Source organism: Aequorivita sp. 609, from assembly GCF_014212065.1.
GTDB lineage: Bacteria > Bacteroidota > Bacteroidia > Flavobacteriales > Flavobacteriaceae > Aequorivita > Aequorivita sinensis.
This window is the reverse complement of record NZ_JACJVM010000005.1, coordinates 1-115,343: the sequence shown is the minus strand read 5'-3', so window position 1 is coordinate 115,343 and position 115,343 is coordinate 1. Positions and strand designations below refer to the sequence as shown.

The following is a 115,343-nucleotide window of genomic DNA, read 5'->3' as shown; positions in this document are numbered from 1 at the left end:
AATAGTATCACCATCAGTATAATAGGCGTCTGTTAAGCATCCAGAAAAGCAAGTTGTAAAATGCCATTCATTAATATTATCTAACAAAGGCTTATAACTCTGGGCAAATACAGAAGTATTTAAAATTAAAAAAACAAGAATTGATAATTTACTTTTCATAATTCAGTATTTGGTTATATGCTTGCGTTATATTAATCAAATATTATTTCAGAATCAACATCTAAGGATTGGATGAATGCAATCGTTGCATGAATATCGTCTGCCATAATTCTATCGTTCTCAATAAAAGGTACAATAGAACGATATGGCTTTAAGAATGATTCAATAAATGGAGATGAAGATTTTGGTTCTCTAAACTTTAAAGCTTGAGAAGCGTTCATCAATTCAATGGCTAAAATGGTTTCTAAGTTTTCAATTACACGTAAACATTTAGTTGCTCCATTAGCCCCCATACTTACGTGATCTTCTTGACCATTAGATGAAACAATAGAATCTACTGAAGCTGGAGCTGCCAATTGTTTATTTTGGCTTACTATACTTGCAGCAGTATATTGAGGAATCATAAAACCACTGTTTAATCCTGGGTTATTAACTAAGAAAGCTGGTAAATCTCTTAGTCCCGAAACCAATTGATAAGTTCTTCTTTCAGAAATATTCCCTAGTTCAGACATTGCAATTGCTAAATAATCTAGTGCTAATGCTAATGGTTGACCGTGAAAGTTACCGCCAGATATAATTAAATCGTCTTTTACAAAAATGTTTGGATTGTCGGTAACTGAGTTTATTTCAGTTTTAAAAGTTTTGTTTACGAAATGAATTGTGTCTTTTGTGGCTCCGTGTACTTGAGGGATACAACGGAAAGAATATGGGTCTTGAACGTTTTTCTTTTCAGATACTCCTATTTCACTACCTTCTAAAAAGTCTAAAATTTGCTCCGCAGTTTTTACTTGTCCTCTATGCGGTCTTACCAAATGCACAAGAGCGTTATATGGACTCATATTACAATCAAACGCATCTATAGAAATAGCACTAATTAAATCGGCTAAATAGGATAATTTGTAACTTTTAAGTAAACAGTACACCCCATAAGCACTCATAAATTGAGTTCCATTTAACAATGCTAAACCTTCCTTAGCTTGTAACTTTATAGGTTCCCAATTAAATTTTTTCAAAATCTTTTCAGAAGCTAAACGCTCTCCACCATAATAAACTTCTCCTTTCCCTAATAAAGGTAGAGATAGATGTGCTAATGGCGCTAAGTCTCCTGAAGCTCCTAAACTTCCTTGATTATAAATAACAGGTAAAATATCGTTATTATAAAAGTCGATTAATCTCTTAACGGTTTCTAACTGAACGCCACTATAACCATAACTTAAGGATTGTATTTTCAACAAAAGCATAAGTTTAATTATAGGTTTTGGAACAAATTCCCCTGTACCACAAGCGTGACTCATTACGAGGTTTTCTTGTAGTTTTGAAAGGTTATCAGAGGTAATTTTCACATTACACAATGAACCAAAACCAGTATTTATACCGTAAACAGGAGTCTCGTTATCCTTTATTTTGTTTACTAAATATTCACGGGATTTATTAATATTAAGTTGGGCTTCTTCAGAAAGATCAAGCTTTTTATGATTATCTAATATATCCTTAATTAACTCTAAGTCAAGAATTTCAGAGCTGATGTAATGTGTGTCTTGCATTATAATTGTTTTGTTTTCACAAAAATACTGATTTTTGCCCGCCTTACCACCTTTTCTATCTTTCAAAAGCCCTAATTTTGTAAGTCATAATTTTAAAATATTAAAAATGAAAAAATTAAGTTGGATTATTATAGCGCTTTTCATCGTTTCTTGTAATACTGAAGAAAAACCTACTTATACCGTTATTAATGGTAGCGTTACAAATAACACTGGTGAAACAGCATTTGTTCGTGGCAATGGTTTTGAATCAAGAGTGCCAATCTCTGAAACGGGGAGTTTTGTAGATACTTTAAATATAAAAAAAGATGGGTTTTATGAACTCTATGTTGGTCGCGAACGCACTGAAATATATTTAGAAAAAGGTAAAAACCTATCGGTAACTTTAAATGCAGCAGAATTTGATGAAAGCTTAAAATACACTGGAGATTTAGCGGATATTAATAATTTCTTGGCTGCAAAATATCTTTGGAATGAGCAAAATGTAGATTTAAAAGAGTTATTCTCTAAGGATGAAAATGCATTTTTAAAACAAATAGATGAAAACCAGAAAAGTTTAGATTCTCTTTTTAAGGAGAGTAAAATCGCTAATGATAACTTTAAGAAAAGCTTAGCTGAAGAAGACAAATATGCGCGAGCCATTATGATAGAAAATTATAAGAGTGGGCATCGTCATTTCTCTGGGAATAAAGAATTTGAAGTTTCAAAAGAATTTTACAATGAACTTAAAGACATAAACTTTAAAGACACTTTAGCTTTTAGAAATTCTGCAGCGTATCAAAACTTACTTCAAGTACATTACAACAGATTAGTTTCAGAAGAAGCTTCACAAAATACAGATGCGAACGAAACTATTCTTTTCTTAAATAAAATAAACGAAGCTCTTCCAAACGGATATGCTAAGGACAGAATGATGAGTTCTTATTTACAGTTTGGCCTTAAAGCTGATGATAACCTAGAAGAAGCTTATAATATTTATAAGAACAGTAATCCGAATCCTGAAAATTTAGCTAAGCTTACTGAGCAATACAACAAATTAAAAGTAATTACTAAGGGTAACCCCTCTCCTACTTTCAACTATGAAAACCATAAGGGAGGCACTACATCTTTAGAAGATTTAAGAGGTAAATATGTTTATGTGGATGTTTGGGCAACATGGTGCGGACCTTGTTTACGTGAAATTCCTTTCCTAAAAGAAGTTGAGAATGACTATGAGGATAAAAACATCCAATTTGTAAGCATTTCTATTGATGAACCAAAAGACTACGACAAGTGGAAAAGTATGGTTACTGAGAAAGAATTAGTAGGTATTCAACTGATGGCAGATAACAATTGGAAATCGAAATTTGTTGTGGATTACGCTATTCTTGGAATCCCTAGATTTATTTTGATTGATACCGAAGGAAATATTGTTTCAGCTGATGCGCCTAGACCTTCAGACCCTGAATTAAGAAAAATATTTGATGAGTTAATTTAAAAAGAATTTACCTAATTATATTAGACCACGAATAGAAGATTCTAATTATATCTGAATCTAATATTCGTGGTTTTTTATTAGTTGTTTTCCCCTTCAGATTGGTCTTTTGCAAATAGCATCATATATGCTTCACCTATATTATTAATAATATCATTTGCCATAACAGCTTCATATCCCATTTGATTTACAGCTAGATCTCCTGCAAATCCATGCATATATACCCCAAACACACATGATGTTAATGGATCATAGCCCTGAGATAATAATCCTGTAATAACACCGCTAAGCGCATCTCCACTACCTGCCGTAGCCATACCCGGATTCCCTGAGCTATTTAAATAAAGAGTATCACCAAAAATTGTAATTGAATGAGCTCCTTTTATTACAACTAAAACCTCGTGTTTAATTGAGAACTTCTTTACTTTCTCTATTTTATCGTAATCATCTTCCCACTTACCAACAAGCCTTTGTAATTCACCAGGGTGTGGCGTTAAAATTGAATTTTTAGGAAGAAGTTTTAGCAATTCTTTATTTTCGGCAATTAAATTTATAGCATCAGCATCTATTACCATTGGTGAATTAAAGTTCCTAAATAGGTTTTTTAATGCTTCAACTGTGTGTTCTCTTTTCCCGATACCCATTCCAACTCCAATCGCAGAGGGTTCAAAGTCAACATTAATTTTACTTATAAATTCTTCTTCTATATCTGTAGCAACCATTGCTTCAGGCACTGTAGTTTGTAGAATAGAATATCCACATTTAGGAATAAAAGTAGTAATCATACCGGCTCCAATTCTAAAAGTTGCAGCTGTTGAAATAGCAGCAGCTCCAATTTTGCCGTAACTTCCAGCAACAATCAACGCGTGACCATAATTTCCTTTATGTGCAAATCGTTCACGATGTTTGTATAAGTTTTGTGCTTCAGGCTTAGAAATTATTTGGGCTAATGGCTTCGTATTTACAAGAAACTCTCTATCTAATCCAATATCTAATAAGTCAAAACTAGGAGCAAATTGAGCTGTTTCAGGTAAAAAGAAAGCAAGCTTTGGAGTTTGAAACGTTAGCGTATGGTTTGCTCTTAAAACAGCAGCTTCATCCTTTAAAGCTGTATTAGGAAACAGACCACTTGGTATATCAACAGCTAATTTAAAAGCAGGAATAGCATTTAAATGTTGAATTAATTTCTTTACCCATCCGTCTGGACAACGGTTTAGACCAATTCCGAAAATAGCATCTACTATTATATCCTCAGGATCAATTTCTGGGAAATCATTTTCACCCTTCATTAAAATTGGCCAATCCTTGGTTACATTTTTAATTAAATCATAATTGTAAAGAAAGCTTTTAGAACGTTTATCGCTACAATTAACCACATACACTATAACATTATAGCCGGATTCAATCAATAATCTACCTAAAACCAAGCCATCCCCACCATTGTTACCAATTCCGCAAAAAATATGAATTGGTACAGAAGCACCATTTAAACGTTCGTGAAACCAATTAAAAATTTGAGCGCCTGCTCGCTCCATTAACTCTTCGGTGGTAATTTGTTGTTGCTCTAAAGTAATTTTATCTGCTTCGTATAATTGTTCTGCTGAGAATATTTTCATATAATATTATAGTTTCATCTTTAGGTTATAGGTATTTCTAAGCCATAAATATAATACCCAAAACCAGAGGAGGTCAAGTTTTCTTCAAATATAATAACATTATTTCCTATTGTTGAAAATACGTTTATAACTAATTGAGAAATGCATCAGTATAGGCTTGTTATTTTATAACTTTAAGAAAAACACATTATGGAAACTCGTGATAGTTTACTGCTTTTAATGCGTCCAGAAATTTCTTCAGCTAAAGTCAATCCTCAAATGTCTGATGATGAATGTTTTCAAAACAAAACAATTAGACCAATTATCAAACTACAAGGCGATTTGCTACTAGCTGTATTTCGCAATTATATTGCCAAGCATAAAAATGTATTTTATGATCTCAACGTCGAAAAAAAACTTGAATACATTGATAACTCTATCAATAAGGATATTAAGTTTCGAAACTCTCTAAAAGGAATTATTATCGGACAATTTACCTTAGATGAATATCAAAAATATATTCAAAATTCATCCGCATTGAATAAGCGAATGATGGATATTGTGAAGGAAAGGATAAAAAGTAATATTCAATTATTAGAATTTGAATATGCTTAAATAATTAATCTGGTATAATAAAAAAGCGCTTCATTTAAATTTGAAGCGCTTTCAATAATGTTTTACACAACTTTGTGCTGCCTAATAATTAAGCATGCTCCATCATTCGTTTCGATTTTCTATATAAATAATTTGGATAAATTGTTCGTTTAGCAAAACGGTTTAATTTGTCGCTATTTACCATTTTTATAAAGATCGATCTAGCTACTCCAAAGAATTCATAAGTACTACCATCTAAGTAAGTAATTTCTAAAAGCATTCCTTTGTGTTGAAAATCAGCGATTCCAGCGTTTGTAACAGTATCGGTAAATTCTTCTAGGTTTGCAGCTTTAGTTTCTGGTGCTATACTTACTAAAAAATGATACCCGTCGATAATTTTACGGGAATTTAACTCTGCTTCTTCACGTAGTGGATCACCTTCTTGAAATTTATCGGGGTGCCACTCTTTTACTAGATTGCGGTAACTAGTTTTTAAAGCCTTTAATTCTATCTCTTTTTCAACTCCAAAGAGTTTTTTATATTCGTTTATGCGTTTCATATGCTCGCTATTTTTGCGGCCGCGAAAGTACGTCTTAATATCTTATAATTAGCATTTTATAAAACTTCATTTTATAAAATTACAAGTGAGATGAAAAGTCTAAGGTTAAAACCTATAAATTAAAGGATATAAATTCTTACTTTTTTCTTTTTAAGTCGGCTGTTGTTTAATTTATTAACTAAATCATCCGCTAGCTCTAAAGGAACAGCTACAAAGGCACAGTCTTGTTTTAATTCAATATTCCCCAACTGTTCTTGACTTATATTTCCTTGCTTTATAAATAGGCCAGCAATATCGCCTTTAGATATTTTGTCTTTTCTTCCTCCTGAAATAAAAAGCGTTTCTAGTTGCTGTTGAACTTGTGAGGTAACTCTAGGGATTTCTATTGGATCTGTTTTTTCAATAAAATCAGGTAAAAGCTGATTTTTCCATTTTAGCACATAAGCTGTACCCTTCTCATTTACTCTAGCTGTTCTACCGTTTCTGTGTGTAAACTCAACAGCCGAAAGCGGAAGCTCATAATGTATAATGTATTTTAACTCTGGAATGTCAATTCCTCTTGCAGCAAGATCGGTAGATACCAGTATCTGACTAGTTCCATTTCTAAATTTTATAAGAGCTCTTTCTCTATCCTTTTGTTCCATTCCACCTGAAAAACAAGTATGGCTTACCCTATTATCATTAAGAAAATCACTAACCATATCGATACTTTCGCGAAAGTTGCAAAAGATAATTCCTGGTTGATACCCCAAATACTTTACAAGATTCAATAAGGCTTGAAGCTTATTTTTTTCTTCAGAAACCACAGTTTTAATTGAAAGTTTTGGATCTGAAGTTTCAGTTAAAAAATCTAAAACAATTGGATTGATTAAATTCACAAACTTTGGAACTCCAACTCCTTGTGTTGCAGATGTTAGAATACGTTTACTTACACTGTTTAATTCACTTAAGATTTCACTCATTTCACTTTCAAATCCTATCTCAAGAGATTTGTCGTACTCATCTAAAACTAAAGTGTTTATACTTGCTTTAGAAAAGCGGGCATCGTCAAAATGATCTAAAATTCTACCAGGTGTACCAATTAATATTGCCGGGGTATGTTTGAGTTCTATTTTATCTTTACTCTTCGACCTGCCTCCGTAAACTGCATTTACTTTAAAGCCTGAACCCATATTTCTGACTACCTGCTCAATTTGAATAGCCAATTCTCGTGTAGGAACCACAATTAATGCTTGAACTTCTGGATTATCTACATTTAAACCATCTAAAATAGGCAATAAGAAAGCCAAGGTTTTACCTGTACCCGTTGGGGATAAGAGGATTGTATTTGAATTGGTATTTATTGTTTCAATAGCTTTCTCCTGCATAGGATTTAAAGCTGAAATGTTCAGCTTTGCCAGAATATCCTGTTGGTCTTTTATCTCGTTTGCCATTATTTCTTTTTCTTCTTTTTCTTTGTTGGTGCTTCTTCCTTTGGCGCTGCAATAGTAGTTTGAGCGAGTTGATGAGCAAGAACTTTATCAATTAATTCCTCTTTGGTCAAATGATGAAATACAGTGCCTATTTTCTCTCTAAACTCAGGTGATATTGTTCGGTTTGGTTTTGTTTTAAAAATTTTCTTAGCCCATAGTAAAGTGTTGTTTTCTTCAGTGCTTTGGGCGTCAGGCTTATTCATTTCGTTAAAAACAATCCCTAATTCTTCTTCGAACTCAGGAATTTCAAACACTTCTTCTTGTTGTAAAATAGTAACCGAAAGCCCCTTTGCTCCCGCTCTAGCTGTTCTACCACTTCTGTGAACGTAAGTTTCATAAGTATCGGGTAAGTGATAATTTACAACGTAACTAATTTCTTTTACATCAAGTCCTCTTGCCGCAAGATCTGTTGCAACAAGTATATCGATATGACCTTCTCTAAACTGTCCCATTACTCGATCGCGAATAGGTTGTGAAAGACTTCCGTGTATAGCTCCTGACGAAAATTTATTTATAGCTAAATTCTTTGCTAGTTTATTTACAGCAGCTTTAGTTTTACAAAATATAATTCCTCGTTCTCCTTCTTTCGAACTTAAAAGGTGAAGCAGAATATCAAGCTTTTCTATAGGTTCTACTACTAAAAACTGATGCTCTATGCCTTGATGTCCCACGGTTTCCATATCCGCCTCAATATGAACTACGTTTTTGTTCATATAATTTTGGACTAACTGTTTTATAGTTCCAGGCATGGTAGCAGTAAACAATAACGTTCTTCTATTCTTTGGAGTTTCCTGAATGATTAAATCCAAATCGGTTTTAAGTGCACTTACCATCTCATCCGCTTCATCTAAAACTAAATACGAAGTATTTTTTAGATCAATGGCTTTTCTGTTTATTAAGTCTACCAAACGTCCTGGAGTGGCAACTACAATATGAGTTGGGATTTTCAAACGCTCTATCTGAGGTTTTATAGGAATACCACCACATACTGAGGCAATACTAATTTCAGGGCTATGTGAGCTAAAAGAAACTAAATTAGTGTGTATTTGTTGACCTAGTTCTCGTGTAGGTGCAAGAATGACTACTTGTATATTAGTTTTTTTGGAATCTATAACTTGCAAAAGAGGTAATCCAAATGCAGCAGTTTTTCCAGTCCCCGTTTTTGCTAGTGCAACAACGTCTTTATCTTGACTCAAGATTAATGGGATTGTTTTTTGTTGAATATCTGTTGGTACAGTAATATTTAATTCGGCTAGACTTTGTTGTAGTTTAGAATTTATTCCTAAATTGGAAAATGTATTGGGCATATAATTATTTTCGGCAAAGATACTTAGGGTTTTCTTGGTAAGCGGTAATTCTTGCAGTAAGTTAACAGTTTAATAGTGAATTACTCTATTTTATAGAGAACCTTTCAAACGCAACTTTCTTTATTCCACAATCAGTCTCGAAATACTTAATTGCTTTAAACTCGAATTTATAATAGAGTTCTACTGCAGGAATGTTTTTAGCCGCTGTTTCTACTTTAAAAGAATAGAATTTATAATTGTCAAGTACAAAATCCAATAACGCTCCAGCAATCCCTAGTCTAAAAAAATTTGGATGAACCACTAAGCTATTGATGTCAATAAAGTTTTCTAAAAGTTCTAATTCAATAACGCCAGCTAACTTTTCATTTTTAAAGTACCCGAAAAATAAATTCTCACTATTTTGATAACTTCCTAAAGTTCTTTTTAAAGGAGGAAAATCATCTACTTTTAAAAGTTCAGCCTCAACGACATAAGAGTGGTGAAGAATATTTTGAATTAGACCAGCTACCTCTAAATTATTGTTATTTAATCTCTTTATCATTTATAAAGTTAGTTAAATTCAAACACCTAAATGATTCTATTTTTTGAAATATACTGTAAAAGAGACTTCAGAATCTACTCTCAATCCTTCTTAAAATACTTATCGCGTAACCAGAATGAAACACGAACTAATAATATTAATACAGGAACTTCCACTAAGGGCCCAATAACCCCTGCAAAGGCTTGTCCTGAATTCAAACCGAAAACCGCTATGGCAACTGCAATAGCCAATTCAAAATTATTTCCAGCTGCAGTAAAAGCTACTGAAGCAGTCTTGTCATAACTTGCTCCTAATGCTCGTGTAAAGAAGAAAGAAATAATAAACATCAAGGAAAAATACAATAATAAGGGAACAGCTATTATAAGTACATCCATCGGTATTTCTACAATTAATTCACCTTTCAATGAGAACATCACTACAATTGTAAATAATAAAGCAATTAGTGTTATTGGTGAAATTGCGGGTATATATTTCTTTGAATACCATTCTTCACTTTTTGCTTTTACCAAGATAAGTCGGCTTAAAATCCCTAAAACAAATGGAATCCCGAGATAAATTGCTACACTTTCAGCTATTGTAGCTATTGATATATCTACTATTGCGCCCTCAAATCCAAAATAAGGTGGTAGAATGGTTATAAATATCCAGGCGTAAAAACTATAAGCAAACACTTGAAAAATACTGTTTAAAGCGACTAATCCTGCTCCATATTCACTACTACCTTCTGCAAGATTATTCCAAACTAAAACCATTGCAATACAGCGAGCCAAACCAATCAAAATGACTCCTACCATATATTCGGGATAATCTCTTAAAAAAGTAATGGCAAGAATGAACATCAGAACGGGAGCGATAATCCAATTCAGAAATAAAGATATAGACAGAATTTTAGTGTCCTTAAATACCTTTGGAAGCAATGCGTAGTTCACTTTTGCTAAAGGTGGATACATCATTAATATTAAACCTATGGCAATAGGAATGTTTGTAGTTCCGCTACTCAATGAATTAATAATATCTGGAAATGATGGGAAGAAGTAACCCAATCCAACACCAAATGCCATAGCTACGAATATCCACAAAGTTAGGTTTCTGTCTAAAAAACTCATTTTTTTTGATGCCATTCCTTTATAATTTTATTTGAGTGAAAATGTAGAATAATTCAGTTGCAATTTGCAAACTCCTTTCTCTGTATTTCTCAGTTGCTAGTGGGGTGTTATCATACGCTTTAGGGTCCTCAAAAGTAATTGGGATTCGAATTTCTGCACCTGAAACAAATGGACAAGCTTCGTTAGCTGAGTCGCAAGTCATAATTGCTGCAAATTTAGATTTCGGATTGAAATCATCTTCCAATGTTTTCGAAAAACCAATAATTGGATGAGGATTCTCTCCGTATTTAATACTATAAATAGGATTCTCCCCTTCTGATATTACACGAATTTGAAAACCTGAAATTTTTAATGTTTCTACTACCTTAGGAAAAAGTGCTGTGGCTTCTGTTCCCGCTGAGTAACTGAAGAATTTATTTATGTTAAAATAACAAGCAATTGCTTGCGCCCAAATTTGAGCAAAATGACTTCTGCGTGAGTTATGGGTGCAGATAAAATTAAGACGGATACTTTCATTATTTAAAACTTTTAATTGAATATAATCAACTAAAGGTTGTAAACTTGTTTGTCGCTCTTTACTGATACTAGCTGTATTTAAAGAACTAATTGTTTTTTCAATTTCTGAAAACAACACTATTTTATTATTCATTTTCTAAGGTTAGCTTATAGGTAAAAAAACTCGAAATAAAATACTTAAAAAATATTTCGTTTTCTTTTTTATTTATATATCGCAATATTACGATTAATAAATAAGTGAGAAAAGAAATTTTTAAAATTTAATAAATTTTATTTGAATGTAATGTGGCCTGAATGAGGTTGAAGAAAGATTCCTTCTTAAGTTTTAGCGCTATATATTTTTGGCTTTAAGATTTCTTATGCCCTCATAAACGACTATTCCCACTGCATTAGCAAGATTTAAACTTCGAATATGTGGGCTGTAAATTGGTATATTATAAAGTAAATCCTGATTTTCTGAAATAACTCTTTCAGGTAAACCTGTTGATTCTTTTCCAAAAATCAAGAACATATCATCTTTAAAATCTATCTCGCAGTAGTCTTTTGTACCGTGACTTGAAAAATAAACAAAGTTTTTACCCTTATTTTTCGAATAAAATTCATCGATACTTTCATAAATATGAACGGTGATATTCTTCCAATAATCAAGTCCAGCTCTTTTTAAACGCTTATCATCTATTTCAAATCCAAATGGTTTTACTAAATGTAAATTCGACCCAGAACCCAAGCTCAATCGTCCAATATTACCAGTATTTGTAGGTATTTCAGGTTCAAATAAAACAATGTTAAATCCCATTCTTAAAATTACTTTAGATAATTAAAGTGTAAAAATAGGTTTACTAGATGATTTATAATTATTTGAAGAAACTATTTTTACTAGCCTTGACAAAACTGCATGGGAAGAAGTTTATTTTGTGAATTCAAATTGAATATTTTTAGGCATAATATGAAGTGCTTGAAAGTCGTGAATAACTTTAATTTGATGCAATACGTTTTGCGGTATGATTAAACAATCACCTTGTTTTAAATAATATTCCTTTTCTGAAAAATTTATGATGCACTCCCCTTTTCTTACCACCACAACCGATTCGTCTGTTGCTTGATGTTTAGGTAATAGTTGCCCACCCTTTGCAGACATCTGCTTTATTATAAATTTTTCACCTTCTTCAATTAACTTTACTAATGGATTACTTACATTGGACATAACCTATTGATTTTTATATAAATAATATTCCATAAAGATAAATAATTGAAACTGCTTCACTCAAAATTTATATCTGAAAAGTACTCTGTAACAACTAAATAAAATGGTAAACGCAAGTATCAATTGTTACAACCTAAAAAAAATAATTTATAAAGTGTTGTAACTATAACCCCTGGACGGTCTTTTAATTGAATAGCTAACAATTGTTTTTCATCAATTACTTTCATGTTAAATGGAGGCAGCAACAAATTAATTCCACTCTGTTTTTTCAGCCTAATTCCTTGTCCTGATATTATATCTTTATTAGGAATGAATTCTCCCTCGGGTAGATGTTCTGTTAAAACAACATATTTATAAACGCCTAGCTTACTTACTATTTGTTGTACTTCGGAATTCGATAAATGCTGAAGTACTTGCCTAAGCAACACACAATCAGCTAAGGGTAAGTTATCAACAGCAACATCTAAGCAATAAAATTCTAAGTTTTCTGCTTTAAAAAGTGATTTGTTACGTTGAATTAACGCTTCAACAATATCTACTCCTATATATTTTTCAGTTTTTTTAAATAATTCTTTTCCTATATTAAAATCACCGCAACCTAAATCACAAACTGTGATAGGTTCTTCAAAAGAATTTAGAAAAGAAGTTACCACATCAATATATGGATTTACTAAATCTGGGTGATGTGAACCTTCTCCTGAATAAAAATCAGTGTTATTATTTCCCCAAAGCTTCTTTTCATATACCTGAGTCATCGCTGCTTTGGTGGGCCATGGCTTTTTTATTTTCTTATTTTCCTTCTTCAAAATAGATAAGTTAATTCAGCATATTACTTTTTAAAACTCCAATTTAATCTATAAAAATTGATTTATAAACAGGTTATAGTTTCTATATAAAAACTTAAAAGAATTTAGCCTACACGATAAAAAGAAACGCCATCAACAAAATTATCAATGTTAACTTACATTGCATTTAATTTTATTGATGGCGCTTATAGCGGTCCTAATTCTGAAATTAAAGTCGATACTTATAAAGTCTCACTATTTAAAATTTAATCAGAGTAATTATTTTTTAATAAACTTTTTTGTTACAGGACCATTCTGAGTGTCTAACTGCAATAAATAAATTCCATTTTGTAAATGACTTAAATCAATTTGGTTTGTGAATTCATTGAATTGCTCTAGTTTTTTTCCTGAAATATCAAAAATTGTAAGGCTATTTGCTTCCTCTAATCCACTCAAGTTTAAAACACTTTCTACTGGATTAGGATAAATGTTCCATGAAGTAGCACTCACATCTTGTACGCCAAGAGGAGCATAATTTATTGAAATATCGTCGAAAAATGCACTACCCGAAAAATTGTCGTGTGCAAATCTTAAATCATCAATGTTGTACAATAATGCACCTTCGTGTTTAAGCTCTCCATTCAAGTAGTAAGATACTACTTCCCCCTCTCCAGAAATTGCAATATCATACCAAGTATCCTCCTGCCAGTTTCCAATTTCTGTAACGATGAATTCATCTCCTGCATTCTCTAGTATTAGGATTCTTCCGTCGTAAGAGAAATAAATTTCTAAAACTAATTTTTCGTCCACAATGCTACCACATTCTAATGCAAAAATAGACGAGTTAGCTCCTGGTGGATTCGCAACATTTATGCTATAACTCATAGAAAAATTTGTTCTGTCTAAAGGTGTATCTAAAGAGTGAAAAGCTCCCATAATGGGTAATGGTTGCGAAGATGCTTGTGGATCGTGATTAATCTTTAAAGATCTTTCTCCAATTTTGGCCAATTCATCTGTAATTATCTGTAGTTCGGTTCTTTCACCATTTCCAAGTCCTGTTGTTGTCCATCCTTGCTGTCCGTCAATATTACCTAAAGTATACCCCTCTTCAGCCTCGAAGGAAAAGTATTCTTGAGCATTAACTAGAGAGACGTTGAGAATAGATACTAATACTAATAAAGTGTAAAATTTTTTCATGATATTTTTTTTGATTTGGCTAACAAACTTAATATTTTTCAATTTGCTCTTATAATTGTTATAAGGGTTATTTCAACTTTTAACAGTATTCAAATAAGTTTGTATTATTAAAGTTTTAGAATTCTAAATTAAGGGTATGATTTAGATGATAAGATGTGTAAATAAGTCTTTATTTCCATTTAAATATTGATAGGTATATTTTTTGGAATTTAGTTTTTCTTCAATGTGTAATAAGTCTTTCTTATTTTGCAATTCAATTCCTACTACCACTGGTCCAATTTCCTTGTTGTTTTTTTTGGAATATTGAAAATAGGCTATATCATCATTAGGGCCTAAAATTTGATTCATAAATTCTCTTAAAGCTCCTGGACGTTGTGGAAACTGTAATAAAAAGTAATGCTTTAAGCCTTCATATAGAAGTGAACGTTCCTTTATTTCTTCGGTTCTTGTAATGTCGTTATTGCTACCGCTTATCACACAAACCACATTTTTCCCTTTAATTTTATCTTTATAAAAATCAAGAGCAGAAATAGTTAATGCACCAGCAGGTTCTACGATTATTGCCTCTTCATTGTACAGCCGTAGTATAGTTGTGCAAATTTTCCCTTCAGGAACAAGAATAATATCGTCTAATCTGTTCTTACAAACTTTAAAAGTTTTATCGCCTACCCGTTTAACCGAAGCCCCATCAACAAATTTATCTATTTCCTCTAGGGTTGTATTCGTGTTTTTTTCAATAGAATTTTTCATAGAAGGAGCACCGGCAGGTTCTACTCCAATAATTTTTGTTTGCGGACTCAACTTTTTAAAAACTGTGCTTACACCAGCAGCTAGTCCTCCTCCACCAATTGGTAGAAATAAATAATCTATAGCATTTTCTGAATCATCCAATAATTCTAAACCAATAGTCCCCTGCCCTGCCATTACTTTTTCATCATCGAATGGATGAATAAAAATCGCATCATTTTTATCACAAAAACGACTAGCTTCCTCAAATGATTCATCAAAAGTGTCACCCTTTAATACTATGGTAACTTTATCTTTTCCAAAGAGTTTTACTTGTTTAGTTTTTTGAAGTGGTGTTGTTACGGGCATAAAAATCGTCGCGCTTATATTTAGTTTATTACAAGCATAAGCAACTCCCTGTGCGTGGTTTCCAGCACTTGCACAAACTACTCCTTTTGGTTTTTCATTTTTGGTTAACGAAACTATTTTGTTGTATGCTCCTCTTAATTTATACGAGCGTATAGGTTGCAAATCTTCTCGTTTTAAGAAAACCTGAGCGGAAAATTCCTCGCTCAAGTTTTCATTTTTCATTAATGGGGTGTGAACCGCAATGTTTTTTATACGTTCTCTAGCTTCGTATATTTTTTCTAATAGCTCCATTATTGTTTTGGTCTTAATTTTCTTACTTCTAATCCGGTTTGCCACAATTCGCTGTTTTTCATCACGTTTAATTCTTCTTCCAATTTTGTGCGATAATCAGGTTTGCTATTGGCTTCAATAACTATCTCAGCTTCTTTTCCTGAAACAACACTGTCATACAATTCATTTAAAACTGGTTCAGTGGCTTTGCGAAACTTTCCTTTCCAATCCAACGCACCACGTTGTGCCGTGGTTGAACAATTTGCGAACATCCAATCCATTCCGTTATCAGCTATTAGGGGCATTAAACTTTGAGTGAATTCTTCTACTGTTTCATTAAATGCTTCACTAGGGGAATGTCCGCGCTGGCGAAGAACAGTATATTGTGCCTCAAAAATTCCAGCAACAGCTCCCATTAGAACTCCGCGCTCTCCAGTTAGGTCGCTATAAACTTCTTTCTGAAAAGTTGTTTCAAATAAATACCCAGAACCAATTGCAATTCCTAAAGCTAAAACTCGCTCTTTCGCGTTTCCTGTTGCATCTTGAAATACCGCATAACTAGAGTTTAAGCCCTGCCCGTTTAAAAACAAACTTCTAAGTGAGGTTCCAGAACCTTTTGGTGCGACTAAAACTACATCCACATCTTTCGGTGGTACTATGCCTGTTTTCTCGTGAAATGTTACACCAAATCCGTGAGAAAAATATAACGCTTTTCCTTTAGTTAAGTGTTTTTTTATCCCATCCCAGGCCTGGATTTGTCCAGCATCGGAAAGTAAATTCATTACTATTGTAGCTTTCTCACAAGCTTCTTCTACTTCAAATAATGTTTTTCCTTCTTCCCAGCCATCTGCTAATGCTTTTTTCCAACTTCCAGTACCTTTACGTTGTCCTACAATTACATTTACGCCATTGTCTTTTAAATTTAGGGCTTGTCCTGGACCTTGTACTCCATAACCAATTACCGCTACCGTTTCATTTTTTAATACTTCTTGTGCTTTATTAAGTGGAAACTCATCCCTTTTTACTACGTTTTCTAGTACTCCTCCAAAATTTATTATTGCCATTTTTTCTGTATTTGTTATTCGTTATTTATGTCTCCTCGAGCCAAGTTTAAAGGCTCGACCAGACATCTATTAATCTGTTTATAATTTGTGATTTGATTCTTCTAGTTCTTTTAGATATGTACTAAACTCTTTCATCGGTTTAGTAACCGCCACTCTTCCAGAGCGTGCAAACTCAAGTACTCCATAAGGTTTCAAGTTTTCGAATAACAATTGAGTTTCTGCTACGTGCCCAGTTTTTTCAATAACCATAAATTGTGGATCAACGGTTAGTATTCTAGCATGATGTTCTCGGATTACTTTTTCAACATCACCATTGGTTAAGCTTGCTGTTTTAATTTTGTACAAGGCAATTTCTTGATGTACTACTTCCGAATCTTCGTGTACAAAGGCTTTAAACACATCGATTAATTTTTCCAGCTGCCCGACAACTTTATCGACCTGCTCTCTAGTTGTTCTTAAAACTATGGTATATCTAAACACTCCTTTCACTTCCGATTCTGAAGCTGTAATACTATCGATGTTTAAATGTCTACGCGTAAAGATTATCGTGACGCGATTCATCATCCCGATACTATTCTCTGTAAATACTGATACTGTATATGTTTTTTTCATTTCTTTTTAGTTTAATCGCACTTCTGAAACTGAGGCACCAGTGGTCATCATTGGGAAGACATTTTCTTCCTTTGCCACCATTACTTCCAATAGGTAAGATCCGTTGTGATTCAGCATTTTTAATAATCCATTTTTTAAATCCTCTCGGGCTTCAACTTTACTCGCTTCAATACTATAAGCCTGAGAAAGTGCTACAAAGTCCGGACTTACCATATTTGTGAATGAATAGCGTTTTTCAAAAAACATCTGTTGCCATTGACGCACCATTCCTAAGAAACGATTGTTTAAAATGATGACTTTTAGATTGACATCACTTTGCATAATGGTACCTAATTCTTGCAACGTCATTTGAAAGCCACCATCCCCGATTATCGCTACCACAGGTTTATCCGGTGCCCCGAATTTTGCTCCTATAGCCGCAGGAAGTGCAAAGCCCATAGTCCCTAATCCACCAGATGTTACGTTGCTTTTAGTTTTGTTGTATTGATAATACCTAGCGGTCATCATTTGATGTTGCCCGACATCGGTAACTACTACTGCTTCTCCGTTGGTAAGTTGAGAAAGCATTTTAACTACTTCATCCATTTTCAATTCTTCTGAATAATCTTCTTTTGCACTTTCCTGAAGAGTTTCAACTTCTATTTTTTTAGCATCTCTAAACTCTTGTAACCAAGAGGTATGTTGCTTTGCGTCAACTAAATCAATTAAAATTCTTAAGGCTTCTTTTGCATCGGAATGTACAGCCACATCCGCTTTAATTATTTTATTCAATTCGGCAGCATCGATGTCTACATGAACCACTTTTGCTTGATTGGCATACCTTGAAACATCACCAGTAACTCTGTCGTCGAAACGCATTCCGATAGCAACTAGCACATCGCATTCATTTGTTTTAATATTAGGAGCGTAATCTCCGTGCATTCCTAAAAATCCGACGTATTGCGGGTGGTTATTAGGAAATGCTCCTAGCCCCAAAAGTGTTGATGCCACTGGAATTCCAGACTTTTCAGCAAACTCCAGCAACTCTTCTTCTGCATTAGAAAGCATTATACCTTGACCAATAAGTAAATAAGGTTTTTTGGCTTCATTTATTAATTTCGCGGCTTCTTCAACAACGGACTTATTTAACTTAGGTCTTGGATAATAACTACGGATGTTTGTGCATTTTTTATAATCGAAGTCTGTTTCGCTAAACTGTGCATCCTTGGTTATATCTATTAATACAGGACCAGGACGGCCAGATTGAGCGATATAAAATGCTTTGGCAATTGCCTCAGGAATGTCTTCGGCTTTAGTTACTTGGCAATTCCATTTGGTTATTGGCATAGAAATACCCACTACATCAGTTTCTTGAAAAGCATCCGTTCCCAAAAGATGTGAAGCCACTTGTCCTGTAATACAAACCAAAGGAGTTGAGTCTATCATTGCATCGGCTAAACCTGTGATTAAATTGGTAGCTCCAGGTCCAGAAGTTGCGAAAACCACACCTGTTTTCCCTGAAGTTCTCGCGTATCCTTGTGCTGCGTGAATCGCGCCTTGTTCGTGACGCACTAAAATATGATTCACTGTACTTTCATAATCATACAAAGCATCATATATCGGCATTATGGCTCCTCCTGGATAACCGAAAATTGTATCAACTTGCTCGACTAATAACGATTCTACTACAGCCTGCGCACCTGTTAATTTTGTTAAGTTCATTTTCCTTTTTTAAGTAATTATTAATCCGTTACACATCCTGTTGAAGCACATGAAACACATTTGGCATATTTGTATAAAACTCCTTTAGTTGCTTTGAGGTTTGGACGTTTCCATTCTTCCTTTCGTTTGGATAACTCCTCTTCACTTACTTTTAAATGAAGTGTATTATTTTTTGTATCAATAGTGATAGAGTCTCCATCCTTTACCAAAGCAATAGTTCCTCCGTCATAGGCTTCAGGGGTTATATGGCCAACTACAAATCCATGTGTGCCCCCTGAAAATCTTCCATCGGTAATTAATGCCACATCTTTTCCTAATCCTGCACCCATAATAGCGGAAGTTGGTTTTAACATCTCTGGCATACCAGGACCACCTTTTGGTCCGCAAAAACGGATTACTACTACATTGCCAGTTTTTACTTCTCGCGTTTTTATACCTGTAATAGCTGCATATTCATCGTCATAAACTTTGGCTGTACCTTCAAAATAACTCCCTTCATTCCCGCTGATTTTTGCCACTGATCCTTTTGAAGCGAGATTTCCGAAAAGAATTTGTAAGTGCCCCGTAGGTTTTAATGGATTATTTAAGGAATGAAAAACATCCTGACCTACAGTTAAATTTGAGACATCTGCTAAGTTTTCAGCAACTGTTTTTCCTGTAACCGTCAAGCAATCGCCGTGTAGTAAATTATTGCTAAGTAAGTACTTCATTACTGCTGGTACACCACCTACAGCGTGTAAATCCTCCATTAAATATTTCCCACTTGGTTTTAAATCGGCTAAAACTGGAACTTTATCACTTATTCTCTGAAAATCAGTTAAGGTTAGTTCGATATCTACTGAATGTGCCATAGCTACCAAATGAAGAACTGCATTGGTAGATCCGCCGAGCACAGTAACCATTGTTATTGCATTTTCGAATGCATTTTTGGTCATTATGTCCTTTGGTTTGATGTCCTTTTCTAGTAAAATTCTAATTGCTTTTCCCGCGTCTAAGCACTCTTGGTTTTTTTCTACACTTAAAGCAGGGTTTGATGAACTATAGGGCAAACTCATTCCCAAAGCTTCGATAGCCGAAGCCATAGTATTGGCAGTGTACATCCCGCCACATGCACCAGCTCCTGGACAAGCATTTTGTATTACACCTTTAAAATCTTCTGGCGTTATGGTGTTATTGAATTTCTTTCCTAATGCTTCAAATGCTGAAACTATATTTAAAGATTCGCCCTTCCATTTCCCTGAATGAATACTTCCGCCATAAATCATTATAGATGGACGATTCAACCTTCCCATTGCCATAACAGAACCTGGCATATTTTTATCACAACCTACAACAGCTAAGACTGCGTCGTACCATTGTGCACTCACCACAGTTTCTATTGAATCTGCTATAACATCTCGTGAAACCAAAGAGAATCGCATTCCGTCTGTCCCGTTTGAAATTCCATCACTTACGCCAATAGTATTGAAAATCAAACCGACTAAATTCTCTGCTTTAACTCCAAATTTCACGGCTTTTGCAAGATCGTTTAGATGCATATTGCAAGTATTACCCTCATAACCAGTACTTACAATCCCTACTTGAGCTTTTTGCATATCTTCCTCAGTAAGTCCGATACCGTAGAGCATCGCTTGTGCAGCAGGTTGCGACTCGTCTTGCGTTATGGTTTTGCTGTATTTGTTAAGTGTTTTCATTAGTAAACTAAACTTAAAGTTTTATGAGATTTCCTTACCAATTTTGAATAGGCTTCTTGTATTTTTTTGCCTAGTGAATCATTCCAATTCAGTGGAAATTCTCTCTCATCAACCGAAGCAATTCCAATTACTTCAGCTGCTGTTCCACAATAAAAAGCACTATCTGCTTCAGCTAATACTTCAGGAGTATAGAGGCCTAATTTTACTTCCATTCCTAGTTTTTCTGCTAATTCCAATACGGTTGCACGTGTAATTCCTGGAAGAATATTTCCTAATTGAGGGGTGTATAACACACCATCTTTTTCGAAGAATAAATTTGCTCCTGGTCCTTCAGCTAAGTAACCATCGCTATCTAATAATAATGCCTCATCAAAACCTTTGTCTTTTGCTTCGTTGGTTGCAAGAATTGAGTTTACGTAATGTCCGCAAACTTTAGCATCAATTTTTATAGATCGTGGATGCGGACGACAGTAAGAAGATACTGTTAAACGCAATTGTTTATCTCCTAAATAAGCTCCCCACTCCCAAGCGCAGATCACAACTGAAACTTTATTAGGTCTAGAGAGTGACATATTTGGATCACAAAAAACTAATGGTCGAACATAAGCATCAGTTAAATTATTTTTTTCTAATAATTCATAAGTGGCATCTATTAAATCTTGAACTTCATAATTAAAAGGAATATTGATTAGTTCTGCTGAATTTTTTAATCGGTCATAATGCTCTTTTGCTTTGAAAATACTTGTGCCATCTGTTGTGGCATATGCACGAATACCTTCAAAAACACCATAACCATAGTGCATTGTTTGACTGTATAAGTCGGTTGAAGCTTCATTGGCTCTTGCGAATTGTCCATCGAGATAAATAACTGTGTTTTCGTTGTAATACATTTTATATGATTTATGTTTTTAATTTTTGGAGAAAAAAAAAGCCTTTCTCAAAGTGAATGAGAAAGGCTTAAAATTGGATATACCAGCCAGACTCACTCAAGGGAGCGAATAATAATGCTGATAATAATAATGTTAGTGTATTTTTTCATGATTCGAATTTGTGTTAAATTAAAAAAGCCTTTCTCAACCGAATGAGAAAGGCTTAAAATTGGATATACCAGCCTGACTCACTCGAAGGAGCGAATAATAATGCTGATAATAATAATGTTTGTATTTGTTGTCATTTAGTAATCTTAGTAATAAAAAAAGCCTCCTGATTTCTCGGGAGGCTTTTTAAATATATTGAGTATATACTATAACCTTCCCATTGCAGATGTGATAATCACATTTACAATAATAATAGAAGAAATAATATTTAGATTGTTCATAGTTTCTTTTAATTGCGTGACAAATGTAGATAAATATTTTAGTTCTCAAAATTTATTTTTTTAAAAAACATTTTTTGAACCTTAAAAGACAAGTATTTAAAAATGTTTCAAACAAAAAAAGGAGACCATATAAATGATCTCCTTTTGTACTTTTACTATTCTATCTGTTAAGACAGTATATAAAATTTAGTCTAAAACTTCTACGTTAATAGCGTTTAAACCTTTTCTTCCTTCTTGTGTATCAAAAGAAACTTTATCGTTTTCTCTAATTTCGTGAGTTAAACCTGAATTGTGAACGAAAATTTCTTCACCTGATTCTAATGTAATAAATCCGAATCCTTTAATCTCGTCGAAAAATTTTACTGTACCTTCTTGCATTTTAATTTAATTTTAAATTGTTATTAATTTTTACAATAAACATCCTGTATAAAACTTGCGTTAACTAAAATGCACTCTGCACTTTGGATAAGTAAACACTATTAAAAAGTAATTGTAAAAATTTAATTGGAAAGAAGAGTAAAAACTCGAAATATACTAATTGCACTAAATACTAAAACTATGTAGGTGTTTTATTGAGCTGCAAATATACATCCCTTTTCCACACTCACCTAATTATTTATCAATTATATTTATTTATTTTGATTTAGTTAAATTATATTTCTCTTTATAATATGCTAAAATTGGAGGAAAAGGTCCAAATTTATGTTGCTCTGGAGAAAAATCATCGGCCCATGGTCCATAAGGTGTAGATACTGGTTTTAGCTTTACATCAGGGAAATCATTTTCTTTATTACTCTTAGCTGGTCGGGGCTTACTATTTATGTACCCAGCAACATGATAAGCTTCTTTATCACTTAGTTTTGGATTATCTCTTGAAGCTTCTTCAAAAGGCATATTGGCCTTTATAAAACCTGCCGCGGTTAATACACGATGCATTCCTGCTCCATCGTTATAACTATCATCACCCCACAATGGAGGGAATTCATAACCCAAACTAAAATCAGCTTTTTTCACTCCTTGCCCATCCTCTTGATGACAAACCATGCATTGCTTATTGTAAATTTCCTTTCCGTATTCTAAGTCAACGGCTTCATTTGGAATTTCAATTGTAGTATAACCTTTGTAATCATCCATTATATCTTTAGGCATTCCCTCTCCAAGCCAATCCATATAGGCAACCATTGCTTTCATTTCTCGTGTTTCTTTATCTAACTTTTTACCATTCATACTACGCTCGAAGCATCCATTAATTCTATCTTCAATAGTTCCAACCGCGTTAGACCGACCACGAAAAGTGGGGTAACGACTAGTAACTCCAGCCCATGATGCAGATCCAGCTTGGTTCCCCGATTGTAAGTGACAACTTGTACAAGAAAGATTATTACCTGAAATTCTCATCGCAATATCTTCAGCTTGCGGTCCTAAATACTTTTGAGTTTCTGATAAGAGTTGATATCCATATTGTATTTCTTTAGAAATAAATCCAAGTGCCATCTCCTTTTCTACATCCTTAGGTTGCCATTTTGATTCTTCATCAGTTAAAATTGAGAAAACCTCTGGTTTATTAACGTATACTAATATTCCTGTAAATACTAATAAAATAGATACGATAAAGAATAAAAGAGATTTAGAGAGCTTGCCTATCTGTCGCTTAATTTCTTTCCTTTTTAATTTATGTTTAATATAATTAGTCGTTTTTTTCAAAAGGTTAGATTTAGAGTTTAGTGATAATCTGCTATGGTAATGTTTTACTTAATTTTAAAATGAATTGAGATTAATTCTCGCTTAGAGCTATTATCTTAAAGTTTAATTTATCATCTTCTAACAAGGTGTATTCAAAAATAGCCTTTCCGTACACGTGACCATCTTCAAAATCTGCAATTATCCATTTGTCCCCTAAGAGTTGGATGTTATTATAGTGCATAGTCCCTCCTAATACTGCATCCATTGGAATTAGATCTTTATTTTCTCTAAGCGCCTGTTTAATATGTTTTCCAGGATCCTCTACCCCTAGTTCTAAAAGTTTTCTCGAATCCGTTTCTGGATAATACCACTGTGGAGAATCAGTATTTTCAGTAACAGCTATTTTTGCTGTAAGAACTTCTGTTAATGAGTCATTTTGAATCTGTAAACTGTCAATTCGATTTTGTAAAATCGAATCAGAGCTTCTATAATTATTACAAGCTATTAGAGTTAGTAGCAGAAATGATAAAACTATTATTTTCGCCTTCATTACTTCATATATGATTGATTTGTCAAAAAAGATTAAACCTTATATCAAAAGAAACCTTTATTGATTTCGAACTAATTTACAAGGAATTAAACTATCAAAGTGATTCTTTTAAAAAGTTTTAACAAAAGAATTAACTAACTCACTATTCCAAAAAATATGCAATCTTGATGACAGTTTTTACAGTTAAGTTGAATAAAACTTTTAAATAAATTGTGGATTAGTAATGTGACAAATAATTAAGATTGGGGTTTATACTTGCAATGAATGGTTGGATAACCTTACCGATAATCCTATTAAACTAACGATTCATTTAAGTATTTATTCACCTAAAGAAGGATGTATAAATATAAAATTCTAAAAGCTATTAATTAATATCAAAATAGTTATAACTACATAAAAATCAATAGGGTTATTCCTAGTATTAAAATAATATTTGTTATCAAAAATGAAATCAAATAAAGTTCCAATTTATCATCCTTAATCCATTTTAAAACAAGTAAAATTACACTTGTAATTCCCGTCATAAATGAGATGGTTATAAATGTTGTTAGTAAGTTGATTTCTCTATAAGTATCAGTTAAAAAATGATTACCACGAAGTCTAAAATCTAAAAGTAAATTCAAAGTGATTATTAATACAAATAATGTAAGTAGGTGAAAGAGGGTTTTAAGGATTTTTACTGGCAATATGTGTGAATTTATTTAATATTACTTTCTAAATATAGCATTTTAATTTTTTAGATTTCTAATTTATTTTTTAAGAAAATCCTGAGGTTTTCATTGTTATAAAAAGAATTCAATAAACACTTAATTTACCTTATATTGAATTAATAGATTAAGAAACACCCTCACTTCGCACTCATTATCAACAAGTAGAGATTATAATGAACAATGATGTACTCTGTTCTATTTATATCGGTTCTAAATTATTATATTTGCACTTCGAAAAAAAATTCTATGAAAAAATTACTTTTAGCAGTAGCAACTATTTCTTTGCTAGTTGCCTGTGGAAACGACAACAAAAAGAATGAAAATTCTGCAACAAAAGAATCATCAAAAGATCAAGTTGTAAATATTTACACTCACCGTCATTATGAGCCGGACCAAGATATCTTCAAAATGTTTGAAGAAAAAACGGGCATTAAGGTAAAGGTGATTAATGCAAGTGCAGATGAGTTAATTCAGAAAATGAAGATGGAAGGAAAACAATCTCCTGCTGATGTATTAATAACTGTGGATGCAGGGAGATTAAGTCGTGCTAAAGGGGAAGGTTTGCTTCAGAGTATTAATTCTGATATACTAGAAAATACAATACCAGCGCATTTACAAGATGTCGATAATCAATGGTTCGGGTTAACGAAAAGAGCTAGAATTATTGCTTACGCCAAAGATAGAGTGAAACCAGAAGATCTTTCTACTTACGAAGATTTAGTAAATGAAAAATGGAAAGGAAAAATATTGGTTAGATCTTCATCTAACATTTACAACCAGTCTTTATTGGCATCTATAATTGCTAATAACGGTGAAGAAGCTGCACAAACTTGGGCAGAAGGAATTGTTGCAAATATGGCGCGTTCTCCAAAAGGATCAGATAGAGATCAAGTAAAAGCTGTGGTGGCTGGTGAAGGTGATTTAGCTATAGTAAACTCATATTATATTGGTAAAATGCTAAACTCTCCTGATGCAGAAGAAGTAAAAACAGCTCAACAAATTGGTTTGTTTTTTCCAAATCAAGGTGATAGAGGAACTCATGTAAACGTAAGCGGAGCTGGAGTTGCTAAATATGCCCCAAATAAAGAAAATGCAATTAAGTTTATCGAGTTTTTAATTAGCCAGGAAGCACAAAAAGTGTTTACTGAGGCAAATTATGAATATCCAGTGTTAGAAAGCGTAGAGCCAGTTAATGATATTAAGGCTTGGGGAGATTTTAAAGAAGATAGTTTAAGTCTAAACAAACTAGGTGAAAACAACAAAAAAGCAGTATTGATTTTTGATGCAGCAGGGTGGAAATAATAACGAAGCTTTCTCTTTAAAAACGAGAATTAAAAGGCTAAAGAGAGATGTAAACAAATGGTCAGTATTTACACTGGCCATTGTTTTTTTCTTAGCCTTACCCATTATATTCATTGGTGTAGAGCTATTTTCTGGTCCTGGAGAAACTTGGGGACATATAGTAGAATACCTTTTACCCGACTATATATGGAACTCTTTGTATCTCGTTTTTATATGTAGTATTCTCGTTTTGATTTTTGGAGTGTCGTCTGCGTGGTTTGTATCGCGTTACGATTTTCTTTTCCGAAAGCAAATGGAATGGCTACTTATACTACCGTTGGCTATTCCTTCCTACATTGTGGGTTATGCTTACGCTGGAATTTTCGACTATGGTGGAAGTTTGGACTTATTATTACGCCAACTTGGCTTGGAGTTTATTCGTATCGATATTATGAATAGAGCTGGGCTTGCATTTGTATTAAGTATTTCATTGTTTCCGTATGTTTACGTAAGCGCAAGAGCTTTTTTCTTAAATCAAGCTAACAACCTGCTAGAAGCTTCTAAAATGTTAGGGGTTGGAGAGCGTAAAACATTTTTCAAATTAATGCTTCCCCTCGCCCGCCCTGCTATAGTTGCTGGTTTGGTTTTGGTATTAATGGAAGTGCTCAATGATTATGGGGCAGCCAAATACTATGGTGTAAATACTTTTACTACTGGTATATTTAGATCTTGGTTTTCGTTGGAAGAACCACAGACAGCAGTGTATTTATCGGCTTTATTAATCTGTTTTATTTTCGCATTAATCCTTTTTGAAAAATGGCAGGTAAGAAAGATAAAATTTACCTCTTCAAAAACTAATAGCACTCAAATTCAGCGAAACGAAGCTAAAGGTGCAGTACAGTGGATGATTTTTTTAGTTGTATTTCTTCCTATCCTTTTAGGTTTTATATTACCTGTAGCACAATTGATATATTGGGCGGTTATTACAGCGTCTACAGTATTTGACATGGAATTCGTTATGATTTCACTTCAAAGCTTTGCTATTGCTATCGCCTCGGCTATAATAACTGTTTTATTTGCTCTAATTCTTATTTATTTTTCAAAATGGAGTACGCTTAGTACAATTAAAAATATTTCTAGAATTGGAGTTTTAGGATACGCTATTCCAGGTGCGGTAATTGCTATAGGAATAATGATTCCTACTTTAGCTTTAGACAAATGGTTAATTAATATGTTGGGTAAATTCGGAATAGATACTGGATTAATCATCAACGGGACATTGCTTGCATTACTATACGCTTATGCAGTTCGTTTTTTAGCCGTTGCCTATAATCCTATAGATTCAACAGCGTTAAAGGTTGATAATTCTATTCCAGATTCATCAAAAGTTTTAGGAGTTGGAAACATAAGAACCTTTTTTAAGATTGATTTTCCTTTGATAAAGACGGGAGTGTTTAGCGCTGTAATATTGGTTTTTATAGATGTAATGAAAGAGTTACCTTTAACATTAATACTAAAACCTTATCATATAGACACTTTAGCCGTAAAAGCTTTTGAATATGCTAGTGATGAGATGGTGATGGAGGCCTCTATCCCTTCTCTTTTCATTATCTTTACAGCTATGATTCCTGTGATATTTTTAAATAAATTATTGATTAAAAAATAAACATGCTAACAATAAACTCTCTTTCCAAAAGCTTTGACAAGGGTAAAACTTACGCCCTTGAGAATGTGTCTTTCAATTTGAAAGCTGGACAAGTATGTGCCATAGTTGGAGAGAGCGGTAGTGGAAAAACTACCTTAGTGCGTTTAATTGCAGGTCTTGAAAGACCAGATCACGGGAGTATTGCGATGAATGATAAAATTATTGCTTCTCTAGATAAATTTATACAGCCGGAAAAAAGAAAAATTGGATTGGTTTTCCAAGAATACGCGCTTTTTCCACACCTAACAATTTTGGAAAATGTTTTATATGGAATTTCCAAAGTTAGAAACAAAAAGAAGAAAGCACAAGAGATGCTCGATTTGGTCGGTTTAAGTGATATGGGGAAACGTTACCCGCATCAATTATCTGGCGGACAACAGCAGCGTGTAGCTTTAGCAAGAGCACTAGCGCCAGAGCCTTCGTTATTAATATTAGACGAGCCTTTTAGTAATCTTGATACCATGTTGCGTACTCAACTGAGAAACGAGGTTTTCGAAATTATTAAAAAAACAGAAGTTACTGTGTTATTCGTTACCCACGATACCCAAGATGCCCTTTCAGTTGCAGATGAAATTTTAATTCTTCAGAAAGGAAAAGTAATTCAAAAGGATGTAGCGGCAAATCTATATGTCAAGCCAAATACTTTATACGTAGCTTCATTATTTGGAAGTACTGTACATATCAATAAAAATTTACAGAATGCTTTCCGCTGTCCTTTAAAACAAGATTGCTGTCACGCTATTCGCAACGAGAAAATTATAGTAAGCCCCTCCTCTGCTGAAGCCGATTGTGAATACATTACAGCTGCCCAAGTGATTAAACAAATTCAATTAGGTGATTCTACACAATTAGTTTTAAAACTTGAATCTGGGGAGCAATTAACTGTAATGACACAAGATAAAAATATTGCAGATACTATTTATGTAGGATTTAATTCTAAAGATATTTTAGAATTTGAGCAGGAGTAATTATTTTGCTCTACAAGTTTAAGTCTATTACTTTTAAATTCCGATTTCGGGTTTTCTCATAGAATCTCTTAATCGAATTTGTAAAACACAAAAACGGTCTGAGAAAAACTCAAACCGTTTTTTATTTATACTCTAAAAGAGAATTTTATTTAATTCTTAAAAACCGTTTCACCGTCTTTAGTTAATTCCAATTTTTCACCTTTTCCTCTTAATTCGTAAGTATCGTTTTTATACCAAATTCCAGATGCTGCTTTCTCAGCAACTAGGTCGATTTGTTCTCCACCATTAAGGTATGCTTTAACCGTTCCTTCGGTATTGTTGAAGGTTAGATCTAGTGTTTGGCCTTTGTCATCCTTTAATGAAGATTGTACAATATCATCTTGGTGTTCGAAAACAATCTCATCCCCTTTTTTTAATTGGATATCATTGCCCTTTCCTCTTAACTCATAATTTTCATTTTTGTACCAAAATCCAGATGCTGATTTCTCCTGTTGCAAATCGATCGTCTCTCCATCAAAAACAAGAGTTGCCGTTCCTTTTGTATTATTAAATACAATTTCTAATTCTTCACCATCTTTGTTTACAGTAGTCGTTGTAACAAAATCATCCGAAACTTGCTCAACGGTTTCTTTTACTTCAACGTTTTCCTGTTGAGGCGCGTCTTTACAAGAGATTAAAGCTAATGCTGAAAACATGGTGATTGTTAAAATATTCTTTGTCATTTTTTAATTTAGTTTTTAAAATTAAGTTTTATTTCTGCCCATATAGTTTGCAAATACTCTGCCAAAACCATACAATTCCATAATGTATTTTTATAAAATAAAAAACGGTCAGAGTTTGATACCTGACCGTTTAAATTAACTTAATTAGAGTGTAATCTATTTATAACTTAAGCTTGTTTTGTAAATTGTACATCTACAACCATTTTTACTTTGTCAGAAACAACGATGCTTCCTGCTTCAGTAACAGCGCTCCAAGTTAAATTGAAGTCTTTTCTGTTAATAGTACCTGTCATTTCAAATCCAGCTTTTGTTTGTCCGTAAGGATCTACAGCCACACCGTTTAATTCTGCATCCAAAACAACTTCTTTTGTGATGTCTCTAATCGTTAAATCCCCTACTAATTTATCACCATCGAATGATTTTGAAACAAATTTCAATTCTGGAAATTCCTCTGAATTGAAGAAATCGTCAGATCTTAAATGTGCATCTCTATCCTTGTTTTTTGTGTTGATAGATGCTGTTTTTGCGGTAAATGTAAATTCTGCATTTTTAAAGTCGTCTCCATCCGTTTTTGCAGTTGCTTCAAAATCTTCGAAGTGTCCTGTAACGGTTGAAATCATCATGTGCTTTACTTTGAATGCTATTTCTGAATGTGCGCTGTCTAATGACCAATTTGTGTTCTTACTCATTTTGTTATGTTTTAAAATTATTAATTCGTTTTGTTCAATCTGTTTACTTTTTTGATATCCAGTTATCTAAAGAATACTTCCCTGCGCCAATTAATGCTATGGAAATATATATTGCTGCATAAAGAAGAGGTAGTTCTTGTCTACCAAAGCCATCATTAGCATGTACTATAAATGCTGCAACGAGCATTGTAATAGCTAATGGGATAGCTGCAAGTCTAGTACTTAAGCCTATGATTAATAGAATAGCACATAATACCTCTGCAAAAACGGCTAGTGCTAGGGAGGCCGATGCTCCTACACCTATAGGATCTCTGAATTGAATTGGTTCTCCACTAAAAAAAGCTTCAAACTTACCTAAACCATGTGTTAACATAAAAGCACCACCTACTACTCTTAGTACTAATAATGCTATACTAATATTTGTATTAGTAACTCCTGAATTTAAAGATTTTATTAGAATTGCTCGCATCTTAAATGGTTATTTTAATACGTCTTGAATATCCTCTAACTTCTTGAACATTGCAGCAGCAAATGGACATAAAGGAGTAATTTTTATATCTTTCTCTCTAGCCATTTCTACAATTTTATAAAGCAATTGCTTACCTATGTTTTTTCCTTTAAACTTTGGATCTACTTCGGTATGGTCGATGATAATGTGATTATCTCCTGCTACTGAATACGTCATCAACCCAGCTCTTTCATCGCCTTCTCGGGCCATAGCATAACCCTTATTGTCTAATTCTTTAATTGTAATTTCCATGTTTTTAATATCTAAAAAGTTAGTTATTACATTGTCATTGGTACGTCCATAAGCAATACACGGGCATCGTCTGTTGCTTTTACATTAATGCTTTCTGTATCCCAAATTCCCATACCATCTCTTTTAGAAAGTTTTTCACCATTAATTTCTACTTCACCTTCTAAAATGAATGCATAAACACCATTTCCTTCTCTTTTAATCTTGTACTCGTCAGATTTTCCTTTTTCAAACTTTCCAATATGGAACCAAGCATCTTGATTGATCCAAACTCCTTGATCGTCTTCATTAGGTGAAAGCACTTGATAAAATTCATTCTTCTTTGCAATATCTCTAATTGAGATTTGATCATACCTAGGCTTTACTTCTCTTTCTTTTGGAAAAACCCATATCTGAAGAAACTTTACTTCCTTATCTTTATTCTTATTATATTCAGAGTGTGTGATTCCTGTTCCAGCACTTAAAACTTGAACATCTCCTTCTTTAATTACTGCCACGTTACCCTTACTGTCTTTATGCTCTAAATCACCTTCTAATGGTATAGATATAATTTCCATATTGTCGTGTGGGTGAGTTCCAAATCCCATTCCAGCTGCTACGGTATCATCGTTTAATACACGTAACACACCAAAGTGCATTCTTTCTGGATTGTGATAGTTTGCGAAGCTAAATGTATGGTGTGAGTTTAACCAACCGTGATTAGCGTGTCCTCTTGTTTCTGCTTTGTGAATTACTGTATTCATAGTATATATATTTTTATTTGGTAAATGATTAAATCCTACTTGTTGCATCAATTTATCGTAAGTCGATTTTATATTATTGTTTTTACCTGCTTTAAGTGCTTGGGGAGCAATCGCGCCAACAGCACCAGTTAACAAAACATTTTTTATAAACTTTTTACGATTCATAGTATTTGCTTTAAGTATGGTACAAAGATATAACCCTTTATAAGTGTGGGGAATATGAAAAAAAGGGATAGCCTTATGAAAATCCGATGTTTACCTTAAAAAGACAAAAACAATGTAGTGATTACACTATTTGACATAAAAATACTATGTGCTTTCTGCTACAAATTACAACTTTCAGTTAGGATAGGAAAGTGCTATAAGAATCTCTTAACAAACTAATATTTAATTCTGATTAAGCTTAAAGTCTGAAGGAGATACTTTGGTGTTCTTTTTAAAGAATGCACTGAAGTTTGCAGGAGCATTAAACCCTAACTCGTATGCAATTTCTTTAGTTGTTAAATCGGTAAAACAAAGTAATCTCTTTGCTTCTGTAATTATTCTAGCTTGAATATATTCTTTAGCTGTTTTGCCTATTCTAGATTTAATGGTACGATTTAAATGATCTGGAGTTATATGTAGTTCATTAGCATAAAATGTAGTAGAGTGTTCTTTTTTATAACTTTTCTCCACCCCTTTTTTAAATGCTCTTATTAAATTATCTCCTGTGCTATCAACATCAGATTCTATTGGATTAATAGAACATATATTGTTACACTCTATAAGTAACAACTTCAAAAACGCACCAATAGACAATAATTTCATGTTTTTCTCACTGTTGAATAATTTGAAAATTTGATTGGTATAGTTGGTTATTGTTTCAAATTGTTCTTCAGTTGGAATTAATGGTGGACTTTGACCGTAATTATTAAAGAGATTTAAACTATCAATAAAAGAAAGTCGAATTAAATTTTCAACTAAAAATTGATTCGAAAATGTCATCGCATAACCATACGATTTTTCAGTTTCAACAACTTGATGTACTTGCCCTGGAGCAACAAAGAATAATTGTTTATCACCTAAGTCGTAAGTATTAAAATCGATTATATGTCTTCCTCTAGCTTTCTTAACAATTAATACAGTATAGTAATCATGTCTATGAGGCACGTCCACTTCCCCATTTCTTCTTGTGTAAATATCTTCCATTCTTGATATTCCAAAACTCACGCTGTGCTGATTGATATTTACATTCTGATATGTTTTTACGCTATCCATTGGAGTATTTTCTACACAAGTTAAATTTTAAGAGACTTCTTCAAAAGTACAATTTTGTATTAAGTCTATAATATTGATTTATGTTTTTGGAGATTTTTTTATGCTTCTTTTTACTAACAAGATTCCCCAAGTAGTTAAAACAAATGGTGCGGTAAGCGTTATTATTCCTGTTGCTCCTAAACCAATATTCACTAATGAAGAGAAAATAATAGCTATTGAAATCCAAATAAAATCACTCCATTTTTTACCAAAAAGCGCAATTGCACAAAGTATGGCATTATATCCCATAAGTCCGGCGTTAATGCTGATTGCAGGTTCTGATAATATCAATGCTGTTAAGGAACCTAAAACAGCGGCATACACTGCATAAGCAGCCATCAATTTGTTGTTTACCAAAATTGCTAGTAGAAAAAAGAGTCCTGTTATTGTGTTTTCTTGAAACATCACTTGCCCAAAACTATTACTTACTGCCGTAACAAAGTTAAATGTGGTTTCACTTACTGCTGAAGATGAAATCAACGGATATTGAAAAACTAATTTAAGAAAATAAATAAGAAACCAAGTTACAATTACAAAGGGTGATGTAAACGGAGGAATGTGCTTTTTTAAGAAATTCATAAATAGAGTTGACAAAACTGAACCCAACACAAGTGCAATAGCAGTAATTAAATTAAACTCAAAAAAGCATAGTACTGCAATTCCAGTAAGCGTTCCATTAAATCCGTAAAGTCCATTTTTAATATCATCTTCGGAGTATTTTAAAGATTGCGCTGTAATAGTACTGATAATAGTTCCGATAAGGGCTGCTAATCCCATTATCCAGGAATTGTAAAAGATTCCAATAATAAATAAGATTCCAGAGTAAATATTATTTTGAAATATTACCTGACCTATACCCCGTAGAATTGAATCTATAAACTTCATTTACAATTGCCGTATTTACTTTTATGGACGAATATAGCTTTATAACTAAAATCCTGATTGTTTTTTTAAAAATACTAATGTAATTTTAATGAACTCAATTTTAAAAAAAATAAATATCAATAGATTCTATATAAAAAGAAAAACACCTAAAACAATTTGGATCCCCCAGTTCCAAACCATTCTAAGTGTTTAGAATAAATACTAAGTTTAGTATTACAATTTACGTCTATAGCGCATTATCAATTTCATTTTGAATTTGTCTCCAATCGTAAAAATGAAAAGATTTTCCGTTTGTCATCGCTACGAGCATGCCCTTAGGAAAGTGTTCTCCTAAATTTACATTAGTTGCCTCTGCCCCATCACATTCATCTGTAGAAACAGAAACGGAAGTAATAAGGTTATGAGTGTGTTTATCTTTTGAAGCACCTTCACGTGGATATACTAAAAACTTGTTTGCTTGCTGATCTGAAACCAATATATATCCTGTTCCTTTTCCGGTAGTGTAAATTGCAATTCCCTCGTGATCTCGTTTTGCATCTTCTTGACCAAAAAATGACAATTGAGTATTATCATTTAAATCTGGATCGGCGTAATATTTACGAATTCCCGCGGTTTCATCAGAGTAATACACAAATCCCAATGCATTATCTACGGCTATAGCTTCAATTTCTTTCCTTCCACTATATTCTCCAAATTCTCTTACTTTCATACCTTTTACCACCTTATTTTCATCGGTAGAAAGTTCGTATTGCCATAGATAACGCCCAGATGGCCCTGACTTTCTTCCTACTATAGCATACACTTGAGAGGTAGAATCGGTAGTTTTTGTGTATAATGAAATTCCCATAGGCTCATTGTGTCCTTTACCTTTTTCATTTTCAAAAACTTTAATCCCTCCATCGTCAATTGGCGTTAGATCGGGTAATCGAAAAACTCGAATACTGTTTGCCTTACGTTCGGTAAGTACAGCAATATCAATTTTTTCTCCTCCCCAATTGTAACCATAAGCGATATCAACGTTGTTCGGACGTTTTAAATTAAGAACTTTATTGATAATTTTTCCATCTAAGTCATAAGCATACAGCCCTCCATTCATATCCTTATCGGTTCCTAAAACAATACTTTGCTTAGGATTTGTAGGATGTATCCAAATAGCAGGGTCATCTGTATCATTTGGTGTTTGCTCGGTTATAACAATAGGTTTAAGTGAATTTAAATCTGTAATTTCAGCTTTATTCTTACAAGAAATTAAACTGGAAAATCCAAAACCTAATAGTATAAATCTATTCATTATTTTTATCATCTTATTTCTTTTTTAAATGCATTGTGTGTAATATTTCCGCACTGTTTTCATGTGCTTTTATGGTCTTAATTTCTATGGAATCTCCATTAACTGTAAAGCTCATAAAACCTGGTTCTGCTTTTGAAAAAATGGTACCTTCCCGTGTTCCTGCTGGGCGCGTTTCACTTCCTCCACCAGACAAAAACTGAGTCGTAAACCTACCCTTTGGTTTTATAATTTGTAAGTCGTGCTCATGACCACAGATATAAGCATCTACTTCTAAAGAATCGAATAAATCTGCAAACTGACTTTCAAAATCTTTAGTATCCTTAGCCTCTTTACGCTTTCCACCACTATACAATGGATGATGGCCTACAACGACCTTCCAGGCAATGCTTTCATCTGTTGTACGCAACGTTTCAATAAGCCATTTTTTTTGCTCTTCAGCGTTTTGGGATTCCAGATGTGGATACTTTTCAGTTTTACCTTGATAGCTTTGAATAAACGGGCTCGTATCCATAACCACTAAAAGTAGCTTTTTTCCGTCGTTTAATTCAAAAGTTTTACTGTAATAAGGAGCCGGCATATTCCAACGACGGCTGATATCTGAATACGCAATTTGCGCATCAATATTTCCTCTATGATCGTGGTTTCCTAAGGCAGCATACCAATCAATATAAAGTGATGGATGCGTATAAATATTATTAAATGAAGCATGCCAATGTTCGTCATAAATACTTGCTACACCATTTGGATAAAAATTATCGCCAACCGTAACAATAAATTCTGAATCTAACATTAAGGCGGCGTTTCCCAATTGTTTAGCAACTTCTTTTTGATAGTATTCGCCTACGCGACCAAAATCGCCAAGAACTAAAAAGTTTAAATCTTCATTTTCATTTTTAAGCTCCGGAATAAAGTCGCCTTTATATCCAGCCGTTAGCTTTGATTCTATAAATGACTCTTGCCCAAACATGGTTTGCAGCAAAAGAAAGAAAATAATAAAGTGTAATTTTTTCATGATAATTTTAATAATAAAAGGTTTTTACAAATCGAATTTTAATCCTAAATTAAATTTAGGAAGGTAGTATTCCGCTTGCATGGTACGCTCTGAAACTCCTTGGTAATAGCGTAATGGTTGATTTGTCAAGTTATTTGCTTCAGCAAAAACACGTAGATTTTCTGATAGTTTATACGAAGCATTGGCATCTAAGAAAAATTGTTTGTCGTAGTATCTGTCTTCAAATTCATTCCCTCCTAATTCATCTATATAATCAGAGCTGTAATTTGAAGAAACGCGAATTGAAAACTTATCGTTATCCCACGAAAGTGAAGCATTAAGCATATGAGGAGCAGTACCAGGTAAATCTATTCCTTTTCTTTCTTCACCATCTTCGTTTGTAATTCCCTTCGTTTTAGACTTCGTTAATGTATAGTTTACGTAAACCCCTAAAGATTTAAAGAAGTCTACTGGTATGAAATCTAATTGTCTCTGAAGCGCCACTTCAAACCCATATACATCTACATTATCACCATTTTTTGACTGAACAAAATCCCAAGTTTCACCATTTGAAATAGGATTTGATTGGTTTGGAAAATCTAATGCAAATTTTTCTTGGGTGTATTGTGAATCACTTGCAGTATAAATGAAGTTTTTCATATTCTTATAAAAAACGCCTCCAGATAAAATCCCTACAGACTTGAAGTATTTATCCACCATTAAATCAAAATTAGTAGCATTTGTAGCATCTAGTTCTGGATTTCCTGCTGAAATTTCATTGTCTTCAGTATTTACATTAACATAAGGTGCCAATGAATAGTAGTTAGGACGCGCCAATGCTGTTGAAACTGCTGCTCTTAATATTAAATCTTTTTGGATGTCATATTTGATAGCTAAACTCGGCAAGATGTCTGTGTAGGAGTTTGTATTAGAAATTTGTCCTACTAGCTCCTCTTCTTCCTTAACATAATTTCCCGTATAGTCAATATTAGTATGTTCAACTCTTACACCAGTAATAATCGAAAACTTATCGGATAAATCTTGATCCCAACGAAGGTAAGCTGCTGAAACACGCTCTTTAGCTTTATAGTTTTCAGACAAATATTCTGAAGGATCTAATTCGCCTTCAAATAAACTAGTATTGGTTAGATTTAAATTTCCCAGAAAAGATTTATCTACAAAAAATCCAGGAAAATCGTTCGGTCCTGCTTCCCAATTACCACCTCCGTAGTAACTAAGTGGAAGACCTGCTAATGTTCCGAAAGTTGTTATTGGTTCGTACTCGTAAAAGATATTATCTCTTTTCTTCTCTTTGATTCGCAAACGAAGTCCAGTTCTTAAACGTCCTTTTTGTCCATCAACTACAGAAAATGGAATACGAATGTTCACCTTTGCTCCAATTTCTTTTTCTTCAGTAAAATTGTGATTTTCTGATAATTGATTCATCTTGAAAGTATCAAGACCATCACCTGAAGCATTTACTAACGGAAAGTTTAAGTCACTTAAATCTTGACTTAAGTCTAAACCTTTCGACTGAAAACTTAAATAACGCTCATTAGGTCTATCCTCACTAGCAGTTGCATAATTTACTTGCCAGTCTAAATCTAACTTAGCGTTAATTAAGTGTTGACCACCAATCGAATAATTTTGAACACGTTGATCTTCTAAACGCGTATTTTTATTACGGTTATTATCAATTCCTCCCTTGGTTTCTCTTCGAATATCTCCTGTAAATCCAGTTAAATTATCTTGGTCGTCATATACAGGTTTAATTTTTCTATAACGAACTCTGTATCTATTTTCTCTATCGTCTCTCCAATTGTACATGGAATTAAGAAATAGCGTATTGTTTGAGTCTAGATTATAATCTAGTGCTAAAGCAAAACTTCTTCTTACACGTTGCACATCGTACTTTCGAATATCTTTTTCACCTATATATACCTGTCCTTTCTCACCCTCTTTCCATTCAGCTTCAATATTATCAGAACCGAAATTGTTGTTATTATAGGAAGCACTAAAAACTGCTCCTAATTTATTGTCGAAAAAACGATTCCCGTAAACCAATCCTGCGGTGTAATTTCCTTTTTCACGAATTGGAGCATAGCCACCTGCTAATGTTGCTGAAATTCTTTCTCCATTTGGAGAAGCTCGAGTAATCAAGTTTACCGAACCTCCAATAGCATCGGCATCCATATCTGGAGTTAGTGTTTTGTTTACTTCAATAGTAGAAATCATATCGGAAGGAATTAAATCCATCTGAACGTTTCTGTTATCGCCTTCAGCAGAAGGAATTCTATCGCCATTTAATGTCACCGAATTCAACTCTGGCGCTAATCCTCTAATAATTAAATTTCGTGCTTCACCTTGATCGTTTTGAACTGTGATACCTGGAACACGCTTTAAAGCATCCCCAACATTTGCATCTGCAAACCTCCCTACTTGGTCTGAAGAGATGACATTAGTAATGTTCTGATTGTTTTTTTGTTGATTTAACGCTTTTGCTTGACCTTTAAGCCGTTCTCCAGTAATTATAACTTCATCCAAACTTTCTAAATCGGAAGACATTATAAAGTCTAACCTTGAGTTTTTCCCTATTTCAACTTTCGTTTCCAAAGTATGAGGTAAAAAACCTAAATATTGAACCGTAACCCCGTAAGTTCCTTCAGGAACATTTAGAAATTCATAATATCCTATTTGGTTTGAAATAGTATATCGTTGTCCACTATCAAGAGTTACAGTAGCTCCTGGTAGTGATAAATTTCCTTGTTTATCAATAATTTTACCTGAAATAACTCCACTGCTTTTTTGTGAAAATGCACTAAATGCAATAAAGAGTGAAAAGAATAAAATTGTAATTTTTTTGGTCATTTGATTTATTGTTTTATTTATTATTGCCGCCAAAACTACCTATCAAATGTTACCTCTATGTTATACAATTGTTTCCATATTAAGAACATAATTTGTTATTGAAAGCAGCTGTATTATTAGCAGAAAAGGGTACCGTATTCATTTTACAATTATATCTTTAGGCCTTTAAAAAAACCGATTTATTTGAACAAAAACTCCAATGAATAAAGCTGAACGAATTAAAAACGCAACAACTACAATCTTTAAAGCTGTATTTCCTAATACTACAAATCATTACGACACGCTTTTTGGTGGAACGGCAATGCAAATGATGGATGAGACTGCATTTATTGCTGCTACCCGATTTAGCAGACAACAAATGGTAACTGTAAGCAGTGATAAAATAGATTTTAAAAAGGCGATTCCAGCAGGAACTATTGTTGAATTAGTTGGATATATTACCCATGTGGGAAACACTAGCTTAAAAGTTAGAGTAGATATTTATGTTGAAGAAATGTATTCAGATTATAGAGAAAAAGCGGTCTCTGGAGAATTTACCTTTGTGGCAATAGATGAGAACAAAAAACCAGTAAAAGTTATTTAAGAATTTCAACTACCATATAATACTAAAACCTGTATGTATTGTTGGTTTAAAAGTATTCGAATTATGAAGGATTGAGGAGAATTACTGCACAGAGAGTAATTGTTACAAAATTCTTTTACCCTTTTGCAATCTTCATTTCGTTATTGATTATTTGAGCCACTGCTTGTCTGTATTTTACAGGGTTTGAAGCCTTCTTAATGGCTTTATACGTTTTCTGTGGATTGGAAGTAGATTGTGAAAAGTATTCCCAAAATCCCAACATTTTCATTTTAATTGGGGTTGGTCCAGATAAATATTCGTCGTACTGCTTATAAATTGTATCGTGAAACTCAGAAAAAATGGCCCATCTGTTTTCGGGATATTCGGTAGTATTGTTTTTAATCATACTTGGTAAAAAAGGATCGGCTATTAAGCCACGACCAATCATGAAATGGTCAAGTGTTGGGAAGCGTTCTTTAATAGCTTTATAAGCTGCAACACTAGTAATATCTCCATTGTAGTACAACTTATGCTCAGTGCCAGTTAAACATCTTTCAAAAGCATCTAAATCTACAGGACCTTTGTAAAGTTGTTTTCCAATTCTAGCGTGAATTGCAATATTTTTTAGCGGATATTTATCTAAAATTGGAAAAGCATCAAGTATTTCTTCTGCATGTTCATATCCCATTCGCATTTTCATTGAAACTACAATATCAGTTTCATTATGTGCTCGGTGTAAAATTTCATCAATTTTTGAAGGATTACATATTAAGCCCGAACCCATTCCAGATTTTGTAACCATAGGATAAGGACAGCCTAAATTCCAATTCAATTCTTTATAACCCAAACTTTGCACATACTTCACAACAAAAATAAATTCGTCTGCATCATTGGTCATCACTTGAGGAATAACCGTTACAGTTTTGTTGTTTTCAGGTTCTAAATCGTTTTGATAAGATTGTTTGATTTTTAGCTTTCCATTCAACCTTATATAAGGTGCGTAAAATGTGTCAATACCTCCGAAATAATAATTGAAAGCATTGCGAAACCTGAAACTTGTAAATCCTTGTAAAGGGGAAGAAAGTAATGTAGAAGCCATCTTATTATTTAGTGGAGTAAAGATATAACAATTGATGTGTGATTTTTGCCATCCGTTTTCAAAAGTTTTCTAATAAAAAACACGGGCAGAATACCCGTGTTTTTAGATGAAAAGCTTTTAATTGAAGCTTAAGTAGCAATGTTAATTTTAAATCTATTTCACGAATTTAAAAGAATGCCACTGATTATTCATTTTTAAACGCACTATGTATATTCCAGAATTTAATGCTGAAATGCTTATAGACTCTTTATTGTTGTTTAAGTTTTCAGTTAGTACTAAACTTCCTAAAGCATTATAGATTTCAACCTGCTCCATAATAGCCGAACTTTGTAAATTCAAGGTATTGCTCTGAATAAATTGTGTAAATGGAGTTTCTTTAAACTTTCCTGTACTCAATACATTATTAGTTTTAAGATTATCTATAAACATATCTTCAAATAGGAAAGCTTCTATAGCATACTCATCAATTGCTTCCTGTGAACCCCAAAGCGTATCTTGATGGATTTCTATTCCATTTGCATAATATGTAATTGTTTGATTTGTGTAATTGAATTTCAGTTTTATCTCGTTAAACTGTCCTACATTTATTGGAGCCATTGCAATTGGCACTGGATTCACTACATTAACTTTCGCTGGAAAAACATATTCTTCTTGAATAATGATAAAGGCAGCATATTCATCATTAGACATAATTTTCCAGTAAAATGTTGTATTCCCTCCTGGTGCATATATGTCCATAGAAATTTCTAAATCATCTTGTACAGGAAGTGCTTCTGCGAAATTCCAATCTGCAAAAATTAATGGCTGACTAGAATCGTAAGTCATTTTTAAAGAATTTTCACCTTCAGAAGCATTTTCACTTGAAACAAAAAAATAATTTGATGTATCTGAAGTTTCTTGCCATCCATTAATTCCGTCCACTAATTCTCCGGGAGTATAACCTTCAGATGTTTCAAATGATGTTTGTTGAGATTGAGCCGAAATTGCTGCCATTGCTAAAGCAAGAATTAATGTAATTTTTTTCATAAATTTTCTATAAGTTAGATTTTAAAATGCAAGTATAATCTTATTCCTAATTAACTGCACACCCCACTCTAAAGTTTTTGGAATAAGCCGAATTTTCTAAAACAAATATGATAAGTGAAGTAAAAAATTCTTTTAGCGAAGTGAATTCCCTTAACGCTTCTTTAATGAGTATTTTTGCCTACTCTACTATATATTAAGAAATATGCAGCATTTTAAAGAAACCACCAAAAAGAAAGAAAAATCACAGCCAAAAGTTACTATGCTGCAAGCATTCAAGACCATAATTTGGCCAAGACGAAATTTAGTTTTTATAGGTTTAATTTTAATCGTTCTAAGAAGTTTGTCAGGATTAGTCTTGCCCTGGCAAAGTAAAGTGTTACTAGATGAGGTTGTACCCAATAAAGATTTATCTCAACTCTATACCTTAATTGCCATAGTAATTACCGCAATAACCGTTCAGGCATTAACCTCATTTTTACTTACTAGAATACTTAGCGTTCAAGCCCAATATTTAATTAGTGAATTGAGATCGAAAGTTCAAAAAAAAGTACTTTCCTTACCAATTAGTTTTTTCGACAACACCAAATCTGGAGCCTTAGTATCTAGAATTATGACCGATGTTGAAGGAGTAAGAAACCTCATAGGAACAGGTCTAGTACAATTAGTTGGGGGTTCGTTTACTGCAATAGTCTCCTTGATTATTCTAATAAAGTTAAATGCCTGGATGACACTATTTGTGTTTGTCCCTTTATCTATATTCGGTTTTATTGCTTTAAAAGCCTTTAAATTTATCCGACCAATTTTTAGAGCACGAGGCAAAATTAACGCCGAAGTTACTGGTAGATTGACAGAAACCCTTGCAGGAGTTCGTGTGATAAAAGCATTTAATGCAGAGGAACAAGAGAATATTGTTTTTGAAAGAGGCGTTGAAAAACTATATCAGAATGTAAAAAAGAGTTTAACAGCCACTGCTCTTATGACAAGTTCTTCTACCTTCTTAATTGGAGTAGCCACAACAGGAATAATGGGAATTGGAGGTTATTATATGATGATTGGCGAAATGACTACTGGAGACTTCCTATTCTTCACATTAATTCTTGGGTTTATGATTGCGCCAATTATCCAAATGAGCAATATTGGAAGTCAGCTAACCGAAGCTTTAGCCGGTTTAGACAGAACGGAAGAGCTAATGAATAAGATGGCAGAAGAAGACAATCCTAAAAGAAACATTCAGTTAGAGACTTTAAAAGGTGATATAGAATTTAATGATGTTTCATTTTCTTATGAAGAAGGAAAACAAATATTGCACAACATTAATTTTAAAGCGCCAGCAGGTTCTGTTACAGCTTTAGTGGGAAGTTCAGGCTCTGGAAAATCGACAATAGCAGGGCTTTCAGCTACTTTCTTAACGCCACAATCTGGAAAAGTCACTATCGATAATCAAGATTTATCACAAGTTAAATTAAGCAGTTATCGTCAGTATTTAGGTGTTGTTTTACAAGATGAGTTTTTGTTTGAAGGCACTATTCGTGAAAATATAATGTTCCCAAGGCCCAACGCAACAGAAGCTGAATTGCAAAATGCGGTAAAAGCAGCCTATGTAAATGAATTTACCGATAGATTTGAAGATGGCTTAGAAACTTTAATTGGAGAAAGAGGTGTAAAACTTTCTGGTGGACAAAGACAGCGTTTAGCCATTGCTCGAGCTATTTTGGCAAATCCAAAAATCATCATTCTGGATGAAGCTACATCTAGTTTAGATACTCAAAGTGAAGCATTAATCCAAAAGAGTTTAGCCGAACTAATTAAAGATAGAACTACCATTGTTATTGCTCACCGCCTTAGTACGATAAGAAAAGCAGATCAAATTTTGGTAATTGAAGCAGGACATATTGTTGAACGAGGTACTCACGAACAATTAATTGCAAAAGAAGGTAGATACTATGAACTGTATACCTACCAAGCAAAGATTTAAAAGTTTTAATTTAAGAGTTTTAGCAAGAAGATAATTGCATGATCTTTAGCGATATACTGATAAAATAATCTAATTAAACCCCAAAAAGTCAAATTGCTAATGGGGTTTAATTAATTGAGGAGATAAAAGCCTAAGCTTAATGCCAAATATAATAATTAATTTCAATTATCCTAAAAAAAAAATCTTCTCCCTATACTATCAAATTATTTTTTCAACATTCTAACCTCTTCTCGATCTAAAATATTCTTATAAAAAAATTAGAAATTTTATAAAAATTATTTCGCTTCCTAAAATTTTCAATTTCCTATTTTAAGTATTTAATTTATTCTACTTGCTCATCGTCAGATTCAGTATATTTAGCCAAAAGTTTATTGGAAACCTTATATGTTGCGGCATAGGTAAGCCCTTCTTGACGGGATTTAAAAGTTAAAAATGCTTTTTTATACCATTTTGGATCTGTAGCTTTCTTTTTAAAATCGTCGTGTGCTACATTCTCAAATTCTTCGTTATTTAGCCAAGTATGTATGCTATAAACTCCAATTCCAAAATGTTCTAGACGCTGAAGAATAACTTCGAAATCTGATTCAGAAAAACGATGAATAGTATCTTTATCATCTCCTTCATTCATATTTTTGAAATCTGTAAATATATTTTTTTCTAAAAATTCGGTTTGTTCCATTGTTGGTTATGTATATGAATTGTTGTGATTATTTATTTTATAAAGATAAACTTATTAGAATTTAGGATTTGAAATTATAATTGTGTTTTTCGCTTCTACTTACTCACTCTATTTCAATTCGTAAAAATTTCGCTTTCCCATTTTAATTTTGGTTTCACTTTTTAAGTCAACACTCATAAAAAGATCAGTCATTTTTTGTTCATTAATTTGAACAGCTCCACTATTAATAAGTCTTCTAATATTCGATTTACTCAACTCCCTATTTAATTCAGAACATAAATCAAGTAAACTAATCGTGCCATTTTCAGTTTGAAATGTATTTAAGTCAACAGGTTCGAATACCTTTTCTTGAAAATTTTTATTCTGAAATTGATTACTAAAAAAAGCTTCTGCCTCTTCTGCTGCAACTACATTGTGGTATTGTGTAATAATATTTTTAGCAATCAACTTTTTAATGTTCATCGGGTTCTCCCCTTCCTCCATGCTTTTCATAATAGATTCTATCTCTTCTACAGAAAAGTCTGTGGCTAATTCTAAAAACTCATTAATCAAATCGTCTGAAATTGACATCGTTTTTCCAAACATATCGTTGGGAGAGTCAGTGAGCCCGATGATATTATTTAGAGACTTACTCATTTTCTCATTTCCGTCTAGTCCTCTTAACAAAGGCATACACATTACGGTTTGAGGACTCATTTGGAATGTTTCCTGCAATTGCCTTCCCATAGTACAATTAAAAAGCTGGTCTGTTCCTCCCATTTCGATATCTGCTTTAATTTTCACCGAATCGAAGCCTTGTAGAATTGGGTAAACAAGTTCGTTCATTGCAATAGGAGTATTTTCAGAAAAACGCTTATTGAAATCATTTCTGTGCATTAATTGAGCAACGGTAACCTTAGATAGTATCTGAATTACTTCTGTAAACTCAAGCTTATCTAACCACTCTGAATTAAAAACTATTTTAGTTTTTTCAATGTCCATAATTTTGGATAACTGATTGAGGTAAGTTTCAGCATTGTGTTGCACTTCATTAACGCTCAGTGGCATTCTACTTTTATTTTTCCCCGTTGGATCTCCAATACGGGCGGTAAAACTTCCTACCAAAATCACAATTTGGTGTCCTAAATCTTGAAATTCTCTTAGTTTTTTTAATACCACGGCGTGTCCCAAATGCAAATCTGGAGCAGTTGGGTCGAAACCAAGCTTAATTATTAACTTGCGATTTTCCTTTTCGGCTTGTTTTAATTTTTCCTCCAATCCATTTTCTGGAAGAATAATTTCAACATTTTGTTTTAGTCTTTCAATAGTTTCCATTTTTTCTTAAATAAAAAAGCCCGAGCATTTGCTCGGGCTTTAGATTATAATATAGTGTTTTTAACTTCTTAAATTTTATTTAAAACATATATATAGCCATTCCGAGCAGATATTATTTGGTAATAATAAGTGCTGAAATAAGGCAGACGTAATATGTTATTTAAAGTTTTCATTTTCGACTACAAAATTAAGTCTTAATATTATGATGAACAAATAAATTTAGCTAGACCAATAATTATATGCTACTTACATTATTAGTAATCACTTTTAATTATTTCATCCATACAGTATTCTGCAACTGCAGTAATAGTTAGAAAAGGATTTACTCCAATGCTTGCAGGGACCAGGGCGCCATCGGTTATATACAAGTTTTCATACCCTTTAACTCGACCATATAGATCGGTTGTTTTACCTAATACAGCACCACCTAGTGGATGATAACAAATATCTGGACCATAACCACCTTTCCATAACAAACCAGAAGGAGTTCCACCGTTTGCTTTATTCATCTTTTTTATAAAATACTTGGCGTTTTTTACAGTATGCTTGTAATTTTTCTTATCCCAATTAATTATGATGTCATTAATCTCTGGATTATATGAAATACTTCCTGGGGTTGGCACTTTGTTAATTATTAAATACAGAGCCGTATATACCTCCATTCCCATTGGTAAAGGAGAAATTTCAGCAAAAAATGAATGTTTTTCATCTTCCCAATTGTCAATCCCCGAAACTGGAATTGTAGATTGTTTAACCCCCGTTCCTGGTCGAAAATTGCTATAGGTAGCCTCATTTTCTACTCTATTAAAGAGCGTATTTACCATATTTCTTCCAGTCATCACATTTCCATTATTCCCCCAATATTCTCCTAAACTAGGGTCAAAATTGTTCATTTTGCCTTTGTATTTTGAAGCTAATAATAGTTTTGTAGTACCAAGACTTCCTGCGTTTAGGAATAGTTTTTTACAGTTTATAGTTTTCTTTTCAACCACTTCGCCTTCGGTATTAAGAACATTTACATATACAACATATCCTTTCTCCGTTTGCTTAAAATAATCAACCTGATGAAGATCTTGAATGCTCAGCAATCCAGTATTTAGAGCTTTCTTTAAATACGTTTTTTCAAGACTTTGTTTCCCGTGGTTATTTCCGTAAATCACTTCTTTTGCAAGGGCAGACTTTGGTACTTCTCCTGCTTCTTCTTTCTTCATATAATCGAAAGAGTAAACATTAGGTACTCGTATAGTCTTAAATCCAGCTTTCCTTGCTTCACTTTCACCTACTCTCGCAAATTTATAATAGGGAGTTTCATTGTAATATTCTTCCGAAATTTGATTTACATCTAATTCTTTTTGTGCTAATGGGAAATAAGTATTCCAAAATTCTTCGACATCTAAATCTGGAAATATTTCTTTAAAATATTCTTTTTTAGGCTGTACGGCCATTCCTCCATTTACCAATGAGCCTCCTCCTACGCCTCGACCAGCATAAACCTTAACATTTTCAAAATCCATACGATCCAGAACACCGGTAAATTTTTTATTAAATCTAGAAATGTTCAACATTGGGGCTTGAGTGGATTTTCTAAGCCAAGTAGAATTGTTTTTGGGAGTAATTAAGTTTGAAAATGGCTTGTATTTACCTCCCTCTTTTTCCCAATTTAATCCCATTTCTAACATCACCACCTTTTTCCCTGCTTGGGTAAGGCGCAACGCAGCTACTGCTCCTCCATATCCTGAACCAATCACTAGGTTTTCGATATATTCGTTTGTATTTGTTGTCATTAATTCACTTGCTAAAACACTAGGAACCATAAGCCCCATACTTAACCCTGAGGTTAGTTTTACAAAATTTCTTCTCTTCATTATAATTCAACCGATTTCTAGTGGTATTAATTTTCATGTTTTCTGAGCGGTTGCCAACGCTTGATATGCGACTAATATACAAATGATAAAAAAGCTAAGAGATAAGAAAATTCTGAAAATATTCTTAATTATTTCTTGAGGACGGAAATTATAGACTTTTAAAGAAAACGTTTTTGATCATTAAGAAGAATAATAAAAGGTATGTCCCATAATCCACCACTCAACTTCTTTACTAGTTATAAAAAAACCTAACAGAATTTTCACCTTCACTGTTTTGCAATAGTCAAGAAATGAAACCTGTTAGGTTATAATAATTTTATTGATTGAAAATGAAGTAATTTAGAAGACTATCTTATTTGTGAAATAGATTTAATTTCTAAAACTAAACTTCAGTCTAATCACAAGTACCATCCGTGCTACAGCTTTGACCTTGTGTAACTTCTAATTTTGTTTCTGGATTAAGTTTTCTCCATTCGTCAAATGCAACTTCCAAATTTTCTAAGAATGCCTGAGGTGGCTGCGCTCCAGAAACTCCATATTTTCTGTCAAGAACAAAAAACGGAACTCCTTGAACTCCTAGCTGTCTAGCTTCTTGAATGTCTTGATTAAATAAAGAAGCATATTTCTCATCGTTTAAAGCTGCTTTTACGTCTGCTTCACCTAGCTCTAATTCCTTTCCTATTTGAACTAAAGTTTCAATATCAGCTATATTTTTACCCTCTGTGAAAAATGCAAGAAATAGTTTTTCTTCTGCTTGATCTCCTAAACCTTTAGTTTTGGCAAATTGAATAAACTTATGAGCGTTTAATGAATTCACCATTACTGCTTTATCAAAATTGTATTCTAAGCCAACCTTTTTCGCGGAAAGGGTAACGTTATCTAACATTCCTTTTACTTGCTCTTGGCTCATTCCTTTATTTTTAACAAGATAGTCTTGGTAGCTATCTTTTGGTTCCTCAGGAATTCTAGAGTCTAATTGGTAACTTTTCCAAACTACCTCAAGTTCATTTTTATGCTCGAATTGTTCGAGTGCTGTTTCAAAATTTCTCTTCCCGATATAGCAAAAAGGACACATTACATCACTCCAAATTTCTATTTTCATTTTGTTTTCCATAATTTATTTAAGATTTTAATTCACTTATTTCTTTCTTACTCCTTCGCAATAACTTAGCCTAAAGCTTTCAATAAAGCAATAAGTTCTAATAAAAGCCTATATGTCGGTTCAACCAATACTTCATTACAAAAGTATCTGCCAAAAGCATAGCCAATTATTAGAAGTGCTTTAATACCTGGGCAGTACCAATACCTAATTCATGTTTATAACCATTTCGCTTTAAAGCAGTTTCAATAGCACCTACAGTTGCGAGTAAATCTGCTTTGTTTACTGAGCCCATATGGCCAATTCTAAAGTAAATGTTTTTTAACTCTGGCAATAGACCTCCTGCTAATACTATACCATTATCACCCACTATTTGTAAAAATGCTTTAGCATCCATATTCTTGGGATATAATGGAGCTGTTAATGTGTTTGCTGCTGTTTCATCATTCTTAGACAATAACTCCAAGCCTAAAGCTTTGATAGCTTCACGCATAGCTTTTCCTGCTCGTTTATGACGATTAAAACGATTTTCTAATCCCTCGTTCAAAATTAACTTCAAACTTTTTTCTAAAGCAATGATAAGGTTTACCGGAGGCGTCCCAAAATATGAGGCCTGCCTGTTTTCGTAAGCTTGCATTATGGGTAACCAGTTTGTCCAATCGGAATAATAGTTTAAAACTGGACTTTTACGATTTTCAAAAGTTTTGATAGCATTTTGAGATGCTACCACAAGAGCAAGTCCAGGAGGAACTCCTACTGCTTTTTGAGATGCGGTTACAACAACATCTATTCCCCATTCTTCTTGCTTAATTTCCTCACCCGCTACCGAGCAAACTCCATCGAGAATTGTCAATACATTGTATTTTTTTCCTAATGCTCCTATGCTTTTAGCATCGTTTAATACCGCAGTGGAAGTATCGACGTGAGTAAATGCTAGAATTTTATAATTATTGGATTTTAGTTGCTTCTCAATATCATCTATAGGGACAATATGGCCCACTTCGGATTCAAGAATATCTACATCGGCTCCATAGCGTTTTAAAATCTCAGCATATCGAAGCCCAAAGTATCCTGTAGAAACTACTAGCACTTTATCGCCAGCTTCAACTAAATTGGCTGCCGCCATATCCATAGCAAGTGTCCCTGTTCCAGCTACAATAAATCCTTGTCCAGAAGGACACTGACAAACATCTTTTAACAACTTTAAACTGTTTGCAAATACAGCTATAAAATCAGGGTCAATATGACTAAGTGTAGGAATAGCCATAGATTGTAAAACTTCATTTTCAAACTCTATTGGCCCCGGAATCATTAATAACTTCCTTGAATTCATATACTTTGTTTAAATTTTTTTCTGTAATTAATATAAAATAATTTACATGATGAGATATACCATTAAGTAATTATTAACCTTATATACCCTGAAGGAAACAACATAGAATTTCTTGATTTACGATGTACGGTTTTGGATTCAGAATGAAAATTAGAAATAAACCAATAATCACAGCAAGTTCAAAAGAAATTCTATTGAATGTCGTTAGTATAAATCAATAGAATAAACATATTCTTTTCCTCTTCAAATAATAATGTAAGCAAGGGTTCTTAAAACCTATTTCAACTCATACCGCAATAATCTCAAGGCATTTAATACAACTACCAAAGTTGATCCTTCGTGGAAGACAACTGCTGGTCCAATGGCTATGGTTCCCATAATTGTTAATGGAACCAATATAACCACCATTCCCAAACTGATTATTAAGTTTTGTTTAATGATGCTTTTTGCTTTTCTACTTAAGCCAATTGCAAAAGGAAGATTATCTAATTTATCCGCCATTAGTGCTATATCTGCGGTTTCTAAAGCTACATCAGACCCTGCTGCTCCCATGGCAATTCCTACTGTACTTTTTGCCATTGCAGGGGCGTCATTCACACCATCTCCAACCATAGCCACACCTCCACTTTCTTCTTCTTTAAGTTTTTCTATTGCAGTTACTTTATCTTCAGGAAGTAAACTCCCCAACGGATCGGTTATTCCTATAATTTTTGCAACTGCATTAGCTACTTTTTGATTATCGCCCGTAAGCATAACCATTCGCTTAATACCTATTCCTTTTAAAGCGGTTAAGGTTGAAATCGCTTCAGGGCGGGCCACGTCCATGGCCGCAATAATACCTAAGTACTCATTCCCTTGATGAACAATCATAGCTGTATTTCCTTCTAATTCAAGTTCAGCCATTTTTTGATCTATTTCCTTAGGTACTGCATTTCCTGTTAATTCTTCAAATAGTCTGCGGTTACCAATATGAACAAGACCACCATTCCAATCGGCTTGAATTCCTCTTGCGGTTAAGGCTTTTAAATTTTCAGCTTTCGGAATATCAATATCTCCTAATTCTTTATTTCCTCCATCAACTATAGCTGCCGCTAATGGATGATCACTCAGTGCTTCTACAGCCACAGAAACTTTTAATAACTGTTCTCTACTTATATTACCAAAAGGAATAGCGTGTGTTAGTTTAGGCCTACCTTCGGTGAGGGTTCCTGTTTTATCAAATGCAATTGCACTAACTCCGCCTAAGTCTTCAAGAGGGCGACCCCCTTTAATCAATACTCCTTGCCGAGCAGCTCTCGCAATTCCCGCCAATACAGCGCTTGGCGTTGAAATGGCCAAGGCACACGGTGAAGCTGCAATTAAAACTGACATTGCTCTGTAAAAACTCTGCTCGAAAGTTTCGTCTATTACAACAAAAGCAAATAGTAAAATAATAACTAAAATTAATACCGAAGGCACATAGTATTTTTCAAAATTATCTGTAAGATGTTGTGTAGGCGATTTTTGAGTTTCGGCCTCTTTCACCAAATAAATTAATCGCGAAAGTGTACTGTCTTTGGACTCCTTAAGAACTTTAATTTCTAGAGCTCCACTGCCGTTAATTGTACCTGCGAAAACTCGATGTTCAGGCAATAAGTTTTTAATTTCGATGTCATCTTTCCAGCTATCGCTTGGGAGTTTGGTAATTGGCATACTTTCTCCTGTAATTGAAGCCTGATTTACTGCACTGGTTCCTTTTGCTACTACTCCATCAGCTGCGATAGTTGAGTTTGGTTTTACCACAATTATGTCTCCAATCTTAAGCTCTTCAATGTGGACTTCTTTCAGTTCACCATTTTGTTTTAAAAGTGCGGTTGGAGGCGCTAAATCGGAAAGAGCAGAAATAGACTTTCGCGCTCTTTTCATAGCGTAATGTTCAAGAGCGTGTCCTAAACTAAACAGGAATAGCAATAAGGCACTCTCGCTCCACTTTCCCAATGCAGCAGCACCAATAGCTGCAAAAAGCATCAAAAAGTCAATTTCAAATTTTCCTTTTGATAAACCAAAAATGGCAGAAGAGAAGGTAAAAACACCACCGAATATAGCTCCGATAATAAAAATCGGAGTTACAATGGATTCAGAAACGCTAGAGATAAATGATAAGACAACCCCTGTAACCCAAAATACTCCACTGATTATTGCGAAATAGAGTTCGGTGTTTTCTCCTAAAAAATTGAGGTTAGAATGACCGTGCTCACTATTTTCCTGATGTGAATCCTTACTGGCATCTTTCATATTACTTTTGATTTCCTCGTTTTTATAAACTTAAATATACCTTTTAAATTTCCTTATGCTGTAAAAAAGTATAATGACTGTTGATTATAAGGTTTTAAATGGTAAAACTTTAGTTTTATCAAGCTATTGCTGTTTCTCTTAAGAAAGAAATTAGTTTTGTGTTTCTTAATTAGTTTTTGAAGTTGTATGTTCCTCGAGATAATAATTATCCTCAGAATTTATTGGTCTAAAATCCTGATTAGTGAAAGGAGAAGTTTCAGGAAGTTTTACAACATTAAATTCAAATCCCACTGCTATATGGCACTTATTACACGTATTTGTAAGTGAGATAAAATTTCTTTTAAAAGCTTCTGAATCCTTTTCATCAATAGCTTTTTCAATGTTTTCTAAAGGTGCATTTAACATTCCTATCATTTCACTTTCTTTTCGACCAGCTTGATACTTCTGAATGTCTTCAATAGCTTCTTCTAATTCGTGGATTTCAAAATCGGCGAGATCCCAGTTTTCATTTTGTCCTGCAAACCACAATTTAGCGTGATGTGTTTGTATAGAACCCATAAAATCTCCAAAACCTGGTTTATAAGCGTCTGCAAGTTTACTTTCTAAATTGTTTATGCGCTCTTCCAATTCTTTTGTATTATCTGCTTGCTGATTACAGGCTAATAAAGATAAACTCAATCCAATTAAAAGTAAATATTTCATTTATAGAAGTTTTATTTATTGTTATCAAAATGATTTTAGTAATCTATTTCCCTTAGAAATTACTCTTAGTTCAAATTACATCATTTTGATATATAATCAAATTTTAAGCATCTAGAAATCTACTAAATAGATTGATTTTAAATATGAAAGGGATGGGGATAAAAGATATACTCCTTCTCTTTAAAAATTAATCAATCTTATTGTTAAACTGCCTACGATAATTTGCGAGTTATTCGATGAGAAATTCGAATGAATTGACTATTTAACCATTCTTTCCTAGAAGTACCTATAAAATCAATTTTTTATTTCTTGTTGAGAATTAATATCCTAATCGCGAAAAAAATTGGAGTTGCAATTAATAATATTGGAAATAAAGGTGTGAGATAGTTGTTGAGGTTATTTTCTACTTCAAGTCCGTCTAATAGAGACAATACTGTGACTGTAAAACATAAAAGCGCTATCAATAATCCTACTATTCGAAGCATTAGTGTTGCTTGCTTATAGTTATACCTAGCATTTTTATCATTAATTTCAGTGGGATAATTAAAAATCCAAGGATATTGATTGAGTTTAAATACTGCGATAGTGATTATACCACAAATTATTGGACTCGTCCAAAGCAAATTTTTTGTTCCAAATCCATTTTCATCTTTTGAAGGCCAATTAAAGTGAATAGGAATCTTTTCAGGTAGTTGATTGTAAAAATATCCTATTAAAATTGCTGACCCTATTATTAGCAGAAATGTAAAAACTTCAATAGACTTATCAATTGTAGTTTTCTCGATTTTAATTTTTGGACGCGTCATTTAAATAATTCAATTTTAAAAAAAGAAAACTTTGATTGCATGAATTTGATATGTGTTTGTAAGGCTTATTAGAATAGCTAGAGTTATAGTTGTTATTTAACTTCTTACTAATTTATTACTAAAATAACATTTTATGGAGTAAATTAAATTTAACTTTATAGAAATCGCTTTAAATAATTAAAAAAAATAAAATGGAAAAGTTGTTTAGTATATCTAATTCCGAAGTTATTAGTATTGTAATAAGTGCCATAGCTGTTTATGTAGCTGTTATCATTTATACTAGAGTTTTTGGAAAGCGGAGTTTTAGTAAAATGTCAAGTTTTGATTTTGCAATGACGGTAGCCATTGGTTCTTTAATTGCTTCTACAATTCTTACTTCTAGTATTTCTATTTCTGAAGGAGTTTTAGGACTATTGATAGTTTATATATTACAATTAACGGCAGCTTATTTTCGGAGATTTGAGTTTTTTGCCAATACTATAGACAACACTCCTTTACTGCTAATGGATGGTTCTAATATACTTCATAAAAATTTAGCAAAGGCTAGAGTAACAGAGGGAGATTTACGAGCAAAACTTCGCGAAGCAAATGTGCTGGAATTATCTCAAGTGCGAGCTGTAATATTTGAAACTACAGGGGATATAGCTGTGTTACATACCGATAAAGAATCACAAGAAGTTGAGTCTTGGCTTTTAAAAGATGTGATGAAATAAATTTCACGATAAATTTTTGTTTGAAAATACAACCGATTAATATGAATCTTAATTTATTTTTTTGAAACTATAATGACTCTAGCTGTTAGTTTTTCAGTAACCAAATTGTATTTATCGGTTATATATTCAATGGTTTTAGAAGTATATATAAACACGTGTGTGGGATCATTTCGGTAATACCAATTAGCGAAGTCTATATCTATGGTATACAAATGTGTCATTATATAAAGTCGTCCTTCTGGCTTTAATATTTTTAAAAGCATTTCAATTTCTTGCTTAGGATTGTAAAAATGTTCGAAAACTTCACAACTAAAAATGTAGTCATAACTATAATTGACGAAATCTTCATTAAGATTAAAGTACGGGTCATGAAGAATTACCTGATACCCATTATCCATAAGTTGTTTTGAGATTACAGGGCCTGTTCCGCAGCCGTAGTCCAAACCAAGTTCCTCTGGACTTTGATTTTCTAAAATAGCAGTTGTAATTGGCGAAGTAAATTTTTGGTAACCAGGATTATCTATATCGTTGTTGTGTTCTTTATAACGCTCCTTCTCTTCTTCACTATTTAAATAATACTTTTTATGCTTAACATAGGCGCCACAACAATCACAAATAAAATAAAATTCATCTACCTTATTGTGTAGTGTCGTATTGCAAAGTGTACATTCCATTTAGCAAATTTTATAATTAACTAAATCTTGCGAGATTCAACGGATAAATTCGAAATTCAACAATTTACACAATTATTTTCACACCATATAGAAAGAAATTAGACACATAGCAATCTGAAGCATACCTTAAGTTTAATGTGACCGATATCTTCAAGTATTTTATAAATAAGTCATCAAACCTCTTAACTTAATTCAGTCATTTTCTTTCCAACGTGGGTCATTACTTCCCCAAATTCTATTGAAGGACTAAATTCAATTACCTTTAAATCTTCTTGAACAATTGCAGTATGTCCATTTGGTAAATAATAAACATCACCCTCCGAAAGAATTTCCTCCTTTCCATTGTCGTATTTTACGAGTAAATTACCACTTAACACATAACCCCAATGCGGACAATGACAGCTGTTATTATCCAAACCATTAAGTAAAGGTGTAAAATCCGTTCCTTTAGGTAACTCGTTAAAACAAACGGACATTCCTCCTAAGTTTTCTATTGTTCTCATTACAGTACCTGGTCCTTCCATTGTTACAGGAATATTCTTTTTGTTGATTTTCATGGCTATTCATTTATTGGATTAATATTATTAATCACGTGAGTACTACAAACAAAATTGTAGCATCACAGCGAATTAATTTTATATAATATGGGCACTAACTTATTGAGGAATTTTGCACTAGGAAAGGAGAAAAAGCAATTTGCTTATTTCAAATATATTGAAATTATTTTGTTTTTTTATAAACTTTTAGCCTAAAAATTACTGTTTATCAGATATTTACCTTGAATATTACTTATAAATTCAATTTTATTTAAAAGTTGAATTTACCTAATCTGACTTGTTCATACAAATTTTACAACGGATAAATTCGTTTCGAAATTGAACTTCCATTTTGATTTTTATACATCTTTTTTGGTTCTCAAAAATTAAAATTTTTGGAGTGAAAATACTTTCCAAAACAATTTAGACTTTATAAATGATGACCTTTTTATAGTTTTTCGATAGTTGGTTGTAATGGATAATTGTTGAATACCATTTTCAGTTTGAACCAATTTTTAACCAATAAATTCAATCACTATGAATAATCAAGCCAATTTTCTTTTAATACGTCACATTGCAGGCTCTAAGAAAGGACAAGTAGAAAGCTTCACTATTTCCAAAAACCTAGAAGTTAAAATAGGACGAGGATTAGATAACGATGTAAGTTTTGATCCTGTTAAGGAAGATACTATTAGTCGAAATCACTGCCATATATCTCAAGACAGTGAAAACCCTGAACGTTTCTTCATTTCTGATAGTCAGAGTAAGAATGGGACGTTTGTAAATGAAGTTCTCATTACAAAAAAGACCGAACTATTTGCTGGGGATATTATAAAGCTTGGAAAAGAAGGCCCATCATTTGAATTCGACCTTGATCCTCGTCCAAAACTGCATATAAAAAGCACTCGAGTTATAGACACAACCGTAGCAAAAGAAACCAAAGTTCATACTGCTACTAATTTGCCAAAAGCTACTTCAGATAAAAAACAGCCGAAAAAAGATGGTGTTGGAAAAAATACTATGCAGCATATGATTCGCGAATCTGAAAAGAAAAATAAGACCGGCCTTCTAATCACATTAACTGCTATTTTATTGTTAGTTTCAACTGGAGGATATTTATTATATCAAAAACAGAGCGTTAAGGAAATTGTTCACGTTAGAGAACCAAAAACCACCTTCACTCCTACCGAAATTGCCAAGGCAAATAATGAAAAAGTAGTTTATATAGAATTTGCTTGGAAACTCACGAATACTGAATCTAGTGAAGAAATGTATCACGTTTATTATCCTGTTATAAAGGATAAGCAAATTATTGGACACAGAGGTGCATATTTTCAAAATCAACAAGGACAAATCGAGCCTTTATTAGTTACAAAAGGTGACTATTTAAAAGGATTTGGCAATACTCAAGGCATAGAACTTGACATTATTGCGAGTTCAGGTATGGGCAGTGGCTTTGTTATAGACGAACGCGGGTTTATTGCAACAAATCGACACGTAGCTACTAGTTGGCTTACAAGGTTTCAATTTCAAGAATACGCTTTCCCGGGAGTACTAATGGAGACAGATAAAAACGGACAATTCGCACCTTCTTGGGAGAAACAAGTAACAAGAGAAATGGTAGGTAGCTGGGTTCCTGGGAATGATAGAAAATACACTGGGATAAATACTTATTTAGATGTAACATTTGCCAATAATTCACAAAGAACACCAGCACAGATTGTCCGAATTTCCTCTACTCACGACATCGCTATGATTAAAATTGATTTACCTGAATCTTTACCTAAAGTAGAACTTTATGATAATTATAATGAAATTCAACCCGGTGATCCTGCCATTGTTATGGGATATCCAGGGCTTGCACCTAACCAATTAGTGCTTAAGCGCTCACAAGATTATTTTAATTCCAATCCAAATATTTCAACGGTACCAGTTCCCACTATTAGTACAGGAAATGTAGGAAGAATGGTTCGTGGAAGTGAAAGAAATGAAAAAATTGATGATTATCGGTCTTCCTTAGGTGACTATTACCAGCTTACTATCAACTCTACAGGAGGAGGAAATAGCGGTGGACCTATGTTTGATGATAAAGGACGTGTAGTAGGTGTATATAGCGCCGGAACGACAGATGGAAGAGGAAATGCTATTAGTTTTTCAGTTCCGATTAAGTATGTAATGGAATTAATGGGCCGTCAGCAGGTTATTAAATAACTTCTTTAAAACGACAAACATTAGGTACTTACTTTCACCTTTCCACTAATTCTATTTTAATATGGTGATAGCAAGTAACTGGCAATTAACAAAAATAATTATGAGGTTTTTCTTTTCAAATAATAAAAATAAGGTTGCTAATTCCACTGTAAAAAACATTAGAAATAGTGGAAGTTTTTGCAATGTCTATACTGTTTCAGAAACTGGTCCTGTACGTGACCACAACGAAGACTCCATTGCATATTCTTATCCCGAAAACAACCAAAAAAATCTAATTGCTGTAGTAGCAGATGGTATGGGCGGACATAATGCAGGTGAAGTTGCTAGCAAGATGGCGTGTGATATATTGCTCGAATATTGTTTAAAATATTGGGAAAAATATACTCCAGAAAAATTGTTGCAAAAAGCATTTAAAAATGCACATAAAGAAATAGTTGAAACTGGCGAAGGGAATCCAGAACAACAAGGAATGGGTACTACTGCAACTTCAGTGATAATACAGCGTAATGTTTGTTATATCGGCCATATTGGTGATAGTCGTATTTATCTTTTACGTAATGGAAGCTTAACACAATTAAGTAAAGACCATACACTAGTTAACCAGATGTTTGAAGATGGTGATATTACATTGCAAGAACGGGATAATCATCCAATGAAAAATGTGCTATTGCAGGCCTTAGGAACTACAACAAATATACAACCTCAAATTTCATCCAATGGCTGGAAAGTATTGGAAGGTGACCGGATTTTTATGTGCTCTGATGGAGTAACAGATGTATTTAGTGATGGTGACATAAAAGATTTGCTTTCAATGAGCCAAGCAGAGTTTGTTTTGGAGTGTTTAAGTTGTACTGCCATAACTAGAAATGTATCAGATAATTTTTCCGCATTGCTCATAGAGATCACTTCTATAAATCGAACCAATCCTTCAAAAACTAAAGAACAAAATGTAATTTTATGAGCATACTAGGTAGTCAATATGAGGTTATTCAAAAGCTTGGTGAAGGCGGAATGGGTGTTGTTTATCTCGCAAGAGATACTATGATTCAAAGATTAGTTGCCATTAAGCAGCTTCATCGCGATGGGGGTTCAGAGGACGAAAGTTTAGGTGAACGATTTCAAGCCGAAGCACTAGCGTTAGCAAAACTAAATCACCCTAATATTACTCACCTCTATTCATTTATTCCAAAGGAAGATACCTATTGGATGATTATGGAATATGTTGAGGGAAAGACCCTGGAAGATTGGTTAAAAATTCATCAAAAAATCACACATCAACTCGCAGCTAGTATTGCGGTGCAAATTCTTGATGGTTTAGAACACGCACATCGCAAGGGAATTATTCACCGAGATATAAAACCTGCTAATGTGATGATTAATGAAGATGGAGAAGTTAAAATCATGGATTTTGGAATTGCCAGAATCCGTAATGCCCAACGAATTACCAGTCACGGTAAGTCTGTAGGAACCTTAGAGTATATGGCTCCAGAACAAATTCAAGGCCACGAGGGAGATGAACGTATTGACGTTTATGCTGTTGGTAATATTTTATACGAAATGTTAAGCGGTAGTACACCGTTCCAAAGTGACACCGATTATCGATTGATGAAAGATAAGTTAGAAAAACAAGCTGAATCCATAATACAATATAATCCTACAGTCCCTGTCTCCTTTGAAAAGATCATTTTTAAAGCCCTTCAACGCAATCCTAATAAGAGATACAAATCGGCATTGGAAATGAAAATTGCCATTGAAAAAAATCTTGGTTCCTCTCTTTTAGATCAATCTACACTTACCGAAGTGCTACAAGCATCTCAGGTTTTTACTGAACCTCAAAAAGGAAGTGAAATAATATCTGTAAATAATATTTTAGCTCGTGCAAAATCTATCTCAGGAAGGTTTAAGGTGCCAAAGGCAACCAAAGTAAACAAGTCATTATTATTACTGGGAGTCTCTGTTTTATTTTGTGCAATTTTATTGATTTGGGGTGGTGGAACAGATAAGGAAATAATTGCAGAAGAAACTCCTGAGGCGTCTGAAGTAACCTGGACAGAACCTGAGGAAAGCCCTCAAGAAGTGGTATTAAACCAAGCTTCTAGCGAATTTGAAGAAACACCAAATGATATGTACAAGCGTATTATTAAAAATACAGAAGTAATTCCTGAAGCTAAAGAAGAAATAAAAAAAGATATCAGCCAACCAACGAATCGTAAACCATCAAATCCGCCAAAAAAAAAGAGTGAACCAAAACCATCAACTATTCCTGAAAAAACAGAGAAGAAAGAAAGCAAGGTTGAAAAACCAGTAATTCCAAACACTCCCGTTGATGTTCCTGCAGGAAAAATTATTAGTATTACCTTAAAAGAAGATTTAAGTTCGGAAGAAAAAGAGCGAGATGGAAAACAAATCCGACTTATTTGCAATGAAGATGTTGTTGCCGAAAATAGAGTAATTATTAAAAAAGGAGCCGAAGTTACAGGAAAGATTGTCGATGTTGTTGAATCGACACATAGTAGAAAAAAAGCTTTAATTGGTTTTGTAATTCAATATGTAGAAGCCGTTGATGGTAGTAAAGTTAAATTAAAATCTAGACGCTATCGTTTATATGCCGATACCCCTGGGATTCCTGTGAAATATAAAACTGGTGAAATATTTGAAGCAAAATTAAGAGGTGGCAGAGTGCAATAGATAAATTAAAAGCACAATCTTTATGTCTATGTCGTTACCAATTCCAATGCATATTATTGGTGTTTAAAACATTTGTGCTTTGTTTGTTTCTTAAGCTCCTTCTTTAAAAAGTGTGTTTGTTACTATTACTGCACCACCTCTAAAATGGAATACCCCAAACTCCCCTTCTCCAATTTAATCTGGGTTGTTATCCTTTCTTTTAAGGCACTTACGTGTGAAATCACTCCAACCGACTTATCGCCTTCATTTTGCATTTTCTCAAGAATCGTAATGGCTTGATCTAAGGTTTCAGGATCTAAAGTTCCAAAACCTTCGTCTATAAACAAGGATTCAATTTTTACGTTTCTAGCAGCTATATCAGACAAAGCAAAGGCCATTGCCAAGCTCACTAAAAATGTTTCTCCTCCTGATAAAGTGCGAACAGAACGACGAGCGTTCCCCATATACTTATCAAAAACCTTAAGCGTATCACTTTTTTCTGCTTCTTCAGGTGTTGGGATATCTAGTAAATAACGATCACTAAAATCTGAAAGACGCTTGTTGGCAAAACCTATAAGCTGCTCTAAAGTGAGATCCTGAACAAAGTTTGAAAACTTGTTTCCAGTTGCATCCCCAATTAAATCGTTCATAGATTTCCAAAGAGCCAAATCTTTCTTTAAAAAGTTTAATTCGTCAATTACTTTTTGTTGACGCTTCTTGTTATTTTCATCGTCTTCCAAGCTTTGGGTTAACTTCCCAATACTAATAGAAAGTGTATCCCAATGATTTTTAGACTCTTCAAACAAGGAAGTTAAAGCTTCGATTGAAAGCTTAGTATCATCTTTATCAGTCAATTCTTTTATCCTTTTTACCAACTCATTTTCTTTTACAGAAATACTTGTGTGGCGTTCTTTAAGCTCATTTTCTCGTTTTCTAATCTTATTAGCTCGATCTTCTTGTATAATTGATTTTCGCAATACTTCGATATTTTCTAAGCCTTCCTTTACAAGTATTTGTTTTAAATCTGCTTCCCTCTTAGATTTCTCTGAAGTTGTGTTTTTTATTTTGTCATTATTTTCCTGAAGCTGTTTAGCAATTGCCAAGATGTTGGAAACAGCTTGTGTGAGTTGAGTTGATAAAGTATTGGATTCTTTATTGATATCCTGCCCTTTATAGAGTGAACTTCGCTCTTTATTTAGATTTAAATATTGTTTTAAAGCAGTTTCCCATTGATTAAGACTCGTTCCAATATCCTTTAAAACTTCAGCTGCCTGAAAAGCATTTTTCGATGCCTCCATTTGCTTAATGGTTTTAGCTAATCCCATTCGTTTGCTTTTAAGAATTTTAAGGTCGTCCTTATAACTCCAGTCCAAACGATCTGCTAGATTTGAAAGCACTTTCAAATTAGTTGCTTCTTCCTTCTTTAGAACTTCTATATCATTGGTAATATTCGTGATTTCCTTTAAATGATATTTATTCTTTTCGTTTAAAGCAATTAATAAATCAGATTTGGTTTTAAGTGAATCCTTCTTTTGCTTTAGTAGCTCTTCCTTGGCGTCAAAGTACGGCTCCTCAGACGCGTATGGGTGGTGTATGGAGCCACAAAGTGGACAAGGCTCCTCTGGGTTCAATTGTTGACGGTATTCCTCTAAACTTTGATGTTTGCGCTGTTGCTCTAATTTTTTCTCTAAAATTTCAACATCCTTTTTTAAATCAATTACATCTTTTTCTTGAGAAGTTATAGCATTGTTATCATGCTCTAGTTTTTCCTTTATCGATTTAAGTTTGTCATTCTGACCTTTGATATTAGTTTGAACTTTTAGTAACTGTTCTTTTTTAGTGAGGAATTCTCCAGCTTTCTCGTGATTTTGTCGAGCAGATTCTAAGGTATTATTTAACTCTTCTATACTTCCAACTCCTGAATTATCAATGCTTTCATTTATAGATTTCTCAAAAGCAGTAAACTGTGACTTAAACTGCTCAGGATTATCTGCATTCGAAAGTGAAAAGCCTAATTGTTTTATATTACGAACGTAGTTATTCAGCTGACTTTTATAGAGATTGGCTTCTCCATTTTTCTTTTCTTCTTCATTTTGTAAGGCAGCAATTTTTCCTCGGAATGCTTCCAGTTTACTATTAGCATTTTCTACATCAACCGCTTCAAAAATCAATTCTGATACTTTATGCAAATAAGTTTTCTGTAACGACTCGGCTTCTTCCTTAGATTCCCGTAGTCCTTTTGTATATTCTTTAAGCTGATTTTCTTCTTTAACGATTAAATCAAACTCTCTTAAATTAACTGCGTATTTAGATAGTTTCTCGTGATTCTCTAATTCAACTTTAAAAGGCTTAAAAATTTCAACATCCTTTTTAAGTTCGGCTTTATCGACTTCAAGTTGTTTTTGTTCTTTTTGTGTATTTTGAAGTTCTTGCCTAGTTTTTATTTTTTCGGCTGCATCTTGGTAAGCCTTCTCAATTGCGGGTTTAGTTTTAATTAATGTTTTTAATTCATTTTTCTTCTCTGCAATAACTTCGAGACTTAATAATTCAATTCCTTCAAGGCCAGCTTTTTTAAGTTCAATCTTTTTTTCAACTGACTTATACCGGAAATAAACAGCTTTTCCAATTTCACGATAGGATTTAGCTCCAGTTATATCTTCCAACAACTTGTTTCGCTCATTGCGCGGCGCTTGAAGCAATTTACTAAACTCCCCTTGCGATAATACCATAGCTTTAACAAACTGCTCGTAGCTTAAACCTATAATAACATTGTTTTTTTCAGGGGTTTTAGTGCCAGATTCTAGAATATGTCCAGTAGCAACCTCTACCAATTCCTGTTTTCGGGCATTTAAATTATTGTTTCTATTGCGTTCTATAGACCAATGGCTGCGATATTCCTTCCCATTTACTCGATATTCAACTTCTGCATAGCAACTCTTCATATTTCGAGTCATAATCCCCCCATCGTCTTCCAAAATTGAATTACTCACATTTTTATCAACACGAGCAATTCGATTATAAAGGGCCAAAGTTATTACATCTAATAATGTTGATTTTCCAGACCCTGTAGGTCCGGTAATAGCAAAAAGTCCAGCGTCTGCTAATATCCCCTCCCCAAAGTTAATTTCGTGCTCCCCTTTGAGGGAATGTATATTTTCAAATCGTATTTTTAGAATTTTCATAGCCTATAGATTCAATTCTTCTAAAATTTCACGGAAAGCATTCCTTAATTCTTCCGTGTTTTCCAAACCACTTTGTAATTCAAGTTTCTTTTCAAACATCTGCATTGGCGTTACATCAGCCACGTCTGTTCCTACTTCAAAGGCATCACTAGCACCTCTAATTTTGTTTCTGAAATTTAAACGGGATTTTACAACTTCTATATTCGAATTAAACTGAGAATTGATAAGTGCCTCAAAAGCTTGACGCCTTTCTAAACTTTCAACCTCTTCGTTTACGATAATTTCGGCTAATGAAGTTAAGGTGGTTTCTTCAGAGTATGATTTTAGTTTTTCTTCCACCTCCTGCAAACTACCTTCAAAAGTTACAAGGTTTCTGTGTTTCGGAATAGGAACAATTTCAACGTTTTCTATCTCATTATTGACTACAGTAATCACGTTAATCTGCTTGCGATCTTCCTTTTCAGAAAAACTTAGCGGTACGGGAGAACCACAATAATAAATGTTTTGTTCGCGAGAAATTACCTGCGGCTTATGAATATGTCCTAATGCGACATAATCGGGTATTTCTCCAAACATATTTGCCTCTACACCTGCTTGATTCCCTATTTGAATATCGCGTTCACTTTCCGAAAGTTCACTTCCTTGTACATATAAATGGCCCATTACAATAAACAATTCATCAGAATAGTTTTGTTGGTAAAAATAATTGACGTTGGAAAAATAAACTCTTAGTCCAGATTTTATCTGTTCGATTTTAGTGGCATAGCTTTCCCCTGCAGCCGACTTTCGAATATCTCTATCTTTTAAAAACGGTATGGCAGCTACTACAACTTTTTCGTTGTTCTTTTCTACGGTTACAAACATGTCCTCTACTCTTTCTGTAGCACCGCCAACAACTGTAATATCGAATGCCTTTAGTAATTCGGCTGGAGCGTTTAAAACTGCTGAGGAATCGTGATTACCTCCTGTAATAATTATTTTACAATCTAGGTTGATTAACTTCTTTAGTAAATCATAATACTGTTTAAATGCTGCTTGTGAAGGATTAGCTTGGTCGAAAACATCACCTGAAACCAACAGCACATCTATATCTTCAGATTTTATATAATTTATTAACCATTCAAAAAACAGGTCTAAATCTGCAGTTAAATCAAATTTAAGTAGTTGTTTTCCGATATGCCAATCGGAAGTGTGGAGAATTTTCATGCCAATTTATTATTGTGAAATATCCAAAGATATGATTTTTAAAAAGTAGAATTTAAAGAAATCGATTTCATCTTTAAATGTTAAAAAATCATTTAAGAATAAATACTAATCCAAATTAAAAATGAAGAAAGAATTTTCCGAAAATTATTATTCAGGACAGTTCAGTATTAACATGGTTGAATGTTTTAAACTAAAAATATATTAGCTGTTATTTTGATAAATTGTCAAACTACCATTAACATTTCTTGTTAAACTACAATTAAAAAGTTTTAATAATTGATAATCTATTATAAATTAGAGCAATACTAACTCAAAAACTACAACTTATGTTACGATGGATTATTATTTTTCTAGTTATTGCAATTATAGCTGCGATCTTTGGTTTCGGTGGAATTGCTGAAGGAGCAACTGATATTGCTCAAATCATTTTCTATATTTTTCTAGTGCTATTAGTATTATCGCTATTATCCAGGTTATTTAAAAAATAATTCAGGAAAAAAGTTTTTACTAATAATTTAAAAAAAATAAAGCTATGAGAATTGAAGCCTACTTAGCCTTTAGAGGCAGTTGCCAAGAAGCATTTAATTTCTATAAAGATATTTTTGGTGGCGAAATTAAGAATACTGAAACCTATGAAGATAAAGAAATCGACATTCCAGGAAATTATCGTTCTAAGTGGCAACACGCAGAACTTCGTGGGAAAAATTTTACGATTCTAGGATACGATGCAGCTCCAGACACTCCACTCACCGATGGTACTAATATACATCTTGGAGTTGATATGGATTCAGCAGAATCGGCAGAATCGGCATTCGATCAATTATCTAAAGGAGGAAGAGTACATACTTCGTTCCAAGAAACCTCTTGGGGCGCTCACTATGGAAGATGTACAGATAAATATGGAATTAGTTGGATGATAAATTTTAAAGAATAATACAACTAAGTTTTAAATTTATAAAAACCCTAACTTTAATAAGTTAGGGTTTTTTACTTAAAGCAATACTTCAATGTAAAGTTTATGCTTTTAATGAAGCCATATCGATTACAAAACGATATTTTACATCTGCCTTAACAACACGATCATAAGCATCATTTATATCTTTTATATCAATCATTTCAATATCTGAAACAATATTATGCTCTCCACAAAAATCGAGCATTTCTTGGGTTTCTTTAATTCCACCAATCAATGATCCTGAAATTCGTTTTCTTCCTCTAATAAGCGCTCCTCCATGGAAAGGTTCTAAGGGCTCAATTGCACCAACCAAAACCATTGTAGCGTCATTCTTTAACAAGGAAATATACGGATCCATTTTATGTCCAACAGGAATAGTGTTAAGAATAAAGTCAAATGATTGTTTTTGCGCTTTCATTGCTTCAGCATCTTTACTAATTAGCACCTCGTGAGCACCAAGTTTCTTTGCGTCTTCAATTTTAGATGGCGAAGTAGTTATCATCACCACATGAGCACCTAATGCATTAGCAAACTTAACACCCATGTGACCTAAGCCACCCAAACCAATTACTCCTACCTTATCCCCTTTTTTAACATTCCAGTGCTTTAAAGGCGACCATGTAGTGATTCCAGCACATAAAAGTGGTGCAGCAGCAGCAGGATCTATATTTTCAGGAATATTTAAAACAAATTCCTTGTCCACAACTATCTCATTAGAATAACCTCCAAAAGTTCTTTGACCTTGAATATGTTTATCCTCACTATTGTATGTATATGTAGCCCCCTTTTCGCAGAATTGTTCTAAATCATTTTTACATTGATTGCATTCTTGGCAAGAATCTACCATACATCCAACACCTACCAAATCTCCAACTTTAAATTTCTTTACGTTTTTCCCTACAGCAGAAACGCGACCTATTATTTCGTGACCTGGAACTACTGGATATTTTGATCCACCCCATTCATTTCTAGCCGTATGTATATCACTATGGCAAACCCCACAGTAAGTAATATCTATCTTAACATCGCTATCACCTACTGGCCTACGCTGTATTTCAAGAGGTTCTAATGGTTTATTTTCTTCCTTTACACCGAAAGCTTTTGTTGCTAATGTCATTATATATTTAGATTTTAAATGTAGAATAATACGCCAACAGATAGTTAGCCGTAACAAGTGTAAAAGTACCTACAGAAACTTGAATTTTGGGTTAAGGTGGTGTTAATAATGTAACCAAGGATGACAGTAAGGGCAGTAAATATAAGAACTAATCTAACCAATCTACTTTCCCATTTTCAATGTTATAAATAGCGCCAATAATTTTAATTTCGCCAGCGTCTTCCATTTCTTTTAGAATTGAGCTGTTTTTTTTAATGTTATCGATAGTATTATTGATATTACTTTCGCAGACTTTAGCAACATACTCGGCATTAGCAGAGGTCTTATCACCATCGTAATCCACATTATCTACAGCTGGTTGAATTTTCTCTAACATAGATGTTATGTTTCCAAGTTTTACATTATCTACAGCCGCTCGAATAGCACCACAATGATTATGACCTAACACAACAATTAATTTTGAACCTGATACTTTACACGCAAACTCCAAACTACCCAACATATCTTCATTAACAAAATTCCCAGCTACACGAGCCACAAAAAGATCGCCTATACCTCTATCAAATATTTCTTCTACTGGAATTCTACTATCCAAACACGATAGAATCACAGCTTCTGGATACTGACCTCCGGCACTGTTTTTAACTTGTTTAGAGTAGTCTCTAGCGGTAAGTTCATTGTTCACAAACCTTTCATTACCATCCATAAGAGAATTTATTATTACATCTGGTGTTAAGATATCTTGTTTTGCTTTACTCATTACATCACCTACCAACTCTACTGAAGGTTCTTCAGCTTCTAAATGAGCAACTGGTTGATTTGTTTTTTGTTCTTGTTTACAACATGTAAAAGTCATAATAATAAATGCTAATACAGAAATTCTAAATGTTACACTCATAATAATTTGACTTTTGGGTTATCTAATCAATCGATGAAAAAAGCGACTAAATAAATGTTATTTTTTTGAATATTTTATAAATCTGAAGGGATATTCCTATAAAAATAAAGTAAATCATTAACAATAACGACCAATATTATGAAAAATGGAATCCTACAAGTAGAAAATACGTAGTAACACGTAGGAGATTTTCAAAGTTCACTTCAATAAATATGTTACAATTGAAGATTATAGCATTCAGGTACTTACAAAAAGTAATTAAATCAGTAAAAAGGGAAGGTGGTAGGATAAAAAAAACTGAGAAATAAGAAGTTATGTTATCAACAAAATGCTGCTAACTATATTATTGATTCACCATTTAAATCTGTGGTTAAAACATCACTCATATAATCAAAGAATGGACGAAGTAGTAAATAGTGGTTAAGGAGTTTATCTTTAAAGTCCTTAGCAAAAACTTCTTCATCAGTAAATTTATGTGTAACGAAAAAGCTTTTAAGCCTGATTAAATCTATATTTTCATCATCTTTATTAAAACCTTTTGGAGCTGTTTTAACTGCATTTTCTTGATTGAAACCACCAAATGTCTTTTTAAATTCTTTTCTGGTTAGTATTTCACGAATTTCCTGAGAATCTAATTCAAATTCCTTTCTAATTCTAAATAAATCTTCTTTTTCTGGAGAAAAGAATCCTCCAGCCATATAATTATTACCTGGTTCTAGCCTTAAATAGTAGCCACCTCTTCTATGAGCTCCTGCTCTACTAAAGCTAACACTGCGATGAACATTATAAGGGGTTTTGTTATTACTAAACCGAACGTCGCGATTTATTCTGAACACTTTTACTCTTGCAATCTCGTCGGTTACATTCAAGTTATTCTCTACTGCAGAATAAAATTCTTTTAATAGCTTTTCATTCGCTAAATATTCTTTTTTATTTTCCTGCATCCATTCGCGGTTGTTATTTTCTTTTAGCTTCAAAAGAAACTCAAATGCAGATTTCGGGATCGTTGGATTCATCAGTAAAAATATTTAAAAGATAAAGGTACTGGTGTAAAACAGAAAATCCACCCCTAGGAGTGGATTATTCATAAATATATAACTAAAATAACACTTATTATTTCTCACCCATAGCTTCAGCTACAGCAGCAGAAAGTCTTTTGTAAGTTCCATTCTCCAAACGCTCGCGAATTGAAGAGAAAGCTTCTAAAGTTTCATTAATATCTTCCATTGTATGTGAAGCCGTAGGAATCATTCTTAAAAGAATTAATCCTTTTGGAATTACAGGATAAACAACAATAGAACAGAAAATTCCGTAATTTTCGCGTAAGTCTTTTACTAAAGCCATCGCTTCTGGAATACTTCCTTTTAAATATACTGGAGTTACACAGCTTTGCGTTGTTCCAAGATCAAATCCTCTTTCACGAAGACCACCTTGTAATGCGTTTACATTCTCCCATAGCTTTTGTTTTAGCTCCGGCATAGAACGTAGCATATCTAAACGCTTTAAAGCTCCTTCTACAAGAACCATTTGCAATGATTTAGCAAACATCTGCGAACGAAGGTTATACTTTAAGTAATTGATTATTTCTTGATCACCTGCAATAAAAGCACCAGTACTAGCCATAGATTTTGCAAAAGTTGCAAAGTAAACATCTATACCATCCTGAACTCCTTGCTCCTCACCTGCTCCAGCTCCAGTTTTACCTAAAGTTCCAAAACCGTGAGCATCGTCTACGAAAAAGCGGAAGTTATATTTTTCTTTAAGCGCGATAATTTCTTTTAATTTACCTTGCTCACCACGCATACCGAATACACCTTCAGATATAAGAAGAATCCCTCCTCCAGTTTTTTCAGCAACCTTTGTAGCACGTTGTAAATTCTTTTCGATACTTTCCATATCGTTGTGCTTGTAAGTAAAACGCTGTCCTAAATGAAGACGAACTCCGTCAATAATACAAGCGTGAGCATCCACGTCGTAAACAATTACGTCGTCCTTAGACACTAATGCGTCAATGGTAGAAACCATACCTTGGTAACCAAAGTTTAATAAGTACGCAGCTTCTTTATTTACAAACTCAGCAAGTTCTCTTTGTAGTTGTTCGTGAAGATCGGTATGACCACTCATCATCCTTGCTCCCATTGGGTATGCAGAACCCCATTTAGCAGCTGCTTCAGCATCTACTTTTCTCACTTCTGGATGGTTGGCAAGACCTAAGTAATCATTAATACTCCAAGTGATTACATCTTTGCCTTTAAATTTCATTCTATTAGAGATTGGACCTTCTAATTTTGGGAATACGAAATAGCCTTCTGCTTGATCAGCCCATTTTCCCAACGGACCTTTATCTTTATAGATTTTATCGAATAGATCTCTCATCAAAATTTCTGTTAAAATGCGGGACAAAATTAATTAAATTATAATAAGATTCTAAGATTTGGACCGGAGATTTTCAGTATTGAGAATAAAGGATATAAAAAATCCCAAATACGAATCGCATTTGGGACATTTAAAGGTTTATTTATAGAAATTAGGGGAGATTAATTTTAATTTCACGTATTATTTTACGTATTCTATTTGTTCAATTAACTCAGACTCTGTATCAAAGAACCCTTGCTGATTCATCCAGTCGTCGTTATAAATTTTACTCATATATCTTGAACCGTGATCAGGGAAGATAACTACAATATTACTATCCTCATTAAATTCACCTTCTTCGTCTAATTGTTTTAAGCCTTGCATTGCTGCTCCACTTGTATATCCAACAAATAGGCCTTCAGTTTTAGCTAATTCACGCGCTGTATGTGCACTGCTTTCATCGGTTACTTTTTCAAATTTATCAATTTTATCAAAATCTGTAGCTGTAGGAATTAAGTTTTTACCTAATCCCTCAATACGATATGGATAAATTTCATTCGAATCAAATTCTCTAGTTTCGTGGTATTTCTGTAACACTGAGCCATAAGCATCAATACCTATAACTTTAATTTCTGGGTTTTGTTCTTTTAAAAACTTTGCTGTTCCCGAAATTGTTCCACCGGTACCACTACAAGCAACCAAATGAGTGATTTTTCCTGCAGTCTGCTCCCAGATTTCTGGGCCAGTAGTTTTGTAATGTGCTTCAATATTTAACTCATTAAAATATTGATTGATATACACAGAACCTTCAGTTTCGTTATGTAATCTTTTGGCAACTTCGTAATATGATCGCGGGTCGTCTGCACTTACATTTGCTGGGCAAACATAAACCTTGGCACCCATTGTTTTAAGCATATCAATTTTATCGGCAGATGACTTTGAACTAACAGCCAAGATACACTTGTATCCCTTAATGATGCTCACCATTGCCAAGCTAAACCCTGTGTTACCACTAGTAGTTTCAATAATAGTGTCACCTGGTTTAAGTATTCCTTGCCTTTCTGCTTCCTCTATTATATGTAGTGCTATTCTATCTTTGCTAGAATGTCCTGGATTGAACGCTTCAACTTTCGCGAAATAATTACCCTTCATATTATGGGTGATTTTTTTAAGCTTTATTAATGGTGTGTTACCTATTAAATCTAACACATTATCGTAAGCTTTTATTTCTTCTTTCATAAAAAGGATGTTCGTTATAAAACAACTCAGCTCTAAAAAACCAAGTTTTAAAAACTCTGCAAAGTTAAGGAAATAATTTTACTACTCCTTAATTCCTTCTAAATCTAGTAAAAACGCATAGTCCATAGCCACTTCTTTTAAAGCTTCAAACCTTCCCGAAGCCCCACCATGACCGGCATCCATATTAGTTTGCATCAATAAGATATTGTTGTCTGTTTTCATATCCCTAAGCTTAGCAACCCACTTTGCTGGTTCGTAATACTGAACTTGGCTATCGTGTAATCCAGTTGTAACAAGCATATTTGGATAATTTTTAGCTTCAACATTATCGTAAGGAGAATAACTTTTTATGTAATTGTAATACTCCTCAATATTAGGATTCCCCCATTCATCATACTCCCCTGTCGTCAGTGGAATTGAGTCGTCTAACATCGTGGTTACAACATCAACAAAAGGTACCGAGGCTATAACCCCATTGTATAAATCTGGGGCCATATTAACGATAGCTCCCATCAATAATCCTCCTGCAGAACCTCCTGAAGCATATAAATGTTCTTTTGAAGTATATCCTTCTTCAATTAGATACTTAGATGCATCAATAAAATCTGTAAATGTATTTTTCTTCTTTAGCAACTTTCCATCTTCATACCATTGTCTTCCCATATATTCGCCACCGCGAACATGAGCGATTACATATATAAAACCTCTATCTAAAAGACTTAAACGCACTGTTGAAAAGTACGGGTCAATGGTTGCCCCATAAGAGCCATAGCCATAAATAAGCAATGGGTTTTTACCATCTTTTTTTATACCTTTTCTGTAAATAACAGACATCGGTATTTTGGCTCCATCTGCAGCAGTTGCCCATAGTCGTTCAGTATGATAATTATCTTTATCAAACTTCCCTCCTAAAACTTCAGTTTCTTTTAAAACAGTTTTTTCTTTAGTTTCCATATTGAAATCTATTATGGAAGCTGGAGTGTTTAAAGAATTGTATCCGTAACGTAGAATCTTGGTATCGAATTCGGGGTTTTGAGTCGTAAAGGCAGTGTAAGTTTCACTGCCAAATGGAAGGTAATAATCTACTTCATCTTTCCATTTTTTAATTCTAATTTTTGTCAATCCATCACTACGCTCACTTATTACCAAGAAATCTTTAAAAATATCGATATCCTCAAGTAACACATCATCACGATGGGAAATCATATCTACCCAGTTCTCTTTGGTAGTTTTGTTTTCCGAAGTCATCATCAATTTAAAGTTAAGCGCTTTATCTTTATTTGTAAGCACATACCAATTATTTCCATAATGGGAAATATTGTACTCTAAGCCTCTTTCTCTAGGTTGAAAAACTTTAAATTCTCCTAGAGGCTTATCTGCTTCTAAAATTCTGTACTCTGAAGTTAATGTGCTATAAGAACCAATTACAATGTACTTTCTAGATTTAGTTTTATACACGTAGGTTCCAAAAGTTTCATCTTCTTCGGTGTAAACAAGTTCATCTTTAATAGGGTCATCACCTAAAGTATGGCGGTAGATTCTATCGGCACGAAGTGTGTTTTCGTCTTTTCTAGTATAAAAAAGTGTTTTATTATCACTTCCCCAAGTAGCACCTCCAGTTGTAAGAGGAATACGCTCGGTAAGAATTTCACCAGTTTCAAGGTTTTTTATAAAGATGTCGTATTTTCTTCTACTTAAGGTATCCACTCCAAAAGACACAAGTTTATTGTCTTCTGAAACATTTATTCCTGAAAGGTTGTAATAAGAATAGCCCTTTGCCATTTCATTTACATCAAAAAGAATTTCTTCCTCGGCATCCAACGAACCTTTTTTACGGGTGTAAATTGGATAATCCTTACCTGTTTCGTATCTGGTTATATAGTAATATCCATTCAATTTATATGGAACAGACTCGTCGTCTTCCTTAATACGCGCTTTCATTTCTTCAAAAAGATCTTCTTTGAACTTTTTGGTATGTGCCGTCATTGCATCGTAATACTCGTTTTCTTTATTAAGATAGTCAATAACTTTTTCGTCTTCTGGATTGTTTAACCAATAGTAGTTATCTATGCGAGTATCGCCGTGAGCTGTTAATTCCTTGACTACTTTTTCGGCTTTCGGGGCAGTGATTTTCATATTTTTCTCTGAAGTTTCTTGGTTTTTACAAGCAACAGCAAAAGTAAGACAAGCGAATGAAACAATAATAGAATTTTTCATAATTGAAGGTTGTTGAATAAACTTACAATGTAGTAAATTTGCGGGAAACTAAAATACACTAATTATGTTTGGAGATTTAATGGGAATGATGGGTAAATTAAAAGAAACCCAGGCTAAAGTTGAAGAAACTAAAAAAAGATTAGACACAGTACTAATTGATGAAAAAAGTAACGACGGACTTTTAAAAATCACGCTTACGGCTAATAGAAAAATAAAATCTATTGAAGTAGATGACAGTTTGTTAGAAGACAAAGAGCAATTAGAAGACTATCTAATACTAACGCTTAATAAGGCGATTGAAAAAGCAACAAACGTTCACGAATCAGAAATTGCTGCAGTTGCTAAGGATGGAATGCCAAATATTCCTGGAATGGATATGTTTAAATAAATAATTTGCTAAACTTTTTATAAAATAGCAATGTAACTTTTAAAATATTCCAATTTTCCCGATATTGAAAGCTTAAACTTTAAACCTTAAACACCTAATTATGTTTGAACTTAAAAAAAGCGGTGATAAATATCACTTTGTTTTAAAAGCTGGTAACGGACAAGTTATACTTTCAAGCCAAATGTATGCTTCTAAAGCATCTGCTATGAATGGAATTGAGTCTATTCAAAAAAATTGTCAAAACGAAGACAGTTTTGAAATGAAGACGGCTAAAAACGGAAAAATCCACTGGAATATTAAAGCGACTAACGGTCAGATTATAGGCTCTAGCCAAATGTATTCCTCTGAAAGTGGTGCAAAAAACGGAATAGAATCTGTTCGAAAAAATGCTCCTGGAGCAGAGGTTAAGGAAGTAGAATAACTTTCTTTTTAGAATAAGATTTAATCATGAAATCACGGATATTTAAATATTAATATCCGTGATTTCGTGTATTTTGCTTTAGTGAAGTGAAATTATTTTGTTTTTATCCAATTCTAAGTATCACCTCCAGTAATTATTCGCTGCGGCGATTGTAGCAAATTCAGTAGCGACAACTTGCCCTACAGAAATTAACATAGCCGCATCTTCAGAATAGATTGGACGTAATTTTTCTCGAATTGCTGAATCAGGTTGGGTGGCTTTAATTACCAATCTTGCCATTTTTACTGCAAGTTGTCTCCCCTCTTCTGGAGTTTTCGTAATAAGTGAGTTTCCTGGCACCATTTCAAATTGTTCTGACATTTTCAATAATTTTAATTAATCAATCTTTTAAGTTTAAGTTTAATTTTTTATTTAAGTTTCTTTAGCGCTAATCATTTTTACTCCTAATTTCACTAATTCTTTCTTTTGAATTTTAAAAGTAGCGGCATCTAATGGTTGTGATGCGTCTTCAATAAAAAAGCACTCAAACCCTTCTTCCATAGCATCTTTCACAGAATAATACACACAAATATCGGCAGCTAAGCCGCAGAAAAACAATTGGGTAGCTCCTTTTTCTTTTAAATACCCTGTGAGTCCAGTTGATTTTAAATGACCATTATCGTAGAATGCACTGTAACTATCGATATTCGGGTCGGTACCTTTTCTAAAAATGGTTTCCCAACTATCAGTTCTAAGATCTGGATGAAACTCTGCACCTACGGCGCCTTGAACACAGTGGTCTGGCCATAAGGTTTGCTTTTTACCAAAAACTTCAATCTCTTCGAAAGTCTTTTTACCTTTGTGATTTGAAGCAAAACTAATATGATTCTGTGGATGCCAATCTTGTGATGCGACTACTAAATCAAATTTATCCTGTATGCCGTTGATAATTGAAACGATCTTATCTCCATCGGGAACTGACAATGAGCCTCCAGGTATAAAATCATTTTGAACATCAATAACTATTAGTGTTTTCATAATTTAAGACTTATGTGCTGCAATTAACTTATCACGTTGCGATTTTAGCGCTTCACTTAAACCCACCTTATATATATGTGGGTTTTCAAAACGTTTGTATTCGGCTGGTAATAACTTTAGACGTTCCTTAGTAAATGCAGCTATTTCGTTTATTGTTTTTTTGCCTATTGTACTTTCCCCATTTACCATTACAGGTTTTAATAAAGCCTCGTGTTTAAAATCTTGCAAATCCATTTCCTTATTAAAATCAAATGGGTGGTACATTCTTTTAATTTTATCTTCTGAAGCAATTCCAATAGCATCTGCTCCTAAAAACATTTCATTATCATCAATCATTCTATACACTTGTTTTTTACAAGGCAAGGATACTTTAATGATGTTTTCTGAAACTTTTATTCTTGGATCACCATTAAACTCTGAAAGTTTATATACACCACCTAATGATGCATCTGGTTTACCAGTAACCAGATTAGTTCCCACTCCAAATATATCGATAGGGGCATCTTGCTCATTCAAACTTTTAATTACATATTCATCTAGTTGATTAGAAGCTACTATCTTTACATACTCCAGTCCTGCTTCATCAAGTTGCTTACGTGCCTTTTTAGCTAAATAGGCTAAATCCCCACTATCTAATCGCACTCCCATCAACCTATCTCCTCTCTCTTCCATTTCTTTCGCTACGGTTATAGCGTTTGGAATTCCACTTCTTAATGTATTATAAGTATCCACTAAAAGCACACAGTTTTTAGATCGTATTTTTCCGAAATCTCGAAATGCCTGAAGTTCATCTCCATAACTTTGAATAAAAGAATGTGCCATAGTCCCTGAAGCTGGAATATTGAAATCCTCAGCCGCTTTTACATTACTAGTACTATTAAAACCACCAATTGCTGCAGCTCTTGTTGCAAAATATCCTCCCGTAGCGTGCGCACGACGTAAGCCCATATCAAGTAATACCCTATCACCGGCACTGTAGCGAATTCTACTTGCCTTCGTTGCTATTAACGTTTGGAAGTTTAAAATGTTAAGCAATACAGTTTCAATAATCTGAATCTCTATAATATTACCTTCAACTTGTAAAATCGGACTCGTAGGAAAAACTATATCACCTTCACTAATTGAATTTATGTTTCCTTGAAATTTATAGTTTTTTAAATACTCGAGAAAATCATCTTCGAAATCGTGTGTCTTTAAATATTCAATATCGGCATCCGTAAAACGTAAATTTTCAAGGATTTCAAGGATATTTTGAAGTCCCGCAAAAATCGTGTATCCACCTTTAAAAGGGTTGCTTCTAAAATAATAATCAAACACAGCTGTACTATCTGGTTTGGTTTTGAAATAAACCTGAGCCATTGTCAGTTGATATAAGTCGGTATATGATGCTGAAATATTTAGCATAAGTTGAATTTTATTATGAATAATTATTTATCGTTTCTAAAAACCTTGAGTGCATTTGGTCGGTATAATCTAAATGAGTAACGATTCTAAGTTTCCCCTGCCCCATCGCACTTATTTTTATATTCTTCTGAAGCAAATCGGCCATAAATTTTTCTTCTGAAATCGCTTCAGAAAGATAAAAGATAACAATATTTGTTTCAGTAGGCTCCACATTCTTTACAAATGATTGTTTTGACAGGACTTCCGCTATTTCTGAAGCCTTCTTATGATCTTCCCCTAAGCGTTCCAAATGATTGTCTAAAGCGTATATCCCAGCGGCTGCCATAAATCCAATTTGCCTCATTCCTCCTCCTAAAACCTTGCGGACACGCATTGCTTTTTTCATTATCTCTTTATTACCGAGTAGCACACTTCCTATAGGCGTTCCTAAGCCTTTACTTAGGCAGACAGAAATAGTATCAAACACTCTTCCATAAGCTTGAGGATCTTCATTTTTAGTTATTAAAGCATTCCAAATTCGCGCTCCATCCAAATGAAAACCTAAATTGTGCTTATCACATACTTGTTTAATTTTTTCAATTTCTGAAAAGTTATAGCAGGCACCGCCACCTTTATTCGTTGTATTTTCTAAACAAACCAATGTGGTTAAGGGACTGTGATAAAAATCTGGAGGATTTATACTTTCTTCTACTTGTTGGGCTGTTATCATGCCTCGGTGTCCGTCAATCAATTTGCAAGAAACACCGCTATTAAAAGAAGCACCGCCTCCTTCATAATTATATACATGAGCCCATTTATCTGCAATTAATTGCTCTCCTGGTTGAGTATGCATTTTAATAGCTGCTTGGTTTGCCATACTTCCTGTAGGAAAAAATAACGCAGCATCCATCCCGAACAATTCCGCTAGTTTTTGTTCCAATTTGTTAACTGTAGGATCCTCTTTGTAAACATCGTCTCCAACTTCAGCATTCATAATGGCCTGCATCATTTCCTTTGTAGGCTTTGTTACGGTGTCACTTCTTAAATCTATTATCATATTATAATTGTGAAATTCTTGGGTTCAATTAGCAATCTTCAGAAAAGTATAAAATTAGCCGAAATATATATCCTACTCACGAAGTTAATGGTATTTTTGTTGAAATTCTTAATTATTATATGACTTCAACAGACCAAATAAAAGACCTTAAGACACGGTTAGATGCCTTGAGGCGCTATCTTTGACATTGATGGCAAAAACATAGAAATTACAAACGACGAAGAAAAAACTTTTGACCCCAACTTTTGGAATAACTCTCAGGAAGCAGAAGCTTTTATGAAAGTACTACGAACCAAAAAGAAATGGGTTACTGACTACGAAACAGCAAAATCACTTACTGAAGAAGCTGAAATCCTTTTAGAGTTCTATAAAGAAGGTGAAGGTACTGCTGAAAATGTTGACGCTATTTTTGAAAAAGCCGAAAACGCCATCGAAGACCTTGAATTCCGTAATATGCTAAGCGAAGAAGGCGATGATATGAGCGCTGTACTGCAAATTACCGCAGGAGCTGGTGGAACAGAAAGTTGCGATTGGGCACAAATGCTTATGCGTATGTACTTAATGTGGGCAGAAAAGAATGGTTTTAAGGTAAAAGAGCTCAACTTTCAATCTGGTGATGTTGCTGGAGTAAAAACTGTAACCCTAGAAATTGATGGTGAATATGCCTTTGGATGGTTAAAGAGTGAAAATGGTGTACATAGATTAGTTAGAATTTCACCATTTGATAGTAATGCCAAAAGACATACAAGTTTTGTAAGTGTTTACGTATATCCACTTGTTGACGATAGTATAGAAATTGATATAAACCCTGCCGATATTTCTTGGGATTTCGCACGTAGTGGCGGAGCTGGAGGTCAAAATGTTAACAAGGTTGAAACAAAAGCTATTCTTACTCACCACCCTAGTGGGATTATTATTCACAATAGCGAAACCCGTAGCCAATTAGAAAACCGTGAAAAGGCTATGCAAATGCTTCGATCGCAATTGTACGAAATTGAGCTTCGCAAACAACAAGCTCAACGTGCCGAAATTGAAGATAGTAAAATGGCAATCGAATGGGGTTCACAAATTCGCAATTACGTTTTACATCCCTATAAATTAGTAAAAGACGTTCGTACAGGACATGAAACAGGAAATACAGACGCTATATTAGATGGTGAGATTGACGGTTTCTTAAAAGCCTATCTAATGATGACTGGACAGGAAGAAAAGTCGGACGAATTATAAGATTTAAATTTCTATAGAAATCTCATTATAGAAAAAAAACAAAGGGAACAAGATTTGAATCTATGTTCCCTTTGCAAATCATATTCCTTCTGCTAGCATTACCTATCTCGAAGTTTTACGGGTATAATCTCAGCTGTTAATTAAAACTTTAAGCACCCCGATATGATGTTTAGTAAAAGTATGAAATTAATTTGAAATAAATACTATATATCAAAACATTTAACATATTAAATAAATTATAATCTTCTTTTTCGTTTCTTTCCTACAAAATCGAAAACCCATAAAGACATTAAGAGAACTAAAAATATTGCAAAAACAAATTGTGCAGGTTCTATTGGTCCATCTCCAATGCCTATAAATCCTATTACGCCGAACACAATAGATAAAATAATAAATATTGCTTTCCAGTGAAGCATGATAAAAAAAGGAGGTTTGATGTTAATATTAAATATGCTCCTTAAAGATAACAAAATATTAACATAAATACACAATAATTTAACATTTGTTTTAATGAATTACCATAAAATTGTTTGTTGAATAGTGAAACTCCCCATTAACCCCATATCCTTCAATAGAAATTTGATAGGTTCCAGGAATATCTGAGGTAAAAAAACTATCAATAAAGCCATCATTTAGCCTTTCAATTTGCGAATTCCATATTAGCTGTACTCTATAATCTGGAATTCGAGAAAGCTTATTCGCTCCTGATTGGTAATTAGGTTTATAATATTCCTTCTCTGCCACTGCTGGAATTAAATCGAAAACTTTTATACTTTTATCTGTGCTATTCGGTGTAAAATCACCTTTTATAGTTTCAACAGCTATAATCCCGCTGTAAATTTTTGGTCCATATCTATACGGTTCTGTAATCACTCTTACACTTTTAATTTGGCGGGGATTGTAGTTAATGAGATCTTCATTATTTATTATTTCAATTCCGTCTAACAAAACCAAAGGTGGAATATCATTAAATTTTGCAATTCTATTAGGATCATAAGCGTTGTAAATGATAAACCTGCCATTTTCTTCGTTTCCACGAATTGCTGCAAGTGTAATAACTTCTACAAAGGTTTCTCTTAAGGTAGAAAAGCGAGTATAATCATCTAAATTATATACCGTTCCTAAGTTGTTATAAAATCTTGAAGTGGTTTTATGTGGTTTCATACTATCTCTTTTGGTTTCGAAATAGGCATTTTCAATTTGTAATTGCACACTTCTTTCTTGTAACCAATTCTTCAATTCAGGATTTAAACTCAAAACCCTCCTTTTAAAGCCATTTAATTTCAAATGTTTTTTATCAATATTTATAGTGTAATTTTCTTTTCTTGAATCTTTAGAGCTCAATTGAATTATTCCTTTATCAGAACTGTAGCCTTCTGATACTGAAAAGAAAAATCGCCCGTTTGCATCAGTAGATGTACTTTTAAAAATGAAATCTTCTCCAGGTATCGTTAATGAAACTATTTTATTTTTAACAGGAACATTTCCATCATTGTTTAAAATAGTACCAGAAACTAACTCTCCCCGTACCTCGGGTATATGGAAAACATCGGAAGAGCTCTCTTTAACCGATTCAGATGTTTTTCCTGAGATTTCTATTGGATTCAGTTTTCTGACAGATAAAACAAAATTGCCATTTATTTTATTCGAGATTCCTTCTAATTTTAAACTCACCTTTTCACGAGGGCCATAAGTAGCTTTATCCGATACAATTTTAATTTGCTGATTACTTTCATCCGAAGTAGAAACTCTGCTGAGTTTTGTAGAAAAATTTAAGTGAATAGAATCTGAAGCATTCTTCACTTTATCCATTTTCATAAATGTATTTATAACGTAAATCGTTTTTAAAGCATAAGCATCTAACCTGTTATTTTTAGAGAAATTTGTATAGGAAATAAGTCTATAAATTCCAGATTTCAAAGTTGCAGGAATAAAGAAATCTCCATTAGCTCTTCCGTTATAAAGTTTTAATTTATGATGAAAAACAACCGAATCGTTTTCATTTCGCATAGAAACATACACTACTTTGCTCAGTTTACTTTTCTTACCTGCTTCATTTAAATTTAAAGTGCTGTATTGCAATAATTCCCCAGCTAATAGTATGTTAGAATTAATTGTAAGCGCTAATTTTTCTTTAGGAAAAACATTAGACTCTACCGACAAATCTTGGTTCGGGATTTGTGAAAAAGTGGCGTTTCCCAAAAGAATGAGTAATATTATAAATATGCTTTTTTTCATAATTAATCTATCCAAAAATCAGGTCTTACATTAGAAGAAAAATAAGTACAAACACTACATTCAGGTTGAACAACTCGATATATTAAAGTAGTACTCATTGAAAGGACCTGATAGTCATTATAAGTAATAAGTTGATATAGTGCTTCGCGTTCATTTGGGTCGTCATCCAAGACAGTAGCGTCGTTATAATCTAATGTTAAAACCTCACAATCCACAAAATACGGCGGCTCTTCAAGACCAACATCTTGGTAGTTAAAATAAATCCTTTTAGATGTCATTGATGAGGCTTCAAAGAAACCTATTACTTTAGTGTCTAGATTATCTTCAGAAGTTATATTACCTGCCACATAACCAGGTTGACTCTGTGAAAGCAAACTCTCAATGCTGCCTAGCTCTTTAATTACTTTATAAAATGTAAAAGCTTCAACGCTCTGTACGTACTGCTTTACCAAGATACTATACCGAGTTTGCATTTTGGCATCATTTTTAGAAAGGTATTTCACTGGAAATCTATTGACTCTATTATCGTTAAGTTCGGTAGTGGAAGTTTGTATGATTCCTGTTGAATACTCGGTAGTATAACATATTTCTTCAGGTTCTCTAGGCGTAAGGATAACTTCATAAGTACCACGAGTAAAATCGTAATTCACAATTTCGGCATAATACGGAGATGGATTTGGTGCAACAATTTTATAGGTTTCCTCGTATTCATACCTAAAGTACTTTGCGCTTCCTGTAGGATCTTCTGTGTTCACCAGAACATGAGCTCCATCTTTATTTTCTGCTGTATTAACTACGCGTTCTGTATAAACTTCAGTCATTTCAACTGATGGCGGGAGAACAACTTCAGAAGAAGAATATCGTTTCCCGTCCTGGGTGATTATACTTAATGTATATGCAACATTAGGCTCAGCTTTAAATGGCATCTCCGAAACGTAATAATTTTCAGAAGCGTCCCATATAAAATCAAAGGTGCTCCCAGTATTTGTATTGACTACAACAGTTGCATTGTTTTCAAATAATATTTCAGGATTCTCTAAAGTTGTTGTCTTGCTTAGTTTTACGATTTGAGGTTTAAATTCATCAGTAATTGTACTTTCCACAACTAAAACACTTTCAAAATCTACTGTCTCAATTTCATACGGCTCAGTACAAGCCCATAGATTTAAAAATATGGCGAAAAGAACGATATATAATAGGTTTGCTTTCATAATTCCTAAAACTTAAAGTTATATGTTATTGTAGGAACTGGTATCGAAAAAATAGAAGTTTTATACGCTTTAATTTCTCCCGCTTCATTTACAAAAAACACTGAATACGGATTATTTCTACCCAATACATTATAAACTGAAATATTAATAAAGCTATGTGCTAGCTTATTTAGTTTATGATTCCCTTCTATGTTTACGCCTAAATCTAATCTGTAATAATCTGGAATTCGAAATTGATTTCGGTCGCTGTATAAAACTTGTTCTTCTCCTGCAAAAACATAACGCCCTATTGGATATGTAATTGGTCGGCCAGTTTGGTAAGTAAAGTTTCCAGAAAAACTAAAACGCTTAGTTAATTTATAATTGGCAACAATTGAAAAGTCGTGAGGTTTGTCATAATTAGCTGAAAAAAACTCGCCATTATTTACACGCTCTTGCATAAGTTGGCTATCTAATTTCACTTGTGAACGAGAGTAACTATAACCAACATATCCATTAAACCTTCCACTATTCTTTTTTACTAAAAATTCAATTCCATACGCTTTTCCTTCACCTTGCAGTAACTCGGTTTCCAATTCATCATTCATTATTAATTGTGCGCCAATTTTATAATCTAATATGTCGGCCATTGTTTTGTAATATCCTTCTAAACTAAACTCAATGTCTTTTTCTGATAGGTTTTTGAAGAGACCTAAGCTGTATTGATTTGCACGTTGAGGCTCGATATTTAAATCTGAAAGCTTCCAAATATCTGTAGGCGATTGTGTGGTATTGGTAGATAGTAAATGTAAATATTGAATGGTTCTATTAAATCCAGCTTTCACTGAAAAATCATTTCCTAGTAAATATCTTGCTGAAAATCTATATTCTAAGCCTCCGTAGGTTTTGATAGATTCATTATTGCCGAATTCTTTAACCTCTTCTATTGAGCTATCACTTTTAGGAACCCCAGAAGTATAAATATTTTGAGTTGCAGGGCCTAACGCTGAATAAAAAGAATAGCGCAACCCTAAATCTAGTAGAAACTTTTTATTCACTTCAAACAAATCGGCTAGATAAATTGCAGACTCTAACCCTTTCTCTCTGTCTATACTTTTAGCCAGTACATCAGAATTTTCACCAATAGGATTAATATTTCCAGGATCTATAGCATACAATTTACTGCTTAAACCGTAACTCAATCTGTGCTTATTATTAAGCTTATAATTGAAGTTTAACTTCGCTTGATACTCGTTTAACTGATAATCAAATTCAAAATCTTGATTGGCATCAGCCTCATAATTTACTTCGTATTGATACTGACTATTTACTAAAATAAGTTCAGCTTTACTCTTTTCACTAAAGGCATGATTGTATTTTAATGAAATCAATCGGTTAGAATAATCAAAAATTGAATCGGAAGTTATGCTGAATCGATCTTTACTGAAATAAACTGTCCCTTGAATTGAATTATCATTATCTATATTGTGTTTATATTTTACAATTCCATCGTAAAAAGAAGCTTCGCTATTTTTTAATTTATCTTCATCTAGACTTCTTAAAATCCAATCGGAGTACGTAGCTCGAAACCCGGCTATTAATGAAGCTTTTTCTTTTACCACAGGTATTTCAAGCGCGAGGTTGGCGGTTATAGGCCCTATAGACCCTTCTCCAGCAAACTTTTCCATATTACCCGATTTGGTTTCTATATCAAAAACTGAAGAAAGTCGGCCACCGTATTCAGCTGGAATACTAGCCTTATAAATTTCCATGCTTCCCGTTGTAAAAGGGTTTACTGCCGAGAAGAACCCTAAAAAGTGAGAAGGATTGTATAAAACAGCATCGTCTAATAAAATTAGATTTTGATCTGAACGTCCACCACGAACATTAAACCCACTAGACCCTTCACCAGCGGTTTTAATTCCTGGCATAGTGGTAGCTACTTTTAAAACATCACGCTCTCCTAATACCAAGGGAATTGTTTTAATCGACTCAATGTCTATATTAGTTACACCTACAACAGCATCGCGAACATTGGCATCTTTATTAGACTTTACCACCACTTCTTCTAATGATTCGGTGTTTTCGATTAATTCGATATTAAGCGAACCATCTCCATACATAATTACATCTTGACGTATTTTTTCGAACCCTAATAAGTTTGTTTCTAACTTATTTAAACCATAAGGAAGCCGAATACTATATTTTCCTTCAGAATCAGTAATAGCATATTTACTTCTATCTACTGTAGAAATTGAAAGATTTGCAAGAGGTTCCCCTGTATTAAAATTTTTAAAAACTCCTGAGAGTACATATGTGTTATTAGAAGTATTTGGGCGTTGTTTCCCTATAGTTACCATTTTTCTTTTGTGAACAGTATGACTATTGGCATATTCTTCTTGAAAAATAGGAGCGTTGCTTTTGACTTCTATCGAATTTTCTTTCTGTGTCACTTCATTGAAAAAATCTGGAGGCAATTCAGTATAGACATAGGTATTATTAAGAAGAATAACTTTGTTATCCTTAAGCACGTAATTGATGTTTGTGTTACTAAAAAGTCCTTCTAAAACCTCTCTTAAAGATTCATTTTTAAAAGTTTTTGTTACATAATATCCTTTCAGCCAAGTTTCTTCAAAATAGAATTCTTTATTAGAAATTGATTCCACTTTAAGAATGGCTTCTTTTAATGGTGAATTATTAAACGTAGCTGTAATATTCTGTTCGGTTTGACCAAACAAGCCTACAGTGGAAAGTAATAGCATAAGAATTGCCAGGAAATTAATTTGCATAAAGCGCGGCTTCAATATTTAAATTTTAGAGGGTTTTGAGAGTCCTTCTATATGTGTTATAAGTTTAATCATAAAATTATCGGGGTTAGACTTATAGAGTTTTTTATAACTTTTATAATATTTTCGGATATCATCCTCTCTTTCCGGCAAGGCTCTTCGCAAGTCTTTAATCGAATTTATTACCATGTAGTTTCCATCTACCTTTAACAGGTAATAATTGTTTATAGAAAATTGATACTGAACTCCACGATTTAATGCCTTATCTTTTTTCCTTTTACTGTGTTTAATGTAAAGCTTGAACTGGTTTCCGAGATAAGCCTCTTCAAAAAAACCATTTCCAGGTAACGGTAGGTTTATATCTACTAACTTCACAAAATTCCGGTTGTAAATTGAAAAGGATGTGACAAAATCTGGGAAAAGTTTTACATTGAAAACACTTAGTTTACCTTCAGAATGAGTAATAAGATTATCCTCTAACAAATCGTATTTCAACAATACATTGCTGTAAAACTCGCCATTATAGCTTACCGCTCCTCTTACATAATCATAACCTTTAAAGTATCTATAAGTTCCATTAGTATTTAAGAAGAGGTCGGTAAATTCTGTCCCGTTAAATAATCCAGTGTTTTCTACACCAATAATATTATCATAGGTTTCATAAACTTTACCTTCTGCAACCGTTTGAGCATGTATAAAATGAGTTGTAAATAAAAGAATAGAAGTAACTGTAATTGTTATTTTCAAAATTGGATATATGACTTATAAATTCACTTTAAAATTAACAAAAAAACTATACTCTCACTCAAATTTTAAGATAATCGTAAAACCCAATTAAGATTAATGGGGATATTTCTATAAACCCTTGACCACTAATAAAGTATCATCAAACGATAATTATAAATAATCTGGAATTAATGTAACCTAAAAGTTTTAATGGCATCAAACCAATACTAACAATTAAAGGTTAAATCTAAAATCAGACACTATGAAAACACTATCGATTATTAAGACACTTGCTATAATAGTATTTACCTTCATTACTTCTATTAGCATTTATGCCCAAGAAACTCCACAATTAAATGATGCCGAAATTGCAAATGTTGCGGTTGTAGCTAACCAAATCGACATCGATTATGCAAAACTTGCTATTGCCAAATCAAAAGATGCAGCCGTACGTGAATTTGCAAATACCATGATTAACGATCACCAAGCAATTATAGATCTTGCTGTAGAACTTGTTACTAAACTTGGCGTTAATCCTAAAGACAATCCTGTAAGTAAGTCCTTGTTAAACCAAGCCGATGAAACCACTAAAAAATTAAAGTCGGTAAAAGGAAAAGCTTTTGACGAAGCATACATAAATAATGAAGTGGCATATCACAAAACAGTGATTGATGCTGTAAATACATTGTTGATTCCTCAATCTCAAAACACAGAGCTAAAGGCATTACTTAAAACTACTGTTCCAATCTTGGAAACACATTATCATCATGCTAAAATGGCCCAAAGTAAAATTCTTAAAAAATGAAAGCTCTTAAAATCTTTTCGCTAAGAAAAACTGTATTAGTTTTAGGAACAACGATGATTTTTCTATTGTTTTCTAGCTTAAGTACTACTGAATCTAATTCAAACACACCTACAAGGCATGTAGTTAATATTTATCAGATGAAATTTGTCCCAGAAAAAATACAAGTAAAAAAAGGTGATATAATAGAATGGGTTAATAAAGACATCGTTCCTCACGACGTAACAGAAATCAATAAGAAATGGGCTTCTAAAACATTGAATAAAGGAGATTCTTTTTCAAAAAAGATTACCACTAATTTTGATTATTTCTGCAGTATACATATTGTAATGAAAGGTTCGGTAAGTATTAAGAAATAGCACTCCTTAGTTCAAAAGAAGCTCATGGTTGAAATTGTTTCCTTATTCCGCAATAAGTTTCTTTATTTTAAAAATGTTTAAAATCTTAAGGAGTTTTAATTTCTCCAAATCCAATGTACCTTTACTGCAAACTTTATTATGAAAGCAGCCAGCCTAAAGGAAATCAAAACCGAACTTAATCATCGTTCTACTCAAGAACTACTAGAACTTTGCCTTAGGCTTTCTAAGTTTAAAAAAGAAAATAAAGAGCTACTCACTTATTTATTATTTGAATCTGCTAATGAAGAAGCTTTTATAAGAAGTATAAAAACCAAGATAGATGAAGATTTTGAGAGTATAAACACTAAAACCTTCTATTTTATTAAAAAAAGCGTTCGGAAAATCCTAAGAGAGATTAAAAAGTTTATTCGCTATTCTCAGAACAAAGAAACTGAGGTTGAATTATTGCTTTATTTTTGTCATAAACTAAAAGATTTTAAACCCTCTATTAAACGAAATACAACACTTATCAATCTTTATAATAGACAAATTGAATACATACAGAAAAAAGTATCTACCCTTCACGAAGACTTGCAGTATGATTATGAAATGGAAATAGAAGAGCTACTAAACTCAGATTTTTAATTCAATTTGAACTTTTATTTCTATTATTTTTACAAAACATTAAAATATTAAATCCTAAAGAAAAAATGACCACTCTATATCACAACCCACGATGCAGTAAATCTAGACAAGCATTGCAACTTCTTGAAGAAAAAGGGGAAACCATTAATGTTGTAAAATATCTTGAAGACATACCTTCAAAACAGGAGTTAAAACAAATTATAGAATTGCTAGGTATTAAACCAATTGAACTTGTGCGCACTCAAGAAAAGGAATGGAAAGAAAATTTTAAAGACAAAGATCTTTCAGACGAGCAGATTATTGATGCTATGATTAAAAATCCAAAACTAATTGAAAGACCTATAGCTGTAAAAGGTACAAAAGCAGTAATCGGTAGACCACCAGAAAATATCCTAGAGTTACTTTAATCTAGGTCCTCTATAGTTTAACATTAACGGGCTTTTCAGCGGGTATTATTAACAGAAAATTAGCAGAATTCAATTCTAACAATACTATTTTCGTGAGTTAATTTTTTAACTCTACTCATGAAATACTTATTGCCCTTTTTATTTTTAATTATTAGCTATAATGCAGTAGCTCAGTCCCCTGAAAAAAAACAAGTTACAATCAAAGGAACCATTCTTGAAGAAGGTACAAACTACCCTTTAGAATATTCTACTGTTTCTTTCATAAATAGAGAAGGTAAAACTGTAACAGGTGGCATTACCGATTTAGATGGAAACTATAAAATTGATGTTCCAACTGGAGTTTATACAGTGAGGTTTGAATTTATTTCATATAAAACTAAAGAATTAAAAAATCAAAACTTTACAAAAAACACCACACTTCCTACAATAAAACTTGATTTAGACGCAGCAAGTTTAGACGAAGTAGTTGTGCGTGCCGAAACAACAGAGGTACAAATAAGGCTAGACAAAAAAATATACAATATCGGGAAAGATCTTACTGCGGGAGGTGCTTCAGTGAGTGACGCACTAAACAACGTACCATCTGTAACTGTAGATGTAGATGGAGCAATCGCACTAAGAGGAAATGAAAACGTTCGTATTCTTATAAATGGAAAGCCTTCTGCTATTGCTGGTTTTGGCTCTACCGATGCCTTACGCCAATTACCTGCTGAAGCTATTGAAAGAGTTGAAGTTATTACTTCTCCTTCGGCTCGTTATGACGCAGAAGGAACTGCAGGTATTCTAAACATCATTCTTAAAAAAGAAAAAACGTTAGGTGTTAATGGTTCTATAAGTACTACTATAGGTGTACCTACAAATAGTAATGCCTCTGGGAACATAAATATTAGAACCAACAAATTCAATATTTTTAACACTACAGGTGTTTATTACAGAAAAGCTCCAGGAAAAGCACATTTCGATAATAATTATTTTTCACGAAATTTTATTGATGGTGATGGAAATCCTGTAACTGTTGACCCAACTTTCGATCAAGTTATTGAACGCAGAGATTACGACAGGATGGGTAAAGGTTTTAACACCAACCTAGGTATAGAGTACTTTATTAACGACAAATCATCAATCACTGCAAGTGGATTCTACAGAAAAGGAACTGGAGATGATGTTACAACCAACAACACTCTTAACAGAAACAACAATGAAACTGAAGAGAAAATAAGAAGAATTGAATACGAAGGAGAAGACGATTCTAACTATCAATTCTCTTTGAATTATGTAAATAACTTTAATGACAACGGACATAAACTAACTGCCGATTTTCAGTATGATTACGGAAAGGACGATGAAAATTCATTAATTACTGAAGATCGTTTATTCCCAGAATTTATTACACTTCCTTCTGAGAATATTCTTCAAAAAAGAACAGATAGAGAATACTTAGCACAAGCGGATTATGTATTACCTATAGGTGAAAATGCACAATTTGAAGCGGGTTACCGTGGAAGTTTTGAAGAAACAATCACAGATTACACCTTATTACAAGAAGACGGTATTTCTGGTGTTTATCACAGAAATGATAGCCTTTCTAATATTTTCAACTACGAAGAAAATGTACACGCTTTCTACACTCAGTACGGAAACAAGTTTGGAAAGTTCTCTTTTCTATTAGGTTTACGTCTTGAAAACACCCAACTAAAAGGTAGTGTAGATGCTGAAAATGTTGATACAAATTCACCTATTAACCTAAACTTCGACAAGGATTACACAGGGCTTTTCCCTACAGTAAACTTAACTTACGAGTTAGGTGATCGTGAAAATATTACACTTGGTTACAACAGACGTATTAACCGTCCAAGACACTGGTTTATCAATCCTTTCCCTTCTCGTTCAAGTGAAGCAAACGTATTCCAAGGAAACCCTAACCTAGACCCTGCCTACTCTAGTGCATTCGATTTAGGATATTTAAAGAGCTGGAAAAAGCTAACATTATCGAGTTCTGTTTACTACCAACACGAAACAGATTCTTTTGAAAGAGTTCAAGAAGAAACTGGAGAAACTACAAGTAATGGAATTCCAATTATCCGTACCCTTCCTATTAACCTTTCTACTAACAAAAGATATGGTTTTGAAGCAGGTTTATTATACAACCCTAATAAGTGGCTTACACTTAACGGAAGCTTTAATTACTTTATGTTTAAGTCTGAAGGATTTTTCAACGGTGTAGATTACGGAACAGAAGATGTTAGTTATTTTGGAAGATTTAGCAGTAAGGTAAAATTACCTGCGAAAATCGAATGGCAAACAAATGCTTTCTACCGTGGTCCAAGAAATAATTCTCAAACAGAAAGCGACGGAATCCTATCTGTAGATATGGCTATTAGTAAAGATATCATTAATGACAATGGAACTTTATCTTTAAATGTTAGTGACTTACTTAACACACGTAAAAGAAATAGTTTAACTACTACAAGCTCATTTACTAGTGAAAGTGAATTTCAGTGGAGAGCTAGACAAGTTAATTTAACCTTCACCTATCGCTTCAACCAGAAGAAACAACGTCAACGTCCTAACGGAGGCAGTGGCGGTGGATTTGACGAAGGTGGGTTTGAAGGATAACCTCTAACTTCCAAGTCTAATACAATAAAAAAGGGAACCAAATTGGTTCCCTTTTTATATGGTGTAAGTTCTAATTAGCTTATAATATATGCATTCTACTATTCAATTAATTGTTATCTAATTCACTTTTAATATGTAGAACAAAAAAAGGGAGCTATTTTAAAGCTCCCTTTTAATTATATTGTATAGAAAAACTACTTATTTAATTGTTTGTTTTTCTTTTCTTCACGTTTATTTTTAAAATTCTCTTGAAGTGCACCACCAATCCAATAAGGAAGTATTCCCATCAAAAAAATCATCAACCAAAATCCGATGGTAACTACAGTCATAACAGCGATGAATCCTAAAAATTGCTCAAAAGTAAACATGGTATATTATTTTTAATTGAAAGTTCAAAGATAGTACGTTTTTTTTTAAAACAACAACAAAACTTTTAGTTTTATTCACAGGAAATAAACAGCTGTGCGGGTTGACCAACTTTTTGCTTTTCGTTATCTTTGCGGCAGTTTTAACCCCCTTATTGGATAGGGTTAAAATAAATTCAAAATCAAGTACTTAAGGAGTTAGTTGTAACTCTGCTATTTTAAATAATAATTAATTCATTATAAACATTATTACAATGCAGTATAGAATAGAGAAAGACACTATGGGCGAGGTAAAAGTACCTGCCGATAAACTTTGGGGCGCACAAACAGAGCGTTCATTCGAAAATTTTAAAATTGGCCCACGTGCTTCAATGCCTCTAGAGATAATCTACGGCTTCGCATATCTTAAAAAGGCAGCAGCATACACTAACTGCGAACTTGGAGTTCTTCCTGAAGAAAAAAGAGATCTTATTGCTACAGTTTGTGATGAAATTTTAGCAGGAAAACACGACGATCAGTTTCCATTAGTAATTTGGCAAACAGGAAGTGGTACGCAAAGTAATATGAACGTTAATGAAGTAATTGCAAACCGCGCGCACCAATTAGCAGGTAAAACGATTGGTGAAGGAGAAAAAACACTTCAGCCAAATGACGATGTAAACAAATCGCAATCATCAAACGATACTTTCCCAACGGGAATGCACATTGCGGCTTATAAAAAGTTAATCGAAACAACAATTCCAGGTGTTGAGCAACTTCAAAAGACACTTGCTAAAAAAGCAGACGACTTTAAAGATGTTGTAAAAATTGGTCGTACTCACTTTATGGATGCTACTCCTCTTACCCTTGGACAAGAGTTTGGTGGATATGCAGCACAATTAGCACACGGAATTAAAGCACTAAAAAACACGCTTCCACATTTAGCTGAACTCGCTTTAGGAGGTACTGCTGTTGGAACTGGATTAAACACACCAAAAGGATACGACGTAAAAGTTGCAAAATATATTGCTGACTTTACAGGTTTACCTTTTGTTACTGCTCAAAATAAATTTGAAGCTTTAGCGGCTCACGACGCATTTGTAGAAAGTCATGGTGCATTAAAACAATTGGCGGTTTCATTAAACAAAATAGCTAATGACGTTAGAATGCTTGCTAGTGGACCTCGTAGTGGAATTGGAGAAATCAACATTCCTGCAAACGAACCAGGTTCTTCTATTATGCCAGGAAAAGTAAACCCTACACAATGTGAAGCTTTAACAATGGTTTGCTCTCAAGTAATAGGTAACGATATGGCAATTGCCGTTGGTGGTATGCAAGGTCAATTTGAACTTAACGTGTTCAAACCAGTTATGGCTGCAAACTTTTTAGAATCTGCTCAACTTATTGGAGATGCTTGTGTTTCATTCGATGTAAATTGTGCACAAGGTATTGAACCGAACCACGAAGTTATTAAAAGACAATTAAATAACAGCTTAATGCTTGTCACAGCCTTGAACACAAAAATTGGTTACTACAAAGCAGCAGAAATCGCTAATACAGCTCACAAAAACGGAACAACTCTTAAAGAAGAAGCAGTTAACTTAGGTTATACCACGGCTGAAGAGTTCGACCAGTGGGTAAGACCAGAAGATATGGTGTAGTATTCAATACAAACACCCAAAGTTTTAAACAATAAACCCCGCATTATTTGCGGGGTTTGTTTTTAGGCTTAAACTATTTATGAAATAGTATTGTTTTATTTAGCTAGTCTATCTTTAACAAATTCAATTTGTGTTTTTCCGTGTGGTGTTGGCACCCCGTTTTCGTCTAAACTCACCATTATAATTTTTTCAATACTAATAATTACTTCGTGATTCATTTTGTTTCGAACCTCGCAGGCAAGCGTTAATGAAGTTCTTCCAAAAGATTTCGGCTCTAGCCCTATTTCAATGATATCACCTTTTTTGGCAGAACTCACAAAGTTTATTTCACTCATAAACTTGGTTACTGTTCTCGGGTTTTCTAATTGTATAATTGCATATAAAGCCGCTTCTTCATCAATCCATTCTAGTAAACGACCGCCAAACAAGGTCCCGTTTGGATTTAAATCTTCTGGCTTAATCCATTTTCGTGTGTGAAAATTCATTCTTTAATATAATTTAGGTTGGTTATTTAAATAAACCTACAAATCAAATCTAGTAGGCTTTTATTTTTTGATATATACTGTTTTCCTATTTACGAATTCTTTTATTCCATCGGCACTTAGCTCTCGTCCGTAACCACTTTCTTTAATTCCACCAAAAGGTAAACGCGGATCACTTTTTACTAATTCATTTATAAAAACAGCACCTTCATCAAATTTATGGATAATCTTCTCTGCATCTTCTATATTCTCAGTAAATAGCGAAACTCCTAAGCCAAATTGAGAATTATTAGAGAGATCAATCGCTTCTTCAATAGTTTTAAATGTAGTAACAGACAAAGCAGGCCCAAAGGTTTCTTCCTTAAATACCGCCATATTTTCGGTGACATTTGTCAAAACAGTTGGTTCAAAATACGCACCTTGTCGCTTACCTCCTACTACAAGCTTCGCTCCAGACTCAATAGAATCATTTACTTGCTTCTCAATATCTTTCGCCAAGTCCTCTCTAGCTAAAGTTCCTATATAAGTTTCTTGGTCTAAAGGATCTCCACTTTTTAATTCTCTAACCTTAACAACTAGTTTCTCAACAAATTCTTCAGCAATAGATTCATCTACAATCAATCTTTTTCCGGCTATACAACTCTGCCCGGTATTTTGAAAACGTGCTTGAACACAAGTTTCCAAAGTCTTTTCAATATCACAATCTTTCATTACAACTAATGCGTTGCTACCCCCTAATTCTAGTACTGTTTTTTTAATGTTCTTACCTGCTAGGGATGCAACCGAAGATCCTGCTGGCCCACTTCCAGTAAGCGTAACAGCTTTTACTTTTTTATTTTCAATTATTTCTTCTACGGCATCACTTCCTATTAATAATGTAGTAAAACAGTTGTCTGGAAAACCAGCTCGTTTAAATATCTTTTCAATATTCAAAGCACTTCCAAATACGTTAGAAGCGTGTTTTAAAACACAGATATTTCCAGCCATAAGAGCAGGAGCGGCAAATCGGAAAACTTGCCAAAACGGATAATTCCACGGCATTACAGCAAGAACTACACCTAAGGGTTCATAGCTCACATAACTTTTATAGGCATCGGTTTTAATTACTTTATTTTGAAGTTGATTTTCGGCATTCTCAGCGTAATATTCGCAAACCCATGCACATTTTTCAACCTCTGCTTCTGCTTGAGAAATAGGTTTTCCCATTTCCAAAGTCAGCATTTCAGCATATTCGCGCTTATTAGACCTCATTTCTGCAGCCGCTGCAAGCATTAGTTTTTGGCGTTCATTAAATGGAACTTCTCGCCAGCTATAAAAGCGTTTATCCGCTTTGTCTATTATTTCAGAAACTTCCTTTTTGCTGTGATTTTTATAGGAATTTAATTCATCTCCATTATATGGATTTTTGGAAACAGTAACGGTCATTGTTTTTATTTTAAAAGTATTGAAAACATAGAGAATGAGTAAGCGATTAAGACTATTTTAACGAGAAAAATATTGAAAATAAAGCATTCAAACTTTCATTACTTTTGCGCCTATTATAATACATTTGTGAAAAATCAATTATTAAGAATAATATTAAAAAATTTATCAATATCTCTATCTAAAGCTATGCCTTAGGATAAAGAAATAAAAACATTTTTAAAATGAAAAACACTGCACTTACACACATACACGAACAATTAGGCGCTAAGATGGTGCCATTTGCAGGTTATAATATGCCTGTTTCATACGAAGGAGTAAAAGCTGAGCACGAAACTGTGCGAAATGGAGTGGGTGTATTTGATGTTTCGCATATGGGCGAATTTTTAATTACAGGTCCAAAAGCCTTGGATTTAATTCAAAAAATAAGCAGTAACGACGCTACTAAACTTGAAGATGGAAAAGCACAATACTGCTACTTTCCAAATGAAGAAGGAGGTATAGTTGACGATTTAATTATTTACAAAATTAAAGACGAAGAATATTTACTTGTAGTAAATGCATCTAATATCGACAAAGATTGGGCTTGGATAGAAAAACACAACACTATGGGTGCCGAAATGAGAAATATCTCTGATGATTATTCACTTTTAGCTATTCAAGGGCCGAAAGCAATTGAAGCCATGCAATCGTTAACTTCAGAAGATTTGAGCGCTATTAAATTTTACAACTTCAAAGTTTCTGATTTTGCTGGAATTGAGCACGTAATTATCAGTGCTACTGGTTATACTGGAAGTGGTGGATTCGAAATTTACTGTAAAAACAGTGAGGTTGAACAGATTTGGAATAAAGTTTTTGAAGCTGGAAAAGAGTACGGTATCAAACCAATTGGTTTGGCTGCCCGTGATACACTTAGATTAGAAATGGGCTTCTGCTTATACGGAAATGATATAGATGAAACAACTTCTCCATTAGAAGCTGGATTGGGATGGATTACAAAATTCACTAAAGACTTTATCAATTCTGACAATCTGAAAAAAGAAAAAGAAGAAGGTGTAAAAAACAAACTTATTGGTTTTGAATTAATAGACCGTGGAGTTCCTAGACAAGGGTATGAAATTGCCGATAAAGATGGAAACATCATCGGTAGCGTTACTAGTGGAACAATGGCACCTTCGTTAAATAAAGCGATTGGATTGGGATATGTAACTGTAGAAAACAGTGCTCCAGAATCTGAAATATTCATTCAAATTAGAAATAAACCAGTTGCAGCAAAAGTTGTTAAAACTCCGTTTTACAAAGGTTAATGTTGGATTATCAAGCAATTTTAGAAGAAATATATTCATCACTTAAAAAAACTAAAGATACTGGTGAGGTAGCTAGCTATATCCCAGAATTGGCTAAGATTCCAAAAGACAAGCTAGGAATTCACCTACAGTTAATTACGGGAGAAGACTATGCTGTTGGCGATGCTTTGGAAAAATTTTCAATTCAAAGTATTTCTAAAGTATTCTCTTTATCAAAAGCATTTCAGCTAGTTGGAAATAAAATTCTTACTCGTGTTGATGTAGAACCTTCGGGGAATCCATTTAATCATCTTTCTCTTTTGGAACTTGAAAATGGAATTCCTCGAAATCCTTTAATCAATTCGGGGGCGATTGTAGTGGCAGACATTTTGCTTTCAAATTTAAAAAACCCAAAAGAAGATTTTTTAAACTTTGTTCGCGAATTAGCTCACGACGATTCCATTAGCTATAATGAAAAAGTTGCAGAGTCTGAAAGAGAAACAGGTTTCAATAATTTTGCAGCTGCCAACCTTTTAAAGTCCTTTGGAAACCTTGAAAATGATGTTGATGATGTATTAGATTTCTATTTTCATCAATGTTCAATAATGATGAATTGCAAACAACTTACAAACGCTTTTTTCGTTTATGCCAATAGAGGAAAGTGTTTAAAAAACGTACTACACTTAACTCCTAGTCAGGTAAAACGAATTAATGCAATTATGTTAACCTGCGGTTTTTATGATGAAGCAGGCGAATTTGCCTTTGAAGTTGGATTGCCAGGAAAAAGTGGCGTTGGTGGCGGAATAGTGGCACTTCTACCCCATTGTTTTACAATCGCAACCTGGGCACCAGCCTTAAACCCACAAGGAAATTCATATTTAGGAATGCAGGCATTAGAGCAGTTTACCACAAAAACAAAGCTTTCTATATTTTAAAAAGAAGTTGAAGCGGAATTTAATGAGGAAAAAAGAAGGAAAAGAACGTATTTTAATTCTTGGAGGTAGCGGTTTTATAGGTTATGAAATTTATAAAGAACTTCTCTCCTATTACGAAGTGTATTGTACTTATTGTAAGCAAGAAGGCGCTTTTTCTGAAAATCAAGTTTTCTTTAAATACTGTGTGGAAGAGGATTCCTTATTTTTATTGCTAAATGAAATAAAGCCTACTGTAATAATTTCGGCAATTTCTGGAAATTATAAGAAACTGTTTGACGCCTATCAACAAATGGTGAACTACACCTTGCTTCACGAGGATTGTTCAGTTTTATATATTTCTTCAGCAGAAGTTTTCGATGGAAAATTTTCACATCCATCGTATGAAAATGATTTAACACTCTCTGAAACTCCTTCAGGGAAGTTTAAAATTGCAATTGAAAAGTTGTTATTAGAAACTATTCCGCAGCAAACCGCAATTTTAAGGCTGCCAATGGTGCTAGGGGTTAATTCACCGGAAGTAGTTCATTTACGTCAGTGTATCCGACATAAGGCTACATATGAAGTTTTCCCGAATCTTATAATTACTACAACTACTATAGATAAGGTGTGTCAGCAAATTCACTATATCGTTAATCACTCATTGGTGGGAATATTCCATTTATCGAGTAATGACATGGTACATCACGAAGATCTCATCAGAGAGATAACTTTAAAAATTAGTGATAAAATGCCTATCTTTAAAAGTGTATTTAGCAGTAATGAAGACCGCTATAACGCAATTCTTCCAAAGGTAAATCAATTACCTGAACCCTATCAAATAGCTGTATCAGAAGTAGTTGAAGAATCTGGTTTAAACGAAGAGATTATGTCTATACGATAAAATACTGTACATTGATTTTAAATTAAAATTACAACTATGAAAGCATTATCAGAAAATGAAATATTAGAAAAGCTTAAAGAATTTGAAGGCTGGGAATATATTGAAGGAGCCCTTCACGCAATTTTCGAATTTGAAAATTTTAAAGAGGCTTTTACTTCAATGACAAGAATAGCTTTTGAAGCTGAAAGATTGAACCATCACCCTGAGTGGAGTAATGTATACAATTCGTTAGAAATCTATTTATCTACTCACGATGCAGATGGTGTAACCGAAAAAGATTTTGAGCTTGCTCGAATAATTGATGAACTTATTGGTTAGAAATTCCAAATCTCAAGCACCAAATTCCAGATAATAATTCAAAAAATAAATATCAAAATTCAAAGTCAAGACCTTTTGCTAGTTGAATTTTGAAAGTTAGAATTTAATTATTATTTGAGTTTTTGAATTTTGGAATTATTTATATTTGAAGTATTAATTTTTCGATTCATTCTTATGGTGAATTAATTAAAACACAATTTAAAGAAGTAAAGAAATGGGAAGAGCTTTCGAATTTAGAAAAGCAAGAAAAATGAAGCGATGGTCTGCGATGTCCAAAGCTTTTACTCGTATTGGAAAAGATATTGTAATGGCTGTAAAAGAAGGAGGCCCTGATCCAGATTCCAATGCTAGACTTCGTGCAGTAATACAGAATGCCAAGTCTGTAAACATGCCTAAAGACAATGTAGAGCGCGCTATTAAAAGGGCGAGTGACAAAAGCTTAGGCGATTACAAGGAAGTTCTTTTTGAAGGATATGCTCCACACGGAATTGCAATTTTAATTGAAACAGCTACCGATAACAATACTAGAACTGTTGCAAATATTCGCAGTTACTTTAATAAATGTGACGGTAGTTTAGGAACTTCCGGTTCTGTATCGTTTATGTTTGATCACACTTGTAACTTCCGTATAAATCCTGAAGGAATGGATATTGAAGAACTTGAGCTAGAGTTAATAGATCACGGTCTTGAAGAAATTTTTGAAGATGAAGATGGTATTTTAATTTACGCGCCTTTCGAAAGTTTCGGTGCAATACAATCGTATTTAGAAGATAAAAATATAGAAATTCTTTCTTCTGGGTTTGAACGTATTCCACAAGTAACCAAAAAATTAAATGCCGAAGAAGTTGCCGATGTAGAAAAACTTCTTGAAAAAATAGAAGAAGATGATGACGTTCAAAACGTTTATCACACCATGGAAGAATCTACTGAAGAATAATTTTTTCCATATAAATTAAACATTAAAAAAGTCGAGAGCACTAAAATTAATAGCGTTCTCGACTTTTTTATAACTAATTGATAAAACTAAAACATCAATTAAGGTGTTTTATTTAAGACAACTCAGGCTCCTTCCCTGCCACGCCGTCAAAGTATTTTCTAAGGTGAATCATATCTGCATCTAAATCTCCTGTTGGGTAAAAAGGTTCATTAATAGTTACTGTTTTCTTACCCCAATCAAAAGGAACACATATAATAGGAACGTTTGCTTTCATAGCGATATAATAGAATCCCGTTTTCCATTCTTCAACTTTTTTACGAGTTCCTTCGGGTGCTAACGACAATCGAAATTCATCCTTCTTTTCGAAAATTTCTGCTATCGCTTCAACTTTATTCTGCCCAGGAGTTCGGTCTAATGCAGCCCCACCAGTCCATTTAAAATACCAACCAAATGGCCACTTAAAAAGTTCTTTCTTGGCTATATAATTAATCTGAACCTTGGTTATTCTTCTTATAAATAAACCAATATAGAAATCGTGCCAACTAGTATGTGGTACAACAATAATAACGGCTTTTTTAACTTTTGGGTCAAAGGCACCGTCAATCCTCCATCCCATTATTTTATAAAAAACAAATTTTGCAATTCCCATATACAGGTGCTAAAGTAAGGTTACATTTTTAAGTATAATTCTTTCAATTTTTCTGAGGTAACAATAGATTGCCATTCTTCACCAAAAGCATTTTCCCAAAGTGGTACCATGCCCATAGCAACGTTAATCATTGTTTCCATTTGTTCATCAGTGAGGTTTGCACATACACCTTGAGGAATTTCTATTCCGTGTTTTTCAACCATTTTCTTGAAAAGAACAACATCTTCACCGTAATATTCTTCCAACTGATTAAATACTATACAATTTCCGATGCCGTGTTTTGTTCCTAACACATAACCTAGCCCATAACTCATTGCGTGAGCTACACCCACCTGAGAGTAAGCTATACTCATACCACCGTGCCATGAAGCCATCATAAGCTTAGCGCGAGATTCTGCTTCAGAAAGTGAATCTTCTTTTAAGAAAATCTCCATACAAAGGTCGTACGCCTTTTCGCCATAACTCTGACTAAAAGCATTTAAAAATGTTCCATTCAACGATTCTACACAGTGTATAAAGCAGTCCATTCCTGTATAAAACCACTGATTTTTAGGAACCCCTTGAGTGAGTTCGGGGTCGAGTATTACTTGATCGAAAGGAGTGAAATCGCTGTTAATTCCGAGCTTACGAACAGGCCCTGTAAGCACTGTTGTACGAGAAACTTCGGCTCCTGTTCCAGAAATAGTTGGAATTCCTACGTGGTAAACAGCCTTTTTCTTAACTAAATCCCATCCTTGATAATCGGCTGCGCTACCTTTATTAGTAAGCATAATTGAAACAGCTTTTGCTAAATCTAACAGGGTTCCTCCTCCTATTCCAATAATCCCAGAAGGCAAATTGGTAAATTCACTTCTAATGTCTTTCACCAGTTTATCAACTTGAGAGGTTTTAGGTTCTTCAGCTGCTGAAACAAAGATTAATTTATCATTAAATCGGAGGTTGATTCGGTCTATAAACTCAGTATTAGTTTCAAAAACATCATCTATTAAGTATATAAATGGAGCCTTGTCTTTTTTATGAGAAGAAAGAATTGTAGTTAACTGATCAAAACATCCTTCTCCAAAGACTACTTTCGGCACCATTGGGAAGTTTCTAAACTTATTATTTACGCTAACTTGTTTATTTTCTAGTAGGAGTTTATTGGCTCTAGCTAAATCTTCTGGGGTATCTATTTCAACTCCTGAAGTGTTTGAAATAGCCATTTTTATATTTTTCCCATATTCTAAGTATCGGATGCATTCAATTTTTTCTGCGGCTTCCAATGAGCGCATTGGCAATCGGTAAAAATCGAGTATTGCTTGTTTTCTAAAAGCGTAAATCCCTTTATGTTTATAATATTGAAGCGCTACATTTTTATCTCTAGGATATGGAATTGGAGAACGTGAAAAGTAAAGTGCGAAATTATCTTTATCTACAATTACCTTCACAGTGTTTGGATCGTTGATTTCTTTCCAATCGTGGATTTCAGTCATTATAGAAGCTAAGTCGATCTTCTCGGCATCAGGGCCATCAAAAACGGCTAGAACTTTTTCTAAAACCTCACTATTTGTAAATGGTTCATCACCTTGAACATTCACAACAATATCGATATCCATATTTTCAACCGCTTCGGCAATTCTATCACTACCACAGTCGTGTTCTTTAATACTCATTATGGCTTTTCCGCCATAACTTTCAATTTCCTGAAATATAATGTCACTATCGGTAACTACATATACTTCATCGAAAAGGTTTGTAGCCTTTGTAGCCTCATAAGTTCTTACAATTACAGGTTTTCCACCTAAATCTTGCATTAATTTACCAGGAAATCGGGACGCACCATATCGTGCGGGAATCATCGCTATTACTTTCAAATTGGAAGTTTTTTAAAATGAAATCAAAAATAAGAAGTTTATGTTCGTGGCAGATGTTTTTTACGAAGCTTTTTATAAAATCTGAAAATTATAAAAAACAAAAACACCACTAACACAAATGCTAAAATAGGTAAGAATATAGAAACCACCGCCACAACAACAGAAGTTCCTGTCTCCACAGTAGTTAAAACTGGATTTGCTATTCCCCCTGTTGTTGTACTTGAAGTAAGCCTTACCGCAGAAGTATTTCCTTTTATGGCAGCTGCAGTTCCTCCTCCTGCAATAATTGCTAAAGCCCAAGTAATCACCGGGCTCAAATCTGTAACTGTAGCAACCATTACCGCAGTACCAGCTAAAGTTGCAAGTGGCAAAGCTATGGTATCTAGTAAATTGTCTATCCAAGGGATGTAGTATCCGAAAATTTCGAATAAGGTGGCGACACCCATTGTAATAACTGCTGTAAGGCTTCCCGCCCATTCCCAACTCTCATTTAGAGTAATAATGTCTAAGTATCCTGCTAAACTTAATACTAATAACGGCAAGAAAACCCGAAACCCAACAGCGGCGGCAAGGCCGACTCCTAAAAAAGCACTTAATATAATTTCAAAAGTTTCCATTTTTAATAATATCTAAAGTTCTTAGCAACAAATCTCGAACACTAAATTACAAACATCAAAAAGTTAATTTCTATTTCTGAATTATAATTTAAAACACTTCCTCCTCAAAAAACTCATCCTTAAAACCTAACAAATACAATTTGTCCTGTGCTCTAGTAACAGCGGTGTATAACCATCGTAAATACTCTTTATCAACACCATTTGGCAGGTATGGCTGTTCTACAAAAACCGTTTTCCACTGTCCACCTTGCGATTTATGACACGTTATAGCATAACTAAACTTCACTTGTAAGGCATTAAAGTACTTGTTTTTCTTTACAGCTAAAAATTTCTTGTATTTAGAACTTTCATTTGCGTAATCCTTCATCACTTCTTGATAGAGTTTATTAGACTCATCATAGGTTAAGGAAGGAGATTCAGATGTTAGCGTGTCTAACAATAACACAGTTTCAATAGGTTTCATATTTGGATAATCAACCATTCGCATTTTTACTTCAGCAAAACGAAAACCGTATAATTCTTTAAAAGCGAAAATCTCTAAAACTTCAACAATATCTCCATTAGCTATAAATCCAGCTTCACTAGTATTATCTACCCAAAAATAATTATTCTTCACCACCATTAAGTAATCCCCTGCTGATAATTCGGAATCTTGAAATAAAATTCGTTCGCGAATACTTTGATTATAAAGGTTTGCACGTTTATTTGAACGTACAATTATTACTGTATCTTCATTTCCTAAGGCTGAATAACTATCGTTAATAGCATCCATAATTTCCTGCCCGTCTATTGGGCGAATTACATCTGGGAAACTCTCACCAGAAAATTTAAATGCTTCGTAAAGTTCATCGTCTAGTCGTTCACGAATTTTTGTTGCATTTTCTAAAATACCACTATCCTTTTGTTGTCTTACAACTTCGTCCAGTTCTATCGAAATTACTTCTCTATCGTATTGCATCTCCAACACTCGTGCATCCAAAGCTGGGCTTATAGAGAGGTGTACAGGAGGCAACTGGGCAGAATCACCAATTAACAATAGCTTACAGTTAGCTCCACTATAAACGTATTGCATTAAATCGTCTAAGAGAGAACCATTTTCAAAGAGTTTAGAATCCTGATTAATATCGGGAATCATTGAGGCCTCATCTACTATAAATATGGTATCGCGATGTTTGTTTTGTTGTAATGTAAAAGAAACAGAGCCTTTATTACTTTTAGGAAAGTATATTTTTTTGTGGATTGTAAACGCTTGTTTCTTGGAGTAATTACTAATAACCTTAGCAGCTCTTCCTGTTGGTGCCAAAAGTACCGCTCGCTTTTTAACCTTTGAAAGATTTTTTACTAATGCACCTACTATGGTAGTTTTCCCTGTTCCTGCATATCCTTTGAGCAAAAATGTTTCATTTTTGTTCGTACTTAGCACGAATTTTGCCAACAATTGCAGCGCAATATCTTGTTTTGGAGTTGTATTGTGTGGAAAATCGCTTTTTAAAAAATTGTAATATTCTGATACATTCATTGTTCACTACTATCATTGAGAGTTTCAAAGATAGGTATGATTTTTTGGCAATATACTTTTACGAACAAAAAAAAATTGTAGATTTGCGATAGACCTTTAAATAAATCAACATTTAATATTATCAATAATGAAATCAGTAATTCAGATTGTTCTTTGGATTGTAATCGTGTTCCTTGGTTGGAAATTATGGAGCTCTATTATGGGACCTGTAGAATTTAATAAAATTAAAGAAGAGCGTTATGCCAAAGTAATTAAAAACTTGAAAGATATTCAGGCTGCAGAGCTTGCACACAAAGAAATTACTGGGAACTTTACAGGAGACTGGGACAGTTTGGTTAGTTTTATTGATACTGCAAAATTTGCAATTACTCAACGTCGTGACACCAGTTATGCCGATGTTGCTAAAAACAAAGCTTTTGGTATTGAGTCAGGATATTTCATCGAGAAATCATTGATTGACACTTTAGGATTTATGCCTGTTAAGGACTCACTCTTTAAAAATTCAGATAGATACAAAACTATGATGAATGTACCTGTAGAAGGTGTAAACGCAAAGTTTGATCTTAAATCTGGAACTATCGTTAAAAACGACGCATCTTACTCAGTGTTTGAAGCTAAAGTTTCTAAAGATGTAATTTTAGGCGACTTAGATAAAGACCTTTTAATTCAGGAAAAACAAACACAATCTGTAGATGGTGTAAACGGTCCTGATATTAAAGTAGGATCATTAGAAGATGTTAATACTTCTGGAAACTGGCCGAAAATTTACGATGCTGGAACAGACAGATAACATACAAGACAATTTACAATATAGACTGTCCGTTCAAGTTTCTTTGAACGGGCTTTCTTTTTTGGTTACAAATCCCAAAAGTGAGGAAACTGTTTTCTTTATCGAAAAAACGTTAGACTACAGTACCACTCCAGAAGAATTGTTAATGGATATCGAATCCATTATGTCACAAAATAACATTTTAAATTCTTTATTTTCCGAAGTTACAGTGGTTTACTCCACTCCTATCTACAGTCTTGTTCCTGCGCCTATTTTTGATGAAACAAAAGCTAGTGAATACCTGAAATTTAATTCAAAGATTCTAGCGAACGATTACATGGCTCACGATGTAATAGAAAAACACGACATTGTGGTGGTGTATGTTCCGTTTATGAACATCAACAACTATTTTTTTGAAAAGTACGGGAGTTTCAATTACTACCACGCTACTTCAATTATGTTAAAGGCTATTTTAGAAAAGGAAAAGTATTCCCTTCCAAAAATGTTTCTACATTTTCAAAAAAACAATTTCGACTGCATTGTTTTAAAAGATGGTCAGCTTCAACTTTGCAACAGTTATAATTATAGAACTCCAGAAGACTTTATTTACTACACGCTTTTCTGTATGGAGCAATTAAAGTTAAATCCTGATACCATACCAGTAACACTTTTAGGTGAAATTGATGAGGAAGATGACAATTATAAAATTGCATATACCTACATTCGATACATCGACTTTGCCAAAACAGAAGCATCGAAAATTAATTTAGATTCAGAGATTAATACACACCGTCATTTTATCTTACAAAACACCTTATAATGCGAATAATTTCAGGAACTCATAAAGGAAGAAGATTAACCGCTCCCAAAAACCTTCCCGTTCGTCCTACAACGGATTTTGCTAAGGAGGCACTTTTTAATATTCTTAGAGTTCGTTATTATTTTGATGAACTAAACGTGTTAGATTTATTTGCAGGAACTGGTAATATCAGTTTTGAGTTTGCATCGCGTGCTGTGCCTAATATTACCTCTGTAGATGCACATCAAGGGTGTATTCAATATATAAACAAAGTATCAGAAGAATTTGAATTTCCTATAAATGCTATTAAATCTGATGTTTCTAAATATTTAGAATCGGCATCAGGGAAGTTCGATGTGATTTTTGCAGACCCACCTTACGACTTTGAGGTTTCAGATTTAGAAAATATAGTGAAAGCTGTTTTTGAAAAGAATCTCTTAGCTGAAGAAGGGGTTTTAATCATTGAACATTCAAAAATGAATGATCTTTCTAAAGAAAATAACTTTACTGAAGCTAGAAAATACGGTGGTAATGTATTTAGTTTCTTTAGTTAATACCACCCTAAGAATTTAAATATTAATTGCTACTGCCCTCTAAAGAAAATCACCGTACTCAAGGTTTTTACAAGCGTAGCTATATCTAGAAACAAGCCTTTGTGTTTAATATAATAAAGGTCGTATTGAAGTTTTTCTAATGCATCTTTATCAGAAGAACCATACCTTGCATTAACTTGTGCCCATCCAGTAATTCCCGGTTTTACAACGTGTCTTACTTCATAAAAAGGGATACATTCTTGTAATTTTTCTACAAAAACGGGACGCTCCGGTCGAGGGCCTATAATCGCCATGTCGCCTTTAATTACATTTATAAATTGTGGGATTTCATCTATTCGCGAACGGCGTAAAAACCTTCCAAAACGGGTAACCCGACTATCTTTAGCTTTTGCAAACTGTGCACCTTCACTTTCGGCATTAATTACCATACTTCTAAATTTATAAATCTCGAAGTGTTCCCCATTCTTTCCAACTCGAGTTTGCGTATAAAATAATGGGCCGCGATTCGCTAGAAGATTTCCAATTAATATAAAAGGCAATATTACAAGAGCACAAAGCAATCCTAAAATTGAAAACAATAACTCTAAAATCCTACTAAAAAAGAGATACAATTTATTCTGATTACTACGGCTAAATGGAAAATATCTGTAAAAATCCCTATCTACATACTGCACTGGAATTCTCTGAGTAAGCTCTTCATAAACTTGGTTATAATCCCTAATAGGTACACTACTTTTTAGTAAAGAAATAAGTTGATTGTTAAGTGCAACTGAAATTCCATAAGACAAAGGAGTAGCCACAACTATTTCTGAATAGTTCTTGTTCAGTTTTGAAGGTCTTAAATCTTCGAGTTTATAGGCATCAATCTGCAAGTGATCTAAATTAATTTCGTTCGATTCATCTGTGTTGTAATATCCTATCACTCTATAATTTGGATCAGATTTGTGAAGAGATTGAACAATCGCATCTATATCCTTGGCGTGTGCAATTAGGATTACATTTTTATTAAATCTTGGAGAGGTTATTAGAGCTATATACGCATATCTCCAAAGAAGTAAGGCTATATTAATCGCCAAAAAGAAATAAACTATTTGCAAGCGATTATTGGGAAGCATTGGAGTGTAAAACGGTGTAAGCAAATAGAACAATACCGTAATTGAAGTTGTCAATAAAACATTCTTAACAACAACATCTAGTTTACTCGCCTTCTGCAGGTTATAGAGTTCGAAAATAGTTGCAAAGACTGTTAGATAAATAGCTAGAACTATAGACCAAATCCAATTATCACTTGAAACTTTAAAGTAATCGAATTCAAAAGTAAAACCAACTAAGTACAGTCCAGATATTACAAATACAACATCAAGAATACGCAGCAGTATTTTTCTTTCAGAAATTACAAAATGAATATTATTCTTAGACATTAATGATTGGTATTGTTGGTAATTTAAGTCCTTTTGAAAGCTTCAAAATAGAGTATAAACGTATCATTTTACGCATTCCATCATTTTCACAATTATAGTTAATAATTATCAATTATTAATAGTAAAACTATAGCATTTCATACTGAATCTAGCATTCTTGATTAAAAACATTACTATTTATAATCTTAAAACAGAGTTCCATTTATGTTTAATAACCTGCCAATCAAGCGCTTCAATTTTTGTTCGAGCATTGTTGCTTAATGTATTTGCTAAGACCGGATTTTCCCTTAGTTTATTTATAGCATTTACAAAAGCAGCAGGATTATTGGGAGGAATTAAAGTCCCATCTATTTCGTGATCAATTAAAAAGGGTAGTCCACCAACATTGGTAGAAATAACCGGTAGCCCTAGAGCCATAGCTTCCATTACGCTAACTGGCATATTATCAAAGTTGGTTGTATTGATAAAAATGTCATAGTCTTTGGAAAGTGCTATCCACTCTTTCTTTTTTAGCATTCCTGTAAAAGTTATTGGCAGGTTTAGCTCAGCCGCTACTTTTTTACAACGTGCTAAAGAACCGTCTTTGTCAGGCCCCACCATACACAGTGATACTTCTACACCTTGTTTAAGTAATAATTCTACAACCTCCAATGCCAATAAAGGATTATATATCTCAGAAAACGAACGTACCCAAAGGAGTTTAGCCGTTACTTTATTTCGCTGTAGAAATTTATAGTTTTCAATTTCAAGAGTATTTGGAATGTGGGTAAGATTATGGATTCCATAAGTTTTAAACTGCTCCGCTAAATACTGCGATGGTACTACATTGGTAAGTGCATTATTAAAAAGCTGTTTACTTAATCTTCTACTGTTTTGTAGTCTATTTGGTAGGTTTCCCCCTCGTAAAATTGGGATATACGGAATCTTTAAAAACCTACATAGACCTCCAATAATTACAGCGTAATAAAAATTCTGAGTGCTATAAGTGTCGATTAATGCTATATCTATAGTTTTTCGATGGCGAATAGTTTTAGAAATCATATCCAACAATCTCGAAACTTTATTTAGTTTTGAAGATGATGCATAAACCTCATAACCTTCCTCTTGAAATTTTACAGACAATAGATCAATCGCAGTTGGGGGCTTACCATGAGCTGCTAGTTTATTTCCTATGTATATAATTTTTATCAATTAAACATTTAATTAAGATTATATAACTTTTGCTTTCCTATTTGTTTTTCCAAAGTTAACGGATAATCGATTTTATCCGTAAGTATGTAATTTACACCATTTTGTTTTAAATATTTAATCCTATCTTTTATTGAAGCATTTTTAAGATATGTAATAGAATTATACCATTCAATAAGCTTTTGAGGATTACCCTCTATTAAAATATTTGCTCCCTTTCCATCAAACTTTACAGAACGTTTTGCTGCTGACCTTAAATAATAATTATTAAAAAAGGTGGATGAAATTGGAGTGTTTTCCTCAATATACTCGGCAATTTGATCGAAGTCTGTTTTTCTTTCTGAAATTGGTTTTACTACATCAGAATAACTTGGTAATATAGACCTACTAATATCATCTCCTAGAAATGGCATATTTCTAAAAGAATTAGGAGTAGATATACTTAAAAAAAATAAAAAAGCAAAAGTCAAAAATGGCAGATAACGATTAAGACTATTGTACTTCTCTAAAAACAATATTAATAAGAAGCCTATAGAAATATATCCAGAAAGAATAGATAGTTTTTGAATTCTAACCAATTGAAAAGACATCCTTAAATTTAAGTCTAGTATATCATTCAAAAACTGTTCAATATAAATACTTAAAATAGGTAACGTAAATAAAAGAAAAGTTACGACAACCAAAGCCCAAGCTTGATTACGATATTTATTTGTTATTAGAAAAGAGTAACCTAAAAAAATAACAAAAGGAATAATAAAGAATAGAAACTTAAATTTCAACCAAGAGTTTAGTATTAAACCCACCTGTTGAAAACGAGAGGGAATTTTTGAATTAAATGCAGTTTGATAGGCAGACAAATCATATGTAACTATAGTATCTGTTTTACTGAAATAAGTAAAGATAAATGGTAACATTCCTAACATCATAAATAAGAATCCAAACAAAATCGAATTAAAACTATTCTTATATAGTCTTGAGATATATAAATAGCCTACTAAAGAAATATAAATTAAAATACCGCCAAGGCCAGAAATTGGATGAAAATTAAAAATAAACCCTATTAAGAAAGCAGCTAAATAATATGATTTATTTGTGTTTTTATATAGCAATAAAAAAGGAATGGGCATTAAAGCTATATACACCGTACGGGGCATTATGGTCCATAAGTCAGAAATACCCCAAATTTCCCACATTGGTAGCCATACAACACCTCGCATTAAAATTGATACTAATAGCGCTATCCAAAACCTTTTTAAAAAAATTTTAAAAAGTAAAAAAAACCAAAAAATCCCAAATACCAAACTTGAAACAAATAATAACAAGTTTGATGCTTTTACATAATCCCCTTTGTAAATCCCCCCTATAAAGCGTAGAGTTTCAATAAAAAAGGGTGTATAAAATTTAAAATTATTTGTATCAGATAAATAAAGATCACTAGTATACAATGTGCTATCATCCAATTTCATACACATTGGTACTATATTATGCATATCAGAAGACAGTTGTGAATACCCAACTCCAATATTCTTTATAAAAAACAAAGAAGCAATTATGAGATTTATAAGCAACATTAAACAAAGCTGCCTTCTATTCATGATTCCGTTTATTTGGAGTTAAAAATATATCAAATTGTACTGCCTGTAATAAGAGTTGAAACCCAAGTATAATTAATAATGTACTAATCATAATTGTACCAAGCGGAGTGAATTTATTAATGCTAGAATAATAATACCAATTATAACCTCCAAATATGAGGCCACTAAAAAAAAGCGGGAATCCAAAAAGAAGATATATAGTTCCTATATTAAAATCATAAACAAAATACGTTTTCCACAATCGTTTGAAAAAAGTTTTAATAAGGTTAATTGAAAAATGCAATGGCATTTTAAATATCTTCATATTTGATATTTCATTACCATAAATTGCAGGCATAGGAATTTCCCTTATTGTCGCTCTTTGATAGTAGATAGAAGAAATAAGTGATGTTTCAAAATAATAGTTGTTGGAAAGATTATCAGTATCGATAAGTCTTAATGTATTAATCGATATAGCAAAAAAACCATTATTAAAATCAAAACAATTCCAATATCCTGTAGCCGCCTTGCTTAAAAAAGAGAGCCAAAGATTGCCAAATCGTCTAAGTGTTGGCATTTCTTTTAATGCCTTAAAATCACGAAATCGATTACCCTTAACAAACTGATAATTTTTATTTAAAATCGAATTTGTCATTAATGGAATATAAGATGTATCCATTTGATCATCTGCATCCAATTTAATTATAACTTTTATTTTTTCTAAACCTTTAAAATAATCGAAACCAATTTTGGTCGCACCTCCAACCCCAAGGTTTTGTGAACTATTAATTATAGATACATTAGGGGTGTTTAATACACCATTAGGTAAAGGCTCTAGACTCTTATCATTTACAATTACAATATTGTTAGAATACTCTACAGCTTTTTTCACTACCGTTTCAATATGGGCTGCTGCATTATAATAAGGAATTACAATACCAAGACAATGTTTTATATTTTCCATTTATGTTCTTTTCCTTAAGGGAACCGTTAGCATCACACAAATCATCATAAAAAAACCTAATATACCAAATAATGGTCTATAAACATATAAATGTTCTCCAAAATAAAGTGTTACTAACATCGAAATTATTAATCCATTCAATGCTAGCTGTAGACCTGGCATTCTTCGTTTAACCAACACTAAAAAGGAAAATATCCATCGTAAAAAAAGTATTAACCCTACTATCCCAACTTCGCTTATTAAAGATAAGTACATGTTATGAGCAGAAGGCCCAACCCCTAACCTATTATTAAATCCTCGACCAAATGGTATTACCCAAGGTTCTCTTATTAAATAATTAACATACTTTAAATGAAGTTGATTTCTGCCAGCTCCTAATTCATCATACACTCCTGTGAAATCTTTTAAACTTTTAATATCATCTGGACCATCAATTGCATAAGTCACTCTATTTTCCAAAGTAGCAGTTATTCTATCCGTTAATGAAGGATTAGAAACAATAATAATAGAAAAGAATAAACTACCAATAACAGCAAAAATGATAAAATGTCCTGTTTTAGTCAAAAAAAAGTACAGTAAGAAAAATAATGCCCCAACATAAGTAGTGCGTGAACCGCTTAACAAAACACATAGCGCAGTAAGTACTATTGTACTATATAATAATAACCTATTTTTATTTAAATTCTTTTCACTATTAACACCTATTAAAAAAATAAAAGTAATAAGCATTGTCATTCCTAATACTATTTTATTTGGTCCAAATGTGCCTGAAAGAAACCCATGATAACTTTTCCAATAAACATCGCTCCATAAAAATGGAATAATGCCTAGGTTTTGAAGTACTATTAAAACACCTTCTAATAAGACCAGAATTACAATAATTTTTAAAATATTATTATACCTTTTTCTAGTATTAAGATAATAATAAAAAAATACTGCCCCGAGGAAAAACACCCACATATGGTAGAGGTATAAAAAGCTCTGTACAAACCAAATTATTCTATCGTATACAATTGAAAACAATAGAGTAAGTATAATTGAAAAGCTACAGTACAATAAAAAATATTGAAAACGACGAAAAAAAATAACTTTAGAAATTGCTACGGAAACTATTTTGTAATTATAAAAATACTGGAAGAACAGAAACACTCCTAAAAAGTCATATAACCTAAGTTCATTATCCCCTTTTAACGAATAGCTCATTACCGGTAGATTATAAAAATAGCTAAATAGCAAAAGCCAAAGTATAATCCTAAAAATAGGCTTACCAGTCAATCTTTCTAATATTTTTCTACTTGATTCTATATTAAGTTTTTAATTTTTATTTTATATTTCTCAAAGGTAAAATCTTTAGCAACTTTATAAGCTTTTGAAGCTTTTACTTTTAATGTATTCTCTTCAATTTTTAAAATATCCAAGACTAATTCTCTCAATGCTTCAGCTGTACAAGGATCTACTACAAATCCGTTTGATGTATTAACATATTGCGTAATACTTGATACCGAAGAAACTATTGGCAAACATCCAAAATTCATTGCTTCTGCGATAACCTTAGGAAAACCTTCGGAATCACTAGGTAATAGTATGAAATTTGATTGTTTATATATTTCAAAAACTCGTTGACGGTCTAAAAATCCGTGAAATACAACAGGTAGTTGCAGCTCTTCGCATTGCTTTTTATACACATTGATTTTTTCGCCATTTCCAATAAAATGAATCGTGTTTACATTCTCCTTATTTTCCAAACTTCCAAATGCATCAATAATACGTTGCACACCTTTAGCATCTTCCAATCTACCAACAAAACAAAATGTATATGGAGGTTTAAACACCTTTGCATTGGTAATTTGCAATCCAATCACGCGTTCTTCTCCTGTGAGACAAGGGTTCTCAAAGGTAATACAATGACTTTCCTGCTGGGGCCATCTTCCATTGATAGTAACTTTTCTATGTTGTTTTTTCAACATCCACCGTTGCAATGCATAGCCAAAGGGTGGGTTTTCCTGATTCCAATTCCCTGCATATTTATACCAGCCCTTTTTTTTACTGAAAAGTGATAAATACGGTATCAAAAAAACACCTATTCCTGTAGGAGTACGTAACTGAAATACATCAACTTGTTGTAACACTTTATTTACAGAATTTATTACTGAAGGAACATTAGCAATAATTTTAAGCTTCTCTCCTATTCCTTTTCCACCAACAGGCTTCATGGGGATGAATTTAATTTTAGAAGAAGTATAGGGCAAAGAACTGGGTGGTGGCATTTCGGGATGCAAAAAAGCTAGATGATAAATTTCATCAAAGTCCTGAGCTAGATGATTTAATTCACTAATCGTTGGCCCCCATCCCACAATAGTTCCATCAGGCAATTTGTAATGTTCAGTATGCGAGATTATAGCGAGTTTCAATAGTTCTTTTTTTATTAGTTCTTGTTTCTAGCTTCTAGCTTCTATTTTTCTAGCTTCTAGTCTCTAGTCTCTAGTCTCTAAAATGTGTTATTAACCTTATAATTCTTTCAAAATTGTAAGATATTTTTTAATTACTTTTTCCCAGGTAAAATGCTGCGACCAGCTTTTCGCGCCTTGTGAATATAAATCATAGTTGTTTAGAATTTCTTCCAGAGCATCAGCCAGCTGATTAATATTTTTATTATTAATTAATTTACCGGAAATTCCATTATTTATAGCGTCTTCTATACCACACCCAAAAGATCCAATTGCAGGAACCCCAAGGGCGTTAGCCTCAAGAATTGCTATACCAAAGCCTTCAGCATCGCCTGTCTTAGTGGTTTCGCTTAACATTATAAAAACATCTGCTTCTTGCAGTAGTTCAATTTTTTCTGCTTCAGAAACTTTTCCGAAGAAAACCACTGAATCTTCTACTTTTAAGTTCAGCGCTAGTTTTTCCAGTTTTTGTTTTTCCGTAGGAATTCCAACAATAAGGTATTTTAAATCGGGGTATTTTTTTAAAAGCAAAGGCATAGCATTAATGATATTTTGCTGCCCTTTTCGCTTGGTAACGTTACCAACCGTAATTAACACCGGTACGGGTTTGGTATTGGTTTGTAGAATTGTAGGTGATTTTAATTGAAATCCGTTAGGGATAACAACGATATTGTCTAATTTTAGGTGAGCAATTAAAGACTTGGTATAATTACTTACTGCTACTATTTTATCAAATCTTTTTAGAGATAGTTCTGTAAGTTTTCGAAGGAAAATATTCGGAAGTTTAAGTTCACTACCGTGGATAATCGCTACAAAGTTTTTATTAAAAAATAATGAAAGGAAGGCTCCTAACCATAAAGAAAACTTACCTGAACATACAATCAATTCACTATTCTTAGCTAGTGCGATTGCAGCTTTTACACGAGCTATATAACTAAGGAAAACTAGATCTTTTCTTGGAATACGTTTAACTTTAAATGGAAGGTTTTTATCGTATTCGTTTTCAGCTTCTGTGTTTTTAGAGCGATAATCACAAAGCAAGTTTACCTCATAGCCATTCCCTTGTAATCCCTTAGCTAAATTCACAGCGTGATTACCAATCCCCCCCGGTTGAGGCGGAAATTCGGAAGTTAATATGAGGGTTTTTGTCATTAATTTTAAAAATAGTTTTTCTTAATCAAATTTCAAGCACAAAACTATAAAAGTAGCAATGTCAGTTACATTTCCAATATTCAAATTCTATATTAAGGACTTAAAACCATACTGCTGTATATCCCTGATTAGTGTTGACCGTTATTTATTAATTTAGATTATCAAAAATAGTCATCAATTTTCTTTCTTGAGGCCTCAAGAAAGAAAATTGATTTATGAACTTCTCAGGGCTCATTCTGTCGTTATTGTTATGTAATCTTTTACTGTTGTAATTCTTGACCGCTTTTGCCGTCATTCTTTTTAACTGGATAAATGTCTGTGGCTTCCAATGATCAAGATATTCCTCTTTTATGGTTCTATTGATACGTTCAGCATAGGCATTGTCATGGGCTGAGAGTGCCATACTTATTTGGCTTCCATTTTCCCTTAAAAGATCAATATATCCCTTGTAGGTATACTGACTCCGCCGATCACTGTGGTGTACCAGAGGGGCGTTGTTTTCTTTCAATGCCATATTCAATGCATCCATATTTGCTTGTGCCCTCATATTATCAGAGACTTTATATCCTACGATCTTCTTGGTATAGACATCTATTATAAAAACTGCATAATAATGCTTGTTGCCAATAGGTATGTAAGTAATATCAGACTGCCATACCATTGATGGTCGGTCAACCTCCATCC

105 protein-coding genes, 2 pseudogenes and 1 riboswitch (1 of these 108 running past the window's edge) are annotated in these 115,343 nt (G+C 33.4%); of the genes and pseudogenes, 30 read left to right on the top strand and 77 right to left on the bottom strand.

Annotated features, from left to right (window positions below):
• On the bottom strand, positions 1-159 hold the beginning of the coding sequence (locus H4O20_RS03005) for a T9SS type A sorting domain-containing protein (RefSeq protein WP_139854698.1). 726 nt of this gene lie to the left of the window's left edge; 159 of the gene's 885 nt are visible here — the first part of the coding sequence; it begins with the start codon at positions 157-159; its stop codon lies beyond the left edge, outside the window.
• A 32-nt stretch (positions 160-191) separates the two neighbouring features.
• Positions 192-1,703, bottom strand: coding sequence for a histidine ammonia-lyase (gene hutH, locus H4O20_RS03000; protein ID WP_185098285.1), 1,512 nt, complete (start codon positions 1,701-1,703; stop codon positions 192-194).
• A 106-nt stretch (positions 1,704-1,809) separates the two neighbouring features.
• Here hutH and H4O20_RS02995 point away from each other — a divergent pair, with 106 nt between their 5' ends.
• Positions 1,810-3,177 (top strand): TlpA disulfide reductase family protein, encoded by a 1,368-nt coding sequence (locus tag H4O20_RS02995; protein WP_185098241.1) that lies wholly within the window; start codon positions 1,810-1,812, stop codon positions 3,175-3,177.
• Between the two features lie 77 nt (positions 3,178-3,254).
• Here H4O20_RS02995 and H4O20_RS02990 read toward each other — a convergent pair whose 3' ends face one another.
• Positions 3,255-4,790, bottom strand: a complete 1,536-nt coding sequence (locus tag H4O20_RS02990) for an NAD(P)H-hydrate dehydratase (RefSeq protein WP_185098240.1) — start codon at positions 4,788-4,790, stop codon at positions 3,255-3,257.
• A gap of 189 nt (positions 4,791-4,979) precedes the next feature.
• Here H4O20_RS02990 and H4O20_RS02985 point away from each other — a divergent pair, with 189 nt between their 5' ends.
• Complete coding sequence (locus tag H4O20_RS02985; RefSeq protein ID WP_185098239.1) at positions 4,980-5,384, top strand: glyoxalase; 405 nt, start codon at positions 4,980-4,982, stop codon at positions 5,382-5,384.
• Positions 5,385-5,472: 88 nt separating this feature from the next.
• Here H4O20_RS02985 and H4O20_RS02980 read toward each other — a convergent pair whose 3' ends face one another.
• From H4O20_RS02980 to H4O20_RS02885, 20 genes are all read right to left on the bottom strand, one after another.
• Positions 5,473-5,922, bottom strand: coding sequence for a KTSC domain-containing protein (locus tag H4O20_RS02980; protein WP_185098238.1), 450 nt, complete (start codon positions 5,920-5,922; stop codon positions 5,473-5,475).
• Between the two features lie 119 nt (positions 5,923-6,041).
• Positions 6,042-7,355: a DEAD/DEAH box helicase gene (locus H4O20_RS02975; protein WP_185098237.1), complete on the bottom strand. Its 1,314-nt coding sequence runs from the start codon at positions 7,353-7,355 to the stop codon at positions 6,042-6,044.
• Positions 7,355-8,701, bottom strand: a complete 1,347-nt coding sequence (locus H4O20_RS02970; protein ID WP_185098236.1) for a DEAD/DEAH box helicase — start codon at positions 8,699-8,701, stop codon at positions 7,355-7,357. Before H4O20_RS02970 ends, H4O20_RS02975 begins: the two co-directional genes overlap by 1 nt.
• A gap of 85 nt (positions 8,702-8,786) precedes the next feature.
• Positions 8,787-9,242: an N-acetyltransferase gene (locus H4O20_RS02965; RefSeq protein ID WP_185098235.1), complete on the bottom strand. Its 456-nt coding sequence runs from the start codon at positions 9,240-9,242 to the stop codon at positions 8,787-8,789.
• 80 nt (positions 9,243-9,322) lie between these two features.
• A complete protein-coding gene (gene arsB, locus H4O20_RS02960) occupies positions 9,323-10,363 on the bottom strand; it encodes an ACR3 family arsenite efflux transporter (RefSeq protein WP_185098234.1) in 1,041 nt (346 codons plus the stop codon).
• A 4-nt stretch (positions 10,364-10,367) separates the two neighbouring features.
• Positions 10,368-10,997: a protein-tyrosine-phosphatase gene (locus H4O20_RS02955; protein WP_185098233.1), complete on the bottom strand. Its 630-nt coding sequence runs from the start codon at positions 10,995-10,997 to the stop codon at positions 10,368-10,370.
• A gap of 198 nt (positions 10,998-11,195) precedes the next feature.
• A complete protein-coding gene (locus H4O20_RS02950) occupies positions 11,196-11,660 on the bottom strand; it encodes a tRNA (cytidine(34)-2'-O)-methyltransferase (RefSeq protein ID WP_185098232.1) in 465 nt (154 codons plus the stop codon).
• 111 nt (positions 11,661-11,771) lie between these two features.
• Positions 11,772-12,068 carry a cupin domain-containing protein gene (locus tag H4O20_RS02945; protein WP_185098231.1) on the bottom strand — a complete coding sequence of 99 codons (297 nt, stop codon included), beginning with the start codon at positions 12,066-12,068 and terminating at the stop codon, positions 11,772-11,774.
• A gap of 119 nt (positions 12,069-12,187) precedes the next feature.
• On the bottom strand, positions 12,188-12,877 hold the full coding sequence (locus H4O20_RS02940; RefSeq protein ID WP_282032810.1) for a class I SAM-dependent methyltransferase: 690 nt from the start codon (positions 12,875-12,877) through the stop codon (positions 12,188-12,190).
• Between the two features lie 255 nt (positions 12,878-13,132).
• Positions 13,133-14,050, bottom strand: a complete 918-nt coding sequence (locus H4O20_RS02935; RefSeq protein ID WP_139854710.1) for a T9SS type A sorting domain-containing protein — start codon at positions 14,048-14,050, stop codon at positions 13,133-13,135.
• A gap of 141 nt (positions 14,051-14,191) precedes the next feature.
• Positions 14,192-15,436, bottom strand: coding sequence for a threonine ammonia-lyase IlvA (gene ilvA / locus H4O20_RS02930; RefSeq protein WP_185098283.1), 1,245 nt, complete (start codon positions 15,434-15,436; stop codon positions 14,192-14,194).
• Complete coding sequence (gene ilvC, locus H4O20_RS02925; RefSeq protein WP_185098230.1) at positions 15,436-16,479, bottom strand: ketol-acid reductoisomerase; 1,044 nt, start codon at positions 16,477-16,479, stop codon at positions 15,436-15,438. Before ilvC ends, ilvA begins: the two co-directional genes overlap by 1 nt.
• 78 nt (positions 16,480-16,557) lie before the next feature.
• The gene (ilvN, locus tag H4O20_RS02920) at positions 16,558-17,091 is read right to left on the bottom strand and encodes an acetolactate synthase small subunit (RefSeq protein WP_139854713.1); all 534 of its coding nucleotides are present in this window, start codon (positions 17,089-17,091) and stop codon (positions 16,558-16,560) included.
• Between the two features lie 6 nt (positions 17,092-17,097).
• Positions 17,098-18,792: a biosynthetic-type acetolactate synthase large subunit gene (gene ilvB, locus H4O20_RS02915; RefSeq protein WP_185098229.1), complete on the bottom strand. Its 1,695-nt coding sequence runs from the start codon at positions 18,790-18,792 to the stop codon at positions 17,098-17,100.
• A 20-nt stretch (positions 18,793-18,812) separates the two neighbouring features.
• Entirely contained in the window at positions 18,813-20,486 is a 1,674-nt protein-coding gene (gene ilvD / locus H4O20_RS02910) for a dihydroxy-acid dehydratase (RefSeq protein WP_185098228.1), read from the bottom strand.
• Entirely contained in the window at positions 20,486-21,376 is an 891-nt protein-coding gene (locus H4O20_RS02905; protein WP_185098227.1) for a branched-chain amino acid transaminase, read from the bottom strand. The genes ilvD and H4O20_RS02905 overlap by 1 nt, the downstream gene beginning before the upstream one ends.
• Before the next feature lie 614 nt (positions 21,377-21,990).
• The gene (locus H4O20_RS02900; protein WP_139854717.1) at positions 21,991-22,182 is read right to left on the bottom strand and encodes a cold-shock protein; all 192 of its coding nucleotides are present in this window, start codon (positions 22,180-22,182) and stop codon (positions 21,991-21,993) included.
• A 255-nt stretch (positions 22,183-22,437) separates the two neighbouring features.
• A complete protein-coding gene (locus tag H4O20_RS02895) occupies positions 22,438-23,508 on the bottom strand; it encodes a c-type cytochrome (RefSeq protein ID WP_221442694.1) in 1,071 nt (356 codons plus the stop codon).
• A 70-nt stretch (positions 23,509-23,578) separates the two neighbouring features.
• Positions 23,579-24,037 carry a hypothetical protein gene (locus H4O20_RS02890; RefSeq protein ID WP_139854718.1) on the bottom strand — a complete coding sequence of 153 codons (459 nt, stop codon included), beginning with the start codon at positions 24,035-24,037 and terminating at the stop codon, positions 23,579-23,581.
• 389 nt (positions 24,038-24,426) lie between these two features.
• Positions 24,427-24,660, bottom strand: a complete 234-nt coding sequence (locus H4O20_RS02885; protein WP_139854719.1) for a hypothetical protein — start codon at positions 24,658-24,660, stop codon at positions 24,427-24,429.
• A gap of 333 nt (positions 24,661-24,993) precedes the next feature.
• Between H4O20_RS02885 and H4O20_RS02880 the strand changes: the two genes are divergently transcribed.
• Genes H4O20_RS02880 through H4O20_RS02870 form a run of 3 tightly spaced genes read left to right on the top strand, consistent with a single transcriptional unit; the run spans position 24,994 to position 28,701 of the window.
• Positions 24,994-26,049, top strand: coding sequence for a Fe(3+) ABC transporter substrate-binding protein (locus H4O20_RS02880; RefSeq protein WP_185098226.1), 1,056 nt, complete (start codon positions 24,994-24,996; stop codon positions 26,047-26,049).
• Positions 26,030-27,694 carry an iron ABC transporter permease gene (locus tag H4O20_RS02875; RefSeq protein WP_139855025.1) on the top strand — a complete coding sequence of 555 codons (1,665 nt, stop codon included), beginning with the start codon at positions 26,030-26,032 and terminating at the stop codon, positions 27,692-27,694. Before H4O20_RS02880 ends, H4O20_RS02875 begins: the two co-directional genes overlap by 20 nt.
• A 2-nt stretch (positions 27,695-27,696) precedes the next feature.
• Positions 27,697-28,701 (top strand): ABC transporter ATP-binding protein, encoded by a 1,005-nt coding sequence (locus H4O20_RS02870; RefSeq protein WP_185098225.1) that lies wholly within the window; start codon positions 27,697-27,699, stop codon positions 28,699-28,701.
• 149 nt (positions 28,702-28,850) lie between these two features.
• On the opposite strand, the gene H4O20_RS02865 is transcribed toward H4O20_RS02870, so the two are convergent.
• The 10 genes from H4O20_RS02865 to H4O20_RS02820 form a co-directional block, all read right to left on the bottom strand.
• Positions 28,851-29,423 (bottom strand): MliC family protein, encoded by a 573-nt coding sequence (locus tag H4O20_RS02865; protein WP_185098224.1) that lies wholly within the window; start codon positions 29,421-29,423, stop codon positions 28,851-28,853.
• A gap of 167 nt (positions 29,424-29,590) precedes the next feature.
• Positions 29,591-30,112, bottom strand: coding sequence for a YceI family protein (locus H4O20_RS02860; protein ID WP_139854723.1), 522 nt, complete (start codon positions 30,110-30,112; stop codon positions 29,591-29,593).
• 43 nt (positions 30,113-30,155) lie between these two features.
• The gene (locus H4O20_RS02855; protein WP_139854724.1) at positions 30,156-30,581 is read right to left on the bottom strand and encodes a DoxX family protein; all 426 of its coding nucleotides are present in this window, start codon (positions 30,579-30,581) and stop codon (positions 30,156-30,158) included.
• Between the two features lie 9 nt (positions 30,582-30,590).
• A complete protein-coding gene (locus H4O20_RS02850) occupies positions 30,591-30,899 on the bottom strand; it encodes a GNAT family N-acetyltransferase (RefSeq protein ID WP_262710110.1) in 309 nt (102 codons plus the stop codon).
• The gene (locus H4O20_RS02845) at positions 30,899-31,612 is read right to left on the bottom strand and encodes a pirin family protein (protein WP_221442697.1); all 714 of its coding nucleotides are present in this window, start codon (positions 31,610-31,612) and stop codon (positions 30,899-30,901) included. The genes H4O20_RS02850 and H4O20_RS02845 overlap by 1 nt, the downstream gene beginning before the upstream one ends.
• A gap of 387 nt (positions 31,613-31,999) precedes the next feature.
• The gene (locus H4O20_RS02840; protein WP_185098222.1) at positions 32,000-32,869 is read right to left on the bottom strand and encodes a helix-turn-helix domain-containing protein; all 870 of its coding nucleotides are present in this window, start codon (positions 32,867-32,869) and stop codon (positions 32,000-32,002) included.
• Between the two features lie 78 nt (positions 32,870-32,947).
• The gene (locus H4O20_RS02835; protein WP_139854727.1) at positions 32,948-33,793 is read right to left on the bottom strand and encodes an urea transporter; all 846 of its coding nucleotides are present in this window, start codon (positions 33,791-33,793) and stop codon (positions 32,948-32,950) included.
• A 226-nt stretch (positions 33,794-34,019) separates the two neighbouring features.
• The gene (locus H4O20_RS02830) at positions 34,020-35,084 is read right to left on the bottom strand and encodes a phytase (RefSeq protein WP_185098282.1); all 1,065 of its coding nucleotides are present in this window, start codon (positions 35,082-35,084) and stop codon (positions 34,020-34,022) included.
• Between the two features lie 13 nt (positions 35,085-35,097).
• On the bottom strand, positions 35,098-36,096 hold the full coding sequence (locus H4O20_RS02825) for a metallophosphoesterase (RefSeq protein WP_185098221.1): 999 nt from the start codon (positions 36,094-36,096) through the stop codon (positions 35,098-35,100).
• A gap of 24 nt (positions 36,097-36,120) precedes the next feature.
• Entirely contained in the window at positions 36,121-38,943 is a 2,823-nt protein-coding gene (locus tag H4O20_RS02820) for a TonB-dependent receptor (RefSeq protein WP_185098220.1), read from the bottom strand.
• Positions 38,944-39,142: 199 nt separating this feature from the next.
• Between H4O20_RS02820 and H4O20_RS02815 the strand changes: the two genes are divergently transcribed.
• Positions 39,143-39,526 (top strand): acyl-CoA thioesterase, encoded by a 384-nt coding sequence (locus H4O20_RS02815; protein ID WP_185098219.1) that lies wholly within the window; start codon positions 39,143-39,145, stop codon positions 39,524-39,526.
• A 115-nt stretch (positions 39,527-39,641) separates the two neighbouring features.
• Here the strand turns inward: H4O20_RS02815 and H4O20_RS02810 are convergent, their stop codons facing one another.
• Entirely contained in the window at positions 39,642-40,604 is a 963-nt protein-coding gene (locus H4O20_RS02810) for a tRNA-dihydrouridine synthase (protein WP_185098218.1), read from the bottom strand.
• 153 nt (positions 40,605-40,757) lie between these two features.
• Positions 40,758-41,630 carry a T9SS type A sorting domain-containing protein gene (locus H4O20_RS02805; RefSeq protein WP_185098217.1) on the bottom strand — a complete coding sequence of 291 codons (873 nt, stop codon included), beginning with the start codon at positions 41,628-41,630 and terminating at the stop codon, positions 40,758-40,760.
• A gap of 202 nt (positions 41,631-41,832) precedes the next feature.
• On the opposite strand from H4O20_RS02805, the gene H4O20_RS02800 reads away from it, so the two are divergent.
• Complete coding sequence (locus H4O20_RS02800) at positions 41,833-43,605, top strand: ABC transporter ATP-binding protein (RefSeq protein ID WP_185098216.1); 1,773 nt, start codon at positions 41,833-41,835, stop codon at positions 43,603-43,605.
• Between the two features lie 322 nt (positions 43,606-43,927).
• Here H4O20_RS02800 and H4O20_RS02795 read toward each other — a convergent pair whose 3' ends face one another.
• The 8 genes from H4O20_RS02795 to H4O20_RS02760 all read right to left on the bottom strand — a co-directional run bounded on the left by H4O20_RS02795 (position 43,928) and on the right by H4O20_RS02760 (position 53,677).
• A complete protein-coding gene (locus tag H4O20_RS02795; RefSeq protein ID WP_185098215.1) occupies positions 43,928-44,284 on the bottom strand; it encodes a hypothetical protein in 357 nt (118 codons plus the stop codon).
• A 108-nt stretch (positions 44,285-44,392) separates the two neighbouring features.
• Entirely contained in the window at positions 44,393-45,598 is a 1,206-nt protein-coding gene (tyrS, locus tag H4O20_RS02790; RefSeq protein WP_185098214.1) for a tyrosine--tRNA ligase, read from the bottom strand.
• A 254-nt stretch (positions 45,599-45,852) separates the two neighbouring features.
• Positions 45,853-47,463: a GMC oxidoreductase gene (locus tag H4O20_RS02785; protein WP_185098213.1), complete on the bottom strand. Its 1,611-nt coding sequence runs from the start codon at positions 47,461-47,463 to the stop codon at positions 45,853-45,855.
• 394 nt (positions 47,464-47,857) lie between these two features.
• A complete protein-coding gene (locus tag H4O20_RS02780) occupies positions 47,858-48,565 on the bottom strand; it encodes a DsbA family protein (protein ID WP_185098212.1) in 708 nt (235 codons plus the stop codon).
• A gap of 169 nt (positions 48,566-48,734) precedes the next feature.
• The gene (locus tag H4O20_RS02775) at positions 48,735-49,895 is read right to left on the bottom strand and encodes an alanine--glyoxylate aminotransferase family protein (protein ID WP_185098211.1); all 1,161 of its coding nucleotides are present in this window, start codon (positions 49,893-49,895) and stop codon (positions 48,735-48,737) included.
• Positions 49,896-50,171: 276 nt separating this feature from the next.
• Positions 50,172-52,169, bottom strand: a complete 1,998-nt coding sequence (locus H4O20_RS02770; RefSeq protein ID WP_185098210.1) for a heavy metal translocating P-type ATPase — start codon at positions 52,167-52,169, stop codon at positions 50,172-50,174.
• A gap of 165 nt (positions 52,170-52,334) precedes the next feature.
• Positions 52,335-52,871 carry a hypothetical protein gene (locus tag H4O20_RS02765; RefSeq protein ID WP_185098209.1) on the bottom strand — a complete coding sequence of 179 codons (537 nt, stop codon included), beginning with the start codon at positions 52,869-52,871 and terminating at the stop codon, positions 52,335-52,337.
• Positions 52,872-53,173: 302 nt separating this feature from the next.
• A complete protein-coding gene (locus H4O20_RS02760) occupies positions 53,174-53,677 on the bottom strand; it encodes a DUF1648 domain-containing protein (protein ID WP_139854742.1) in 504 nt (167 codons plus the stop codon).
• 191 nt (positions 53,678-53,868) lie between these two features.
• On the opposite strand from H4O20_RS02760, the gene H4O20_RS02755 reads away from it, so the two are divergent.
• Positions 53,869-54,390: a DUF421 domain-containing protein gene (locus H4O20_RS02755; protein ID WP_139854743.1), complete on the top strand. Its 522-nt coding sequence runs from the start codon at positions 53,869-53,871 to the stop codon at positions 54,388-54,390.
• A 53-nt stretch (positions 54,391-54,443) separates the two neighbouring features.
• Here H4O20_RS02755 and H4O20_RS02750 read toward each other — a convergent pair whose 3' ends face one another.
• Positions 54,444-55,064: a class I SAM-dependent methyltransferase gene (locus H4O20_RS02750; protein WP_139854744.1), complete on the bottom strand. Its 621-nt coding sequence runs from the start codon at positions 55,062-55,064 to the stop codon at positions 54,444-54,446.
• 182 nt (positions 55,065-55,246) lie between these two features.
• Complete coding sequence (locus H4O20_RS02745; RefSeq protein ID WP_185098208.1) at positions 55,247-55,621, bottom strand: hypothetical protein; 375 nt, start codon at positions 55,619-55,621, stop codon at positions 55,247-55,249.
• Between the two features lie 516 nt (positions 55,622-56,137).
• On the opposite strand from H4O20_RS02745, the gene H4O20_RS02740 reads away from it, so the two are divergent.
• The 3 genes from H4O20_RS02740 to H4O20_RS02730 all read left to right on the top strand — a co-directional run bounded on the left by H4O20_RS02740 (position 56,138) and on the right by H4O20_RS02730 (position 60,499).
• Positions 56,138-57,811: a trypsin-like peptidase domain-containing protein gene (locus tag H4O20_RS02740; protein WP_185098207.1), complete on the top strand. Its 1,674-nt coding sequence runs from the start codon at positions 56,138-56,140 to the stop codon at positions 57,809-57,811.
• A 100-nt stretch (positions 57,812-57,911) separates the two neighbouring features.
• Complete coding sequence (locus H4O20_RS02735) at positions 57,912-58,772, top strand: PP2C family serine/threonine-protein phosphatase (RefSeq protein ID WP_185098206.1); 861 nt, start codon at positions 57,912-57,914, stop codon at positions 58,770-58,772.
• Positions 58,769-60,499: a serine/threonine-protein kinase gene (locus tag H4O20_RS02730; protein ID WP_139854748.1), complete on the top strand. Its 1,731-nt coding sequence runs from the start codon at positions 58,769-58,771 to the stop codon at positions 60,497-60,499. Before H4O20_RS02735 ends, H4O20_RS02730 begins: the two co-directional genes overlap by 4 nt.
• A 125-nt stretch (positions 60,500-60,624) precedes the next feature.
• Here H4O20_RS02730 and H4O20_RS02725 read toward each other — a convergent pair whose 3' ends face one another.
• Together H4O20_RS02725 and H4O20_RS02720 are read right to left on the bottom strand one after the other, a co-directional pair.
• Complete coding sequence (locus tag H4O20_RS02725; protein ID WP_185098205.1) at positions 60,625-63,660, bottom strand: AAA family ATPase; 3,036 nt, start codon at positions 63,658-63,660, stop codon at positions 60,625-60,627.
• A gap of 3 nt (positions 63,661-63,663) precedes the next feature.
• A complete protein-coding gene (locus tag H4O20_RS02720; RefSeq protein ID WP_185098204.1) occupies positions 63,664-64,866 on the bottom strand; it encodes an exonuclease subunit SbcD in 1,203 nt (400 codons plus the stop codon).
• Between the two features lie 326 nt (positions 64,867-65,192).
• Between H4O20_RS02720 and H4O20_RS02715 the strand changes: the two genes are divergently transcribed.
• Entirely contained in the window at positions 65,193-65,354 is a 162-nt protein-coding gene (locus H4O20_RS02715; protein WP_139854751.1) for a DUF1328 family protein, read from the top strand.
• 44 nt (positions 65,355-65,398) lie between these two features.
• Complete coding sequence (locus tag H4O20_RS02710) at positions 65,399-65,800, top strand: VOC family protein (RefSeq protein ID WP_139854752.1); 402 nt, start codon at positions 65,399-65,401, stop codon at positions 65,798-65,800.
• 82 nt (positions 65,801-65,882) lie between these two features.
• Here the strand turns inward: H4O20_RS02710 and H4O20_RS02705 are convergent, their stop codons facing one another.
• The 6 genes from H4O20_RS02705 to H4O20_RS02680 form a co-directional block, all read right to left on the bottom strand.
• A complete protein-coding gene (locus tag H4O20_RS02705; RefSeq protein WP_139854753.1) occupies positions 65,883-66,938 on the bottom strand; it encodes an NAD(P)-dependent alcohol dehydrogenase in 1,056 nt (351 codons plus the stop codon).
• 148 nt (positions 66,939-67,086) lie between these two features.
• Complete coding sequence (locus H4O20_RS02700) at positions 67,087-67,836, bottom strand: carbonic anhydrase family protein (protein WP_139854754.1); 750 nt, start codon at positions 67,834-67,836, stop codon at positions 67,087-67,089.
• Positions 67,837-68,174: 338 nt separating this feature from the next.
• Positions 68,175-68,852, bottom strand: coding sequence for a DUF2461 domain-containing protein (locus H4O20_RS02695; RefSeq protein ID WP_185098203.1), 678 nt, complete (start codon positions 68,850-68,852; stop codon positions 68,175-68,177).
• A 97-nt stretch (positions 68,853-68,949) separates the two neighbouring features.
• A complete protein-coding gene (locus H4O20_RS02690; RefSeq protein ID WP_139854756.1) occupies positions 68,950-70,212 on the bottom strand; it encodes an aminotransferase class I/II-fold pyridoxal phosphate-dependent enzyme in 1,263 nt (420 codons plus the stop codon).
• 180 nt (positions 70,213-70,392) lie between these two features.
• Positions 70,393-71,430: a PLP-dependent cysteine synthase family protein gene (locus H4O20_RS02685; protein WP_139854757.1), complete on the bottom strand. Its 1,038-nt coding sequence runs from the start codon at positions 71,428-71,430 to the stop codon at positions 70,393-70,395.
• Positions 71,431-71,511: 81 nt separating this feature from the next.
• Positions 71,512-73,647, bottom strand: coding sequence for a S9 family peptidase (locus H4O20_RS02680; protein ID WP_185098202.1), 2,136 nt, complete (start codon positions 73,645-73,647; stop codon positions 71,512-71,514).
• Positions 73,648-73,711: 64 nt separating this feature from the next.
• On the opposite strand from H4O20_RS02680, the gene H4O20_RS02675 reads away from it, so the two are divergent.
• Both H4O20_RS02675 and H4O20_RS02670 read left to right on the top strand, forming a co-directional pair.
• Entirely contained in the window at positions 73,712-74,035 is a 324-nt protein-coding gene (locus H4O20_RS02675) for a YbaB/EbfC family nucleoid-associated protein (RefSeq protein ID WP_139854759.1), read from the top strand.
• A gap of 100 nt (positions 74,036-74,135) precedes the next feature.
• On the top strand, positions 74,136-74,456 hold the full coding sequence (locus tag H4O20_RS02670) for a YegP family protein (RefSeq protein ID WP_139854760.1): 321 nt from the start codon (positions 74,136-74,138) through the stop codon (positions 74,454-74,456).
• Between the two features lie 120 nt (positions 74,457-74,576).
• On the opposite strand, the gene H4O20_RS02665 is transcribed toward H4O20_RS02670, so the two are convergent.
• Genes H4O20_RS02665 through H4O20_RS02650 form a run of 4 tightly spaced genes read right to left on the bottom strand, consistent with a single transcriptional unit; the run spans position 74,577 to position 77,913 of the window.
• Complete coding sequence (locus H4O20_RS02665; RefSeq protein WP_139854761.1) at positions 74,577-74,816, bottom strand: hexameric tyrosine-coordinated heme protein; 240 nt, start codon at positions 74,814-74,816, stop codon at positions 74,577-74,579.
• 51 nt (positions 74,817-74,867) lie between these two features.
• A complete protein-coding gene (pncA, locus tag H4O20_RS02660; protein ID WP_185098201.1) occupies positions 74,868-75,473 on the bottom strand; it encodes a bifunctional nicotinamidase/pyrazinamidase in 606 nt (201 codons plus the stop codon).
• Positions 75,474-75,476: 3 nt separating this feature from the next.
• On the bottom strand, positions 75,477-76,877 hold the full coding sequence (locus tag H4O20_RS02655; protein ID WP_185098200.1) for a nicotinate phosphoribosyltransferase: 1,401 nt from the start codon (positions 76,875-76,877) through the stop codon (positions 75,477-75,479).
• Positions 76,878-76,890: 13 nt separating this feature from the next.
• Entirely contained in the window at positions 76,891-77,913 is a 1,023-nt protein-coding gene (locus tag H4O20_RS02650) for a low specificity L-threonine aldolase (RefSeq protein ID WP_185098199.1), read from the bottom strand.
• Between the two features lie 119 nt (positions 77,914-78,032).
• On the opposite strand from H4O20_RS02650, the gene prfB reads away from it, so the two are divergent.
• A protein-coding gene (gene prfB, locus H4O20_RS02645) for a peptide chain release factor 2 (RefSeq protein WP_185098198.1) occupies positions 78,033-79,140 on the top strand; the annotation gives its coding sequence in 2 pieces (ribosomal slippage) (positions 78,033-78,095 and positions 78,097-79,140; 1,107 coding nt in all).
• 67 nt (positions 79,141-79,207) lie between these two features.
• A riboswitch (TPP riboswitch) is annotated at positions 79,208-79,310 on the bottom strand.
• Between the two features lie 337 nt (positions 79,311-79,647).
• On the opposite strand, the gene H4O20_RS02635 is transcribed toward prfB, so the two are convergent.
• From H4O20_RS02635 to H4O20_RS02620, 4 genes are read right to left on the bottom strand one after another with little or no spacing between them, the layout of a single operon-like run.
• The gene (locus H4O20_RS02635) at positions 79,648-81,378 is read right to left on the bottom strand and encodes a hypothetical protein (protein WP_185098197.1); all 1,731 of its coding nucleotides are present in this window, start codon (positions 81,376-81,378) and stop codon (positions 79,648-79,650) included.
• Between the two features lie 2 nt (positions 81,379-81,380).
• Positions 81,381-82,589, bottom strand: a complete 1,209-nt coding sequence (locus H4O20_RS02630; protein ID WP_185098196.1) for a DUF4249 domain-containing protein — start codon at positions 82,587-82,589, stop codon at positions 81,381-81,383.
• A gap of 5 nt (positions 82,590-82,594) precedes the next feature.
• Entirely contained in the window at positions 82,595-85,357 is a 2,763-nt protein-coding gene (locus H4O20_RS02625; RefSeq protein ID WP_185098195.1) for a carboxypeptidase-like regulatory domain-containing protein, read from the bottom strand.
• Positions 85,358-85,375: 18 nt separating this feature from the next.
• Positions 85,376-86,101, bottom strand: coding sequence for a hypothetical protein (locus tag H4O20_RS02620; RefSeq protein ID WP_185098194.1), 726 nt, complete (start codon positions 86,099-86,101; stop codon positions 85,376-85,378).
• Positions 86,102-86,342: 241 nt separating this feature from the next.
• Here H4O20_RS02620 and H4O20_RS02615 point away from each other — a divergent pair, with 241 nt between their 5' ends.
• The 5 genes from H4O20_RS02615 (at position 86,343) to H4O20_RS02595 (ending at position 90,888) form a co-directional block, all read left to right on the top strand.
• Positions 86,343-86,885, top strand: a complete 543-nt coding sequence (locus H4O20_RS02615) for a DUF4142 domain-containing protein (protein ID WP_185098193.1) — start codon at positions 86,343-86,345, stop codon at positions 86,883-86,885.
• Positions 86,882-87,241: a plastocyanin/azurin family copper-binding protein gene (locus H4O20_RS02610; RefSeq protein ID WP_185098192.1), complete on the top strand. Its 360-nt coding sequence runs from the start codon at positions 86,882-86,884 to the stop codon at positions 87,239-87,241. The genes H4O20_RS02615 and H4O20_RS02610 overlap by 4 nt, the downstream gene beginning before the upstream one ends.
• Positions 87,242-87,379: 138 nt before the next feature.
• Positions 87,380-87,865, top strand: a complete 486-nt coding sequence (locus H4O20_RS02605; RefSeq protein WP_139854772.1) for a hypothetical protein — start codon at positions 87,380-87,382, stop codon at positions 87,863-87,865.
• Between the two features lie 65 nt (positions 87,866-87,930).
• Positions 87,931-88,272: an arsenate reductase (glutaredoxin) gene (arsC, locus tag H4O20_RS02600; protein WP_139854773.1), complete on the top strand. Its 342-nt coding sequence runs from the start codon at positions 87,931-87,933 to the stop codon at positions 88,270-88,272.
• A 117-nt stretch (positions 88,273-88,389) separates the two neighbouring features.
• Positions 88,390-90,888 (top strand): outer membrane beta-barrel family protein, encoded by a 2,499-nt coding sequence (locus H4O20_RS02595; protein ID WP_139854774.1) that lies wholly within the window; start codon positions 88,390-88,392, stop codon positions 90,886-90,888.
• Positions 90,889-91,082: 194 nt separating this feature from the next.
• Here H4O20_RS02595 and H4O20_RS02590 read toward each other — a convergent pair whose 3' ends face one another.
• Positions 91,083-91,256 carry a hypothetical protein gene (locus H4O20_RS02590; protein WP_165148063.1) on the bottom strand — a complete coding sequence of 58 codons (174 nt, stop codon included), beginning with the start codon at positions 91,254-91,256 and terminating at the stop codon, positions 91,083-91,085.
• A 251-nt stretch (positions 91,257-91,507) separates the two neighbouring features.
• Here H4O20_RS02590 and fumC point away from each other — a divergent pair, with 251 nt between their 5' ends.
• The gene (gene fumC / locus H4O20_RS02585) at positions 91,508-92,893 is read left to right on the top strand and encodes a class II fumarate hydratase (protein ID WP_139854775.1); all 1,386 of its coding nucleotides are present in this window, start codon (positions 91,508-91,510) and stop codon (positions 92,891-92,893) included.
• 95 nt (positions 92,894-92,988) lie between these two features.
• On the opposite strand, the gene H4O20_RS02580 is transcribed toward fumC, so the two are convergent.
• Positions 92,989-93,378, bottom strand: a complete 390-nt coding sequence (locus H4O20_RS02580) for an acyl-CoA thioesterase (protein WP_139854776.1) — start codon at positions 93,376-93,378, stop codon at positions 92,989-92,991.
• A 60-nt stretch (positions 93,379-93,438) separates the two neighbouring features.
• The gene (locus H4O20_RS02575; RefSeq protein ID WP_185098191.1) at positions 93,439-94,800 is read right to left on the bottom strand and encodes an NAD-dependent succinate-semialdehyde dehydrogenase; all 1,362 of its coding nucleotides are present in this window, start codon (positions 94,798-94,800) and stop codon (positions 93,439-93,441) included.
• 221 nt (positions 94,801-95,021) lie between these two features.
• Here H4O20_RS02575 and gcvT point away from each other — a divergent pair, with 221 nt between their 5' ends.
• The 5 genes from gcvT (at position 95,022) to H4O20_RS02550 (ending at position 99,153) form a co-directional block, all read left to right on the top strand.
• Complete coding sequence (gene gcvT, locus H4O20_RS02570) at positions 95,022-96,104, top strand: glycine cleavage system aminomethyltransferase GcvT (protein ID WP_139854778.1); 1,083 nt, start codon at positions 95,022-95,024, stop codon at positions 96,102-96,104.
• Complete coding sequence (locus H4O20_RS02565; protein ID WP_139854779.1) at positions 96,104-97,018, top strand: glutaminase; 915 nt, start codon at positions 96,104-96,106, stop codon at positions 97,016-97,018. Before gcvT ends, H4O20_RS02565 begins: the two co-directional genes overlap by 1 nt.
• 22 nt (positions 97,019-97,040) lie before the next feature.
• Complete coding sequence (locus H4O20_RS02560) at positions 97,041-97,898, top strand: sugar nucleotide-binding protein (protein ID WP_139854780.1); 858 nt, start codon at positions 97,041-97,043, stop codon at positions 97,896-97,898.
• A gap of 36 nt (positions 97,899-97,934) precedes the next feature.
• Positions 97,935-98,216, top strand: coding sequence for a 4a-hydroxytetrahydrobiopterin dehydratase (locus H4O20_RS02555; RefSeq protein WP_139854781.1), 282 nt, complete (start codon positions 97,935-97,937; stop codon positions 98,214-98,216).
• A gap of 214 nt (positions 98,217-98,430) precedes the next feature.
• Positions 98,431-99,153: a YebC/PmpR family DNA-binding transcriptional regulator gene (locus H4O20_RS02550; protein WP_139854782.1), complete on the top strand. Its 723-nt coding sequence runs from the start codon at positions 98,431-98,433 to the stop codon at positions 99,151-99,153.
• Between the two features lie 112 nt (positions 99,154-99,265).
• Here the strand turns inward: H4O20_RS02550 and H4O20_RS02545 are convergent, their stop codons facing one another.
• From H4O20_RS02545 to H4O20_RS02530, 5 genes and pseudogenes are all read right to left on the bottom strand, one after another.
• Positions 99,266-99,769 (bottom strand): 1-acyl-sn-glycerol-3-phosphate acyltransferase, encoded by a 504-nt coding sequence (locus H4O20_RS02545; protein ID WP_260402626.1) that lies wholly within the window; start codon positions 99,767-99,769, stop codon positions 99,266-99,268.
• Positions 99,770-99,822: 53 nt separating this feature from the next.
• Positions 99,823-100,863, bottom strand: a pseudogene (locus H4O20_RS15105) (iron-containing alcohol dehydrogenase family protein); the annotation flags it as partial.
• Positions 100,864-100,932: 69 nt separating this feature from the next.
• A pseudogene (gene kdsB, locus H4O20_RS15100) lies at positions 100,933-101,640 on the bottom strand (3-deoxy-manno-octulosonate cytidylyltransferase); the annotation flags it as partial.
• 53 nt (positions 101,641-101,693) lie between these two features.
• Positions 101,694-102,272, bottom strand: a complete 579-nt coding sequence (locus H4O20_RS02535) for a DUF4126 domain-containing protein (RefSeq protein ID WP_185098189.1) — start codon at positions 102,270-102,272, stop codon at positions 101,694-101,696.
• Positions 102,273-102,360: 88 nt separating this feature from the next.
• Complete coding sequence (locus H4O20_RS02530; protein WP_185098188.1) at positions 102,361-103,791, bottom strand: ATP-dependent RecD-like DNA helicase; 1,431 nt, start codon at positions 103,789-103,791, stop codon at positions 102,361-102,363.
• Positions 103,792-103,918: 127 nt separating this feature from the next.
• Here H4O20_RS02530 and H4O20_RS02525 point away from each other — a divergent pair, with 127 nt between their 5' ends.
• From H4O20_RS02525 to H4O20_RS02515, 3 genes are read left to right on the top strand one after another with little or no spacing between them, the layout of a single operon-like run.
• Positions 103,919-104,581 (top strand): hypothetical protein, encoded by a 663-nt coding sequence (locus tag H4O20_RS02525; protein ID WP_185098187.1) that lies wholly within the window; start codon positions 103,919-103,921, stop codon positions 104,579-104,581.
• A complete protein-coding gene (locus tag H4O20_RS02520; protein WP_221442692.1) occupies positions 104,562-105,380 on the top strand; it encodes a DUF3822 family protein in 819 nt (272 codons plus the stop codon). Before H4O20_RS02525 ends, H4O20_RS02520 begins: the two co-directional genes overlap by 20 nt.
• Positions 105,380-105,913, top strand: coding sequence for an RsmD family RNA methyltransferase (locus H4O20_RS02515; protein ID WP_185098185.1), 534 nt, complete (start codon positions 105,380-105,382; stop codon positions 105,911-105,913). The genes H4O20_RS02520 and H4O20_RS02515 overlap by 1 nt, the downstream gene beginning before the upstream one ends.
• Before the next feature lie 29 nt (positions 105,914-105,942).
• Here the strand turns inward: H4O20_RS02515 and H4O20_RS02510 are convergent, their stop codons facing one another.
• The 8 genes from H4O20_RS02510 to H4O20_RS02475 all read right to left on the bottom strand — a co-directional run.
• Positions 105,943-107,334 (bottom strand): sugar transferase, encoded by a 1,392-nt coding sequence (locus H4O20_RS02510; RefSeq protein WP_185098184.1) that lies wholly within the window; start codon positions 107,332-107,334, stop codon positions 105,943-105,945.
• 177 nt (positions 107,335-107,511) lie between these two features.
• Entirely contained in the window at positions 107,512-108,525 is a 1,014-nt protein-coding gene (locus H4O20_RS02505) for a glycosyltransferase family 4 protein (RefSeq protein WP_185098183.1), read from the bottom strand.
• Between the two features lie 8 nt (positions 108,526-108,533).
• A complete protein-coding gene (locus tag H4O20_RS02500; RefSeq protein WP_185098182.1) occupies positions 108,534-110,117 on the bottom strand; it encodes a hypothetical protein in 1,584 nt (527 codons plus the stop codon).
• Complete coding sequence (locus H4O20_RS02495; RefSeq protein ID WP_185098181.1) at positions 110,110-111,060, bottom strand: glycosyltransferase family 2 protein; 951 nt, start codon at positions 111,058-111,060, stop codon at positions 110,110-110,112. Before H4O20_RS02495 ends, H4O20_RS02500 begins: the two co-directional genes overlap by 8 nt.
• Positions 111,061-112,020, bottom strand: coding sequence for an O-antigen ligase (locus H4O20_RS02490; protein WP_185098180.1), 960 nt, complete (start codon positions 112,018-112,020; stop codon positions 111,061-111,063).
• Between the two features lie 341 nt (positions 112,021-112,361).
• A complete protein-coding gene (locus H4O20_RS02485; protein WP_185098179.1) occupies positions 112,362-113,471 on the bottom strand; it encodes a glycosyltransferase in 1,110 nt (369 codons plus the stop codon).
• A 96-nt stretch (positions 113,472-113,567) separates the two neighbouring features.
• A complete protein-coding gene (locus H4O20_RS02480; RefSeq protein WP_185098178.1) occupies positions 113,568-114,659 on the bottom strand; it encodes a glycosyltransferase family 4 protein in 1,092 nt (363 codons plus the stop codon).
• Between the two features lie 148 nt (positions 114,660-114,807).
• The coding region (locus H4O20_RS02475; RefSeq protein WP_185098177.1) for a DDE-type integrase/transposase/recombinase at positions 114,808-115,343 on the bottom strand (536 nt) is incomplete at its 5' end.

Bases quoted from the DNA above. Each gene is read 5' to 3' on its own strand.
- hutH (WP_185098285.1), bottom strand. From the start codon at position 1,703: ATGCAAGACACACATTACATCAGCTCTGAAATTCTTGACTTAGAGTTA.
- H4O20_RS02995 (WP_185098241.1), top strand. From the start codon at position 1,810: ATGAAAAAATTAAGTTGGATTATTATAGCGCTTTTCATCGTTTCTTGT.
- H4O20_RS02990 (WP_185098240.1), bottom strand. From the start codon at position 4,790: ATGAAAATATTCTCAGCAGAACAATTATACGAAGCAGATAAAATTACT.
- H4O20_RS02985 (WP_185098239.1), top strand. From the start codon at position 4,980: ATGGAAACTCGTGATAGTTTACTGCTTTTAATGCGTCCAGAAATTTCT.
- H4O20_RS02980 (WP_185098238.1), bottom strand. From the start codon at position 5,922: ATGAAACGCATAAACGAATATAAAAAACTCTTTGGAGTTGAAAAAGAG.
- H4O20_RS02975 (WP_185098237.1), bottom strand. From the start codon at position 7,355: ATGGCAAACGAGATAAAAGACCAACAGGATATTCTGGCAAAGCTGAAC.
- H4O20_RS02970 (WP_185098236.1), bottom strand. From the start codon at position 8,701: ATGCCCAATACATTTTCCAATTTAGGAATAAATTCTAAACTACAACAA.
- H4O20_RS02965 (WP_185098235.1), bottom strand. From the start codon at position 9,242: ATGATAAAGAGATTAAATAACAATAATTTAGAGGTAGCTGGTCTAATT.
- arsB (WP_185098234.1), bottom strand. From the start codon at position 10,363: ATGGCATCAAAAAAAATGAGTTTTTTAGACAGAAACCTAACTTTGTGG.
- H4O20_RS02955 (WP_185098233.1), bottom strand. From the start codon at position 10,997: ATGAATAATAAAATAGTGTTGTTTTCAGAAATTGAAAAAACAATTAGT.
- H4O20_RS02950 (WP_185098232.1), bottom strand. From the start codon at position 11,660: ATGGGATTTAACATTGTTTTATTTGAACCTGAAATACCTACAAATACT.
- H4O20_RS02945 (WP_185098231.1), bottom strand. From the start codon at position 12,068: ATGTCCAATGTAAGTAATCCATTAGTAAAGTTAATTGAAGAAGGTGAA.
- H4O20_RS02935 (WP_139854710.1), bottom strand. From the start codon at position 14,050: ATGAAAAAATTTTACACTTTATTAGTATTAGTATCTATTCTCAACGTC.
- ilvA (WP_185098283.1), bottom strand. From the start codon at position 15,436: ATGGAGCTATTAGAAAAAATATACGAAGCTAGAGAACGTATAAAAAAC.
- ilvC (WP_185098230.1), bottom strand. From the start codon at position 16,479: ATGGCAATAATAAATTTTGGAGGAGTACTAGAAAACGTAGTAAAAAGG.
- ilvN (WP_139854713.1), bottom strand. From the start codon at position 17,091: ATGAAAAAAACATATACAGTATCAGTATTTACAGAGAATAGTATCGGG.
- ilvB (WP_185098229.1), bottom strand. From the start codon at position 18,792: ATGAACTTAACAAAATTAACAGGTGCGCAGGCTGTAGTAGAATCGTTA.
- ilvD (WP_185098228.1), bottom strand. From the start codon at position 20,486: ATGAAAACACTTAACAAATACAGCAAAACCATAACGCAAGACGAGTCG.
- H4O20_RS02905 (WP_185098227.1), bottom strand. From the start codon at position 21,376: ATGTATTACAACGAAAACACAGTTATTTATCTCGATGGACAATTCGCA.
- H4O20_RS02900 (WP_139854717.1), bottom strand. From the start codon at position 22,182: ATGCAAGAAGGTACAGTAAAATTTTTCGACGAGATTAAAGGATTCGGA.
- H4O20_RS02890 (WP_139854718.1), bottom strand. From the start codon at position 24,037: ATGAAGGCGAAAATAATAGTTTTATCATTTCTGCTACTAACTCTAATA.
- H4O20_RS02880 (WP_185098226.1), top strand. From the start codon at position 24,994: ATGAAAAAATTACTTTTAGCAGTAGCAACTATTTCTTTGCTAGTTGCC.
- H4O20_RS02875 (WP_139855025.1), top strand. From the start codon at position 26,030: ATGCAGCAGGGTGGAAATAATAACGAAGCTTTCTCTTTAAAAACGAGA.
- H4O20_RS02870 (WP_185098225.1), top strand. From the start codon at position 27,697: ATGCTAACAATAAACTCTCTTTCCAAAAGCTTTGACAAGGGTAAAACT.
- H4O20_RS02865 (WP_185098224.1), bottom strand. From the start codon at position 29,423: ATGACAAAGAATATTTTAACAATCACCATGTTTTCAGCATTAGCTTTA.
- H4O20_RS02860 (WP_139854723.1), bottom strand. From the start codon at position 30,112: ATGAGTAAGAACACAAATTGGTCATTAGACAGCGCACATTCAGAAATA.
- H4O20_RS02855 (WP_139854724.1), bottom strand. From the start codon at position 30,581: ATGCGAGCAATTCTAATAAAATCTTTAAATTCAGGAGTTACTAATACA.
- H4O20_RS02845 (WP_221442697.1), bottom strand. From the start codon at position 31,612: ATGAATACAGTAATTCACAAAGCAGAAACAAGAGGACACGCTAATCAC.
- H4O20_RS02840 (WP_185098222.1), bottom strand. From the start codon at position 32,869: ATGGATAGCGTAAAAACATATCAGAATGTAAATATCAATCAGCACAGC.
- H4O20_RS02835 (WP_139854727.1), bottom strand. From the start codon at position 33,793: ATGAAGTTTATAGATTCAATTCTACGGGGTATAGGTCAGGTAATATTT.
- H4O20_RS02830 (WP_185098282.1), bottom strand. From the start codon at position 35,084: ATGAATAGATTTATACTATTAGGTTTTGGATTTTCCAGTTTAATTTCT.
- H4O20_RS02825 (WP_185098221.1), bottom strand. From the start codon at position 36,096: ATGAAAAAATTACACTTTATTATTTTCTTTCTTTTGCTGCAAACCATG.
- H4O20_RS02820 (WP_185098220.1), bottom strand. From the start codon at position 38,943: ATGACCAAAAAAATTACAATTTTATTCTTTTCACTCTTTATTGCATTT.
- H4O20_RS02815 (WP_185098219.1), top strand. From the start codon at position 39,143: ATGAATAAAGCTGAACGAATTAAAAACGCAACAACTACAATCTTTAAA.
- H4O20_RS02810 (WP_185098218.1), bottom strand. From the start codon at position 40,604: ATGGCTTCTACATTACTTTCTTCCCCTTTACAAGGATTTACAAGTTTC.
- H4O20_RS02805 (WP_185098217.1), bottom strand. From the start codon at position 41,630: ATGAAAAAAATTACATTAATTCTTGCTTTAGCAATGGCAGCAATTTCG.
- H4O20_RS02800 (WP_185098216.1), top strand. From the start codon at position 41,833: ATGCAGCATTTTAAAGAAACCACCAAAAAGAAAGAAAAATCACAGCCA.
- H4O20_RS02795 (WP_185098215.1), bottom strand. From the start codon at position 44,284: ATGGAACAAACCGAATTTTTAGAAAAAAATATATTTACAGATTTCAAA.
- tyrS (WP_185098214.1), bottom strand. From the start codon at position 45,598: ATGGAAACTATTGAAAGACTAAAACAAAATGTTGAAATTATTCTTCCA.
- H4O20_RS02785 (WP_185098213.1), bottom strand. From the start codon at position 47,463: ATGAAGAGAAGAAATTTTGTAAAACTAACCTCAGGGTTAAGTATGGGG.
- H4O20_RS02780 (WP_185098212.1), bottom strand. From the start codon at position 48,565: ATGAAAATAGAAATTTGGAGTGATGTAATGTGTCCTTTTTGCTATATC.
- H4O20_RS02775 (WP_185098211.1), bottom strand. From the start codon at position 49,895: ATGAATTCAAGGAAGTTATTAATGATTCCGGGGCCAATAGAGTTTGAA.
- H4O20_RS02770 (WP_185098210.1), bottom strand. From the start codon at position 52,169: ATGAAAGATGCCAGTAAGGATTCACATCAGGAAAATAGTGAGCACGGT.
- H4O20_RS02765 (WP_185098209.1), bottom strand. From the start codon at position 52,871: ATGAAATATTTACTTTTAATTGGATTGAGTTTATCTTTATTAGCCTGT.
- H4O20_RS02760 (WP_139854742.1), bottom strand. From the start codon at position 53,677: ATGACGCGTCCAAAAATTAAAATCGAGAAAACTACAATTGATAAGTCT.
- H4O20_RS02755 (WP_139854743.1), top strand. From the start codon at position 53,869: ATGGAAAAGTTGTTTAGTATATCTAATTCCGAAGTTATTAGTATTGTA.
- H4O20_RS02750 (WP_139854744.1), bottom strand. From the start codon at position 55,064: ATGGAATGTACACTTTGCAATACGACACTACACAATAAGGTAGATGAA.
- H4O20_RS02745 (WP_185098208.1), bottom strand. From the start codon at position 55,621: ATGAAAATCAACAAAAAGAATATTCCTGTAACAATGGAAGGACCAGGT.
- H4O20_RS02740 (WP_185098207.1), top strand. From the start codon at position 56,138: ATGAATAATCAAGCCAATTTTCTTTTAATACGTCACATTGCAGGCTCT.
- H4O20_RS02735 (WP_185098206.1), top strand. From the start codon at position 57,912: ATGAGGTTTTTCTTTTCAAATAATAAAAATAAGGTTGCTAATTCCACT.
- H4O20_RS02730 (WP_139854748.1), top strand. From the start codon at position 58,769: ATGAGCATACTAGGTAGTCAATATGAGGTTATTCAAAAGCTTGGTGAA.
- H4O20_RS02725 (WP_185098205.1), bottom strand. From the start codon at position 63,660: ATGAAAATTCTAAAAATACGATTTGAAAATATACATTCCCTCAAAGGG.
- H4O20_RS02720 (WP_185098204.1), bottom strand. From the start codon at position 64,866: ATGAAAATTCTCCACACTTCCGATTGGCATATCGGAAAACAACTACTT.
- H4O20_RS02715 (WP_139854751.1), top strand. From the start codon at position 65,193: ATGTTACGATGGATTATTATTTTTCTAGTTATTGCAATTATAGCTGCG.
- H4O20_RS02710 (WP_139854752.1), top strand. From the start codon at position 65,399: ATGAGAATTGAAGCCTACTTAGCCTTTAGAGGCAGTTGCCAAGAAGCA.
- H4O20_RS02705 (WP_139854753.1), bottom strand. From the start codon at position 66,938: ATGACATTAGCAACAAAAGCTTTCGGTGTAAAGGAAGAAAATAAACCA.
- H4O20_RS02700 (WP_139854754.1), bottom strand. From the start codon at position 67,836: ATGAGTGTAACATTTAGAATTTCTGTATTAGCATTTATTATTATGACT.
- H4O20_RS02695 (WP_185098203.1), bottom strand. From the start codon at position 68,852: ATGAATCCAACGATCCCGAAATCTGCATTTGAGTTTCTTTTGAAGCTA.
- H4O20_RS02690 (WP_139854756.1), bottom strand. From the start codon at position 70,212: ATGAGAGATCTATTCGATAAAATCTATAAAGATAAAGGTCCGTTGGGA.
- H4O20_RS02685 (WP_139854757.1), bottom strand. From the start codon at position 71,430: ATGAAAGAAGAAATAAAAGCTTACGATAATGTGTTAGATTTAATAGGT.
- H4O20_RS02680 (WP_185098202.1), bottom strand. From the start codon at position 73,647: ATGAAAAATTCTATTATTGTTTCATTCGCTTGTCTTACTTTTGCTGTT.
- H4O20_RS02675 (WP_139854759.1), top strand. From the start codon at position 73,712: ATGTTTGGAGATTTAATGGGAATGATGGGTAAATTAAAAGAAACCCAG.
- H4O20_RS02670 (WP_139854760.1), top strand. From the start codon at position 74,136: ATGTTTGAACTTAAAAAAAGCGGTGATAAATATCACTTTGTTTTAAAA.
- H4O20_RS02665 (WP_139854761.1), bottom strand. From the start codon at position 74,816: ATGTCAGAACAATTTGAAATGGTGCCAGGAAACTCACTTATTACGAAA.
- pncA (WP_185098201.1), bottom strand. From the start codon at position 75,473: ATGAAAACACTAATAGTTATTGATGTTCAAAATGATTTTATACCTGGA.
- H4O20_RS02655 (WP_185098200.1), bottom strand. From the start codon at position 76,877: ATGCTAAATATTTCAGCATCATATACCGACTTATATCAACTGACAATG.
- H4O20_RS02650 (WP_185098199.1), bottom strand. From the start codon at position 77,913: ATGATAATAGATTTAAGAAGTGACACCGTAACAAAGCCTACAAAGGAA.
- H4O20_RS02635 (WP_185098197.1), bottom strand. From the start codon at position 81,378: ATGAAAAAAAGCATATTTATAATATTACTCATTCTTTTGGGAAACGCC.
- H4O20_RS02630 (WP_185098196.1), bottom strand. From the start codon at position 82,589: ATGAAAGCAAACCTATTATATATCGTTCTTTTCGCCATATTTTTAAAT.
- H4O20_RS02625 (WP_185098195.1), bottom strand. From the start codon at position 85,357: ATGCAAATTAATTTCCTGGCAATTCTTATGCTATTACTTTCCACTGTA.
- H4O20_RS02615 (WP_185098193.1), top strand. From the start codon at position 86,343: ATGAAAACACTATCGATTATTAAGACACTTGCTATAATAGTATTTACC.
- H4O20_RS02610 (WP_185098192.1), top strand. From the start codon at position 86,882: ATGAAAGCTCTTAAAATCTTTTCGCTAAGAAAAACTGTATTAGTTTTA.
- H4O20_RS02605 (WP_139854772.1), top strand. From the start codon at position 87,380: ATGAAAGCAGCCAGCCTAAAGGAAATCAAAACCGAACTTAATCATCGT.
- arsC (WP_139854773.1), top strand. From the start codon at position 87,931: ATGACCACTCTATATCACAACCCACGATGCAGTAAATCTAGACAAGCA.
- H4O20_RS02595 (WP_139854774.1), top strand. From the start codon at position 88,390: ATGAAATACTTATTGCCCTTTTTATTTTTAATTATTAGCTATAATGCA.
- H4O20_RS02590 (WP_165148063.1), bottom strand. From the start codon at position 91,256: ATGTTTACTTTTGAGCAATTTTTAGGATTCATCGCTGTTATGACTGTA.
- fumC (WP_139854775.1), top strand. From the start codon at position 91,508: ATGCAGTATAGAATAGAGAAAGACACTATGGGCGAGGTAAAAGTACCT.
- H4O20_RS02580 (WP_139854776.1), bottom strand. From the start codon at position 93,378: ATGAATTTTCACACACGAAAATGGATTAAGCCAGAAGATTTAAATCCA.
- H4O20_RS02575 (WP_185098191.1), bottom strand. From the start codon at position 94,800: ATGACCGTTACTGTTTCCAAAAATCCATATAATGGAGATGAATTAAAT.
- gcvT (WP_139854778.1), top strand. From the start codon at position 95,022: ATGAAAAACACTGCACTTACACACATACACGAACAATTAGGCGCTAAG.
- H4O20_RS02565 (WP_139854779.1), top strand. From the start codon at position 96,104: ATGTTGGATTATCAAGCAATTTTAGAAGAAATATATTCATCACTTAAA.
- H4O20_RS02560 (WP_139854780.1), top strand. From the start codon at position 97,041: ATGAGGAAAAAAGAAGGAAAAGAACGTATTTTAATTCTTGGAGGTAGC.
- H4O20_RS02555 (WP_139854781.1), top strand. From the start codon at position 97,935: ATGAAAGCATTATCAGAAAATGAAATATTAGAAAAGCTTAAAGAATTT.
- H4O20_RS02550 (WP_139854782.1), top strand. From the start codon at position 98,431: ATGGGAAGAGCTTTCGAATTTAGAAAAGCAAGAAAAATGAAGCGATGG.
- H4O20_RS02545 (WP_260402626.1), bottom strand. From the start codon at position 99,769: ATGGGATGGAGGATTGACGGTGCCTTTGACCCAAAAGTTAAAAAAGCC.
- H4O20_RS02535 (WP_185098189.1), bottom strand. From the start codon at position 102,272: ATGGAAACTTTTGAAATTATATTAAGTGCTTTTTTAGGAGTCGGCCTT.
- H4O20_RS02530 (WP_185098188.1), bottom strand. From the start codon at position 103,791: ATGAATGTATCAGAATATTACAATTTTTTAAAAAGCGATTTTCCACAC.
- H4O20_RS02525 (WP_185098187.1), top strand. From the start codon at position 103,919: ATGAAATCAGTAATTCAGATTGTTCTTTGGATTGTAATCGTGTTCCTT.
- H4O20_RS02520 (WP_221442692.1), top strand. From the start codon at position 104,562: ATGCTGGAACAGACAGATAACATACAAGACAATTTACAATATAGACTG.
- H4O20_RS02515 (WP_185098185.1), top strand. From the start codon at position 105,380: ATGCGAATAATTTCAGGAACTCATAAAGGAAGAAGATTAACCGCTCCC.
- H4O20_RS02510 (WP_185098184.1), bottom strand. From the start codon at position 107,334: ATGTCTAAGAATAATATTCATTTTGTAATTTCTGAAAGAAAAATACTG.
- H4O20_RS02500 (WP_185098182.1), bottom strand. From the start codon at position 110,117: ATGAATAGAAGGCAGCTTTGTTTAATGTTGCTTATAAATCTCATAATT.
- H4O20_RS02495 (WP_185098181.1), bottom strand. From the start codon at position 111,060: ATGGAAAATATAAAACATTGTCTTGGTATTGTAATTCCTTATTATAAT.
- H4O20_RS02490 (WP_185098180.1), bottom strand. From the start codon at position 112,020: ATGTGGGTGTTTTTCCTCGGGGCAGTATTTTTTTATTATTATCTTAAT.
- H4O20_RS02480 (WP_185098178.1), bottom strand. From the start codon at position 114,659: ATGACAAAAACCCTCATATTAACTTCCGAATTTCCGCCTCAACCGGGG.